We start from the raw sequence: 115343 nt of genomic DNA, 5'->3' as shown, positions 1-115343 counted from the left end.
CACGCGGCGAGCAGGTAGACACCTGGCAATGGGAGCGCGTGCCCGGTGTGGACGATGCGCAGTGCCGGCTGTGAGTCCGGGCTGAGGCAAGACGCATCCGGCACCGGCAATGCAGTGATGGCGGCTCAGGCCTTATCCACCCCGTAATGCGTCAGCCCCAGTCGCGCCAGTTCGCCGGAGCGGCGGTAATAGACCTCTTCCCAGCCATCCACGCGCTGGCGGTCGGTCTCGTTCATGGCGTCGAGGATGTCTTCGATGCTGAGCAGATTCGGGTCTTCTTCCAGGCGTTCGAACACGGCGCCCAAGCCTTCGATCGCCTGGCGTGTCTGCGCCGCACCCATCGCCGCCAGCGCCTGCAGCGCGTAAGTGCGCGTGCTCGCGTCCCAGCGGTCGAAATAGCGCGCGTAGCCGCTTTCGACCATGTCCGCGTCCAGCCGTGCCAGTGCAACCAGCTCGCGCTCGCCGGGGGTCAGCGCATCCAGGTGGCCACGCAGCGTGGACAGTTTGGTCTGCGCGCGCGCACTGCGGCGGCGCCACAACAGCTCGGGCATGTTGAGCAGGCCCTCCGGGGTGGGCGGCGCGACGGCGGGCCAGTTCACCCCAAAACCGTCTTCGGTAATCTGCCACTGCGCGCGCTGCGGCGCCGCCGCCTTAAACAACAGCCGATGCGCCTTGATGGGCTCATCGATACGGATGCCATTGGCCAGGGTGAACAGCAGGCGGGTGTCGTCCAGCTCCAAGCGCCGGATGCGTAGCTGCGTCAGGTCCATTGAGCGAAGGCGGTGTGGGGAGGTTTGACCTTAGTCCGCGTGGGCAGTGCTGTCGAGTCGGTGTAGCGATCTCGCGCCACCCCGGCACCGCTCACACATCGCCCTCGCAACTCCAACCTTCGCCGGTACCGCGCTGGAGCACCCGATCTGTGACCAGCACATCCCCGGCCGGCACCTGCGCCTGCTGCGCAAGATCGGCATAGATCGGGGTGAAATCCGGCGCGGTGGCGTCCATCAATTGCGCGAAGCTGTCGATGACGAAATAGGTCTTTTGAAAGCTGTCGATGCGGTAGCGCGTGCGCATGATGCGTTGCAGGTCGAAGCCGATCCGGTTGGGCGCCGGCGATTCAAGCGAATGCAGCGATTCGCCCTTCGACGACACGACGCCGGCCCCAAAGATACGCAACCCTTGTGGCGTTGCGATCAGGCCGAATTCCACCGTGTACCAATACAACCGTGTAAGGTTCTGCAGCGCGTCCGCGCCGATGCCATGCGCCTTGACTCCGCCACGGCCGTAGGCCTGCATGAAGTCGGCAAACAGCGGGTTCATCAGTAGCGGCACGTGCCCGAACAGGTCATGGAACAAATCCGGCTCGGCGATGTAATCGATCTGCTCGGGGCGGCGGATCCACCACGTCACCGGGAAGCGCTTGTTGGCCAGATGCTCGAAGAAATCCAGTTCCGGCAGCAGCCCTTGCACGCCGACCAGGGTCCAGCCGGTAGCCGACTGCAGCACGGCGTTGAGCGCATCGAACCGCGGGATGTGGGTGTCGCCCATGCCCATCGCATCCTGCGCCTGCAGGAATTCGTCGCAGGCGCGCCCGACCAGCAGCTCGCGCTGGCGCCGATACAAGCTGCCCCAGGTGGCATGGTCGTCGGCGCTGTAGCCGTCCCACGGCTGCTCGACCACGGCGGTGGTGTAGACCGGCACATAGCCCTTGTCGGTGAGCTGATTCTCGACGCGTTGCGGTGCGATGTTCATGCGGCGGCAGTTCCCGATGATCAGCGCTCACCTTAGCCCGATGGTCGCGCAACGGGATTGCGAATCTTGCGCGGTCAACGCCAGATGGCGCAAGATTCGTGCGTCATCTTCTGCTGCTGTGCAATATATGGATCAGCCTATCGCCCTGGACCGCACCGATCTGCGCCTGCTCGCCCTGCTGCAGACGCAGGGGCGCAGCAGCAATGCGGAGTTGGCGGTGCAGGTCAATCTGTCGGCATCGGCCTGCCTGCGCCGCACCCAACGGTTGGAGGCAGCCGGCATCATCGCTGGCTACGGCGCGCGCCTGGATGCCAAGGCACTGGGGCTTGGATTGCAGGCGTTCGTGCGCGTGCAGTTGGAACAGCACGGCCAGGCCGATATCGAGCATTTCGCCGAGGGCGTGCGTGGCTGGGACGAGGTGGTGGCCTGCTGGGCGCTCACCGGCGACATGGATTACCTGCTGCAGGTGCAGGTGCGCGATCTGGAGCATTTTTCGCGGTTTCTGCTCGACCGCCTGCTCAACGCCACCGGCGTCTCCGACGTCAATTCCAGCTTCGTGCTGCGCACCGTCAAGGCACCGGAAGGCCTGCCGTTGGCGCATCTGGCCTGACCCCCGCAGCGCTGCATGAGGGCGGGGTGGCACATTGTGACTTGCCTCTCAAACGCTAACGATTTACATTTGCATAACTTCTGGCCGCGTCCGGTCATGTCGTTCCCCGTCGATCCGCCAGCCCCGCAGGGCCAGCCAGCTCGTCGCCCGAGTGGGACGCGCACGCCTGCCTGCAGCTTCCTGACGCCCAGCGTCCGCACCGATCGATGAGAACCCCTCCAATGCCCGCGATTTCCGCCCCTCTGGCCACGCTGTCCGCCGCCTTGCTGTGCGCGCTGGCGATGACGACGTCCACTGCCCACGCTGCCGATGCCACCAGCGCCAAGACGCTGGACCAGGTCAACGTCAACGGTGCGGTGAGCCGCGCGCAGCCGGCCACCACCACGCGGCTGCCGCTGACCTTGCAGGAAACGCCGCAGTCGGTGAGCGTGATCGGGCTGCAGCGGCTGGAAGACGAGTCGCTTTTCAGCATCGACGATGTGATGCGCAATGTCACCGGCGTCAACGTGTCGTTCTACGACACCCAGCGGCCGTTGTATTTCGCGCGCGGCTTCCAGATCACCGACTTCCAGGTCGACGGCTTGCCCACCTACAGCGGTTCCACCAACCAGGAATACGACACGGTCTTTTACGACCGCATCGAAGTGATCCGCGGCGCCAATGGCCTGCTCACCGGCGCGGGCATTCCCTCGGCCACGGTCAATCTGCTGCGCAAGCGGCCCGGCAAGGAGTTCGATGCCTCGTTCGCGGTGAGCGCGGGCACCTGGGATTTCCGCCGCATGCAGGCCGACGTCAACGCACCGCTGACCGAAGACGGGCGCTGGCGCAGCCGCGTGGTGGCGGCCTGGCAGGACCGCGATTACTACTACGACCGTTACCACGACAACAAGATGTCGGGCATGGCGGTGCTGGAAGGCGATCTGACCGACAGCACCACGCTCACCGTCGGGTATCAGCGCCAGGACAACAGCCCGGTCGGCTCGACCTGGGGCACGGTGCCGTTCTTCGCCGCCGATGGCTCGCTGGCCAACCTGTCGCGCTCCACCAACCTGGCGCCGGAGTGGACCCGCTGGCAGCGCGAAACCAGCACTGCGTTCGCCAACCTGGAACAACGCTTCGGCGAGGACTGGCTGTTGCGCGTCAACACCGCGCACACCAAGGGCAATGTGCAGAGCCTGCGCGTGTATGGCACCGGCTATCCGGCCGCCGATGGCAGCGGCCTGTTTCTGCGAACCGGCGCTGGCGAGACCGAAGACACCCGCGACAGCGTGGATGTGTATCTGTCCGGTGGTTTCTCGCTGTTCGGCCGCCAGCACGATGTGGTGGTCGGCGGCAGCTGGCAGGATCTGCAATCGACCTCGTATGGCTTGGCGCAGACCTATCCCGACGACTGGGCGACCTGCCCCAACGACTTTGGCCCGCCCGAGCGCTGCTATTTCATACCCAATATCCGCAACTGGGATGGCAATGCGTCCGAAGTGACCTATGCGCGCACCGGCCGACGCAGCGAAGCGCGCACCACCCAGCGCGGCGTGTATGCCTCCACACGGTTTCGTCTGGCCGACCCGCTGTCGTTGATCGCTGGCGCACGCCTGAGTTCCTGGGAAACCCGCACCCAGGCCTTCGACACCAGCGGCACCTACACCGGCACCAGCGGCCGCTATGAAGTGAGCGACGAAGTCACCCCGTACGTCGGCCTGGTCTACGACATCGTGCCGGACGTCTCGCTCTACGCCAGCTACACCGAAATCTTCAATCCGCAGAACTACCGCGACAAGGACAACAACCTGCTCGCGCCGGTGGAAGGCTCCAACCTGGAAGCCGGCATCAAGGCGCAATTGCTCGACGGCCATGCGATGGCCACCGCCGCCGTGTTCGAGGCCAAGCAGGACAACTTCGCCGTGCGCGACATGACCCAGCCGGAATCCTCGCTGCCGGACGGCAATTCGGCCTACATCGGCATCAACGGCACCAAGAGCCGTGGCTGGGAAATGGATATCAACGGCGAGATCCTGCCCGGCTGGACCGTCAATGCCGGCTTTACCCACGTCAAGGTGACGCGCCCGCCCACCGATGCGATCTACGCCAACCTGCCCGAGGATTATCTGCAGCTGTCCACGCAGCTGCGCCTACCCGGCGCCTGGGAGCGCCTGAGCATCGGTGGCGGCGTCAGCTGGCAGAGCGCGGTACGCGGTTTCAATATCGAGCGCCCCACCGGCGACGGCAGCGGCGCCACCACACCGGTGACCGTGGTGCAGAACGCGTACGCTTTGGTGCACTTCAACGCCAACTACCGCATCAGCGAGCAATGGACCGCCACGCTGGCGGTGCGCAACGCCTTCGACAAGACCTATTGGGCCAACCTGGATTACCAGAACTACGGCGAGCCGCGGTTTGTCAGCGTGTCTTTGCGTTGGCGGTATTGAGGTGTCGCCGGTGATGCTGATGCGGTACAGGTAACGCATCGCGGCCAAGGCCGCTCCTACAAGAGCGGTCTTGTCCACATCACGGCGCCACGCAGGCCTCGTCCTTGCCGCGCAATTTCTCCCAGCGCGAGCGCTCTTCCAGACAGCGCCGATACGCTTCTACCTTGGCTGCGGCAGCCTGATCGGCAGCCGTCCGGGTAGCGCTGCTGCGCTGCGCTTGCAACTGCGCGATCTTGGCGCGGATCTGCGGCATCGCCGCCATCGCGGCGCGCTCGCCTTCCAGGATGGCCGCGCCACGCTGGTTGAAATCGGCCGAGCCGATGTCGCTGACCTTGGGGCGGATCACCACATCGGCACGTTTGAGTTCGGCCTCGCCCAGGCGCTGGCCCATGATCGAGATCGATTGGTTGACGGTGCCGAGCAGATCGCCAGGATTCTTGCCGCTGGCCTTGCTGGAAATATCCACCGCCACCACGAATTCCGCGCCGAGCTGACGCGCTGCATCCACCGGCACCGGGCTGACCACACCGCCGTCCACATAGTGGTACTGACCGATGGTCACCGGCTCGAACACGCCGGGAATACTGCTGGACGCGCGCACCGCCTGGCCGGCATTACCGCGCACGAACACGGTGCGTTCGCCGTCTTCCAGGCGCGTGGCGACTGCGGCGAAGGGCTTGCGCAATTTGTCGATCGGTTTGCCGCCGAGCTGCTCGTTGACGTAGTCCTGCAGCTTCTGGCCCTGCACCAGCCCGCCGGAGAAGATCCGCACATCGCGGATGCTGGTCTGGTCGAGCGCAACGGCTTTTTCCTGCATCTGGAATGCGTCCATGCCGCTGGCATACAACGCGCCGACCACGCTGCCGGCGCTGGTGCCCGACACCACCACCGGCGCAAAGCCGTTGGCTTCGAGCATCTTGATCACACCGATATGCGCAAATCCCTTGGCCGCACCGCCACCGAGCGCCACGCCGATTTTCACCGGCTTTGCAGTGCTGGCAGAGGGCGCCTGCACGACGGGTGCCGGCATGGCAGGGCGCGGTTCACCGCCGCAGGCCGAAAGCAGGCCGAGCAACGACATCAGGGCGAGAAAGCGTGGGCGGCGGAGCGCGGTCATGGCGACGGGATGTTGGATGGATGGCGAGGGAGAATACACGCGTCGCGCGATCAACCGCTGTTCCTTCTCCCCACGGGAGAAGGTGCCCCACAGGGGCGGATGAGGGTACGAGCGAAGCCTGGTGTCATCTGATTCCACGTGTGGCTTCACCCCGTACCCTTACCCCAGCCCCCCGCTCCGCGCCCCGTCGCCCGCAAGCAACTCAGCCTTCCCCAACCGTCGCCCAATAACGCTCGCCATCGCGCTGCACCCGCACCGGGCCGTCGAACGCTGCCGACAGGCTGGCGTCGGTGAGCAGCGCATCGCGCGTGCCATCGGCCACCACGCTGCCGCCGCGTAGCAGGATCACCCGCGCGATCTCCGGCACGATCTCTTCGATGTGGTGGGTCACCAGTACCAGCGTGATGCCTTGCTGGGCGAGGTGACGCATGCTGTCGAGCAGGTGTTGCCGCGCGACCAGATCCAGACCGGTGGACGGCTCGTCCAGCAGCAGCGCCTGCGGCCGGTTCACCAACGCACGCGCGATCAGCACGCGGCGGGTTTCGCCGGCCGACAACTCGGCAAATTGCCGATCCAGCAGCGGCAGTGCGCGCGCCAATGCAAGCGCCTCACGTGCCCGCGCACGCATGTCGTCGCTGACGTCGCGATGCGGCGGCACCACGTAGCTGGCGAAGAAGCCGGACAGCACCGCGCTTTCCACATCCAGCCCCGGCATGTCGGCCAGGTTGACGCTCAGATCGCCGGTGACGATGCCCAGCTGCGAGCGCAAGCGATCCACCTGCCAGCGCGTCTGGCCCAGCACTTTCACCGCCGGTTGGCCGTCGGCACGCACCAGCGGATACAGCTCGCGCGTGATCAGTTTGATGAAAGAGGATTTGCCGCAGCCATTGGGTCCCAGGATGGCGGTGTGTTGCCCCAGCGCAATGCGCAGGCTCAAGGCGTGCAGCACGCGTACCTGGCCACGCATCACGCTGGCATGGTCGAGTTCGATCAACGGGACGGCATTTTCGACAGCAGAATCGGCAGCAACAGTCATACGGATGACATCAACCAAGTGAGGAAAGGAGACGTGTGAACCGCTTTAGGAATGCAGGGCGCACCCTACGCATCCGAAGGGTGAAGTTTGCCGCCATCGCCCCCATCATGTCTGCATCGACCAAAGAGATGGCGCCGCTGTGGAACTGCCGATGTTGTCCGATCCGATCATCGACTTCCTGACCTCCGGCGTGGCCGGGTTGGGCGTGTGGGGCATGCTGGCGGTGCTGCTGGTGTTCACCCAGCTCACCATCTTTGCGGTGACCTTGTACCTGCATCGCAGCCAGGCGCACCGGGGTGTGGATTTTCATCCGCTCGTTGCGCACGTCTTCCGTTTCTGGACCTGGCTCACCACCTCGATGATCACCCGTGAATGGGTGGCGATCCATCGCAAGCATCACGCCAAGGTGGAGACCGAAGAAGACCCGCACAGCCCGCAGACCAAGGGCATCCGCCAAGTGTTCTGGCGCGGCGTGGAGCTGTACCGCGAAGCGCGCGCGCAGCGTGCCGATATCGAGCAGTACGGCAAGGGCGCACCCACCGACTGGATCGAGCGTCACCTGTACACCCCGCATGCCAATGCCGGCCCGATCGCGTTGCTGGTCATCAACTCGGTGTTGTTCGGTCTGCCGGGCATTGCGTTGTGGGCGATCCAGATGGCGTGGATCCCGTTCTGGGCCGCTGGCGTGGTCAATGGTCTTGGCCACTGGTGGGGCTATCGCAATTTCGAATCGGCCGACACCTCCACCAACCTCACGCCGTGGGCGTTGTGGATCGGTGGCGAAGAACTGCACAACAACCATCATGCGTTCCCGAGCTCGGCGCGGTTTTCGATGCGGCGCTGGGAGCTGGATATCGGCTGGGTCGCGATTCGCGGTTTGCAGGCCTTGGGCCTGGCCAAGGTGCTGCGCGTGGCGCCGTCGCTGGATATCCGCCCCAATATCGCCGTGCCCGATGCCGACACACTCAAGGCATTGCTGTCGCATCGCTTTCAGGCCATGACCGACTACCAGCGCAACGTGCTCAAGCCGGCATTGCGCGAAGAAGCTGCCGCCACCGGCGCCAAGTTGCGGCAGTTGCTGCCGCGGCGCTTGCGCAAGGGCCTGGTCGATGATGGGCGTTGGCTCAAGCCCGACGCGCGCGAACAGTTGCAGCGCTGGGTGGCCGAGCGCCCGCGCATGCGCACGCTGGTCGAGTACCGCGCGCGCTTGACCGCCGTGCTGGAAGCGCGCAGCCATGATGCCTCCGAACGGCTCAAGCACCTGCAGCAGTGGTGTCACGAGGCCGAAGCCAGCGGCAATGCCGCCTTGCAGGCGTATGCGGCGCGGCTCAAGGGTTATGCGCTGAGTGGGTCTTAAGCGTAGTGGCACGCGTGCCGGTGCGCGCGCGCGTGGATCGCATGGCTTGATCGTGCGCAGCATGCTGATGGCGTGTGGTGTGTGCATTCCGGCGGTTGTCGCGCAGGCCCAGGTGCAGGACAGCCAGCAATATCTGCAGCGCATGGATACCGACGGCGATGGACGTGTTAGCCGCGATGAATATCTGGCCTGGATGAGCTACGCCTTCGATCAGCGCGACCTGGATCACGACGGCGTGCTGCAGGGCGATGAACTGCCGGGTCGTCGCGGCAAGCCGATCACCCGCGCGGCCCATCGCGCCACGCTGATCGAGCGCTTCGCGCGGCAGGATGCCAACGGCGATGGCTCTCTGAGCGCGCGCGAGTTGCTGGCGCCGCCGCGGTGATGCGCGCCGGCACGCTTGCCTTCGCGCTCGCCTGACGCCAGGCCCGGCAAGCTCGCGCACATGTTCACTCTCGACCAGGTCAGCCGCCGCTACGGCCAGGCCATTGCCCTCGATGCAGTCACGCTGACATTCGCCAGCGGGATCACCACCGCCTTGATCGGCCCCAGTGGCGCCGGCAAGTCCACCGTGCTGCGCATGCTGGTGGGGCTGGAATGGCCCGACAGCGGCACGGTCGCCTTCGACGGCACGCCGCTGCAACGCGCCAGCCTGCAGGCGCAGCGGCAACGCATCGGTTATGTGATCCAGGAAGGCGGGCTGTTTCCGCATCTGGATGCGCGCAGCAATGTGGTGTTGCTGGCGCAGACGCTGGGCTGGACGCGGCAACGCATCGATGAGCGCCTGGAGATCTTGTGCACGCTGTGCCAGTTGCCGCCGGGCTTATTGAAGCGCTACCCGGCCGAGTTATCGGGCGGACAGCGCCAGCGCGTGGGCTTGATCCGCGCCTTGATGCTGGATCCACCGGCCTTGCTGCTGGACGAGCCGCTCGGCGCACTCGACCCCATCGTGCGCTACGACCTGCAAGCGCAGATGCGCGAACTGTTCGCCCAGCTCGGCAAGACCGTGGTGCTGGTGACGCATGACGTGGCCGAAGCGGCTTATCTGGCCGACACCCTGGTGCTGATGCGCGCCGGCCGCGTGGTGCAGCAGGGCAGTGCACGCAGCTTGCTCGAACATCCGGCCGATCCGTTCGTGCAACGCTTTCTCACTGCGCAACGCAGCATCGGCGAGGCCGCATGATCGCGCGCGCGTTGCTCGCACTATGTGTGCTGATCTGCAGTGCCGGCGCGCATGCCGCGCAGGTGACGATCGGCTCGAAGAACTTCACCGAGGCGGTCCTGCTGGGCGAGATCGCCACTGCCGCCGGCCAGAGAGATGGTGTGGAGGTGCAGCACCGCGCGCAGCTCGGTGGCACGCGCATCCTGTGGCGCGCGCTGGAGACCGGGCAGATCGATGCTTACGCCGAATACACCGGCACGCTGGCGCAGGAACTGCTGCAACTACCCAAAGCCAGTCAGGCCGAACTGCGTGCCGCACTCGATGCACGCGGACTGGCGATGACCGACTCGCTCGGCTTCCAGAACACCTATGCCTTCGGCATGCGTGCCGAACGCGCGCAGGCGCTCGGTATCGCGACGATGTCGGATCTGGCCCGGCATCCAACGCTCACCATCGGCCTGAGCAACGAATTCATGCAACGCGCCGATGGCTGGCCTGGCATACGCGCCGCGTACGCGCTGCCGCAGACCGCGACCGGGCTGGATCACGATCTGGCCTATCGCGCGCTGCAGAGTGGGGCGATCGAAGTCACCGATCTCTACAGCACCGATGCGGAAATTCCGTATTACCAGTTGCAGGTGCTGCGCGACGACCGCCGGTATTTCCCCGAGTACCAGGCCGTGTTTCTGTATCGCAAGGACCTGGCGCAACGCGCACCGGCGATGTTGAAGACATTGCAGGGGCTGCAGGGACGCATCGACGAAGCGACCATGCAACGGCTCAACGCGCAGGTGAAGCTGGAGCGTCAGTCCGAGGCGGCGGTGGCGGCGCAATGGCTGGGCGTCAAGCCTGCATCCGAAGCCGATTCGCGTATCACCCGCCTGCTGCGGCACACGCGCGAACATCTGGCCCTGGTCGGCATCTCGTTGGGCTTTGCGTTGGTGATTGCGTTGCCGCTGGGCGTGCTTGCGGCGCGGCGGCAGCGGCTCGGTCAGGTGGTGTTGTCGTTGACCGGCGTGTTGCAGACGCTGCCATCGCTGGCGGTGTTCGTCTTCATGATTCCGCTGTTCGGCATCGGCGCTAAACCGGCGATTGCCGCGTTGTTTCTCTACAGCCTGCTGCCGATCGTGCGCAACACCCACGCCGGGCTGACCTCGATCCCGCGCGAGCTGCGCCAGACCGCTCAGGCGATCGGGCTGCCGGCGTGGACGCGTTTATGGCGCGTGGAGTTGCCGCTGGCGCGTCGCACGATCGTGGCCGGCATCCAGACCGCAGCGGTGATCAACGTCGGCACCGCCACGCTGGGCGCATTGATCGGTGCTGGCGGTTACGGCCAGCCGATCCTCACCGGCATTCGTCTGGACGACATCGGCTTGATTCTGGAAGGCGCGATTCCCGCGGCGGTGCTTGCACTGCTGGTGCAGGCGGCGTTCGAAGGCCTGGAGCGCTGGGTCACGCCGCGTGGGTTGCGGCTCAGCCAGCGCGGTTGAGCGCGTAGGAGCGGACCTGGCCGCGATGAGGCATTACCCCGGTAACGCCCCTTCGCGGCCAGGTCCGCTCCTACAAGCGCTGGCTTACCGCCTCATCCGTCTGGCAGCGCCGCAATCAAGCGTGAAAGCGCATCCTCGGTGACGCTCATGTGCGGTGCGATACGTAAACGTCCGTGTCGCCGCGTGCAGATCGCACCAAGTTTGCTGAACGTTGCCGCCACTGCATCCAGCTGATCTGCTGGAGGCTGCAAGGCCGTGAGATGCGGTGCATGCCCAGGCGTGCGCCAGCCGCCCAGACCACGTACGTGCAAGGCCGCATCCCACTGCGCAGTGAGCGCACCAAGCGCCTGCCCAATGCGTGCAGGCTGCCATGCGGTGACTTGCTGCAATGCCACCGTCGCCATTGCGATCCGCAAGGGATCGGCAACGCCGCCGGCATCGAACCGTCGTGCACCGCTGCGGTACGGTGGCGCTTTCGCGACCGGAAAGTCCCAACTGCTGCCCGCATCGCGGCCGATCCAGTGTTCTTCGATCGGCACGCCGTGCGCACGCCAGTGCGGTGCCACCCACAGCCAGGCCAATCCCATCGGCCCGAGCAGCCATTTGTGGCCGACACTGACCACAAAATCCGGTTGCCAGCGCGGTAGATCGGTCGGCAGCACGCCCAGACTCTGGCTCAGATCCAGCACCAATGCCGCGCCGCGCGCGTGCACCGCTGTGCTGATCCGGTCCAGGTCCAGTTGCCGCCCATCCAGCCAGTACGCGTGCGGCAGCGTCACGATGCGTAACGCAGGGGTGTCGGCAATCGCCTGCAATACCGCATCGGTGAGTGCGTCGCCGCTGGTCGTCGGCACCGCCACGATATGCGCACCGACTTCCACACAGCGCCGTTGCCAGATCAGCAAGTTGGACGGGAATTGTCCCTCCAGCAGCAACACCGCCTCGCCGCGTTGCAGCGGCAGGTTGCGTGCGGCAGTGGCCAGCCCATGCGCGGCCGAGGGCAGCATCGCCACGCCGTCGGTGTCGTGGTCGAACAAGCCAGCGGCAAGCGCGCGCAAACATTCGATGTCATGCAGCCACGCATCGAACGGCAGCTGCCAGGGTGTGGCCATCGCGTCGAGGGCCTGATGTGCCACCGTTTGCACGGCGCGCAACAGCGGTCCGCGCGAGGCGGCATCCAGATACGTGATGTCGATAGGCAACGCGAATGCCTGCTGCCGATGTGCCCAATCGATGGGGGCGGGGAGCAGGCTGGACAGGGAAGACGTGGACATGACTACAGCTTACCGCTGGCTGCCACGCTGCCGACACGGCGCGTTCACGGCCGCTCCTCAAGCATATGCACATGTCTGCACTCTCCCCCGTGCTGGTCGACCACCAGCAACAGCAGCTGACCCTGCTGGAACGCTTCGCGCAGACCCGCGCGTTGAGCGATCGCCTCGCCGCACCGCTCAGCGCCGAAGACGCGATGGTGCAGAGCATGCCCGACGCCAGCCCCAGCAAATGGCATCTGGCGCATACCACCTGGTTCTTCGAACGCTTCGTGTTGCAGACAGATCCTGCGTACCGCGTGTTCGATCCGGCCTGGGATTTCTTGTTCAACAGCTACTACCAAAGCGTCGGCCCGATGCATGCGCGCGCACGCCGCGGTGTGCTGTCGCGGCCCTCGTTGCAGCAGGTGCGCGATTACCGCGCTGCGGTCGATGCACAGATGCAGCAGCGCTTGCGCGATGGGCAATTAGACGCCCAGGCCTGCACCATCGTGCAACTCGGGATCCAGCATGAGCAGCAGCATCAGGAGTTGCTGCTCACCGACATCAAGCATGCGCTGTGGAGCAATCCGTTGCAGCCGGCCTATCGCGATGCGCCCGCACCGCCCGCCGCCATTGCCAGCACGCTGCGCTGGCATGCGCGCGACGAGCAGATCGTGGAGATCGGTGCAGCCGCGTGGCCGCAATCCGAAGCGTTTGCCTACGACAACGAATCGCCGCGTCACCGTGTTCTGGTCGGCGCGCATGCGCTGGCGCATCGCGTGGTCACCAATGCTGAATTCCAGGAATTCATCGACGCCGGTGGTTACCGCAGTGCCGGCGCCTGGCTCAGCGATGGCTGGGCGATGGTGCAGGCGCAGGGCTGGCAGCGTCCGTTGTACTGGGATGCAGATGGACGCGAGTTCACGCTTGATGGCTGGCGCGCGCGCGATGCACATGCACCGGTGTGTCATCTGAGTCTCTTCGAAGCCGATGCCTTCGCACGTTGGGCCGGCGCGCGTTTGCCCACCGAAACCGAGTGGGAGCAAGCCGCCACCGGTGTGCCGGTGCAAGGCAATTTCGTCGATACCGACGCGCTGCATCCACGCGGCGCCGAAGCGGTGGATACCGGCCTGCAGCAGTTGTTCGGCGATGTCTGGGAGTGGACCGGCAGTGCGTATCTGCCGTATCCGGGTTTCGCGCCGTGGCCCGGATCGCTGGGCGAATACAACGGCAAATTCATGAATGCGCAATGGGTGCTGCGCGGTGGCAGTTGTGCCACACCGGCCAGCCATATCCGCGCCAGTTACCGCAACTTTTTCCCATCCGATGCGCGTTGGCAGTTTGCCGGCGTGCGCCTTGCCAAGGATCTGCCTTGAACGCCGCCGCCCACGCCACCCAACGCGCCCACGCCGCGCTGACCGATCTGCAACCGCAACCGGACGACATCACCGCCGATGCGCTGGCGGGTTTGGCGCAGACGCCCAAGACGCTGCCGTCCAAGTATTTTTACGACGCGCGCGGTTCGCAGTTGTTCGAAGCCATCACCCAGCAGCCGGAGTATTACCTCACCAGCACCGAATTGCGTCTGCTGGAAGCCAGCATGCCGGCGATCGCGCAGGCGATCGGCCCCGAGGTGCATGTGGTCGAATACGGCAGCGGCAGTGGCCGCAAGACCGAGTTGCTGCTGCAGGGCCTGCGCGATGTGGTGGCCTATACCCCGCTGGAAATCTCGCGCAGCGCCTTGCTCGACAGCACCGCGCGGCTGGCCCAGCAATTTCCGCAGATCCAGATGCTGCCGGTGTGCACCGACTTCACCAAGCCATTGCGGTTGCCCGATGCGCAACGTCCGGCGCGTCGGCATCTGGTGTTCTTCCCCGGTTCCACGCTGGGCAATTTCACCGACGCCGCTGCCATCGAGTTGATGGATGCGATGCGCCAGACCATGGGTAGCGATGGTTGCGCGTTGATTGGTATCGACCTAGACAAGGATGCTGCCTTGATCGAGGCTGCCTATAACGATGCAGCCGGTGTCACTGCCGAATTCACCTTGAACCTGCTGGCGCGGTTAAATCGCGAGATCAGTAGCGATTTCGATCTGGATGGCTTCCACCACCACGCGGTCTATGCGCGTGAACGTGGCCGCATTGAAACCTTCCTGATCAGCCAACGCACACAGCGCGTACACGTTGGCGGCAAACACTTCGACTTCGCCGAAGGCGAAGCGATGCAGGTCGAATACAGCTACAAATACACCGACGCCCGCTTCGCTGAACTTGCTGCGGCGGCCGGATTGAAAGTTACGCATGGTTGGAACGATGCGAAGGACTGGTTCGGGCTTCGCTTGTTGCGTCCGCTGTAACCGGCTGCTTTTTAGAATGTTATCGGCGCTTGGCGACGTGGTGGCCGTGTCGGTGCCTCAAACTGATTGCAGCAGTTTGAGCGCCCGCTGACATGCGGCGTGGATTGCATCCACCAGCGCGTCCACGATTGGATGCTCGACGCCTTCGTTTCGAAGTTCGACAGCAAGATCCTGCGCGTGGTCCGGCAGCTGATTGGCAGCCAGGCGCATCCACGCGAGGCAAGCCGATGCCTCCAGGCGCATCTGCAGCGCAAGCTGTTGCCAATCGCTTGAACGGACATCCCACCAGCGATAGTGGCCGCTGATCTTCATCGCCAGCTTGATCTTGCGCTGTTGCAGATGCGGATAAGGCAGGGCGCTGGAGATGTCGTACAGCGGCGCCAGTCGCACTTGTCCCGCCTGGCCAAGTAACAACGAATAGTTCTTCGCATGCGCATCGGTGCCGCCGATCAGGTAATTGAACACCAAGGCCTGAAACAGGCTTTCAACGTCTTGCCGCGCGTGCGAGGAATGCATCCACAGCAGCTGCGCGATCTCGGTTGGTCCCGGGCCATCCTGGTGTTGATACTTGATCTGCGGCATCACTCCCAATGCCTGGCAGAAGTCTTCCTGATGGATGCGTAGCAGCGTGCCCTGGGTTGCGATGCGGTCATAGCGCTCGACACAGATGGCCGTCTCATCGCCAAACCTCAGCGCCTGGCCCGCTGCAGTCGACAGGCCGATCTTGCGCGCAAGGCGCAGGCAAAACAGTTCGTTCTCGACGAAGCCGTCGTATTCGCCGCTGGGTGGTTTGAGAATATGCGTGGTTGGAATGCGTCCGGCCGGGATGGCCCACTGCTGTCCGTCGTGCAGCAAGGCAATCTTGGCCTGCGCGCCGGCTAGACTGAATTGACCGACGTCGTCGATCTGGCGTGCTGCACCGACATCCTGGCGCAGCCTGCGCAGGCGCATTTCCAATGCGCTCTCGGTGAGAGGCTCGATGCTGTCGTTGGCGCCGGACATGACGTCCTCAAGCCGGGCTGGAGTGACGAATTGCACCGCACCGGCACAGTCCTCGCCAACATGCGACAACAGCGCCAACGGGTTGCGCGGCGAGACCTGAAATCTGGATGCCCAGCGTTGCAAGGTGGTTTCATTGTCGGGTAGCAAGCCCCAGACCACCGCGTTGACCGCATCGGTTGGGTGATGCTCCCGGCTGAGCGGAATGTTCAACGAAAGCGGTATCGCATTCGCCGATGCTCGCCAGGCAGGGTCGTAAGCAAATCGCGCACGGCCAGTAGCGTCGGCATCCAACTGGCCGACCACTTGGCTGCCCATCAGTGCAATCAGCTTCACTTGGTCTTCTTCTTGCTGATTGATCGCGCTTTTGGTGTGGCAGGTGTGGTCTTGCTACCGATGTCTGGTACACGAGCGTTTTGTGAACTCGCCGCATCAGTCTCTGCTGCCTCTGCAGACGGCTGCTGCGATTTGCGCGACACGGCATCGCGCGCTGGATGCACTTCCAGCTGCGCGGCGTGCGCGGCAGAACGAGTTACCAGGCCGGCGCTTTGCGAAGGTTCCAGGACATGGAATGCACTCGGCTTGCCCACGTTCTTCAACGCGTAAAGCGAACTGAGCGGACGCTGGGTGCGATTGCGTTCGACGATGTCATCCAGGTTGATCGATGGCATGGCTGCGCGATCGGGTGGAAGACGATGTCGAGCATCGGCGCCACCTGGGGCAAGCATCAGCTCAAGGCCCAGCACCTGCAGCGCGCGCAGGATCAGTTGCAGCTCGGCGCGTGGCTTGCCTTTCTCGATATCGACGATCCACTGCCGACTCGCGCCGATTTCATTGGCCAAACGTGCCTGATCCCAGCCCCGGCTCTTGCGAGTGGCGCGGATAATATTGCCGATGTCGGCAGGGGTACGCACAGTGTCCATGGTCTGAATGTAAGCGATCGGCGACATGGATTCAATGTCGCCGTTCGCTTACATTCGGCTTGGGATTTGCGACACATTAGGCCCTGGACCGCGCTGTGCTGGCGAATGAGTTCGTTCGGTTACATATTTGCGATGTAACCGTTCGGCGACATCAAGCCGCCTGCACCACATGCAGCGCCTTGGGATTGCGCCACTGCGCCAGCAGCGCGGCCTCGCGTGCCTTGGCCTCGTGCAGGTGCGCGTGCTTGATATGCCCGTAGCCGCGGATATGTTCGGGGATGCTGGCGATCTGTGCGGCCAGGCCGACGTTGTCGGCATCCAGGCGCTCCAGCAGCGTTTCCACCGTTGCAACGTAATCAGTGATCAGTTGGCGTTCGCCACGCCGCTCGGCGCTATAGCCGAACACATCGAGCGTGCCGCCACGCAGGAACTTCAACCGCGCCAGCAACTTGAACGCGGTGAACATCCACGGCCCATAGTCGCGCTTGATCAGGTTGCCGTGCGCATCCTTCTTTGCCAGCAACGGCGGCGCCAGGTGGAAGCGCAGCGTGTAGTCGCCTTCGAATTGTTGTTGCAGCCGGCGCTGGAAGTCGCCGCGCGTGTACAGCCGCGCCACTTCGTATTCGTCCTTGTAGGCCATCAGCTTGAAGGCATAACGCGCGACCGCTTCGCTCAATGCGCTGCTGCCGGGCGCACGTTGCGCCTCGTGCGTGCGTACGCGTTCGACCAGGGCGCGATAGCGCTGCGCGTAGGCGGCATCCTGATAATCGGTCAGAAAGCCGACGCGGCGCGCGATGGCTTCATCCAGCGACTGCGCCAGCTGCTCGTCGTCAAGCGGATGCGTCGGCGCATCGCCATCGCCATGCAGCGTATTGCCCGTGCTTTGCGCCAACGCACGTGGCGCGCTCTGACCGCTGAGATCGTGGTCTTCCCAACTGCCGGGCGCACGCGCTTGCGGCGCATCGCCAGGCGTAATGGCCGAGTCGCCCACGCTCGGCAAACCCGCAGCACGCCGCACCGCCGGCAGATCGACCGCGGCCAATCGCCCCCACGCGAACGCCTGCTGATTCATCGCCACCGCCGCACCGTTGAGCTCGATCGCGCGCATCAGCGCCGCATGCGACAACGGCACCAGGCCGTGCTGCCAGGCATAGCCGAGCACGAACAGATTGCTGGCGATCGCATCGCCCAACAGTGCGGTGGCCAGCTGCGTGGCATCCAGCAGTAACGGCTCCTGGCCGCCCAATGCGGTGCGCACGCCGGCAATGATTTCGGCAGCGGGGAACTGCAGGTCCGGCTGGGTGGTGAAGTTGCCCGGCATTGCCTCATAAGTGTTGAGCACCACCTGGGTGCGGCCATCGCGCACCTTGGACAGGGCCCAGTAATCGTTGACCACCACCATGTCGCAGCCCAGCACCAGATCCGCTTCGCCGGCAGCGATGCGCACCGCGTGGATATCGGCCGGTCGGCGTGCGATGCGGATATGTGTTGTCACCGCGCCGCCCTTCTGCGCCAGGCCGGTCTGATCCAGCACTGTGGCGCCCTTGCCTTCCAGATGCCCGGCCATGCCAAGCAACGCACCGATGGTCACCACGCCGGTGCCGCCGACGCCGGTGATCAGAATGTTCCAGGGTTGTTCCAGCGTGGTGCGTTGTGGCGGCGCGGGCAACGTGTCGAACAGCGCGGTGGCATCGCGTTGTTTGCCTTTGCGCGGCTTGCCGCCATGCACGGTGACAAAGCTCGGGCAAAAGCCAGAGACGCAGGAATAATCCTTGTTGCAATTGGATTGATCGATCTGCCGCTTGCGTCCGAATTCGGTTTCCTTGGGCAGCACCGACACGCAGAAGCTCTTTTCGCCGCAATCGCCGCAACCTTCGCAGACCAGCGAATTGATCATGACGCGCTTGGGTGGGTCCACCAGCTTGCCGCGCTTGCGCCGTCGGCGTTTTTCGGTGGCGCAGGTCTGATCGAAGATCAGGATCGATACACCCTTGACCGTGCGCAACTGCTGCTGCACCGCATCCAGCTCGCCACGGTCATGAAAGGCGACATCGGCAGGAAACAGATCGCGGCGCCGCGTCCACTTGCTGATGTCGTCGCTGACCACCGCAATGGCGTGGATGCCTTCGGCGCGCAGTTGATGCGCGATGTCGGGCACGGTAAGCGTGCCGTCCACCGGCTGGCCGCCGGTCATCGCCACCGCATCGTTGTAGAGGATCTTGTAGGTGATGTTGACGCCGGTGGCGACCGACTGGCGGATCGCCAATGAGCCGCTATGAAAATAGGTGCCGTCGCCCAGGTTCTGGAACACGTGCGGCGTCTCGGTGAACGGTGCCTGCCCCGACCAGGTCACGCCTTCGCCGCCCATGTGGGTAAAGGTGTCGGTAGAGCGGTTCATCCAGGTCACCATGTAATGGCAACCGATGCCGCCCAGCGCACGCGAGCCTTCCGGCACCGCCGTGGAGGTGTTGTGCGGGCAGCCGGAGCAGTAATGCGGCACGCGCGGAAACAGCGCGCGCGGCAAGGCCATTTCGGCTTCCTTGCTGTCCATCCAGCGCAGCCGCTGTTCGATCGAGTCGGTCATCGCGCTGGATGGAAGCGCAAATCGCTGGATACGCTTGCCGATCACCGCGGCAATCGTGGCCGGCGTCAGCTCGCCGGTGGAGGGCAGGATCCACGCGCCGTGCTCGTCGTATTTGCCGACGATGCTCGGCCGCGCACCGGCGCTGGCCGGCCAGTTGTAGAACAGCTCCTTCATCTGGCGCTCGATGAAGGCTTTCTTCTCCTCCACCACCAGAATGTCTTCGAGCCCCTGCGCAAACGCGCTGATGCCCACCGGCTCCAGCGGCCAGGTCATGCCGACCTTGTAGACGCGGATGCCGATCTGCGCGCAGGCCTGCGCATCCAGGCCCAGGTATTCCAGCGCCTGCAGCACGTCCAGATAGCTCTTGCCGGTCGTGACGATACCCAAGCGTGCGTGCGGCGAATCCAGCACGACGCGGTCGATGTGATTGGCGCGTGCGAATGCCTGCGCGGCGGCGATCGCGTAGCGGTGCAGACGCATTTCCTGATCCACCGGCGGGTCCGGCCAGCGGATGCTCAAACCCCCTGGCGGCAACGCGAAGTCCTCTGGCAGCACGATCGTGCGTGCGAACGGATCCACATCCACCGACGCGGAAGACTCCACCGTCTCGGCAATGGTCTTGAAGCCGATCCAGCGCCCGGTATAGCGGCTCATCGCCCAGCCGAGCAGGCCCATGTCCAGGATGTCCTGCACCCCGGCCGGGTTGAGGATCGGCATCATCGCGCTGACGAATTCTTCTTCCGAACCGTGCGGCAGAGTCGAGCTGCGGCAGGCATGGTCGTCGGCGGCCAGCGCCAGCACGCCGCCATATGGCGAAGTTCCGGCGGCGTTGCCGTGCTTGAACACGTCGCCGCTGCGGTCTACGCCCGGGCCTTTGCCGTACCACATGCCGTACACGCCCTGCACCTTGGCACCGGGGAACAGATTGGTCTGCTGGGTGCCCCAGACCATGGTGGCGGCCAGGTCTTCATTGAGGCCGGGGGTGAAGGTCACCTTGGCCGCGTCCAGATGCTTGCGCGCGCGCCACAGCTCCAGATCGAAACCGCCTAGCGGGCTGCCGCGATAGCCGCTGATGAAGCCGGCAGTCGCAACGCCGGCGGCGTCATCGCGCAGGCGTTGCATCAACGGCAGCCGCACCAGCGCCTGCACGCCTGACAAGTAGATGCGGCCATCGGCGCGCGTGTACTTGTGCTCCAGCGTGTAATCCGCATCCACCTGGCCGAGCTCCGGCGTGTTGGCAGAGTCGGGGGAAGAGAGTGCAGCAGTACTGGTCATGGCTTGCCCGGAAAGGGTGGCTGGAACCCAGGGCTCCAAAACGGCCTAACAATTGTAACAGCCGCTATTCACATGCCTGGGACACCAGGTGTGCATCGCAGCGACACTGAGGTTAGGATGGGACAGGGTTGGGGTTTGTCGTGTGTCGCAAGGGGAAAAACCAGTGAGAACGAAGTTCGCATGGGCCATTGCGTTGGCCCTGCTCGGGAGCGTGTGGTCGTTGGCGCAAGCGCAGAGCCTGCCCAAGCCCAAGGAGTTCTATTTCGACGAAGACCGCGGCACCACGAAAGCCGTGGTCGCCGTGCAGGGGCAGGGCGATGCGGTGGTCGACCGCCTGGCCGCGATGGTGCAGCGTGACGCACGTGCCGCCGAGCCGCGCGCGCAACTTGCCTCGCTGGCCTATGCCGGTGGGCGCACCCAGTTAGGCGACGAGCTTTACCAGGGGGCGTTGGGCCTGGTTTCCAGTGGTAGCCAGCAATATCGCGCTATCACCTGGAACTACGGCTGGGATCTGTTGCGTGCCGACAAGGCCGACAAGGCCTTGCAGCTGTGGGCCAACCTGGCCAACGGCCGTCCGGCCACGCCGCAATGGCTGCCCACGACCGCGGCGCTGGCGCTGTGGCGTGCCGGGCGCAAGCAGGAAGCGGTCGAGTGGTATGCCGCTGCCGTGCGCACCTGGCCTGAGCGCTGGAGCAGCACCGCCAACTACGCCAGCCTGCTGCCGGACTGGCGCGAAGCAGAGCGTGCCAGCTTGGCCGAGGTCTTCGCCGCCTGGCAGGCGAACCCGCCGGCGTTTCCGTAAGTCTTGGCATCGCGCTGCAGTTAACCGCCGCAGCGCGATGCCCTGCATTAGCCGAATCTGCGCGATAGGCGGGCTTTTTCATCCAGCCACCGACCAACGCCTTGATGAGGCGAGGGCGCCGCATATTCGACGTACCGGTTTTTCGGACGACCGAGCGAAACCGCCAGGATTTGAAACGCAGACCCGGTGACATGAGTCGAAGGTGGAGAGAGCAGTTGCAGAGCGGCGGATCTGTGGCTTGGTTGCAGGGCCCTTGCCCGCTCACCATCGCGGGACACGCTGCAAGTACGTCCTTGTAAGCTCTTACGCGGCATCCATGCCGCGTAAGGTCCCGCGACGGTGAGCGGGCAAGGACCAGTCGAGTGGGCTGGTGTGCATGGTTTTCAATAAAACAGCCGGCAAACTTTCTGGTGCGGTGTCCTCGCTGCTTGCGGGACCGTGTGGCGGCATGGATACCGCCACCGAGCCCCCAGGGACGGGTTCATGGCGTGTCCCGCGAGCGGCGAGGACACCGCGCACTCGACACACTGGTTTCGGATAGGCAAACGATGGAAGTCTCGCTGCTTCGGGTTAGCGCGATGCCAAGCCAGCCCTCCGCCGATGCCTGTGCTGCGCGCTATGCGATCCTGTGCATCGCTTTCCAACGGACACGATCACGCCATGGCGGTGGATGCATTTGCGTTGATTCTGGCGATGTTGGGGCTGGGTCTGCTGTTCGCCCGCTTGCGGGTGCTGCCGGACAACAGCGCCGACGTGCTCAATCGCATCGTGTTGTATATCTGCCTGCCGGCCTCGGTGCTGACCTATGTGCCGCGCCTGCATCTGGATGCTTCGCTGGGTGGGGTGATCGCCACGCCGTGGGTGTTGACCGCGATCATCGTGCCGCTGCTGTGGGGCTGTAGCCGCCTGTTTCGGTTCAAGCGCGAGGAATACGCTGCGCTGCTGATGTGCGTGGTGTTCACCAACTCCAGCTTCATCGGCTTTCCGATGGTGCGCGCGTTGATCGGCGATCACGCGCTGCCGTATGCGGTGGTCTACGACCAGTTCGGTACTTTCGTGCTGCTGTCCACGTTTGGGTTATATGTGCTGGCGCGCTACAGCGGCGATACCCCGCCTACCGCGCGGATGATCCTGCTGCGGGTGCTGCGGTTTCCGCCGCTGTGGGCGCTGCTGTTCGCACTGACGTTGATGCCGGAGCAGCCGCCGACCTGGATCGGTTCGGGATTGAAGAGCCTGGCCGATGCGATGCTGCCGCTGGTGATGCTGGCGGTCGGCTTTTCGCTGCAGTTGCGCTTGCCTGCGGACGAGTTAAAACCGCTGGCAGTGGGGCTGGTCTTCAAACTTGCGTTGATGCCGATCCTGGCGCTGCCGTTGTCCTGGGCGCTTGGCCTGCATGGGGCGATGTTGCAGACCAACGTCCTCGAATCGGCCATGCCCACCATGATCACCGCCGCCGCATTGGCCATCTCGCATCGGCTGGCACCGCGCCTGGCCGCAGCGATGGTCGGCTACAGCATCCTGCTGTCGCTGCTGACATTGCCTGCCTGGGCCTGGTTGCTGGCACGTCTGGTGGCGTGATGCCCGGCGCGAACTCGCGCTGCCACCTCGGTACTGCCGCATCGCAGGTTCAACGCGCACCTGCGGTGTCGTCGCTTGCATCCGCAATGCTGCAGTGCGATGACAATGCGCTGCATGCAGAGCCGCCAATCGACATCACAGCGCGCGAGGTCATGACGCAGGCGCGCAGGTCGCGCAGAAGCTGCTGCGCACGCGCGCTGCACAGGGATTTTCCGAGCATGGATCACGGCTGTTGGAAGATCGCCCGGCTGGCAGTCGAGCGGTTTAACGTCTTTCGACTACTTCCTCACCGTGCCGCGGTGTACGCTGCCGGCTTGCTCCCGGAAGCGAGGCGTGCATGAAGACAGTCCTGGTGGCCGGCTCCAAAGGCGGCGTCGGCAAAACCACGATCGCCACCAATCTGGCCGCACATGCGGCCTTGCAGGGCCAGCGCACCGTGCTGGCAGATGCCGATCCGCAGGGCTCGTCCACGCGCTGGGCGCAGCGTCGCGCCAGTCTGGAAAGTGCGGTGCTGCCGATCGACGCCACCCGCCGTCGCAACTGGCAGGCCGCAGTGCCCGATGGCACCGATCAGCTGATCATCGATGCCCCGGCCGGGGCGATGGCCGAGGATCTGAGCGGATTTCTGGACCACGTCGATGCCATCGTGGTGCCGGTGCTGTCCTCGGCACTGGATATCGAAGCGGTGGTGGGCTTTCTCAACACGCTGGCCAAGGTGCCGCGCGTGCACCAGCGCAAATTGCCGGTGGGCCTGGTGCTCAATCGCGCCCGCCCGTGGACCCAGACCTCGCAGCAGGCCGCCGAGATGATCGGCACCTGGCCGTATCCGCTGGTGACCCAACTACGCGACACCCAGGCCTACGTGGTCATGGCCGGGCTGGGGCGCAGCTTGTTCGATTACCGCTCGGCGCAGGTGCGCGACCATCAACAGGACTGGGAGCCGCTGTTCAAGTGGCTCAAGAAGGCCTAAACCGGATAGTTTCTATGCGCGAATTGATCTTGTTGCGACACGCCCACGCCGAGCCGGCCGATACCGGCCAGGCCGATCTGGACCGCCCGCTGTCCCCGCATGGCATTGCCGAGGCGGAATCGGCTGGCCGCTGGCTGCGCGAGCAGCGCCTGGTGCCCGACCGCGTGCTGTGCTCGCCGGCCCGGCGCGCCCGCGAGACGCTGGAAGCGGTACTGGAGCTCACCGGCTATATCGAACAACGCCTGGACGAGCGCATCTACGAAGCGACGCCCGGCACCCTGGCCAGCCTGGTGGACGAACACCGCGACGCCGAGCGTTTGCTGCTGGTGGGCCACAACCCCGGGCTGGAGCGGTTGGCAGCGCTGATGCACAGCGGCCAGACCGGCGACTACCGTGGCATGCCCACCGCCGCGATCGCCCTGCTGGCGCTGCCGCTGGAGGCCGCCATCGAACCGGGGATCGCCCGCCTGACCGCCTTCTGGTGGCCTTGATCCGTGTCATCGTCGCTGCGCTGGTACGCCTGGCTCGCGCTCTGGGTCGCTCTGCCCTGTATGGCGCAGCAGAAGGTGCATTCCATCGACCCGGTGCAATCGCGCTTCGGGTTCGAGATCAGAACGCGCTTCGGCATGAAGATCGAGGGGTTCTTCCCGCGTTTTCGCGGTGAGCTGGTGGAGTTGCCCGACAAACGCCAACAGGTGCGCTTCCGGCTGGACGCCACCCAGGTGGAAATCCCCGGCAAGGACCGCTACACCGCGTGGATGCGCGGCGAGGATTTCTTCGATGTCGCCCAGTACCCGGTGGTGGAATTCGAGTCGCTTCCCTACACCGAAGCGGTCGTGAAGCAGGGGGGCGACATCACCGGCAACCTGACCATTCGCGGAATCACGCACATCGAGACCCTGCATGTGGCGCCAGCTGAATGCGCGCGGCCGGGCTATGATTGCGACGTGATCAGTCGTGGGACGGTGCTGCGTGGACGTTACGGAATGAATGCGTGGCAGATGGCCCTGGGCGACAGGGTAACGTTCGTTCTGCGTGGGCGGTTGCAGGAGGCGCGGCGCCCGTGAGTTTCCTGTTGAGGGTGCTTGTGCTGGCAACGCTGTTGCTCGGCACCGGATGCGCCGGCCTGTCGCAAATCGAACGCAACCGTGCGGCAGGCGTGGCTTCTGCCGCGCGCAGCACGCTGGTGAGCTGCACCCAGGCCAATCGCTGTGCGCTGTCCTCGCCGCTGCGCGCGCTGGGTGGCGAGGCGATCAGCAGCTCCACTGCGGCTGCGCCGCGGCACTACGCCACCATCGTCGATCGCGGTGAAGAATCGTTGGTCGCGCGGCTGAATCTGATCCGCAGCGCCACCCGCAGCATCGATCTGCAGACCTATATCTTCGACAAGGACGACAGCGCGCGCATGGTGCTGGATGCACTGATCGACGCGGCGCAGCGCGGGGTCAAGGTGCGCATCCTGATCGACCAGCTGTCGGCGATCGCCGATCTGCAGATTCTCGGCGCGCTGTCCAGCACCCATGAAAATCTGCAGCTGCGCATCTACAACCCCACCTTCGGCAAGGTCAAACTCAATTACTTCGACTATGCCGGCAGCGTGGTGTGCTGTTTCCGTCGCTTCAACCAGCGCATGCACAACAAGTTGCTGGTGGTGGACGATGTGCTCGGCGTGGTCGGCGGCCGCAACTACCAGGACGACTATTTCGACTGGGACAGCGAATACAACTTCCGCGACCGCGACGTGATTCTGGCCGGCCCGGAAGTGCGTGCGATGGCGGCCAATTTCGACGCGTTCTGGCGCGCGCAGCGCAGCGTGCCGGCCGAGCGCCTGAACGATGTCGGCCGCCTGCTGCTGGAGCAGGGCGCGCCGAAAATGCCGCCGGCCGACATCCGCCGACCGGAGCGGGTGGCGCGCGTCGACCGTGAGGCGCGCGATGCGCAATTCATCCGCGATGCGTTCGTGACCCCGGCCATGCCGGTGCAGCGCGTGCTGTATGTGGCCGACCTGCCGCAAAAACACCGCAAGGAACATGCCGCCAAGGCGGTGTCCACCGCGCCGGAGCTGGACGGCCTGATCGCCGGTGCGCAGCAGGAAGTGCTGCTGCAGACGCCGTATCTGGTGTTGTCCGATGAGGCACAGGCGATCTTCCGCACACTGCGCACGCGCCCGCAGCCGCCACGCATCGTGGTCTCGAGCAATAGCCTGGCGGCCACCGACAACCCGATCGTGTATGCGCTGTCGTACAAGTTCAAACGCCGCAACCTGCGCGAGCTGGGCTTCAACATCTACGAATTCAAGCCATTTCCGCTGAATGCACCGGTGGACTACGCCAATCTGGTGCCCGACCCGCTCAATCCGCAGGCCGCCGAACCGGTCGAGGACGACAGTAGCGTCAATCGCGTGATCAGCGGCAGCGCGGCCGGCAACGCGGTGCGTGGCAGCGGTGGCAGCAATAGCAACAGTGGCGGCGGAACACCGGGGAGTGCCATTCGCGGCAGCGGTGGTGGCGCGGGACGTGCGCCCGGCGGCAGCGAGGTCGACCGGCGTGTGCTGCGTACCGAAACGCGGCCCTCGTTCCTGGGCACGCGCGCGGTTAATAAGCCGCTGCCGGTCACCCGCGCCGGCGCGCGCATGGGCCTGCATGCCAAGTCGTTGGTGGTGGACCGGCGCATCGGCGTGATCGGCACGCACAACTTCGACCCGCGCAGCGAGAACTACAACACCGAGGCGGCGGTGGTGATCGACGATGCGCGCTTTGCGCAGGCGCTGGCCGCCAGCATCGAGCGCGACATCGCCCCGGAAAATGCCTGGACCGTGGCCTCGCGCGAAAAGCCGCCGGTGCTGAGCGGACTGAACTACAGCGTGGGCAAGGTGTCCGAATCGTTGCCGGTGCTGGATTTCTGGCCCTGGCGCTATGCCACCAATTACGAATTCCAGCCTGGCCCCGGCTGCCCGTTTCCACTCAAGCGCCAGGACCCGCAGTTCCGGCGGTGCTATGTGGCGGTGGGCGACTTCCCCGAGGTCAACGTCGGCCCTAAGTGGTTGCTGGTGCGGATGCTGACTGCCTTCGGTGCCGGGCTTGTGCCGATTCTGTGATCGCATAGGCGCGCCGCTCACTGGCCGCTATCGTGACGATATGTCTCTGGCGCGGAGACGGAACTGCGCCTGGATCAATCAGGGCAGTCAGCGACAGTTGAACCAGATCCTCCGGGCGCAGATGCTGTTGCGATTCCCGATTCCCGATTCCCGATTCCCGATTCCCGATTCCCGATTCCCAATCCCCAATCCCCAATCCCCAATCCCCAATCCCCAATCCCCAATCCCCAGCCTATGACCTTCCGCGACCCCGTCGATCTTGCTGCCCTCAACGCCTCCAGCCGCGACACCTTGATCGAACATCTGGGCATCGTGTTCACCGATGCCGGCGAGGATTGGCTGCGCGCCACCATGCCGGTGGATTCGCGCACCAAGCAGCCGTACGGCTTGCTGCACGGCGGTGCGTCGGTGGTGCTGGCCGAAACCCTGGGCAGTAGCGCTGGCAATCTGTGCGTGGATATGACCACCCAGATGTGCGTGGGGTTGGAGATCAACGCCAACCATCTGCGTGCGGCGTATCAGGACGTGGTCACTGGCACCGCGCGCGCCGTGCATATCGGGCGCAGCACGCAGGTGTGGGACATCACCATCGAAAACCCGGCCGGCAAGCGCGTGTGCGTTTCGCGGCTCACCTTGGCCGTGGTCCCGCGCAGCAATGGCTGAGCCCGCCGTGCAAGCACATGGGTGGAACAGCGCCACCCGCTGCCGGCACTGCGCGCGTGCCAAGCTGCTGTCACAATAGTCGCGCTTCCTTCCCCTGGTACCGGTCCCGTTCCTGCAATGAGCGAGTCATCCCTGGACGCCACGCGCGATGCTGGCGGCGTGCGTTGGTTCCGGTACCTGTATCGGGTACCGCTACTGCTGGTGCACCTGAGCATCTGTCTGCCGATCACCATGCTGTGCGTGGTGGCGCCGCCGCTGGCGCGCATCCGTACCGGCCACGACGACACCCTGGACGAGTGGATGATCCGCTGGTGGCAGGGCAATCTGATGCGCATCTTCGGATTTCGTTTGCGTCATTTCGGCACTCCGCTGCCGGGCGCTGCGTTGTTCGTTGCCAATCACGTCAGCTGGATCGACATCTCGATGCTGCATAGCCAACGCGTGATGGGCTTTGTGGCCAAGCGCGAGATCGCCGGCTGGCCGCTGGTGGGCTGGCTGGCGGCCAAGGGCCAGACCATCTTCCATCAGCGCGGCAATACCGAATCGCTGGGCGGCGTGCTGCAGGAAATGCTGGCGCGGCTGCAAAGCGGCAAGCCGGTGGGCGTGTTTCCGGAAGGGCGCACCCGCGGCGGCACCGAGGTCGGCCCGTTCCATGCGCGCATCTTCCAGGCCGCGGTCGAGGCCGGCGTGCCGGTGCAACCGGTGGCGTTGCGTTACGGCGAGCGCGGCAATGCGCAGGCGGTAGTGGCGTTCGGTGAGCGCGAGAGCTTCTTCGACAACATCGTGCGCCTGCTCGGCGAGCCGGCGCGGCTGGCCGAAGTGCATTTTCTCGAGCCGATCCGCGCGCTGGATATCGACGGACGTCGCCGCCTGGCCGACACCTCGCGTCAACGCATCATTGCGGCCATGGAGTCCTAGCCCGCGATGCGTATGCTCATCACTCCTGCGGCCGACGCGACAGTGCCTGGCCCGATGAGCGCATGAACGTCTCCGACTATTCGCCGCCCCGCTGGTTGCGCAATCCGCATGTGCAATCGCTGCTGGGCAGCAGCGCGTTGCGCCGGATCCGTAGCCGCCAGTTGCTGGCCGCCAGCGGCGCGGTGACCAGCGAACATATTCTCGACGGCGGCGACGGCGTACGCCTGCAGGGCTGGATGAGCATCCCGCCCGGCGATGCACCGGTGCGCGCCACCGTGCTGTTGCTGCACGGCTGGGAAGGCAGCGCCGATTCCAATTACATGCGGCTCACCGCTGCGCGCCTGCTGGGCCTGGGCTATCAGGTGTTCCGGCTGAATTTCCGCGACCACGGCGGCACCCATCACCTCAATGTGGATCTGTTTCACTCCGATCGCATCGATGAAGTGGTCAACGCTGCAGGCGATCTGTGGCGGCGTTTTCCCGCGCCGCAGTTACTGGTGGCCGGTTACTCGCTGGGCGGCAATTTCGCACTGCGGCTCGCCTTGCGCGCGCCGGCGGCCGGTCTGCCGGTGGCGCGGGTCGCAGCGGTGTGCCCGCTGCTGGATCCGGCCGCCACCATGCTGCAGCTGGAAAAAGGCCCGCAGTTCTACGACTGGTATTTCCGCCGGCGTTGGCGCGAATCGCTGCTGCGCAAACGCAAGCTGTTTCCCGATCAGCACGGCTACGACGATGCCACCCTGGCGCTGGACATGCGCGGCCTGATGGCCTGGTTGGCCGAGCAGCACACCGGGCACGGCTCGCTGCAGGCGTATTTCGACAGTTATTCGATTGCCGGCGAACGCCTGGCCGGCTTGCAGGTGCCGGTCCATATCCTGATGGCCGAAGACGACCCGGTGATTCCGTTCGCCGATTTCGCTGGCTGGCATCTGCCCGCGCACGCGCAGCTGGAAATCGCGCGCTGGGGCGGCCACTGCGGCTTTCTGGAAAATGCCCGTGGCGATGGCTTCGCCGAACGTTGGGTGGCCGAGCGGCTGACCGCGCAGGCCTGAGAGCGGCGACAACCGTCGCGAGCAGTCGCCAGGTGGGCGCGGATGGCGCGCTCCGAACTGCAGTGTACGAGTGGTATCTGCCAACGAGCATCGGCCGCGCGCGCCGGGCCGGCTGTGCAGCAGTTCGATGGTCGCTGCGAGTCGGCGTCCCACCGCGCATCGTTACAATAGGCGTTTGTCCTGGACACGCCGCCGCCATGCAAGACGCCATTCTCCAAGCCCTGCGCCGCAATGCGGCCGACGATGCGGTGGCGCTGGCCCGCGAGTGGGTCATCAGCGCGCCGGATAATGCCGCCACCCATCGCTGGCTCGGTCTGGCCCTGCAGCAGCAGGGTCAGCCAGCGCTGGCGCTGGCCAGTATCGAAACCGCGCTGACGCTGACGCCGGAAGATGCCGACCTGCATCTGCTGCGCGCCGGCTTGCTACTGGCCACGCGCGATCTGTCTGCGGCCGATGCCGCGTTGTCGCGCACCACCGCACTCGACCCGAACCAGTTCAACGCCTACGTGATGCAGGCACATCTGGCGGTGGCGCGCGGCGATCTGGATGATGCGCAACGGCTGAGCCGCACCGCGGCGCGGCTGGCGCCGGAGCATCCGCAGCTGCTGGCCGTCGATGGCGTGGTGGAGCTGCGCCGCGGCCAGAGCGACCACGCGCTGTCGCTGCTCACCCGCGCCGCCGAGCAGTTGCCGGACGACCCGCGCGTGCTGTTCGCGCTGGGCTTTGCGTACCTGCAGAAAGAACACTTCGCGTTCGCCGAGCGCGCCTTCGAGCGCGTGGTCGAGCTCAATCCGCCGGGCACCGCGCTGCGCGCCTTCATCGCCCAGCTCGCCCAGCGCCAGGGTCGCCTGGACGACGCGCTGGCCGCGATGCAGGGCGTGTTCGCCCAGCCCGGCGGCGACATCCCGGCCATGCGCCGGCTCGCGGGCGAAATGGAATTGCAGGCCGGTCGTCCCGACCGGGCCGTGGCGCACTTGCGCCTGGCGCTTGCCCACTGGCCGGCCGACCGGCGCACGCTGCACGCGCTACTGACCGCCTGGGAGCGATTGGGTGCGGTCGACGACGCACGCGACACTCTGGACGCGGCGTTGGCCACCTCGGTCAGTGCGCATGATCTATGGCTGGCGCGGCTGGCGGTGGAGCCGGTCGGCGGGCCACAGGCGCAGGCGGTGATCGAGCGTTGGCTGCTGGGCATGCCCGAGCATCTGCCGGCACTGGAAGCGCTGATGCGCGTGCACGACATGCAAGGCCATGCCGAAGAAGCCGAAATGGTGGCGCGGCAGATCGTGGCGGTGGAACCGGGCCGCATCAGCGGCGAGCAGCGCATCGTCGAAGCCTTGCTGGAGCGCGACCCGCCGGCAGCGATCGCCTGCGTCCAATCCTTGATCGACTCGCTGCCGGAGAATCAGCAGACCGTGCTGCGGCCGTGGCTGGGCAATGTGCAGGACCGCGCCGGCCAGCCCGATGCGGCGCTGGCCACCTGGATGCAGTTCCAGCGCGAGCAGGCCCAGCACCGTCTGCCGTTGCCGCCGCAGGCCGCGAAGCAGCCGATGCAGTGGCCGGCGTTGGGCACCATCCCCGACGCGGTGACCGCGCGCCCGCTGTTCGTCTGGGGCGTGCCCGGCTCGCATGTCGAACGCCTGATCGCAGTGATGGGCGCGGCCACCCCGCTGGTGCGCGACGACCGTTACGGCACCACCCCGCCGTCCGACGCGCTGCAGAGCTATCGCAGCGTCGAACAGCTGGCCTCCGGCGAACTGGCGCCGCTGGCGCTGGTGGAAGGCTGGAAGGCGCAGTTGCCGCGGCGCGGTATCGACGACGGCAACGTCATCGACTGGCTGCTGTGGTGGGACAACACCTTGCTCACTGCACTGCGCCCGCACCTGCCCGAAGGCCGGCTGGCAATCGCATTGCGTGACCCGCGCGACATGCTGCTGGACTGGTTGTCGGCCGGTGCGCCTGCGCCGTTGGCCGTGCAATCGCCGCAGCAGGCCACCGACTGGTTGCTGGCGGCCCTGGAGCAGCTCGCCGTGCTGCACGAACGCGATCTGTATCCGCACCGGATCATCCGCCTGGACGGCATCGAGAGCGACCCGCAGGGCATTTCCACCGCACTGGAACAGGCCTTCGGGCTGAGCTTCCCGCTGATCGAGCCGCGCGGCCCCGCACGCCTGGCATCGGGCCGCTGGCGCAACTACCGCAACGTGCTGGGCGCGCAATTCGATCTGCTCACGTTGATCGCAGTGCGCTTCGGTTATCCGCAAGACTGAGCGGCGACCGAAATGGCTGCGCTCACTGTCGGGTGGGCGCGGCATTGTTCGCTGGCGTGATGAACCGGCAGCGATACACCCAACCGAGCGCATCAGAGGGTTCCATTGCGATGGCTTCCACTGCTGCGCAGACCCAGGCACCCTGATCAGCATCATCCCTCACGGAGACCCTGCATGCGCCTGACCAGCAACAGCATCGAAAACGGCAAGCCCATCGCGGTAGAATTTGCGGCCGGCACGCCGGAGGGCTTTGCGCCCAACCGCAACCCGCATCTGGCCTGGAGCGAGGTACCCGAAGGCACGCGCTCGTTCGCGCTGCTGTGCCTGGACCCGGATGTACCGACCGTGCCGGAAACCGTGGGCCGCGACGATGTGCAGATTCCGGTCGACCAGCCACGCACCGATTTTGTGCATTGGGCCATGGCCGATATCCTCGCTGAAGTGCACGAGATCGCCGCAGCCAGTTGCAGCGACGGCTTCGTGCCCAAGGGCAAGTCGCAGCCGGCCGGCCCGGCCGGTGCGCGTCAGGGTCTGAATTCGTACACCGAATGGTTTGCCGGCAATGCCGACATGGCCGGCAACTACCTGGGCTACGACGGCCCGTACCCGCCGTTCAACGACCTGCGCATGCACCGCTATTTCTTCCGCGTGTTCGCGCTGGATGTGGCGCAACTCAGCTTGCCCGAGACCTTCACCGCGGCCGATCTGCTGTCGGCGATCCAGGGCCATGTGCTGGCCGAAGCGGCGTTGCATGGCACCTACACGTTGAACCCGTCGCTGCGTTAAGAGCGCCTAACAACGCCTGTGCCGCCGTCATGCGGGCGCCGTCGCTGCCGAGGAGAGCTGCCGGTTCACACGTTGCCCGGCGGCTCGGTCGTGGCATGTATCAATCGATCACTTCACTCCTGCATGCCGTCTGCGTCCGACCTGACGACCGCTCGCTATCTGTTGGTAGTTGCTGTCAGTAGCCTGCATCTGCACGTCGCATCTGCGCGCGTTGATTGCATCGGCGATCACGCTGATTACGCCACGCAGTCAAAACTCGACTGCTAACCGCTGGCTTCGATCATCTGATCGAGCACATACACCGGTACGCCGTCCGCGCCCGCAGCGGCGGGGTAGCGCGTCACCCGCAGCAAGGTGCGGATACCGGTTTCGTGCTCGAAGCCTTCGATCTTGCCCTCGAAGGTTTGCCAGCGCTGGGTGACGGGCTGTCCGGTTGCATCCTGTTCGCGCAGCTGCAGGCATTGGCGCAACGGGTCGGAGGCGCACGCCACCGTCTCGGCGGCTACTTCGATCAACACCGTCTGGCCGTGGCCGCCATAGCGCGTGTCTGCGGTGGCGATGCCACCGAAAACCAGGCGGGTCCCATCGCTGCGGGTCAGGGTCAGCCGTGGCGCGGTCTGCACGCTGTTCAACGCCACCGCGAAGCGGCCGGACAGCAGCTCGCTGGCGGCGCGTTCCTGCGCCATCCGCCGTGATTCGGCACACAGGCGCTTGCTCGACACCACCCGGCCGATCTGCAACTGCGCCTCGGCCACGCTGTAGTTGGCGCCCAGCGCATTGCAGGTCTGGCTGACCTGGATGCGTTCATCGCTGAAATCCAGTTGCAGTGGCGCAGTGCCCTCGACGAACAGGCTGCGCAATGCGGTGCCGTGCGCATCGCTGGCCTGCTGCAACTGCCAGTGCTGTGCGCGCAGGGCGGCCCGCAGCGAGGCATTGTCGGCGGCCGGTGCGGCTACCGCATCGGCTTGCGCGGCAGCGCTGGGGGAGGAGCCGGGTGCGTCCGGCGAAGCGCCCGACCCGCAGGCCGTCACGCCCGCCGCCAGCAGTGCAGGGGCGAAGAACACGGCACGCATGGGCGGCTCCCGGTGATCGATGCCTCAGTGATACCGCCACCGCGCGGCCAGGGCAATGACGGGCGTCACTGCCTGGGAGCGTGCCACGCATGTCGCGCTCGCTCGAACAGGCATGCCGCGCGGCGACAGTTGAGGCGTCAGGCCGCAGCCGGCAGCCACAACAGCAAGGCTGCGCCAAGCACGATGCGGTAGACCGCAAACACCGTGAAGCGATGCTTCTTGATGTAGCCCAGCAGCCACTTCACCACCACAAAACCGGTGATGGTCGCCGCCACGAAGGCCACCGCCACATCGGCCCAGTTCTCGCTGCCGAAGCCGCCTTCCTTGTACATCTCCAGCAGCGCATACCCACTGGCCGCGAACATGGTCGGGATGCCCACCATGAACACGAAATCCGCCGCCGCCGAGCGCTTGCTCAGGCCCAGCAGCATGGCCAGGAAGATCGCCGAGGCCGAGCGCGAGGTACCGGGAAATACGCCCGCTACCACCTGCGCCAGGCCGACTGCGATGGCCACCTTCCAGGTCACCACGTCGCGCTCGGGCAATTTGCCGGCAAAGTGCTCGGCCACCAGCATCCACAGCCCGCCGATCAGCAGCGCCCAGGCCACCGGATGCACGGTTTCCGGCAGCTGCCAGCCGGCCTTGCGCACGATCAGCCCGACCACTGCAGTGACCAGGAAGGCCACGCCGATCTTGAGCACGTAGTCGCGATTGTCGCGTTGCCCCAGGCCGGTGGCCAGGGTCCACAGCTTCTGCCGCAGCGCCAGGCAGATCGCCAGGATCGCGCCGGCCTGGATGACGATATTGAAGAAGTCAGAACGGCGTCCGAGCCATTGTTCGGCGATCAGCAGGTGGCCGGTGCTGGAGATCGGCAGGAATTCGGTCAAGCCTTCGAGAATGCCCAACAGCAGGGCGGAGATCAGATCGGACATCGGACTGGGGGAGGGATGGGGGAAGCGTCAGGATAGTGCATTGCGGCATGCACCATATCGGTGCTCATTGCGATCAATTAGCACCACCAAGGTGCTAGTGAGGCCTGAGCGGCCTCTAGCGATACAAGCAAAATCAACGACTTGTGAAAGTATGACGCTTGGCACGGTCCCTGCTGTAGTACCGCCCACGAGCCACTTAACTTCCCCTGAGGTTTCTTCCGATGTCCGTGGAAAATGTTGAAAAGCTGATCAAGGACAACAAGGTCGAGTTCGTCGACCTGCGCTTCGTCGATATGCGTGGTGTACAGCAGCACATCACCTTTCCGGCCAATATCATCGAGCCGGCGTTGTTCGAAGAAGGCAAGATGTTCGATGGCAGCTCCATCGCGGGTTGGAAGGGCATCAACGAGTCGGACATGGTCCTGCTCCCGGACGCAGGCACCGCTTATCTGGATCCGTTCTTCGCCGATCCGACCATCGTGCTGACCTGCGACATCCTCGATCCGGCCACCATGCAGAGCTATGAGCGCGACCCGCGCGGCATCGCCAAGCGCGCCGAGGCCTATCTGAAGTCCTCCGGCACCGCCGACCAGGCGTTCTTCGGCCCGGAGCCGGAATTCTTCATCTTCGATTCGGTGCGCTTCGCCAACGACATGGGCCACACCTTCTTCCAGGTCGGTTCGGAAGAGGCTGCCTGGAACACCGGCGCCAAGTACGACGGCGGCAACAGCGGCTATCGCCCGGGCGTGAAGGGCGGCTACTTCCCGGTTCCGCCGACCGACACCCTGCACGACCTGCGTGCGGAAATGATCAAGACGCTGGAACAGGTCGGCATCGAGACCGAAGTGCACCACCACGAAGTGGCCACCGCCGGCCAGTGCGAGATCGGCACCAAGTTCAGCTCGCTGGTGCAAAAGGCCGACGAACTGCTGACGATGAAGTACATCATCAAGAACGTCGCCTATCGCAACGGCAAGACCGCGACCTTCATGCCCAAGCCCATCGTGGGCGACAACGGCTCGGGCATGCACGTGCACCAGTCGTTGACCAAGGGCGGCGTCAACCTGTTCTCCGGCGACGGCTACGGCGGCCTGTCGCAGATGGCGCTGTGGTACATCGGCGGCATCTTCAAGCACGCCCGTGCGATCAACGCCTTCTCCAACTCCGGCACCAACAGTTACAAGCGTCTGGTCCCGGGTTACGAAGCGCCGGTGATGCTGGCCTACTCGGCCCGCAACCGTTCGGCCTCGTGCCGCATTCCGTGGGTCACCAACCCGAAGGCGCGCCGCATCGAAATGCGCTTCCCCGATCCGTTGCAGTCCGGCTACCTGACCTTCACCGCGCTGATGATGGCCGGCCTGGACGGCATCAAGAACCAGATCGACCCGGGCGCGCCCAGCGACAAGGATCTGTACGACCTGCCGCCGGAAGAAGAGAAGCTGATCCCGCAGGTCTGCTCCAGCCTGGATCAGGCGCTGGAAGCGCTGGACAAGGACCGCGAGTTCCTCAAGGCCGGCGGCGTCATGAGCGACGACTTCATCGACGGCTACATCGCGCTGAAGATGCAGGAAGTCACCAAGTTCCGTGCTGCGACCCACCCGTTGGAGTACCAGCTGTACTACGGCAACTGAGTTCCACCGCGGTGATGGCGGAGGCCCCCCCTCCCACCTCCGCCATCGCCGCCCATGTTCGATAGGTCCATGGTCGATGCCGTGGACTTGCAGGGGTCTTGATAAGGGTATCGAGAGAGCACTGGATCGCGACGCGCGGGCCTGACCTCTCCCACGAGGCGGATGCACTGGCATCCGCTGGGGTCTGCGTGCTCGCGAACGAGCGGATGCCGGGGTTGGCATCCAGGGGAATGACACCGCCGGGCGGCGCAATGCCGGCCGGTTTTTTCCACCATTCGGGGTATGCGCATGAAATTGATCACCGCCATCATCCGGCCGTTCAAGCTCGACGAGGTCCGTGAGGCCTTGTCCGCAGCGGGCGTGTCGGGCATCACCGTGACCGAGGTCAAGGGTTTCGGACGCCAGAAAGGCCACACCGAGCTGTACCGCGGCGCCGAGTACGTCGTCGACTTCCTGCCCAAGATCAAGATCGAGACGGTGGTGACCGACGACCGGCTGGACGCAGTGGTCGAGGCGATCCAGAACGCCGCCGGCACCGGCAAGATCGGCGACGGCAAGATCTTCGTGACCGCGATTGAGCAAGTCGTGCGCATCCGTACCGGCGAGATCGGCGCCGATGCGCTCTGAATCCCCCACCCCAGGAGTCCTTATGAAGACAGGTCTTTTCGCCGGGTGGAAAGCCCGGTTCTACAGCGTCTGCATGCTGATGCTGTTCAGTGCGCTGGTGGTGGGCGGCATGGGTAGCGCGCATGCGCAATCCACACCGCAGGTCACCCCGTTGCCGACCGAGCCGGTCACCACCGAACCGCTGCCGTCCGCGCAGCCGGAAGCCGCCCCGGTGGCGGCCGCCGAGGCTGCACCCGTGGTCGAGAAGGGCGATGTCGCCTGGATGCTGACCTCCACGTTGTTGGTATTGCTGATGGTGGTGCCGGGTCTGGCGCTGTTCTATGGCGGCATGGTACGCGCCAAGAACGTGCTGTCGGTGCTGATCCAGGTCGCTGTGGTGTTTTCGCTGCTGACCATCCTGTGGGTGCTCTACGGCTATAGCCTGGCGTTCTCCGGCGAAGGTCCGTGGATCGGCAATCTGGACAAGGCACTGCTCAAGGGCGTGACCATCGAAACCCTGTCGGCCACCTTCACCAAGGGTGTCAGCCTGCCGGAATACGTGTTCGTGGCGTTCCAGGCGACCTTTGCCGGCATCACCGGCGCGCTGATCGTCGGTGCCTTTGCCGAACGTGCCAAGTTCGCCGCGGTGCTGTTGTTCTCGGTGATCTGGTTCACCTTCGGCTATCTGCCGCTGGCGCACATGGTCTGGGCCACCGGTGGTTATCTGTTCGGGCTGGGCGCGCTGGATTTTGCCGGTGGCACGGTGGTGCACATCAACGCCGGTATCGCCGGGCTGGTGGGCGCCTACTTCGTCGGCAAGCGTGCCGGGTTGGGGCGTGAGGCGATCAAGCCGCACAACGTGACCCTGACCTTCGTCGGTGCGTCGCTGCTGTGGGTGGGCTGGTTCGGCTTCAACGCCGGCTCCAACCTGGAAGCCAATGCCGGTGCGGCGCTGGCCTTCCTCAACACCTTGCTGGCCACTGCCGCGGCGGTGCTGGGCTGGTCGTTGACCGAGAAGATCATCAAGGGCAAGTCCTCCGCCCTGGGTGTGGCCTCGGGCATGGTCGCCGGCCTGGTCGGCATCACCCCGGCCTGCGGCACGGTGGGGCCGTTCGGCGCGATCGTCATCGGCCTGGCCGCTGGCGTGCTGTGCGTGTGGGGTGTCACCGGTCTCAAGCGCCTGCTCGGTGCCGACGACAGCCTGGACGTGTTCGGCGTGCATGGCCTGGGCGGCATCATCGGCGCGATCCTGACTGGCGTGTTTTCGGCGGCCTCGCTGGGCGGCCAGAAGGGTGGCGATTACGACATCGTGCATCAGGTCGGCATCCAGGCATTGGGCGTGGGCATCACCCTGGTGTGGATCGGTGTGGTCTCGGTGGTGGGTTTCCTGGTCGCCAAGCTGGTGTTCGGCCTGCGCGTCACCGAAGAAGCCGAGCGTGAGGGGTTGGACATCACCTCGCACGGCGAAGCCGCATACGAGTCTTGAGCATGAACACCCGCAGCCATGCCGCTGCGGGTGGCACGACGACCCGGCCGGGACTGCCCGCCGGGTCCGTTTTTCCCCGCGGCGCTGGTTGGCGCGGGTCAACTGCCGAGGTGCCTGCATGACCAGCCCCACGCCTGTCCCTGTCGGCGCGGATGTGCGCTGGATCGGTGTACGCCACCGCTCGTCGGCCCCGAATTCTTCTCTGCACGCTTCGTCTGGCGCGACATCCGCGCACGTCGATGCTGCTTGCACTAAATTGGTGCAATGGTGATTTCTTCTTCGATGCCTTCGCTGGACAGCCTGGGCACCCCGGTGGCCTGGGCCGACCGCGAGGGCCGTGTGCTGGGCGTCAATCCAGCCTTCGCGCGCTGGCTTGGCGTCAGCGCACGGCGCCTGGTCGATCAACCGCTGGCCGCGCTGGAAGTACAGGGCGATGCGCTCGCCCGCTTCCTGCTCAACGACGAGCGCGATGTGCTGCGTCTGCATCGGCTGGCCCTGGGCCTGCCCAACGACGCACCGCGCTTTGCCGAGGGCTGGCTGTCGCGGCTGGACGACGGCGGCTGGCTGCTGGAAACCCACCCGGTCGACGAATTCCCTGCGCTGGATCCCACCCATGCACTGCCCAATGCCCTCAGCGCTGCGCTCAAGGGCCTGGCGCACGAGCTGCGCAATCCGCTGGCCGGGCTCAAGGGCGCCGCGCAGCTGCTGGCACGCCGTTCGGCCGGGCGCGACGAGGACGAGCGCGAGCTGATCGAATTGATCGGTACCGAGATCGAGCGCCTCAATACCTTGCTCGAACGCCTGCTCTCGCCCACACCGGCGCGCCCGCACGACCGCCTCAATATCCACGTCGTGCTGGAGCGCGTGCTGCGCCTGGCCGAAGCCGAGGGTGGCTGGTCGGTGCAGGTGCAACGCGATTACGACCCCAGCATTCCCGACATCCTTGGCGATGGCGATCGCCTCACCCAGGCGGTCTGGAATCTGGTGCGCAACGCGTTCCAGGCCGGTGCCACCCGGGTGACGTTGCGCACCCGCGTCGAACATGGCCAGCGCATCCGCGACCGCGTGCATGCGATGTCGCTGCGGCTGGAAATCATCGACGACGGCGGCGGTGTGCCCGAAGAACTGGCCGAGCACCTGTTCCTGCCGCTGGTCAGCGGGCGCGCCGAAGGCAGTGGCCTGGGCCTGGCGCTGGCCCAGCAGGTCTCGCGTGAACACCACGGCACCCTGACCTACCGCTCGCGCGCCGGCCATACCGTTTTCACCCTGCTGTTGCCCGAGCTGGCCGGCGATCACGACAAGGAGCATCTGCATGGCTGAGGCCGCCGCCGCATCCCACCATATCTGGGTGGTCGACGACGACCGTTCGGTCCGCTTCGTGCTGTCCACCGCTTTGCGCGATGCTGGCTACGCCGTGGATGGCTTCGAGAGTGCCGCCGCTGCGCTGCAGGCACTGGCCATGCGGCCCACGCCCGATTTGCTGTTCACCGATGTGCGCATGCCCGGCGAAGACGGCCTAACCCTGCTCGACAAACTCAAGTCCAAGCACCCGCAATTGCCGGTGATCGTCATGTCGGCCTACACCGATGTGGCCAGCACTGCCGGCGCGTTTCGCGGCGGCGCGCACGAGTTCCTCTCCAAGCCGTTCGACCTGGACGACGCGGTGGCCCTGGCCGCACGCGCGCTGCCGGATGCCGATGCCGGCGTCGACGCGCTGGTCGGTGTGCCGGTGGCGCAAGGCTCGGCCGCACTGATCGGCGACACCCCGGCGATGCAGGCCTTGTTCCGCGCCATCGGCCGGCTCGCGCAGGCACCGCTGTCGGTGCTGATCAACGGCGAAACCGGCACCGGCAAGGAACTGGTCGCACGCGCGCTGCACAACGAATCGCCGCGCGCGCGTAAATCCTTCGTTGCCCTCAACACCGCCGCCATTCCTGCAGAGCTGCTGGAAAGCGAATTGTTCGGCCACGAAACCGGCGCTTTCACCGGTGCCACCAAACGGCACATCGGCCGTTTCGAACAGGCCGATGGCGGCACGCTGTTTCTGGACGAAATCGGCGATATGCCGCTGCCGCTGCAGACCCGTTTGCTGCGCGTGCTGGCAGAGAACGAATTCTTCCGTGTCGGTGGGCGCGAACTCATCCGTGTCGACGTGCGCGTGATCGCTGCCACCCACCAGGACCTGGAAGCGCTGGTTGAACAAGGCCGCTTCCGTGCCGACTTGCTGCATCGCCTGGACGTGGTGCGGCTGCAATTACCGCCGCTGCGCGAACGCCGCGGCGACATCGCGCAACTGGCCGAAAACTTCCTGGCCATGGCCGGGCGCAAGCTCGACATGCTGCCCAAACGGCTGTCGTCGGCCGCCTTGGAAGGCCTGCGCCACTACGACTGGCCCGGCAACGTGCGCGAACTGGAAAACGTGTGCTGGCGCCTGGCCGCCTTGGCCACCGCCGACATCATCGACGTGGTCGATGTGGAAGCCGCATTGGCGCGTGGCGGCCGTCGCCAACGCGCCGGCCGCAGCGACGGGCAATGGGACGAGATGCTCTCCAGCTGGGCCGCGCAACGCCTGAGCGAAGGCGCCCAGGGCCTGCACGCCGAGGCCCGCGAACGCCTCGACAAGACCCTGCTCGAAGCCGCCCTACAACTCACCCAGGGCCGCCGCGCCGAGGCCGCCGCACGCTTGGGCTTAGGCCGCAACACCGTCACCCGCAAACTCGGCCCGGGGCGCAAACGCCGCTGATGTATCCCCTGACCCCGGCTAAAGCCCGCTCCGCTGGAAGAAGGAACGGCGCGTAGGCGATACAGGCTTACCGCAATCGTGCATCAGACCGCACGCGGAGTTGAGCCCCTCTCCCGCCGGGAGAGGGGTTGGGGTGAGGGTGCGGGGCGAAGCCTACACGCACCCAAACGTCACTAGCGCTTCGCCCGTACCCTCATCCGGCGCTACGCGCCACCTTCTCCCGGCGGGAGAAGGAAACAACGCGCGATCCAGGCTTATCGCAATCGCACATCGTTGCTACCGCGCATCCGTCGACCCGCACCTCAAAACAACCCGACCACCCACACCAACCCCGTAAACTCCCGATCAGCCGGCAAGCGCATTTCATGACACGTGAACATGTGCCCGCATAGGTTTCCAGCCTGATCAGGAGAACAGCTCGATGCGTTACCGGTCGTCCACGATCGTCGCCCTCACCGCTCTGGCGCTGGCCGCCTGCAGCAGCACGCCACCACCGCCGAAGACACCGCCACCGCCCGTGGCGCGTGTCGTGCCCACCCGTCCGGTGCAACAGGCCGAAGCGGCGCTGGCCTCGGCGTCGGGCAGTCTGGTCAGCGGTCGGGTGGTGTTGGTGCCTGCGTTGCAGGGCATTCGTATCACCGGCACCGTCGGTGGCCTGCGCCCGGGCGGTGTTGCCGGCTTCCATGTGCACGAGCGCGGCGATTGCAGCGCCGCCGATGCCAGCAGCGCCGGTGCGCATTTCAATCCGACCGGTGCACCGCACGGGCGCGGCGGTAGCGGCGCGCATCACTTGGGCGACATGGACAATCTTCGCGCAGATGCCGAAGGCGTCGCGCATCTGGACATGATCATTGCCGGCATCACCCTGGGCGATGCCGCGCCCACCGATGTGATCGGCAAGGCGCTGATCGTGCATGCCGATCCAGACGACTATCGCAGCCAGCCCAGTGGCAATGCCGGCGCACGTCTGGCCTGCGGCGTCATTCGCGTCACCCAATGGCGCACACCCCCTTCGCAGCCCTGAGTTGGGGCATCCATGGCCGCAACTACGGCCTCTCTACAGGAGTTTTTTCATGCGCATTCTTCCCACGACGTTGTTCCTGGCCACCGCGTTGGTGCTGACCGCGTGCAAGCGCGACGAACCGGCACCGGCCGATCCCGCACCCGCACCGCAGGCCGGCACGCCAGCCGAAGCGGCGCATGGTGGCGAGCATGCCGCCTCCATGGTCACCGAAGCGGCAGCCACTACCACCGCAACCGCCGAGCTCAAGCCGACCAAGGGCAATGAGGTGAAGGGCACGGTGAGCTTCAAGACCGTCGACGGCGCGCTGCGCGTCACCGGCCAGCTGAGCGGCCTCAAGCCCAACAGCGAGCACGGCTTCCACATCCACGAAAAGGGCGATTGCAGCGCACCGGACGGCAGCAGTGCCGGCGGCCATTTCAACCCGGCCCAATCCGATCACGGCACCGTCAGCGCCGACCCGCATCACGGTGGCGACATGCCCAACATCAAGGCCGACGCGCAGGGCAATGCCAGCATCGATGGCCCGGTCTCGAGCAACGTCAATCTCGGCAAGGCCGACCAGTTCGATATCGCCGGCCACGCCGTGATCGTGCATGCCGATGCCGATGACTACAAAACGCAGCCCACCGGCAACGCCGGCGGCCGTCTGGCCTGCGGTGTGATCACCACCGACAACGCGCCGGCTGCGACCAAGTAAGCAAAAGAAACGGGCAGACAAACAAACGCCGCAGTGATCGATCACTGCGGCGTTATTTGTTTGGTACACACCTGCCAAGCATTGATGCTGGTTTCAGTGCACGGACCAGTTCAGCACATGGATGTAAGGCGCGTAGGGGCGTGCCACGTCCGTCACTGAAAACGCCGGTTTTCCAGTACGCGCCAACAGTTCAACGTCCAAAGTAACCGATGCGTTGCTTACGCAGCCAACGCCTGACGCGGATCCTGCCCCGGTTCCACATGCACATACAGCACTGGCAGCCCATGCGCTTCCAGCACGGCGGCCATCTGCCGCTGGCGTGAGAGGTATTGCTCGTAGACGCCGCGCAGACGCTCGCAGTTTTCGCGGTCGTGGGTGTAGTAATCGCACCAGCCGGCCGGGTCGAACAGCGCGATACGCACTTCGCCGTCGACATAACGCAGCACCGGTTCGGGCGGCTGTTGTAGCCACTCTTCGGTGTGCGGCGCGAGCAGGGCGGCTTCGATCAGCGGCCATAGCGGCGCCAACCCTTGATTGTCGTACTGCATCGAAATCATCGCCGCCAGATCGTTCGCGGTGAGATAGCGCGCGTGTTCGATGCGTGCGCCGAAGCTTTCCTGCGCCAGCAAGGCGGTGTCGGCTTGCGCCATGCCCTGGGCCAGCAGCACTTCCTCCATCGCATCGGCCACGGTGGCGACGATTTCCGGATCGCCGGACAACAGGAACGGCAGCACGCGCAGGCCGCCGCCGGTGAGTTGTGCATCGGCCTGGAACGGCAACGGAATCTCGCCCTGCGCATCGGCACCGAAGGCCAGCACGCGCGGGCCCTGATCGCGTCCTGGTGCGCGCGCCTGCAGCTCTTCCAGCCGGCGATGCAGCGGCCAGCCTGGCCGCAGCACTTCGGCGGGGTCGAAATGCGCCATCGCCACGCTCAGCTCCAGCGCGCGGATCTCCGGGATCCACTGTGCCAGGTCGCGGCCGATACGTTCGGCCAGCATGCCGGCCTGCTCGGGCGCCAAGGCGCCGCGCTCGGGGGCGCTGCCGCCCGTCAATTCCAGCGCCATCACACCCATGGCGGTCACGCCGTGTTCGGTCTTGCTCATGATTCGCGGTTGGCCCATCACGGGGTCGAAGCTACACTGCGGCCATTATGCCTGCCGGCCCTGTGCAGGCCATGTCCCCGAGTCCTCCATGCCAGGTCAACCGATGCCAGCAGCCCGTCCCGTCGCCATCTTGGGCGGCGTTCGTATCCCGTTCTGTCGTCAGAACACCGCGTACGCGGACGTGGGCAACCTGGGCATGTCGGTGCGCACGCTGGGCGCGCTGGTCGAGCGCTTCGGGCTGCATGGGCAGCAACTGGGCGAAGTGGCGATGGGGGCGGTGATCAAGCACTCCTCGGACTGGAATCTGGCCCGCGAGGCGGCGCTGTCGTCCGGCCTGTCGCCGCTGACGCCGGGCATCACCCTGCAGCGCGCCTGCGGCACCAGCCTGGATTCGGTGATCACCATCGCCAACAAGATTGCGCTGGGGCAAATCGATTCGGGCATCGGCGGCGGTTCGGACACGACGTCCGAAGTGCCGATCGTCTACGGCAAGAAGCTGCGCGCGCGGTTGCTGGCCGCCAACCGGGCCAAAGCCACCGGCGACAAGCTCAAGGCGCTGCTGCGTGGCTTCAAGTTCGGCGAGCTCAAGCCCGAGTTCCCCGGCGTGGCCGAGCCGCGCACCGGCAAGAGCATGGGCGACCACTGCGAGGACATGGCCAAGGAATGGAACATCGCGCGCGATTCGCAGGACGCGTGGGCGGTGGCCTCGCATCACAAGCTGGCAGCAGCGTATGAGCGCGGCTTCTTCGATTCGTTGATCGCCCCGTTCCGCGGTGTCTCGCGCGACAATATTTTGCGTGCGGACACCTCGCTGGAAAAACTCGCCACGCTGCGCCCGGCCTTCGACAAGACTTCCGGCCGCGGCACGCTGACCGCGGCCAATTCCACCCCGCTCACCGATGGCGCTGCTGCGGTGCTGTTGTCCAGCGAAGCCTGGGCGCTGGCGCACGGGCACACCCCGATGGCCTATCTGCGCGATGCCCAGGTGGCGGCGGTGGATTTCGTGCATGGCGAAGGTCTGCTGATGGCGCCGACCATTGCAGTGCCGCAGATGCTGGCGCGCCAGGGCCTGACCTTGCAGGACTTCGACATCTACGAGATCCACGAGGCGTTTGCCGCCCAAGTGTTGTGCACGCTGCGTGCGTGGGAAAGCGAAGACTACTGTCGCAATCGCCTTGGTCTGGATGCGCCGCTGGGCCGCATCGACCCGGACAAGATCAACCCGCTGGGCTCGTCGCTGGCCACCGGCCACCCGTTCGCCGCCACCGGCGCGCGCGTGGTGGCCACCGCCGCCAAGCAGCTGGAAGAACGCGGCGGCGGCCGTGCGTTGATTTCGATCTGTACGGCCGGCGGCATGGGCGTGGTCGCCATCGTGGAGCGCTAAGCTGCTGCGCAGCGGGATTAGGCATTTGGGATTGGGGATTCGTAAGAGCAAAGCTCTTAATCTTGCGAATCAGGACATTACCTATCCCGAGGCCTTGGGTCGCGATCTTCGCAGACCTTCGCAGGCCGGGGAGCGTTTGGAGTGGCACTCCCGCTCAGACCCACAAAACAAAAAAAGCCCCGGACATGCCGGGGCCTTTCAGTTAATCCACACATCGCCGCAGAATCGATCAGCCGTGATCGATGACAGCGTGATCGATTACAGCACGCGATCATCCGGTGCGAGCGGGTCGGCCGGCGGTGTTGCATACGCCGAGACGATCGGTCCACGCAGCGATTGCTGCGGCAAACCCTCATGCACCGGTTCGCCGCGTGCGGCGCGCAGGGCATTGGCATAGCAGTGCTGCGCCGACAGCAGATCGCCTGCCGCCGCGAAGCCATGCCCGAGTTCTTCCCAGGCCTCGCTGCCGGCGCCATTGGCCACGGCGCGATGCAGAAATTCTTCGGCCTGCGACCACTGCTGTTGGTGACGCGCCAGGCGCGCCATCGTCAACAACAGGCCCGGGCTGTCCGGATACTGGGTGAGCCAGCGCTGCGCACTGGCGCGGCGCGAGTCGTATTTTTCCAGCGGCAGCACGCCGTACAGACGCACCAGCGATTCGTCCCATTGCGTATCCAGCGCCTGTTCCAGGCTGTGTACGGCCGCATCGTCCCAATGCAGAATCGCCGCGCGCTGTGCGTAGGCGCCGACCACGGCCGGATAGGTGCGCAGCGGCTTGGGCAGCGCTTCCCAGCGTTCTGCCAGGGCATTGGCATCGCCGGCCTGCAACAGCGTCTGTTCGGCCAGCGTGGCCTCCAGCGCGTTGTAGGCATCGGGTGCCAGCACCGCTTGCTGACGCAATGCGCCGAGTTGACCGTAGGCTTCGTCGGCACGGCCGATCTGCGCCAGGGCCTGCGTGCGCAGCAACAGCCCGCGTGCCGGCAGCGGTTGCGCGTTGGCACTATCGAGCGCATTGATCGCCTCGACCGGGCGTTGCCGCGCCAGATGTCGTTCGCCTTGCAGCAGCGCGTGTGCGGTGGGGTCGCGCTCGGCCAGTTGCTGGGCCAGCGCAGTGGCCGAGGCGTCATCGCCGCGCGCATCGGCCACACGGACTGCAGTTGCCAGTGCGATACCGCTGACGTCGTCGTCCTCGCTGGCAGTGACGAGCAGGCGCTCGGCACGCTGCCACTGGCCATGATCGGCCGCGCGCAGGCCTTCGATCAGGCGGGCGCGGCCCTTCTTGCGGCGGTACTTGCCCCAGACCCGGAACGGCAGGCTGATCAGCGTCCACACCAGCCACAGCACCAGCAGCGCGATGACCAGGATCAGCAGCGCCTGCGGCATGGCCGCGCGGTAGTCGTTGCCGCCGACGCTGACCACCACATTGCCCAGGTCGTAACTGTTTTGATGCGACAACCATTGCGCACCGAGCACGCCCAGCGCCACGGCAACCAACAGGATCAAGACGGTACGCAACACTTTCATTGGGTGGATCTCCCTTCACGCATGGCCTGCAGTTGCAGCAGGGTGGTGCCCAGTTCCGGCAGGCGCGGACGCAGTGGCGCTTGTTGCAAGGTGTGCAGGCGCGTACGGGCCTGGCGACGTTGTGGCGAATCCGGCCACAGCCGGGTGGTCCAGGTGTCCACGCGCCGCAGCGATTGGACGAAGCCGTCGACATCGCCGCGTTCGGCGGCAGCGCGGGCCAGGCTGACTTCGATCTGCAAGGCATCGCGCGCGGCGTTGCGGTCGCCGCCGACGAGCAGTGCATCGCCACGGCTGGGGCGAATGTCCACCAGCGGTGCGAGCACTTTCTGCCACCACGGCTGCGCGGCTTCGTTCTCTTGCGCGGTGTGTTCCGGCAGGCGCTGCAGATCGGCGGCGAGTGTGTCCAGCAGTTGACCGGCTTGCGCTTGCGGGCCAGCGCCGAGGCGGTCCAGTGCGTCGCGTTCCTGCACCAGCGCCTGGCGCAGATTGAGATAGCCCGGGTCGTCCACGCCGTTGAGTGCGGCATTGGCCAGCGCATAGGCACGGCGTGCGCCGTCGGCGTCGCCGGCGATACTCAGGCGTTGCTGGCCGAGCCGCAGCAGCAGTTCCACTTCATCCAGACGCAGCGCCTGCGCGCCATGTCGATTGGGATCGGCCAGTTTTTGTACGGTTTCTTCGAGCAACGCGCTGCGCTGGCTCAGCCCGAGCATTTCATCGCGTAAGACACGATTGGTCGCTGCGGCATCCTGCAGGCGCTCGTTGGCCAGGCGCTGATCGCGGCGCAAGGTTTCCAGCATCTGCTGCGTGCCATCCCAGCGTTGCTGCTGCGCTTGGGCCGCCTGCAGCTGCCCGCTTTGATAGGTCTGCCATGCGCGCCAGCCCAGAAACAGCGCCACGCCCACTGCCGCCACGGCAACCGCAAGCAGCAGCCAGGCCACGGGGAAGCGTCGCGTGGAAGCGGGCATTTCAGTCATTGGGACATCCTCGGGCGGTCACGACTGGCGCATGCGCCGCAGTCATCTGGTACAGCATGGCGTGCCGCAGCAGACGCCCGCAAGCGCTGGATGGATTCGGAGTTCAGCAAGGTCGTGATGGTGTCACGATCGCTGCAGCGGCGGCGGCCAATTGCTCGGGCAGTGGACCTGCGGCGCGCACCACATGCGTGAAGCCGGCGGCATGTGCGGATGCGCGCATGCGCTCGCTGGAGGCCGCCACCGGATGGAGTCGCCAGGCATCGACCAACGCTGCGGGCAATTGCTCTAACACCAGCGATAGCGCTTCGGCGCTGCTCAATGCCAGCACGCTGCGTGGCAGTGCCCTGGCCAGGGCGCGCACGGCCGATGCGCGCAATCGCAGCGCGACGCGTTGATAGACATCGGCGCGCAGGACATGGGCGCCACGCTGCTCCAATGCCGGTGCCAGCATGCCGCGCCCGCCTGGCGCAGTGATCAGTGCGACTGTCTGCAATGGGGGCTCGAACAGTGGCATTGCCAGCAGCCCTTCGCTATCCATGCGCGCAGGGCGCACCACTGCATCGATCCCATAGGCCTGCAATGCGCGCGCGGTACCCTCTCCCACGCTCACCCATTGCGCCTGCGCTGGCCGCTGCAGCGGTGAAAGACGCTGCGCGGCGTGCACCGCTGCCGGGCTGGTGAATACCGCGATCGGTGCCTGCAGCGCTTGCTCCAGTGCGGACCGTGCCTGTGCGGTGTCGTTGGTCTGCAGCCGCCACGGCGACAGCGCGAGCAGCCGTCCGCCATGCCGGGCGGCGGCCCGCCGCAGTGGCGCGTGCTCACCGCTGGGCCGCAGCGAGATCAGGGTCCAGGTGTCGGTCGAGGAAGTGGGCCGGGTCATCTCACGATTATGCGAGAACGTTGCGGCGTCAGGGCAAGATGGCACCGCGCCGATGTCGCCGGTGGCGATCTCATCGGACCGGAATGCCGTCACTCGCAGCAGCGTGTGCAGGCGATATTGCCGGCGTTCATGAATGAGATGGGCGTCTCATTTCGTAACCTCTTGTAAATCTCGTGGATCCGGCCACGATCCGCCTCGACAGCCACGCCGGAGTAGTGCCGTGATCAAGTCCTACCTCATCAACATGCAACGCAGTAGCGACCGTTTGCAGGCCATGTCGGCGCGGTTCCAGGCCCTGGGCATGCCGTTCGAGCGCATTCCCGCCTTCGACGGCGCCACGCTGACGCCCGAGCAGATTGCCGATTTCGTGCGCGAACGCCCGCTGGAAGGTTCCGGGGATGGCTTCAGCACCGGCCCGCGCAAGTGGACCGCTTCCAACATCGGCTGCTTTCTGAGCCATCAGGCCGCGTGGCGCATCGCGGCGGACTCCGATGACGCCTACACCGCCATCTTCGAAGACGACATGCATCTGTCCGACGCGCTGCCGGCGCTGTTGCGCAGCACCGAGTGGCTACCGGCGGGCAACAGCATCGTGCGGCTGGAGCCGTCCTACAACCGCATCAAGCTCGATAGCAAGGTCGCCGACATCGGCGGGCGTCAGCTGCGCCTGGTGCGTCCATCCACCTATCAGCACTGCTGGCCGGTGTGCGCCGGCGCGCTGATCATCAGCCGCGATGCGGCACGCTTGTTGCTGGCCGCCGAAGCGCGCTGGCACACCATGGCCGATATTTTTCTGTTCGGCTGGAACGAATCGCCGGTCGCACAGCAGTTGTCCACCTATCAGCTCTCGCCGGCGGCCTGCATCCAGGACAAGTTCTTCCACAACGCCCCGGAGCAGATCGTATTCACCAGCACCATTGATGCGCCGCTGACGCAGGCGCAGAAGCAGCGCAGTGCGCATTGGAAGGCAAAAGCGACCGCGTTGTTGCGTGTGGCGCAGGGCTATCGCAAGGTGGTGTTCGCGCCCTGAGCGGCGCGATAGCGAAGGCCTGCAACGAGACGGCGCTGAACGTGTTTTACCATGCGGTACCGCATGTATTTCAGTGCACAAGACGCTCGCAGAACATTGCGGCATGATGCCGCCCTTCGCCGTCTTTCAGCCTTCGCCGATGACTCCTTCGTGCACGCTCGCATCCGCCCTGCAGTCGCTGCAGCAGCAATTCATTGCCATGCCGCCGGTGCTGTCGATGGGCATCGCCGTCGATGGCTTGCATGACGGCGCGCTGCGCTTGCGTGCGCCGCTGCAGGCCAACGTCAACGACAAGGCCAACGCGTTCGGCGGCAGCCTAGCCTCGCTGATGACGCTGGCCAGTTGGGGCTGGCTGACCCTGCAACTGCAATTGGCCGGACACAGCGCCGATGTGTACGTGGCCGACAGCCAGCTGCGCTACGTCGCACCGGTGTACGAAGACCTGGTCGCCAATGCCGAGCCATCCGAGATGGGCAGTTGGGATGCGTTTCTGGCCACCTTCCGCCAACGCGGCAAGGCGCGTATCGGCATGCGTGCGCAGATTGCGCTGGGGTCGGGCGCGGCAGCGGCGACGCTGAGCGGGCGCTTCGTGGCGTTTCCAAAACGGTAGGATGCGGGCTGGATTTCAGGGGAATGCGCATGCGTGCAGTGATGGGGGCAATGCTGTTGCTCGGGCTGGCGATGGTGAGCGGTGTGGTGTGTGCCGGCAGCCGTGCCCAGGCACGCGCGCTGGAGACCACCCAGGCCGCCTACACGGCCGCCGTGCGCTGGAGCGACTTCGACGCCGCGCAGGGCTTTGTCGAACCCACGTATGCCTTGGCGCATCCGCTCAGCGATCTGGAGCGCTCCCGCTACGAACAAGTGCAGATCTCCGGCTACCGCGAGGTGCGGGTGGGCGAAGATGCCGCCGGCGACCTGCGCCGCGAGGTCGAGTTGCGCGTGATCAACCGCAATACCCAGGCCGAGCGGCTGGTGCGCAGCATCGAGCTGTGGCGCTGGGACGCCGAGCGCAAACGCTGGTGGCTGGCCAGCGGCCTGCCCGATCTGTGGCAGGGCCAATAGCCCGCACCGCTGCGCCCTGGCCGTCGCGTGCGCCAGCTGTGCGACAATTCCCGCCCGCTTGAACGACCCTGACCCCGTGAATTTCGAAGAGCTGCAGGCCTTTGTCGGCCGCAACCCCATGTTGTCGCTGGCCCTGGTGGGCCTGACCATCGCCCTGATCGTCACCGAGGTCGCGCGCCTGTTCCGTGGGTATCGCGCACTCACGCCGGCCGAGCTGACCCGTTTGATCAACAGCGAGAATGCGCTGGTGATCGACCTGTCGCCCACCGCCGATTTCGAAAAAGGCCATATCGCCGGCAGCCGCAATGTGGCGCTGGCCAAGTTCGACCCGGCCGGCAAATTGCTTGCCAACGCCAAGGCCTCCCCCGTGGTGGTGGTCTGCCGTAACGGCAACGCCTCGGCAGGGGCGGCCAAGACGCTCAAGAAGGCCGGCTTCGAGAAGGTGTACTGGCTCGATGGCGGTGTGGCTGCCTGGCAGATCGCCGAGCTGCCGCTGGTCAAGGGTCGCGCCTGATCTCACCTTGTACGGCGGCAGGCAAGTCCCCATTGCTTGCGTGAGAGACTCGCGCTTTCACGCCTGCATCATTCAACGCTGCATCCACCGAACCGTTTTTTGGAGTTAGGAATGTCCGACGAAATCATCAACGGCGCCGTTGCGCCGGCCGACGCCGCTGCTGGCCCCGCTTTCACCATCGAGAAGATTTACGTCAAGGACGTTTCTTTCGAATCGCCGAACGCGCCGGCCGTCTTCAATGACGCCAACCAGCCCGAGCTGCAGCTGAACCTCAATCAGAAGGTGCAGCGCCTCAACGACAATGCCTTCGAAGTCGTGCTGGCCGTGACCCTGACCTGCACCGCCGGTGGCAAGACCGCCTACGTGGCCGAAGTGCAGCAGGCCGGCGTGTTCGGCCTGGTCGGTCTGGAGCCGCAGGCGATCGACGTGCTGCTCGGCACCCAGTGCCCGAACATCCTGTTCCCGTATGTGCGCACCCTGGTCAGTGACCTGATCCAGGCCGGTGGCTTCCCGCCGTTCTACCTGCAGCCGATCAACTTCGAAGCCCTGTACGCAGAAACCCTGCGCCAGCGCTCGCAGGGCGAAGGCACCTCGCTGGCCGATTCCGAGCCGGCTGGCAACGCCTAAGCGTTGCGTGCGCCGATGAGCGATTCGAAGCACAAGATCGCCGTCCTCGGCGCCGGTTCCTGGGGCACGGCCCTGGCCGCGCTGCTCGCCAGACACGGTCACCCGACCGTGCTCTGGGGGCGCGATGCGGCGATGGTGGACGCCATCGACCGCAATCACGAAAACGTGCGGTATCTGCCGGGTATTCCATTGCCCGACAGCCTGCGCGCGACCACCGACCTGCAGCTGGCCGTTGCCGATGCAAGCTGGATCCTGGTCGTGGTGCCCTCGCATGCGTTCACCGAAACGATCCAGTTGATTGCACCGTTGCGTCCGTCCGGTGCCGGCGTTGCGTGGGCGACCAAGGGATTCGAACCCGGTTCCGGGCGGTTCCTGCACGAAGTGGCGCGCGCCATCCTCGGCCCCAGCGTGCCACTGGCCGTGGTGACCGGGCCGTCCTTCGCCAAGGAAGTCACGCTTGGTTTGCCGACCGCCATCACCGTGCACGGCGACGATGCGGCGTTCGCGCAGGTCGTGGCCGATGCCATGCATGGCCCCACCTTCCGCGCCTATACCGGCGATGACATGGTGGGCGCCGAACTCGGTGGCGCGATGAAGAACGTGCTGGCCGTGGCCACCGGTGTGGCCGATGGCATGCAGCTGGGCCTCAATGCACGCGCCGGGCTGATCACGCGTGGCTTGAACGAGATGCTGCGCCTGGCGGCGGTGATCGGTGCGCGTCCGGAGACCTTGATGGGCCTGGCCGGATTGGGCGATCTGGTGCTGACCTGCACCGGCGATCTGTCGCGCAACCGGCGGCTTGGATTGGCGTTGGGGCGCGGGCAGAGCTTGAACGATGCGATCCGCGAGATCGGCCAGGTGGTCGAGTCGGTGCAAACCGCCGACGAGGTCATGCGCCAGGCCGAGCATCACGGCATCGAACTGCCGATCTCCAACGCGGTGCGTGCCGTATTGCATGGCGAGATCACACCGGAAGCCGCATTGAAGGAACTGTTGGCGCGTGAGCGCAAGCCCGAGTATCCGCAGGCGTTGTTTACCTGATTGGTTGGTAACGCGCCTCGCGCGTCGCGTGGTGGAGTGAAGACACTAAAAAGCCCGGCAATGCCGGGCTTTTTAGTGTTTGCGCACTTGTCGTTGCGTGCATCAAGGCAAAAGCTTGTCGCGTCGCAGCCACGTAAACGTGCTGCGCACTACGTTCCAGCGCAACAGCCCGTACACACGGGATCTAGCGATCGAGTGCGCTGCATCGCAATCATCCAATCGCACAAAAGAAAGAAGCCCGGTCGTGGGACCGGGCTTCCAATGCAACGCGGGAGAGAGAGTCGCGTTGCGTTAAACGTGCGGCTTACCAGCTGAAACGCGGGCCGACCGACCATTCCTTGTTGCCGTCGCCATCCATACGGATGTCGCCGTTGATGCCCCAGTTCTGGTTCAACTTCACCTGGGCGCCAAGGCGGCCGTAGAAGGTGTCGTCCAGATCGATGCCACGCTTCTTGGAGAAATCTTCGTAGCCAGCCAGAGCGTAGACTTCGAAATGCTCGCCGAACGAGTTACGCAGGCCAGCTTCGACGCTGAAACCATCGAAGTTGATGTTCGGGGTGTCCAGGTCCAGCTTGCGATAGGCAACGCGCGCCAGCAGGTCGGTGCTGGTGGCCACTTCGTAGTTGTAGCCCACGCCCACGCCCCATTGCTGGAAGTCGGTGTTGGAGCTTTCGAACACGTTGTTGTTGTCGTCAGCGTTCTGCTTGCTGTAGTCACCGAACACGTGGATGTTCGGGGTGATGGCGTAGGAGCCCTTCACGCCCCAACCATCAGCGTCGCGACCTTCGGTCGGAGTGCGCACATAGTCGCCTTCGACGAAGTTGTAGGAGATGTTTTCAGCAGCGGAGGCCGCAAACGGCAGAGCTGCGAGAAGGCCGAGGGCCAGCAAAGAAGTCTTCATGATCGAGATACCTGTACTTATTGATTTGGGCCGGCGCTGAGGCGGATGCCGTTCGCTGCCGAGATGTAAATTCTCCGTTATTCGATGGAACGCGACATGAATTTTGAACTGACTGGTGCATGAATCATCGCGCCCGGTTCAGTTCCGGTTTTTGTCATCAAGCTGCAACGCGTGTAGCGCACACGCAAAGCGTGATGGGGTGTGAGTTACCTCGCGCCAATGTGAGATGCGCGTGTAGAAGCACCTGTTTTGCAGCGATTTTTTGCTATCTGCATTGAGGCGAGGACATTGTACTGACGCTGCGGCTGGGACCATGCAGGCTTGTTGAACATCTCTGGAGCTGCATCGTGGCGAAGAAAAAGACGTTGGCGCGGTTTCTGGCCGAGACGCTGCAGAGCGCAGGTGTGGAGCGGATCTGGGGTGTGACCGGCGACAGCCTCAACGGCTTGACCGATGCCTTGCGTGAGATGCAGACGATCGAGTGGATGCATGTGCGCCACGAAGAAGTCGCCGCATTCGCCGCTGGCGCCGAGGCGGCGGTGACCGGCCAGCTGGCCGTGTGTGCGGGCAGCTGCGGGCCGGGCAATCTGCACTTGATCAACGGGCTGTTCGATTGCCATCGCAGCCGTCAGCCGGTGCTGGCGATCGCCGCGCATATTCCCTCGTCCGAGATCGGGCTGAGTTATTTTCAGGAGACCCATCCGCAGGAGTTGTTCCGCGAGTGCAGTCACTTCGTGGAGTTGGTGACCAACCCGGCGCAGCTGCCGGAAGTGCTGCATCGGGCGATGCGCACCGCCATCCTGCAGCAAGGTGTGGCGGTGGTGGTGATTCCCGGCGATATCGCGCTGCTGGAAATGGACAAGCACGTGTCGAGCGCCTGGCCGCAACTGCGCCAGCCGCGCGTGCTGCCGGCTGCCGAAGACGTGGCGCAGTTGGCCGAGCTGTTGCAGCAAAGCGAGGCGATCACGCTGTTGTGCGGCAGCGGCTGCGCGGGTGCGCACGATGCGGTGGTGGCATTGGCCGACACCCTGGGCGCGCCGATCGTGCACGCGTTGCGCGGGAAAGAATATGTGGAGTGGGAGAACCCGTTCGATGTCGGCATGACCGGTTTGATCGGTTTTAGCTCCGGCTACCACGCGATGCTCAACTGCGACACCTTGATCATGCTGGGCACGGATTTTCCGTATCGGCAGTTCTACCCGAAGGACGCGACCATCGTGCAGGTGGATCGCGACCCGAGCGCGCTGGGGCGGCGCACGCCCTTGCAACTGGGTATCGCAGCGGATGTGGGCGAAACCATTGCCGCCTTGCTGCCGCACTTGCAGCGGCGCGAGAAGCGCGACTTCCTGGAGAAATCGCTTGCGCATTACCGCAAGGCGCGCGAGGGGCTGGACGATCTGGCAGTGCCGGCAGACCCGGGCGAGCCGCTGCATCCGCAATTCGTGGCGCGGATGATCAGCCAGATTGCCGACCAGGATGCAGTGTTTACCTGCGATGTCGGCACGCCGACGGTGTGGGCCGCGCGCTATCTGCGCATGAACGGACAACGCCGTTTGCTCGGCTCGTTCAATCACGGTTCGATGGCCAATGCGATGCCGCAGGCGCTGGGTGCGCAAGCGGCGTTTCCGGGCCGCCAGGTGATTTCGCTGTCTGGCGATGGCGGCTTTGCGATGTTGATGGGCGATTTCATCTCGCTGGCGCAGCTGCGTCTGCCGGTGAAGATCGTGGTGTTCAACAATGCCTCGCTGGGATTTGTGGCGATGGAGATGAAGGCTGCCGGCTATCTGGATACCGGTACCGAGTTGCGCAATCCGGACTTCGCTGCGATGAGCAATGCGATGGGCATCTTGGGCATCCGTGTCGATGAGTCGTCGCAGCTGGAACGTGCATTGCGGCAGGCCTTCGCGCATTCCGGCCCGGCGTTGGTGGATGTGCGCATCGCCACGCAGGAACTGGCAGTGCCGCCGGCGATCAAGTTGGAACAGGCCAAGGGCATGGGCCTGTATCTGCTCAAGGCGGTGATGAGCGGGCGCGGCGATGAGGTGATCGATCTGGTCAAGACCAATATGCGTTAACGCCATCGCCGCGTTCGCCACTGCACGTCTTCATCGGATCCTTTCGCATGCCTCGTTCGTTGTTGCGCCAATTGCTGTTGATCTGGGTGGTGATCCTTGCCGCCTGCGTGGGCGTGGCCACGATGTTGTATGGCCTGTACCGACAGACAGAAGGCGTACGACTGGATGAAGCGCGCCAGCAATTGACCACGCAGTGCACGCGCATCGTGCAGCGCTACGCCGGTGCAAGCGAGGCCGCGCGCAGTGGCGACAACGGCGCCGGGCTGGCGGCGGTGGTGGTGCAGTTGGTGCTGGCCGATGCGCCCGGCGTGGAAGGTGGGGTGTGGAATCTCGACAAGGGATTCATTGCGTATGCCTATCCCACTTACGACGGCAGCGATCACAAGACCGATATCCCCGCCGCCGAGTGGACCACGATTGTCAGTACCGCGCGGCAAAGTGCGGTGGGCAACAAGGCGGTGGAATTTCGTCGCGATAGCAGCCGCGAAGTGGTGTTGATTAGCGCCTGCCCGCTGGCCTCGGGCACCGCCGCATGGACCATGTCGCGAGTGCCGGCGAGTACCTCCGATGCCTGGCGGCCGTTGGTGATCGGCATGCTGCTGATCTTCGCCATGGTGGCGGTGTCGGCGATTGCGTTAGGCGTGGTGGTACGGCGTTGGAGTCAGCGCCTGCAGCGGATCCAGCAGGCGCTCGCCGCCGATACCGAGCTCCCGCAGATTCCGGTCACCGGCGCACCCGAGCTGGATCGGTTGGGCGCTGCGGTGAGCGACTACGCACAGCGTAATGCGCAAGCGCTGGCGCAGACACGACGGTTGGCCGACGAGCTATCCCGGCACGAACGTCTGGCCGCGCTGGGCCGCCTGACAGCGACGGTGGCGCATGAGATTCGCAACCCCATCGCTACCATGCGTTTGGCGGTGGAAAACGACATCGCCAGCCGGCAGAGCACCCCGGACGATGCCACGCATGGCGAGTTGATGCTGGGCCAGATCCGCCGCCTGGATGGGGTGGTCGAAAGCCTGCTCGGCATGGTGCAGCCGATCCGTCTGCAGTTGGAAACGGTGGTGGTGCAGGACTGGTTGGCGACCTTGCTGGATCCGGCCTTGCTACCGCCAGGCACGCCTGCGCCACAGCTGCGCGTGCCTGCTACTCCGTTGCAATGGGCGCTCGATCCGCAGCAGCTCGGACGCGCCGTACACAACCTGCTGCGTAACGCGCTGCAGCACGCCGATGCAGGCAGCACGGTGACATTGGAAGCCAGCGCCAGCGACAGCCTGTTGCACCTGCAGGTTTCCAATCATGGTGCGGCCATTGCCGACACCATTGCAGCGCAGTTGTTCGAGCCGTTCGTCAGCGGTCGCAGCGATGGCAATGGCCTCGGCCTTGCGCTGGTGCGCGAGATCGCGCGCGCACATGGCGGGCAGGTGCGTTACGTACATGCCGACGGCATGACCCATTTCATTGTGGAGCTGCCATGGCGCGCATCCTGATCATCGATGACGACGCGGCGTTTCTTGCCACCTTGCAGGCAACGCTGCGCTCGCTCGGCCATACGGTGATCGCGGTCGATAACGGCGCCGATGGATTGGCGCGCTTGAGCGAGGGCGATATCGAGCTGGCGTTCGTGGACTTCCGCATGCCCGGGATGGACGGGATCCAGGTGCTGCGCGCACGTGCGGACGATGCACGTGCGCGTCAGGTGCCGTTGGTGATGCTCACCGCGTACGCGTCCAGCGGCAACACCATCGAAGCGATGACGCTGGGTGCGTTCGATCACCTGGTCAAACCGGTGGGGCGTGCCGATATCGTCGAGGTGGTGGAGCGTGCATTGGCAAGTCGTGCTGACACCGACGCCGATACCGCGGCGACCGAGCTGCCTGAAGACGACGATGCCCTGGTCGGCCACAGCCCGGCGATGCGTAACGTGCACAAACGCATCGGGCTGGCGGCAGCCTCCGATTTGCCGGTGTTGATCACAGGCGAGACCGGCACCGGCAAGGAGCTGGCTGCGCGCGCCTTGCATCGTGCCAGCGCACGCGCGAATGCGGCGTTCGTGGCGGTCAATTGCGCGGCGATCCCGTTGGAGTTGATGGAAAGCGAATTGTTCGGCCATCGCAAGGGCGCCTTTTCCGGGGCGACCGGCGACCGCATTGGCCTGATTCGCGAGGCCGATGGCGGTACCTTGTTCCTGGACGAGATCGGCGACATGCCGCTGCCGATGCAGGCCAAGTTGCTGCGCTTTCTGCAGGAAGGTGAAGTGACGCCCCTGGGTGGCCGCGGCGCGCAGAAGGTGGATGTGCGCGTGCTGGCGGCCACGCATCGCGATCTGGCCGCGTGGGTGGCGGCCGGGCAGTTTCGCAGCGACCTGCGTTATCGCCTGAATGTGGTGCCGATCGAGCTGCCGCCGCTGCGCGAACGCGGGCAGGACATCGTGCTGCTTGCGCAGTATTTTCTGCGCACCGGCGAAGGCGCAGCGCGTGCGTTGTCACCGGGCGCGCAAGCGCGGCTGCTAGCCTATCCGTGGCCCGGCAACGTGCGTGAGCTACGGAATGTCATGCAACGCAGTCAACTGCTGGTGCGCGGGCACAGCATCACCGCCGAGGATCTGGACGAGGCGCTTGGTCACAGTGCCGAGCAACCCATGACGACGGCGCCGCTGGAAGGCACCTTGCCCGAGGCAGTAGCGCGACTGGAAAAGCAGATGATCCAGGACGCATTGGCGCACAGTGGCGGTAACCGCGCCGAAGCCGCGCGCCGGCTCGGCATTCATCGCCAGCTGCTGTATCGCAAGCTCGATGAGTATGGGTTGCAGTAGTCGCAGCGATAAAGCCCGAATGCGATGTTTACAGACTGGCGTAGTCGGTGCTTTGGCTGCGATGCAGTACGCGCACAGCAACACGCGCACATGTGGGTGATTGCATGCCGCCGTTGCCACACGCAGTGCTTGGCCACTGATGTTCACAGCAGACCTTGCGCCGGGAAAGTGCTTGCTTTCGCACAGTCATGCATGACGAGGCTGCAAAGTGTCTGCAAAGCGGACAGTGGTGTATGAAACGCAGACGCTCATTCGTCCAACTGCATGTGCAAAACCCTTGAAAAACAACGCATTCGACGTTGGCACGATTGCTGCTTTGTCTTCAGGGCAAGCGGCGCTCCTGCCGCCCTGGAGACATCACATGATTCGTCAGACCGCACTCGCTTTCGCACTGGCCTGCAGCGTGGCGACTGCCGCCGCGCAGGTTCCTGCAGCGCCGGCCGCACCGGTTTCCCCGCGTCCGCCGGTTGGCACGCCACCACCGGCGCCGCCGATGCCGCCCGCGCCACCTGCACCGGTCGCCGCTACCCCGGTGAGTGTGACCGGCACCGTCGAGCGCTTCATGCTCAATCCCAATGGCGAGGTCGATGGCCTGTGGTTGCGCGATGGCACCCAGGTGGCGTTTGCGCCGCATCTGTCCGGCGAACTGCAGGCAGCCGTGCGCCGTGGCGATGCGGTCACCGTGCAGGGTTATCGTCTGGGCAGCCTGCCGGTGCTACGTGCCAGCAGCATCCGTTCCACGCGTGGTGGGCGCGAGGTGGTCGACCGCCCGCCGACGACCGCCGCCATGCCGCCCGCGCCTCCGGCGCCCGCCGCATTGACGCCGTTGCAGGCCGAGGGACGCATCGAGCGGTTGGTCTATGGCCCCGGTGGCGAGACCAATGGCGCATTGCTGAGCGATGGCACGCTGGTGCGGATGCCGCCGCATCTGGCGCTGCAGTTCGGCGATTTGTTGCGCACCGGTGCGCCGCTGAGCGTAAGCGGCTTCGGTGTTGCCACGAAGGCCGGCCGCGCCATCGAAGCCACGCAGTTGGGTCGCGATCGTGCCTCGCAGCGCGCCTTGTTCAGTCCTCCGCGCCCGGATGGTCCGGTGCCGCCTGCACCACCGACGCCGCCTGTCCCGCCGGCCGCACCGCCACCGCCGGCTCCGGCGCCGCGTTGATCCACAGCGCCGTCGCACACGCGGCGGCGTTCACACCGTTCCTCTCTATGCGCCTTTCCTGCCACGTGTCATGCGTGGCGACGGGCGCGGCTTGCCGGCATTGGCCGGTTCTACTTTCGTTGGAGTTCTTTCATGCATTGGGTCGATCCTGATTTCCTTCCCGAAACCCGCGGCACGCTGGCGCGCTTTCTGCTCAATCCCAAGGCCGATATCGATGGCCTGCTGCTGACCGACGGCACCGAAGTGCAAACGCCGCCGCATCTGTCTGCCGCCTTGCTTACGGCGCTCAAGCCCGGCAGCGCGTTGACCGTGCGTGGCCTCAAGCCGCGCGATGTGGACATGCTGGTTGCACTGGCGATCGATCCGGAAGGCGGCAAGCGCATTCTCGATGAAGGCCCGCATGGGCCGCACGTCAAACCCAAGCCCAAACCGCCTGCCGGCAAGCCACCCAAGCCGCAACATACCCAGCACAGCGGCACCATTGCGCGGTTGCTGCACGGCCCGCACGGGCAAGTGCACGGCGTGTTGCTGGATGACGGGGTCACGGTGCGGTTTCCACCGCATGCTGGCGCCGACTTTTCCAAGCAGCTGATCGTCGGCAAGGCGCTGGTGGCAGAAGGCGATACCCGGGCGACGCCGCACGGCGTGCTGATCCACGCGCATGCGTTGGGCGCCAAGGCCGCGTCGCTGAAGCAGATCGAGCATCCGCATGGCCCGGGTGCACATAAGCCCAAGCCCAAGCACTAGGTGCCCGCGATGCGGCTGCCGCGTTGGCGCGATGCGATCGCAATCGGGTCGGCCATGCACGCCAGCGTGCGCAGTCGCTTTCCATCGTGTAACGGAGAACGCCGATGCGCATGAGCACACCGCGCCCACGAGGCAGCCGCGCACTGGAGGCGCTGCATTTCAGCGTGGCCGATGTGCAGGACGGGCTGGGGCCGTTTCTCAGCGTTTTTTTGCAATCCAAGGGCTGGTCGGTGGCGGCGATTGGTACGGTGATGAGTGTGGGCGGCATCGCCGGGATGCTTGCCACCACGCCGGCTGGTGCCCTGGTCGATACCACCCGGCGCAAGCGCGCCGTGGTGGTGGTCGGCTGTCTGGCGATTCTGCTGGCCACTGCACTGATCTGGCTGCGGCCGAGCTCCTCCGGTGTGGTCGCTGCACAGATCGTCTCGGCGTTGGCGGCAGCCGGTATCGGCCCGGCGCTCACCGGCATCACCTTGGGGCTGGTGCATGCGCGTGGGTTCGATCATCAGCTGGCGCGCAATCAGGTCGCCAACCATGCCGGCAACATGCTGGCCGCACTGTTGGCCGGCTGGCTGGGATGGCGGTACGGGTTTGCGGCGATCTTTGTGCTCACCGCAGCCTTCGGCGTGCTGGCGATCGTGGCGGTGTGGCTGATTCCGTCGGCGGCCATCGATCATCGCGCCGCGCGCGGTCTGGGCAACACCGACGGCACGGACACTCTCAGTGGTTGGCGCGTCTTGTTGACCTGCCGACCGCTGGCGTTGCTGGCCGTCACCCTGGGGCTGTTCCATCTGGGCAATGCGGCGATGTTGCCGCTCTACGGCATGGCGATCGTGGCCGCGCATGCGGGCGACCCGAGTGCGCTGACGGCCACCACGATTGTGGTGGCGCAGGCCACGATGGTGGTGGTGGCGTTGTTGGCGATGCGCTGGATCCGCGTGCACGGACATTGGTGGGTGTTGCTGGTGGCGTTCATGGCGTTGCCATTGCGCGCGCTGGTCGCCGCATCGCTGATCCAGGGCTGGGGCGTGTTTCCGGTGCAGATGCTCGATGGACTCGGTGCCGGCCTGCAGGCCGTGGTGGTGCCGGCGCTGGTGGCGCGTTTGCTGCAGGGCACCGGGCGCGTCAATGTCGGTCAGGGCGCAGTGATGACGGTGCAAGGTGTAGGCGCGGCGCTGAGCCCGGCATTCGGTGGCTGGCTGGCGCACGCCTTCGGTTATCGCATTGCGTTTCTGGCGCTGGGCGCGATCGCGTTGTTGGCAGTGGCGCTGTGGGCAGGCTGCCGCGACATGTTGCGGGCAGCGATCGATGTGCAAGCGGTGCAGTGAAGCGGTGGCATGAGCGCGGCGCCCAGGCACAACATCGCAAGCAACGATCGAGTGGTGCGGATTGCGCGCAGAACCATCACCGGCGCGCGCGATACGCCGCTTTCCGGCAGCGATCAGCCGCCCGTCAGTTGTGCAGTCGTATCGACCATTGCGACTTACTGACCGCCGCTGAAGTCCCACTGCCGCCAGGCTTCGAACACCATGACCGCGACGGTGTTGGACAGATTGAGGCTGCGGTTGTCCGGTCGCATCGGCACACGCAGCCGGTGCTGTGGCGGGATGGATTCCAGTACATCGGCCGGCAGGCCGCGGGTTTCCGGGCCAAACAAAAAGGCATCGCCATCTGCGAACTGCGGTGTGTCGTAACGCATGCTGCTACGCGTACTCAGTGCAAACACGCGCTTGGGCGCAATTGCGGCCAGTGCGGTGGTCAGGTCGGCATGCACCTGCAGGGTTGCGTACTCGTGATAGTCCAGGCCGGCGCGTTTGAGCTGCTTGTCGCTGAGGTCGAAGCCGAGCGGCTCGATCAGGTGCAGGCGCGCGCCGGTGTTGGCGCACAAGCGAATCACATTGCCCGTGTTGGGCGGAATTTCGGGTTGAAACAGGATGACATCGAGGACGGGTGCTGACATGCGCGCAAGTGTAGCTGCGCGCGTGCTTAAAGGCCGAGGGTGGCGTTGACCAGCGCTTCCAGCTCGACCGGCGCCGGCTGCAGCTGCGGCACCGGCAGGTTGACGATGACCTGGCCCATCAGCGCGCCGATGGCAGCAGCGGCCTGGCCGGAAGCGGTCTGTGCACTGGCGGCGGTGCTGCGAACCACCAGGTCGGCGCGCTGTTCGGCCGAGGGGCGGACCTGGACGGTCGCCAGGGTGACGATGCGTGAGCCGGCCTGTTCGGCAGCGAGTGCGGCCAGTTGCTCGGCCGACGGACGCACCTGCACGGCGCTCAGAGTGCGGATGTCGCTGCTGCGCTCCAGTGTCTGCTGGGCGATCTGGTCGGCGGCCGGGCGAACCTGCACGGTGTCCAGCGTGGTCAGGCTGGCGGCCTGGGCGAAACCGGCCAGGCCGGTGCCGGCGAGCAGGGCGGCGGAGAGGGCGATGCGCAGGGTCTGGGTCTTCATGGCGAGGTCTCTTGGTGTGGGTGGGCAGTGGTGTGGTAGTAATGTAGTACACCGTTTCTGTGTGCGCAAGGATTTTCTTGGTGCTTTTTTATTTATTCAGCTGGGAGTCAGATTCAGGTGGATACACGACACGGCTGGGCTGCTTGCCGGTGAACTAGAGCAAATGGCGTACCAGCATCAGTACATTGATTTAAAAGGGATTTTTTGTTCGCGGCAGTGTCCGCGTCCGGACACCCGGACGCGCGCGGCGCCTGCGGACAGCGCAGCGGGGAGGTCGTCAAGGCGATGGAGGTGATATTCGGCGCGCTGAATGACTCGATGGCGGGCACACGGCACGCGCTGATTGCCGGCAGACAACTGCGGCACAATCCGGCTTTACCCACAGGTGTCTAAGACTTATGCGCGTGCTCATGCTGTCTGTTCTGGTTGCCGCTACCACCGCGGCCTGCACCTGGGTGCCGATCGAACAAAGCGGCAAGGGCGTGCAGGTCCTGCCCGCAGGCCCTGTGCCAGCTGGCTGTCAGCAGCAGGGCGAGGTCGTGGTGTCGGTCAAGAGCAAGGTCGGCTTCTATAACCGCAACCCGTTGCGGGTGCAGGAAGAGCTGGAGACGCTGGCACGCAACGAGGCCCCCGGCGCCAATGCCAACACGGTCCAGGCGCAGGGCCAGCCGGCCGATGGCAGCCAGCGTTTCAACGCGTTCCGCTGCCCGCCGCGCTGAACCGTTGGGCTAGAGCGAGGCCGGTTCAATTGTAAAGATGCGGTAAAAGCGGCCAGCAGCTAGACTGACGCCCCCTCGCCTGACGCCATGGCGCTATTTCGATGCTCTTCCAGAATGTCTCCATCGCGGGACTGGCGCATATTGATGCGCCGCACACGCTGACTTCCAAGGAAATCAACGAGCGCCTGCAACCGACCTACGACCGTCTCGGGATCAAGACCGACGTGTTGGGCGACGTTGCCGGTATCCATGCACGGCGCCTGTGGGACCAGGATGTCCAGGCATCGGACGCCGCCACGCTGGCCGCACGCAAGGCCCTGATCGACGCCGGCATCGGCATCGAAAAGATCGGCCTGCTGGTCAACACCTCGGTGAGCCGCGACTACCTGGAGCCGTCCACGGCCTCCATCGTGTCCGGCAACCTCGGGGTCGGCGACCATTGCGTGACCTTCGACGTGGCCAATGCCTGCCTTGCCTTCATCAACGGCATGGACATCGCCGCCCGCATGCTGGAGCGTGGCGAGATCGACTACGCGCTGGTCGTGGATGGCGAGACCGCCAACCTGGTCTACGAAAAAACGCTGGAGCGCATGACCTCGCCGGACGTCACCGAGGAAGAGTTCCGCAACGAACTCGCCGCGCTGACGTTAGGCTGCGGCGCTGCGGCCATGGTGATGGCGCGCACCGAGCTGGTGCCCGACGCGCCGCGCTACAAGGGCGGCGTGACCCGCTCGGCCACCGAGTGGAACAAGCTGTGCCGGGGCAACCTGGACCGCATGGTCACCGACACCCGGCTGCTGCTGATCGAAGGCATCAAGCTGGCGCAGAAGACCTTCCTGGCCGCCAAGCAGGCGATGGGCTGGGCGGTGGACGAGCTGGACCAGTTCGTCATCCATCAGGTCAGCCGCCCGCATACCGCCTCGTTCGTGAAGTCGTTCGGCATCGACCCGGCCAAGGTCATGACCATCTTCGGCGAGCACGGCAATATCGGCCCGGCGTCGGTGCCGATCGTGCTCAGCAAGCTCAAGGAGCTGGGCCGCCTGAAGAAGGGCGACCGGATCGCGCTGATGGGTATCGGGTCGGGGCTGAATTGCTCGATGGCGGAAGTGGTTTGGTGAGTTGCACCTAGTGACGTGTTAAAAAAAATGGATTTTTAGTACACGTCATTGCATCATGTTCGCTCTTGCAACATGACCGGTGTAGGCATGGACGACACGCTGGTGTTCAACCCCGAGCAGCCGTACAACGCGCTCCCGCCGCTTCCTCCGGCGGGAGACATCGAAACGCGCAGCCTGCTCAAGGCCTGCATCGTTGCACGCACCGCGCTGGCCGAGCTGAAGCAGGCCACCGCGCTGTTGCCCAATCCGGCAGTGCTCATCAACACGATCCCGATCCTGGAAGCACAGGCCAGTTCGGAGATCGAAAATATCGTCACCACAACGGACGACTTGTTCCGTTATGCAGACGATCAGGAACGCGCCCAGAACCCGGCAACCAAAGAAGCCCTGCGTTACCGCAGCGCGCTTTACGAAGGGTTCCAGTCGCTGCGGCGACGACCGCTATGTACCGACACTGCCGTGGTGGTGTGCAGCCGCATCAAGGCCGTGCAGATGCAGATCCGTCGCGTGCCCGGGACTGCGCTGGCCAATGAGCAGATCCATCAGATCATCTATACCCCGCCCGTTGGCGAGGCATTGCTGCGCGACAAGCTGGCGAACTGGGAGCGCTTTATTCACGAGCACACCGACATCGATCCGCTGATTCGGATGGCGGTGGCGCACTACCAGTTCGAAGCGATCCACCCGTTCACCGATGGCAATGGGCGCACCGGACGTGTCTTGAATCTGCTGATGCTGATCGAGCAAGGGTTGCTCGATGTTCCCGTGCTGTACCTGTCGCGCTACATCATCCGCCATCGCAGCGACTACTACCGCTTGCTACTAGATGTCACACGGCATGGTCGCTGGGCCGAATGGATTCAGTACATGCTCGCAGCTGTTGCCGAGACCGCTGCATGGACGACGGCAAAGATCCAGGCAATCCGCGGATTGGAGACGCAGGCGCGTGACCACGTGCGAGAACACGCTCCCAAGGCCTACAGCCGCGAACTCGTTGAAGTGATCTTCAATCAGCCGTACTGCCGCATCCAGAATGTGGTGGACGTGATGGGCGTCACCCGGCAGACCGCTGCACGCCATCTCAAGGAACTGGTAGATATCGGCATGCTGCAAGAGCAGCGCCTGGGTAAAGAAAAATTGTTCCTGCATCCGGCGTTTCTGCACCTGCTATCCAGTGATGGGCACCAACTGCCGACTTATCGGATGCATTTGCGGGAAGCGGAATGACGCTGGCTGTGTACTCCTACATCTGCCACGCGTTGGAGATGTCGCAATACGGCGATCACCGTGGTGCTCCTCGTCTGTACGTGCCACGTCAACATCTGCATCACGCAGCTTCTCTTGAAACGAATTGGATACCTTTGCCATGACCTACCCCGGCTATCCCTTCACTCCCAAGCGCCTTGAGGTGCGTCCCGGCATTGCGATGTCGTATCTGGACGAAGGTCCGCGCGATGGCGAGGTGGTCGTGATGCTGCACGGCAATCCGTCGTGGAGTTATCTGTGGCGGAACCTGGTGAGTGGCCTGTCGGATCGTTACCGCTGCATCGTGCCCGACCATATCGGCATGGGGCTGTCCGACAAGCCGGACGATGCGCCCGACGCACAGCCGCGTTACGACTACACCTTGCAGTCGCGCGTGGACGATCTGGACACGCTGTTGCGGCATCTGGGTATCAGCGAGCCGATCACGCTGGCGGTGCACGATTGGGGCGGCATGATCGGCTTTGGCTGGGCGTTGTCGCATCACGCGCAGGTCAGGCGGCTGGTGATCACCAACACCGCTGCATTCCCGTTGCCGCCGGAGAAACCGATGCCGTGGCAGATTGCGATGGGCCGGCATTGGCGGCCGGGCGAGTGGTTTATCCGCACGTTCAATGCGTTTTCCTCCGGTGCTTCGTGGTTTGGCGTATCGCGGCGGATGCCGGCCGCCGTGCGTCGCGCGTATGTAGCGCCGTACAACAACTGGCGCAACCGCATCTCCACCATTCGCTTCATGCAGGACATTCCGCTGTCGCCCGCCGACCAGGCGTGGTCGCTGCTGGAACGCTCGGCGCAGGCATTGCCCTCGTTTGCCGACCGCCCGGCTTTCATCGCGTGGGGGCTGCGCGATATCTGCTTCGACAAGCACTTCCTGGCCGGCTTCCGTAAGGCATTGCCGAATGCCGAAGTCACCGCGTTCGACGATGCCAATCACTACGTGCTGGAAGACAAGCACGAAGTGCTGGTGCCGGCGATCCGTGCGTTTTTGGAGCACAATCCACTGTAAGCGCCGCTGGTTTACTCATGCAGGCGCACAGCAGGCGCTGTGCCAGCTGCGCACAAAAGCGGATGGACAAGTGGAGAGAATCGGCCACGCAGTCGTTCTGTGGGTCGTTGCGAGTGGATGCCGCACTCGCAGCGCCGTTACAGCGGCGGCAGCGGATTGCGCTGCGCGTCGTCCACGCCGAGCCAATCGGCCTCGGTGAGCGCGTGCAGGCCGTGCGCCAATCGCGACTTGTCGCATTGCGCACTGCGCTCACCAAACTCCAGCGAGGCCGGCACGGCGGCGCAGGAGGAGGGGCGCCGGTCGTGGATGCTGCAGCGGCTGTAGCGACCGATGTCCGCGTCCAGTGCGATGCAGCGCGGCTGCGATTGCGAGGTGCCGCGCATGACGCGCTCGTGCGTGCGCAATGACTCTGTCAGCTCGATCGGCACCCTGCCGCCCAATGCGGGGTCGGCTTCGCTCCAGTGGAAACTGACGCGGAAGTAGGCGCAGCAAGCGCCGCAGGTGAGGCAGGGATGTGCCATGGCATGCCGGGCCTTGCGCGGCGAAACAACGTGGAGAGCGCGGCATTCTGACCGAACCACGCCACGATACAAGTGGCACGGACGCGCGCCTGTTAGCGGTTCATCTGCGCAAGTTGGGCAAGCGCATGTACACGATGGGGGCGAGTCGCACATTGGGCAGGAAATTTAGTGCGAACCCTGCACCGCATCGCTATGGCCGCATGGCGCGTCATCAGGGCAACTCGGGATAGGCGATGCCGGCGCGCTCCATCGGGCGTATGACGTTTGAAATGATGCAAGCGGGGCGGCATCGTCGGCGCATGGGTGATAATGCGGCAATGACAACTCTTCTCTGCAATATCGCCGCCACCCTGCCGGAACTCGCGCGCGAGCGCCCCGAGCAGATCGCCATCCGCTGCCCGGGCCGTCGCGCCGCCAATGGATTTGCTGCCTACGATGTGACCTTGAGCTATGCCGAGCTGGACGCACGCAGCGATGCGATCGCCGCCGGGCTGGCACTGCATGGCATCGGACGTGGCGCGCGCGCGGTGGTGATGGTGCGTCCGTCGCCGGAGTTCTTCCTGTTGATGTTTGCGTTGTTCAAGGCAGGTGCGGTGCCGGTGCTGGTAGATCCGGGTATCGACAAGCGCGCGCTCAAGCAATGCCTGGACGAAGCGCAGCCGCAGGCGTTTATCGGTATTCCGCTGGCGCAGCTGGCGCGTCGTCTGTTGCGTTGGGCGCGCTCTGCCAAGCAGATCGTCACCGTCGGTGGCCGCTACGGCTGGGGCGGAGTGACGCTGGCGCGCGTGGAGCGCGATGGCGCCAACGCCGGCAGTCAATTGGCCGCCACTGCGCCGGACGATGTGGCCGCCATTCTGTTCACCAGCGGCTCCACCGGCGTGCCGAAGGGTGTGGTGTATCGGCATCGGCATTTTGTCGGGCAGATCGAGTTGCTGCGTAATGCCTTCGACATGCAGCCCGGTGGTGTGGATCTGCCGACTTTTCCGCCGTTTGCCTTGTTCGATCCGGCATTGGGGCTGACCTCGGTGATTCCGGATATGGATCCGACCCGCCCGGCCACCGCCGATCCGCGCAAATTGCATGATGCGATCAACCGCTTCGGTGTGACGCAGTTGTTCGGCTCGCCGGCATTGATGCGCGTGTTGGCAGACTATGGCCAGCCACTGCCCAACGTGCGCCTGGCCACCTCGGCCGGTGCGCCGGTGCCGCCGGATGTGGTGGCCAAGATCCGCGCGCTGCTGCCGGCAGAGGCGCAATTCTGGACGCCGTACGGCGCCACCGAGTGTCTGCCGGTGGCAGCGATCGAAGGCCGCACGCTGGATGCCACCCGTGCAGCCACCGAGGCAGGCGCCGGTACCTGCGTGGGTCACGTGGTCGCGCCCAATGAAGTGCGCATCATCGCCATCGACGATGCGGCCATTCCCGAGTGGAGCGGCGCGCGCGTGCTGGCGGTGGGCGAGGTCGGCGAGATCACCGTTGCCGGTCCCACCACCACCGATACCTACTTCAACCGCGACGCGGCCACGCGGATCGCCAAGATCCGTGAGCGCAGCAGTGATGGCAGCGAGCGCATCGTGCATCGCATGGGCGATGTGGGGTATTTCGATGCGGAAGGGCGCTTGTGGTTCTGCGGGCGCAAGACCCATCGCGTGGAAACTGCAACGGGCCCGCTCTACACCGAGCAGGTGGAGCCGGTGTTCAACGTGCATGCGCAGGTGCGGCGCACCGCGTTGGTCGGTGTGGGCGCAGCCGGACAACAACAACCCGTGCTGTGCGTGGAATTGCAGCCGGGTGTTTCGGCATCGGCGTTTGCGCAAGTGGAAACCGCATTGCGTGCGTTGGGCGCTGCGCACCCGCACACTGCAGGAATCGCGCGGTTTCTGCGCCATTCCGGGTTTCCGGTGGACATCCGCCACAACGCCAAGATCGGTCGCGAAAAGCTGGCGGTCTGGGCGTCGCAGCAGTCGCACTGAGCCCCAACGATGCGCGCACGTTATCGTCTGGATGACCTGCGCATCGATGTGGCGCGTCAGCGCGTGGAGCGCGGCGGTGTCGCGCTCGAGGTTGGCGGGCTGAGCTTCCGCCTGCTGCACTATTTGCTGCAGCAGGGGCAGCGGGTAGTCGATTTCGACGAGTTGATCCAGAACGTGTGGGCACCGGCGCTGGTCAACGAAGAAACCGTCACCCAGCGTGTGCGCCTGTTGCGGCAAGCCTTGGACGACGACTCGCGGCAACCGCGTTACCTGCGCTCGGTGCGCGGGCAGGGCTATCAGCTGTGCGTGCCGGTGCAGTTGGACGAAGCACCGCCTGCGGGTGCGGTGCCGCGCCGTGGTGCCTGGATCGTTGCGGTAGGTGCGCTGCTGCTCTGCGTTGGTGTTGGCGCGACCTGGTGGCTGCAAACGCGTGATGCGCCACCAGCGCAAGCCGCATTGTTGCAGCGTGCCGATTACTACGCCGGCATCGGCCAGCGCGACGACAACGAACGCGCTATCGGCTTGTATCGCCAACGCCTGCAGGAAGCACCGGACGATCGACAGGCGCAACTCGGCCTCAGCCGCGCCTACAGTGCGCGCGTGTGCCAATACGACAGTGATGCAGCGTTTGCGCTGCAAGCCTTGCGACTGGCCGATGCTGTTGTGGCCGTGCAACCGGGCCTTGCGGCAGCGTACGCCGCGCGTGGTTATGCGCTGGATTGTCAGGGCCGCAATGGCGATGCCTTGGCAGCCTACGAACAGGCACTGCAGCTGGATCCCAGTGCCGATGCGGTGCGCGGCTCGGCTGCGTATCTGTACGAGCGCCAGGGGAAATTGGTGCAGGCGCTGTCGGCCAATCTGGCGGTGCACGACCCGACGCGCGTGCGATTTTTGCCGATCCAGATCGCCAGCAATCTGAGTCTGCTCGGTTATGCGAGTGCAGCCGAGGCGCGCTACCGAAAAAATTTTCAGCTGTACCCGGACGATCCTTTCTCCAATCTGGCCTGGCCCACGTTCCTGTTCGAACATGGCCGCGCGGCCGAAGCGCAGACGGCGTTGAGCGAGGCGCAGAGCCGCGGCACCGAATATGCCGGGCTATCGTTGCTGCAGGCCGAGCTTGCGTGGCTGCGTGGCGACAAAGCGCTTGCGCGCGCAGCGGCGCTGCGTGCAGTGCAGCTCCGACCGCAGGGCAGCTTCGCGCAGACCGTAGCCTGGACACTGCAGGCGCAGCCGCCACCGGCAGCCGCGACGCTGCATGTGCGCGCGCAGGATTTGTTGGTCAGCGTGGAGCGCGGCGGCGACCCGTTCGATGCAATCGATGCGGCAATGCTGCTGCTGTGTGCGGATGCGCCGGACGCGGCGATGCGCGCCCTGCAGCATGCCGAAGCCGCCGGCTACCGCAACGCCGGCTATCTGCGTCAGTCGCCGTTGCTGCAGCCGCTGCGCGCTTTGCCGGAGTTTGCTGCGTTGCTGACACGTATCGATGCCGATCTTGCTGCCCAGCGTGCGCAACTGCGTCGCCGCAATCTGTTGCCGGCAGATGCCGTGTCCGAGCGGGGCTAAGACACTGCATCGATTCGTTTGGATGCGCTTCACGCTCAAATCGCAGTACATGCGCTGTATGCCGCATAGAGCAACTGCGCTCGCTGCTCATTGCGTAGTCGTGCGGTAAGCCACTTCGGAAAATTACTACACACACTGCTAGCCGGGCGCGGCCGGGTTTGTAGTTTTCATCAGCACACGACCACGTAGACAGGTGCGATGTCCTCACCGCTTGCGGGACCGTGTGGCGGCATGGATGCCGCCACCGAGCCCCCAGGGATGGGTTCACGGCGTGTCCCGCAAACGGTGAGGGCATCGCGCCCTCGACCCGCTCGGCTTGGGAGCATCCAACTGCGCCGAAGCTCAAGCTCTCGGTTGCCTTGAAAGCTGATCGAGCGGCGCGGATGCCTCGGGTGTAGAGCGCTTGGTCTGCGGTTTTTCTGCAGGGCCCTTGCCCGGCCACCATCGCGGGACACGCTGCAAGTACGTCCTTGTAAGCTCTTACGCGGCATCCATGCCGCGTAAGGTCCCGCGACGGTGGCCGGGCAAGGACCAGTCGAGAGGGTCGGTGTGCGTGGTTACAAGCAGTGTTGCGAGCATTGCATGCAGCGCGGCGTTCAGATGCGGTGGGGTCTGATCGGCTCCTTTCGATCTGCAATGTCACTGCCATTCCTGACATCACTCCACTCGTCAACGAAGGCGAGTGCAGCCAGCGGGTTGGCGCTATCGATGCAGTTTTGGAGAGGTTTCGTTAGCGCGCTTGGTTGCCCTCAGGCAGCGCCTTGAGCACATAGTCGGTCAGCAACCGATGTGATTGCTGGTGCATCTGCCGGGTGTTGTAGGCGCTGCGCGTGAGCACTACCACCAACCGTTCTGCGGGTACGACGAAGACGTAGTTGCCGCCATTGCCGGACATCGCCCAGGTGTCGCGTTGCACGCCGTGCACCGGAAACAGGAAGTGCCAGAGTTGGTAGCCATAATCGGCATCCTCGCGTGCCTGCGCATGCACGCTGGTCATCGTGCGTATCCAGTCGGCGGCAATCACTTGGCGGCCTTGCCAACGTCCCTGTGCAAGCAGCAACTGGCCGAGTTTGGCCAGGTCGCGGCTGCGATAACGGGTGCCGCCACCGCCCATTCCTACCCCTTCGGACGACACATTCCACTGCACCTGATCGATCCCGAGCGGCTTTTCGAGCACCTGTGCGGAGAACGCCTGCAGCCGCTGTCCGCTGGCTTTTTCCAGCACCGCACCGAGCAGGAAGGAGCCTGCGGTGCAATACGAAAACGCGCGGCCGTGCGGGCTTTGCGCGGGCCGCTGCATCCATGGCGCGTAGCCACGGATCGGTAGATCCAGGGCGAACTGCGTCCAGTCCGCACTCACGTACATGCGTTCTTCGTTGCCGGCGGAGAAGGCGTTGTCGTCGTTGCATTCCAGCTGCGAGCTCATCGTGAGCAGGTCTTCGATGGTGATGTCGCGCTTGCGTGGATCGGGATGCTGCCATTGGCGATCGCCGAAGTAGTCGTAGACCTTGGCTTGCGCGTTGGGGATCAACTTGCGCTCGATGGCTGCACCGACCAGCAGCCCGGTGACGCTCTTGGTCAACGAGCGGGTGTCGTGCAAGGTCTGGCGATCGGCATCGCCCAGGTAGTGTTCGTAGACCAGTACGCCATCGCGCACGATCAGCACGCTGGTGGTGGATGGCGCCAGATCGGCAGCCAGTGCCTGTTCCATCTGCGCCAGCACGGGCAGGTTCCAGCCGCCAGCGGCAGTGCTGGCGACCGGCCAGCCGTCATCCAGGGCGGGTGGCATGGTGGCCGCTGGAGGCACAGCCGGTGACGCGGCAGCCGATGGACCGGGTGTGGCAATTCCTGGAGTGGCGGCCTTTGCAGAGGCGGTTCTTGGAGAAGCAATAGGCGGGGCGGCATGCAGCGGGAAGATGACGAGCAGGGCGGACAACAGCAGCGATAGGCGGGTCATGATGACTCCAGCGATCCAGGGTCCGGCCATGACGCCAGCAGCGCGAATGAACTGCCTGATGTCTCGATGAAGATTTATGAAGCTCTTTGCGATCAATGGCTTGCGTAAGCCACAGGCGGCCGGCCGCGCGCGCGGCGTCGCGATCACAGTCCGGTCCGGCTATTGTGTGCGCCCTGCAGGAACAATGGATGTGGCGCAATGAAGGTGCTGGTGACCGGTGGTGGTGGCTTTCTCGGCCAGGCGTTGTGCCGCGGCCTGCGCGCGCGCGGGCATGAGGTGGTGAGTTTCCAGCGCGGCGATTACCCGATTCTGCAGACCTTGGGCGTGGGCCAGATCCGTGGCGACCTGGCCGACCCGCAAGCGGTGCGACACGCCTTCGCCGGTATCGATGCGGTCTTCCACAACGCCGCCAAAGCCGGTGCGTGGGGCAGCTACGACAGCTATCACCAGGCCAATGTGGTCGGTACGCAGAACGTGATCGACGCGTGTCGTGCCAATGGCGTGCCGCGCCTGATCTACACCTCCACACCTAGCGTCACCCATCGCGCCACCAATCCGGTGGAAGGTCTGGGGGCCGACGAAGTGCCCTACGGCGAAGACCTGCGCGCAGCGTATGCGGCCACCAAGGCGATCGCCGAGCGCGCGGTGCTGGCGGCCAACGATGCGCAGCTGGCGACGGTGGCCTTGCGTCCGCGTCTGATCTGGGGGCCGGGCGACAATCACCTGCTGCCGCGCCTGGCAGCGCGTGCGCGTGCCGGTCGCCTGCGCATGGTCGGCGACGGCAGCAACCTGGTGGACAGCACCTACATCGACAACGCCGCACAAGCGCACTTCGATGCGTTCGAGCACCTCGCGCACGGGGCTGCCTGCGCAGGCAAGGCGTACTTCATTTCCAATGGCGAACCTTTGCCGATGCGCGAGTTGCTCAATCGCTTGCTGGCTGCGGTGGATGCACCGGCAGTGACGCGTTCGCTGTCGTTCAAGACCGCCTACAGAATCGGTGCGGTGTGCGAGACCATGTGGCCACTGTTGCGTCTGCCAGGCGAAGTGCCGTTGACGCGTTTTCTGGTGGAACAATTGTGCACGCCGCATTGGTACAGCATGGAACCGGCGCGTCGCGACTTTGGTTATATACCTAGTATCAGCATCGAAGAAGGCCTACAGCGGCTGCGATCCTCATCTTCCAACGACATCGCCATCACCCGGTAAAGACCGCCATATCTTCAGGATACGTCTGCGCCGATTCGGCACGACAACTTCTGGAATCCTTGCCATGCTGCATTACGCCATCATTTTCTTCGTCATCGCCATCATCGCCGCTGTGCTGGGCTTCAGTGGTATCGCCGGTGCGGCGACCAACATCGCCTGGATCCTGTTTGTGGTGTTCCTGATCCTGGCAGTGATCTCGATGTTCCGTCGCGGCAAGGTTTAACCACTTAGCTGCGATACGTCACGGCAGCGGCGCTGCCGATTGATGCTCAGATGGCCCGCTTCCGCAAGGAGGCGGGTCATCTGCGTTATGAGGGATCTACAGCTGTGTTGTGGCTGTTTTAAAGCAGTTTTTCGAGATATTGCACGTGCCTGCTGAACGACAATTCGGTGGCATGCGCGTTGTTGAGTGCAAGCAGTGCCGGATGATCGTGCAACTGCACCTCGCGCACCTGCGATGGACTCATCAGCGCGGTTCCACCGCACTACGCAGCAGTTGATCATCAGCGTGCCGCTGCAATGCCAGCTCGATCAACTGCGTGATCAAACTCCGATAGTCCAGCCCGCTTGCCTGCCATAGCTTGGGATACATGCTGATCCGGGTGAAACCCGGCAGCGTGTTGACCTCGTTGATCACGATGCGGCCATCTGCGCAGAGAAACACGTCCACACGCGCCATGCCGGCGCAGTCCAGCGCCTGATAAGCCTGCACGGCGATCTGCTGGATGTGCTGCTGTGTCTGCACATCGATGTCGGCCGGAATCACGATCTCGGCGCCGTGTTCGCTGATGTACTTGGTCTCGTAAGAATAAAACGCGTCGTGCACCACCACTTCACCGCATACGCTGGCCTGCGGCGTGGCATTGCCCAGCACGGCGCATTCGATCTCGCGCCCGGTCACCGCTGCTTCCACCAGCACCTTGTGGTCATACGCCAGCGCCAACGCGAGTGCGGCGGCAAACTCCTCCGCAGTGCGCACCTGGCTGACGCCGACCGATGAGCCTTGATTGGCCGGTTTGACGAACAACGGCAAACCGAACTGCGCAACCAACGCATGCACGTCGGCGTGTGCGGCGGTGTGGCGGTTGAAACACACGAACGGCGCCACCTCCAGCCCGGCATCGCGCAGCACGCGCTTGGCCATGTCTTTGTCCATCGCCACTGCTGAGCCGAGCACGCCGGAGCCGACGAAGGGCAGATTGGCCATGCGCAACAACCCTTGCAGCGAGCCGTCCTCGCCCAGCGTGCCGTGCACGATCGGAAACACCACATCGATTTGCGCCAGCGCCTGCTCCGGCTGGGTCGGGCGCAATTGCTGCTGGTGCGCGCCCGGCAGCAGCGCCACGCCGCGACCGCTGCGATGCAAGGCGATGCGCGCCGGGTCGTCGGCATTGAGCAGGAAACTGTCGGGGTCGTTGACGTGCCACTGGCCTTGCTTGTCGATGCCGATCAGCACCGGCTCGAAGCGCTGCGGATCGAGCGCATCCAGAATATTTCTCGCCGATTGCAGCGAGACCTCGTGCTCGGCCGATTTGCCGCCGAAGATGAGACCGACCCGGATCTTGCGCATCGCCTGCTCCTGCCACCTGTTCAATGAGGTCGCCAGCATGCCTGCGGCCGGCGCGCTGAAGGAAGTCCTCCACGACCGACGCAAGCGGCCTTGCCACCAAGGCGAGCTGCCGTGGCCGCCGCGTCCGCCTCCGGCGTGCACTCGCCAGCTCACCATCAAGCAGTTGCGACATGCGGGGACGGTAGAATGGGCCCATGCCCGGATCACTGCTCAACTCACTCAAGCCGCTCGCCGGCCAGGCCCTGCAAGCCGCGCTCAATCGCGCGCTGGCGCTGGACCCGGATACCCGCGACGCCCTGTTGCCGCTGGAAGGCCAGCGCATCGCGCTGACCCTGGAGGCCCCCGCACTGGCCTTGCAGATCCGTGTGCACGAGCGCCGGCTGCTGGTCGGCTCGGTGGACCAAACGCAGGAGCCAGACCTCGCCGTGCGCAGCACCCTGGCCGGCCTGCTCGGCCAGCTGCCGTTTCTGGCCAATGCGCGCCGCAGTGGTGCGCCGGCGGGCCGGCTCAAGGTCTCCGGCGATGCCGAACTGGCGCGCCAGCTGCAACAACTGGCAGGGCGGTTCGATCCGGATTGGCAACTGCCGTTCGTGGCAGTGTTTGGCGACATCCTGGGCGTGCAGATCGCCGGCGCGGTGCGTGCAGCGCTGCAGCAGGCGCGCCGCAGTGCAGTGGATCTGGCGCACAGCGCGGCTGAATTCGTCACCGAAGAATCGCGCGATGTGGTGCCACGCGCCGAACTGGAAGCATTCCACGACGATGTCGACGAACTGCGCGACGACGTCGAACGGCTGGCCGCACGCGTCACCCGCCTGCGTGCTGCCGGAGGTGCGGCATGAAGGCGCTGCTGCGTGCCAGCCGCATCGGCCGGGTGATCCTGCGCTATCGGCTGGACGTCTTGCTGCAAGGCACGCCGGCCGAGCGCTGGCTGCGCCTGGCCAAGCCATTCGTGCCGCGTGCCAGCGCCGAGATCGCCGCGCAATCGCGCGGTGCGCGCCTGCGCCTGGCGCTGCAGGAACTGGGGCCGATCTTCGTCAAGTTCGGGCAGATCCTGTCGACCCGGCGCGACCTGATTCCGGCCGACGTCGCTGACGAATTGACCCTGCTGCAGGACCGGGTCAAACCGTTCGACGGCGACGTTGCGCGGCTGATCGTGGAGCGCGCGCTGGGCCTGCCGGTGAGCGTGGCATTCGCCGCATTCGACACCGTACCGTTGGCCTCGGCCTCGATCGCGCAGGTGCATGCGGCCACGCTACCGCCGGATGCCAACGGCGTGCGCCGCGAAGTGGTGGTCAAGGTGCTGCGCCCGGACATCGAGCGCCAGATCGATGCCGATATCGCCTTGCTGCATTCGTTGGCCACCCTTGTCGAGCGCACCCACCCGCGTGCGGACAAGATCCGCCCGCGCGAAGTGGTGGCCGAGATCGAAGCCACCTTGTCGGCCGAACTCGATCTGCAACGCGAAGGCGCCAACGCCAGCGTGCTGCGCCGCTTCTGGGAAGGCTCGGACGATCTGTACGTGCCCGAGGTGATCTGGTCGCACACCGCCGAGCGTGCACTCACCCTGGAGCGCGTGTACGGCATTCCGTCCGACGACATCGCCAAGCTCGATGCGGCCGGTATCGACCGCAAGGCGCTGGCGGCCAAGGGCGTGCGCGTGTTCTACACGCAGGTGTTCCGCGACAATTTCTTCCATGCCGATGCGCACGCCGGCAATATCTGGGTCGACAGCGATCCCGAGCGCCGGCTCAATCCGCGCTTCATCGCGCTGGATTTCGGCATCATGGGCCAGCTCTCGCAGGAAGATCAGTACTACCTGGCCGAGAACTTCATGGCGATCTTCCACAAGGATTATCGCCGCATGGCCGAGTTGCACGTGGAAGCAGGTTGGATGCCGGACAACGTGCGCATCGACGAACTGGAAGCGGCCGCGCGCTCGGTGTGCGAGCCGTACTTCACCCGGCCGTTGTCGGAGATTTCGCTGGCCGAAGTGCTGATCAAATTGTTCCGCGTCGCGCAGCGTTACGAATTGACGCTGCAGCCGCAGCTGATCCTTTTGCAGAAGACCTTGCTCAACATCGAAGGCGTCGGCCGCCAGCTCGATCCCAAGCTGGATATCTGGGCGGTGGCGCGGCCGGTGCTCGAACGCATCCTGCGCGAGCGTTACAGCCCGCGTCGGGTGCTGGGCGAATTGCGCAAGCGGTTGCCTGAAATCATGACACATGCGCCGGACATGCCGCGCCTGGTGCACAGCTGGTTGAAGCAGCAGGTGGAGGGCCGCCATCAGCTCGATATCCGCTCGGCCGAGTTGCGCGCGCTGGATGTGAGCCTGCGCAAGTTGCAGACGCGCGTGGTCACTGCCATCACCGGCAGCGGCCTGCTGGTGGTCGCCGCCGTGCTGTATGGCCTGCATCCGAATGGCTGGTACCTGGGCACGGTGCCGGTGTGGAGCTGGGTCAGTGGCACAGCCGGCTCGGTGGCCTTGCTGATCGCCTGGCTGCGCCGCTGATGCGAAACGCTGTGGCGCAGCGGTGTGCCACAGCGCTTGCCGTTGAGGCGTCAAGACGCATTGGTCGGCTGGCGCCAGAGAGCGTGATTACATGCGCCATGGGCGGAAACCTCGTTGTGGCCCTGGAAGCTGGTGATCACTGCGCGGATGGTCGTATGCAATCCATGAGCATCGGTTGGCGGAATGAAATAGGGCGCCGGATCTGCCGACGCGCGCTACATGTCTGCGCGCTGAGCGCGCGCGCCGGATCGGCCGTCCAAACGAAGACGTTAGCACTGGGCCGAAGCCCCGCGCGTGGGATGACGGCGGAAAGTCTGTAACTATCCATCCGATCATCTGCCGGTATTGAACCAGTCTGCTTCCTGCTCAGAAAACCTGCGCGGTTTCGATGGGGAAGTTAGGCTTGCTCACGATCCGCAGCGCGAAAGACATGCTTTTGATGTTGATTGCTGTGCGCCGGGCATGCGTGTTGTCGCCGTCCGGCTGGTCGATGCAACTCTGCAACTCTTTTTTTCGGAGAACTTTATGATGTATAAGAACCGCGGCCATTTGCTTTTATCACTCTTGTTGATCGGTGCGGCAGGACCTGCAGCTGCCAATGAGTGCGGCCTCGACAAACCCGTGCGCGTGGATATCCCGGCGCAAATGATCGGCTCGGCATTGAAGGAGTGGTCGCGGCAGACCGGCTGCGTCGTGCGTTTGGACCCGAAGATCACCAATCCCGGACGGTCGCAGCCGGTGCAGGGCACGCTCAACACGCAGGAATCCATCTACAGCCTGCTTGCAGGGGCACATCTGGAAGCCACGCCGACCAACGATTATTCTGCGGGAAACGTTGCAACGTTGGTCTTCGTGGTCGATGACGAACAAGGGCGGTACTTCGGAGAGCGTACCGAACGCATCGAGAGCCAGATCACCGCGCTGGAGCATAAAAAGAAAATCGACAAGCGAAAGCTTGCCGCGTACAGAAAGAAGAATCTGGACGTCGCCAACACGGTCAGCGCTGAGATCAATCGCCAGAGCCACTTGGATCCTGGGACGCGGATCACGGCCGTCGATCAGCTGAATCACATCGAGACCGGCCTGAAGAAAATGAAGGCACAGGCGGTGGCATCACGCCGCTAAAGTTCCAGCCTGTCGCCCAGGTCAGACTAGCGCGTTGTGCGTATGCGAGACGCGCTCAAAGAAGTGGTCGGCATGGTCGTCATACGGTTGGTCCAGCACCTGGGCCAGCGGAGCAACCGCCATCAGGCAAGCAGCAGGAACATGCGCATGGGAAGCACGCCGCAATGGTGCGCTTCCGCATGCTCGTCCACCACTCTGGCCAGGTCAACGGGTTGAGTGGCGCGTTGACGCAGTGGCACGCGGTCTCAGCGATGCGGATAATCCGCCGGTGAGCACATCCCCTGATCCATTGCAGACTCTCTACCAGGACGCCGTCCTGGCCGTTGTCGACAAACCCGCGGGCCTGATGGTCCACGACAGCAAGCTGGCGCGCGGGGAGGACGATTTTCTTGCGGACCGTCTGCGCGTGCAGCTGGGCCGCCCGATCTTTTTGGTGCACCGGCTCGACCGCGCCACCAGCGGCTGCCTGTTGCTGGCCTTCGATCGCGACACCGCCAGCGCGCTGGGCAAGGCCTTGATGGCCGGCGAATTGGAGAAGGACTATCTGACGGTGTGCCGCGGCTGGCCGGCCGAGCCGCGCTTCATCGTCGATCACGACCTGGACGGCGGCCCGGGCAAACCGATCAAGAAGCCGGCGGTGACCCACTTCCAGCGTCTGGCCACCGGCGAGCTCGACATCCCGTCCACCGGCTTTGCCACCTCGCGCTATGCCTTGCTGCGTTGCCAGCCGCAGACCGGGCGCTTTCGCCAGATCCGCCGGCATCTTAAGCACCTGTCGCACCACATGATCGGCGACACCAGCCATGGCGATGGCCGCCACAACCGCAGCTTCCGCATGCTCAGCATCCACCGCATGTTGTTGCACGCCGAACGCCTGGGTTTCCCGCATCCGGCCGATGGCAGGCGCATCAGCGTGGTGGCGCCGCTGGATGTGGAGTTTGCGAAAGCGTGTGCATTGTTCGGGTGGGACGTGGCGGGATTGCAAGGCACGACACACGTGCAGTGATGCGGCGTGGTCATGGATGTGTCAGTGCATCAACGTCGATCTGTCAGTGCACCAACGTCGAGCGGCAACGTTTGTAGGCAGTCGTACCCTCACCCCAACCCCTCTCCCGACGGGAGAGGGGCTTGACTGTTCCTTCTCCCCTCGGGAGAAGGTGCCCCGTAGGGGCGGATGAGGGTGCGAGCGAAGCCTGGTGGAGTTTGGATGCACGCGCGGCTTCGCCGCTTACCGCCTTCACCCCAACTCCCTCTCCTGTCGGAGAGGGGCTGGAGCAGGCTTCTCCCCCTGGAGGAAAGCTGGGGCACCGCCGGAATCGTCAACGCAATCGACCTAGCATCCGCATCCGTTGCAGGAACCACGCTGTTACGAATCCCCAATCCCGATTCCCCAATCCCAATTCCCCAATCCCAGCCCTTCAGGGCTTCTGCGCCGCCGCCGGCTCATTGACGATCTTCTCCAGATCCTTCTGCAGATCGGCAAACAGCGGCAGCATCTTCTGCTGGATCGCGCCCATCAGGTTCTGGGTCAGTGCCGGGGTCTTGTCGAGCAGGCTCTGGCCGGCCGAACTCTCATAGAACTCGGCCATGGCCAGCACGTCCTCGCGCGAGAACGAGCGCTTGTAGATGTCCACATACATCGGGCGCAGCTCCGACCACGACAGCGCCTTGCGCACGGTCTGGCGGGTGCGATCCTGGATGCGCTGCAACTGCGCCTGTTGGCCGGCATCGAGCTGGCGCTGCGCGGTGAGCTGGGCGAATTGCTGCTGCTGCATCGCTTCGATCTGCGGCAGCATCGTGTCCAGCATGGTCTGCGCGCGTGAGGCCGCGAGCAATCGGTTGACGTCGGCATCGCTGGGCGCCTGCGCAAACGCAGCGGGCGTGGCGAGTGCCAGTGCGGCCAGCACGATCAGACGGCGCGCGAAGGCGCGGACGGTGGCAACGGAACGAGGTGGTGTCATCGGAGCATCCTGCAAACTGGGGACCGGCCGCAGCATACGGGAGCCGGCGTTCGCGCGCGCGTCCATGCCGGTGCCGATACAATCGCCGGACAATGGCCAGCGACCCGATCCAGATCACTCCCAGCCTGACGATCCCGCCCAGCGAACTCGTCGAACGCTTCGTGCGCGCCAGCGGCGCGGGTGGGCAGAACGTCAACAAGGTCTCCACCGCGGTGGAGCTGCGTTTCGACGTGGCCGGATCGCCGTCGCTGCCCGAACCGCTGCGCGCGCGGCTGCTGTCGCGGCGCGACCGCCGCATGACCGCCGAGGGCGTGCTGGTGATCGACGCGCAGCGCTTCCGCACCCAGGACCGCAACCGCGAGGATGCGCGCGAGCGGCTGGTCGAAATCATCAATGCGTGCCTGTCGGTGCCCAAGCGCCGGGTCGCCACCAAACCGAGTCATGGTGCCAAGCTGCGGCGGCTGGATGCCAAGCGTGAGCGCAGCCATATCAAGCGTGGACGCTCTGCGTCCCACTGGGAGTAAGCGTGAGTCACACCGACCCGTCGTTGCCACCGGTAACACAGGCCAACATCCTGCTGCAGCCAACCCCACCCAGAATGCCGCGTGCGCACGGTCGTTTCGGCCGCTGGCTGGGCCGTACCGCCTTGCGCCTGACCGGCTGGCGCCTGCTCGGGCGGTTGCCCGACGAACCCAAGCTGGTGATGATCGTGGCCCCGCATTCGTCCAACTGGGACGGCTTTGTCGGCTTTGCGGCCAAGTTCGCGCTGGGCTTCGATGTGCGCGTGCTGGGCAAGGCGCAGTTGTTCTGGTGGCCGCTGGGCCCGCTGCTGCGCAAACTGGGCGCCATCCCGCTGGACCGCAGCTCGCCGCAGGGCACCATCGGCCAGGCGGTGCGGCTGATCCGCAACTCCGAGCAGATGTGGTACGTGATCACCCCCGAAGGCACCCGCAAGCGTGTGGAAAACTGGAAGGCGGGCTTCTGGAAGATCGCCTCCGACTCCAAGGTGCCGATCCTGCCGGTGTATTTCGACTATCCCAGCAAGACCGTGGGCATCGGCGAGCCGTTCTGGACCGGGACCGACATGGCCGCCGATATCGCCGCCATCCGCACCTGGTACCGGCCGTGGCGCGGCAAGCATCGCGATACGCTGTAGGTGGTGGCCCGAGCGCCTTGAGCAGGCCTGTGAGCCCACCGATGCGCGGCGCTGTTTGAAGCATGCCACGGTTTGCATCGGTTGGATCAGACCAGACGTCATGGAGGGGAGTGCCCGAATGACCGCGACACAGGAGCAGCTGTTCGCCTTTGCGCTCTACGAGATTCGGTACTTGTTGGCCGGGCACCTCGGAAGCCAGCGCGAGTCGGATCTTTCCGTCCGTGCCGCTGCGCACTTGGCGTATGCGATGCACAACGAGGCCGAGACAGTGCTCCACGGCGGCGCTTTCGATCCTGGGAGCGTTGTCGCCAGACTTGGGGTGGTGGACGAGATGCTCGGAACAGACTTCCAGCGTCGTCTGGCCGAAGCAACGCGCGATGATGCCTGACACCATCACGCCGGATGTTGGCCGACGCTTGGCTGATGCGGGCATTGGATCATTGCTCGGCATGGCGACCCAATGGCGTGGACGTAGCCGACGTTGTGCATTGCCTGCGACGAACCTGCCGTCCTCGCCCCTGCAGGATGGCTCGCCCCGTGTCTCACACCGCCGGGTCACTCAACAAACTTGCAGTGAGGAAGCACCATGATCGCTCTGTCCGCTCGCGCCTTATTCCTGTCGTTGCTGCTCTGTGCCGGCCCGGTGCTGGCCGCCACGCCGATGCTGGTGATCCATGGCGGCGCAGGTGTCGAAAAAGCCGGCCTTTCCAAAGACGAACAGGCGCAGGCGCGCGAGGCGATGCAGCGCGCGCTGCGTGCCGGTCACGCGGTGCTGCAACGCGGTGGCAGCGCAGTGGATGCGGTGGCTGCCACCATCACCGTGCTGGAGGACGCGCCGCAGTTCAATGCCGGGCGCGGTGCGGTGTTCACCCATGACGGCAAGAACGAACTGGATGCGGCGATCATGGACGGCGCCACCGGCAAGGCCGGCGCGATTGCCGGCGTGCACACGGTCAAGAACCCGATCCAGCTGGCGCGCAGCGTCATGGATCATTCCAAGCACGTGATGCTGGCCGGCGCTGGCGCCGAACAGTTCGCGCGCGAGCAAGGCGTCACCCTGGTCGACCCGAGCTATTTCCGCACCGACAAGCGTTGGCAGCAACTGCAGAAAGCGCTCAAGGCCGAGGCCGGCGACCGCCAGGCCCAGGCCGAACTCGATCTGGAAACCGCCAAGCACTTCGGCACTGTCGGTGCGCTGGCGCTGGATCGCGAAGGACATCTGGCCGCCGGCACCTCCACCGGCGGCATGACCAACAAACGCTACGGCCGCGTCGGCGATGCGCCGATCATCGGCGCCGGCACCTACGCCAACAGCCAGTGCGCGGTGTCCGGTACCGGCTGGGGCGAGTTCTACATCCGCGCGGTGGCCGCCTACGACATCTGCGCCCGCATGAAATACGCCGGCCAGTCGTTGCAACAGGCGGCCGACGCAGTGATCGACCAGGAGATTCCCAAGGCCGGTGGTGACGGTGGCGCCATCGCGCTGGACGCGCAGGGCAATGCCGCGTTCCCGTTCAACACCGAGGGCATGTATCGCGGCTGGATCGGCGCCGATGGCACGCCGCACGTGGCGATCTTCAAGGACGAGACGTTGTAGCGCACATCCTCAACCGAACCCGTCCATCCAATCCAACGGCACATGCCAGCGGCCCGCAAACCCGCTAGCGTGACCGGCTGCTCTACCCAATCAGGAATTACACGCCATGTCGCGTACCGTCGTTCTGGCCGCTGCCATCACCCTGGCACTGGCTGCTTGTTCTGGAAAAGATTCGTCCGGTAAGGAGTCCACCACCGTGCCCGAGAAGACCGCCGCCACCCCGGCCGCCGATGCCGCGCCGAACCCGCTGCTCACCCCCAGCACGCTGCCGTTCCAGGCGCCGCCGTTCGACAAGATCAAGGACAGCGATTACCTGCCGGCCTTCGAAGAAGGCATGCGCCTGCAGTTGGCCGAGATCCGCAAAATTGCCGACAACCCCGAACCGCCCACCTTCGACAACACCATCGAAGCGATGGAGCGTGGTGGCGAAACGCTCTCGCGCGTGTCGCGCATTTTCTTCGGGCTGGTGCAGGCCGATACCAGCGACGCACGCCAGAAGATCCAGGAAGAGATCGCGCCCAAGCTGGCTGCGCACCAGGACGAAATCAATCTCGATCCCAAGCTCTTCGCACGCGTCAAAACACTCTACGACCAGCGCGACACGCTGAGCTTGGACCCGGAGCAGAAGCGTCTGCTCAAGCGCGATTACGAAGAACTCATGCGCGCCGGTGCGCAGCTGTCCGATGCCGACAAGGACAGCCTGCGCAAGCTCAATATCGAAGAGACCACGCTCTCCACCCAGTTCCATACCCGTCTGGTCGCCGCCTCGGCTGCCGGTGCGGTGGTGGTGGACGATAAGGCCAGGCTCGATGGCCTGAGCGAGGGCGACATCGCCGCCGCCGCCGATGCGGCCAAGGCGCGCAAGCTCGACGGAAAGTACCTGCTCACCTTGCAGAACACCACCCAGCAACCGGTGCTGGCCTCGCTGAAGGACCGCCAGCTGCGCGCCGAGGTGCTCAAGGCCTCGGAAACGCGCGCAGAAAAAGGCGATGCCAACGACACCCGCCAGACCATCCAGCGCCTGGCGCAACTGCGCGCGCAAAAGGCCAAGCTGCTCGGCTTCGACAGCTACGCCGCCTACAGCCTGGGCGACCAGATGGCCAAGACCCCGGCCGCCGCGCTCAAGCTGCTGACCGACACCGTGCCGGCCGCCACTGCCAAGGCGCGCCGCGAAGTGGCCGAGATGCAGAAGGTGATCGACGCCCAGCGTGCTGATTCAAAGACCGGCGGTTTCAAACTCGCCGCGTCCGATTGGGACTTCTACGCCGAGCAGGTGCGCAAAGCCAAGTACGACATGGACGAGTCGCAGATCAAGCCGTATTTCGAACTGGACAACGTGCTGCAGAACGGCGTTTTCTACGCGGCCACGCAGCTGTACGGCATCACCTTCAAGCAGCGCACCGATATCCCGACCTATCACGCGGACATGAAGGTGTATGAAGTGTTCGACGCGGATGGCACCTCGATGGCGCTGTTCTATACCGACTACTTCAAGCGCGACAGCAAGTCCGGTGGCGCCTGGATGGACGTGTTCGTCGAGCAGGACGGCCTCACCGGCGCCAAGCCGGTGGTCTACAACGTCTGCAACTTCACCAAGCCGGCTGCCGGCCAGCCGGCGTTGCTGAGTTTCGACGACGTCACCACCTTGTTCCATGAGTTCGGCCACGCGCTGCACGGCATGTTCTCCAAGGTGAAGTACCCCTCGATCGCCGGCACCAGCACCTCGCGCGATTTTGTCGAGTTCCCCTCGCAGTTCAACGAGCACTGGGCCTCCGACCCCAAGGTCTTCGCCAACTACGCCAAGCACTACCAGACCGGCGCGGCGATGCCGGCCGAGCTGGTGGAGAAGATCAAGAAGGCCAAGACCTTCAACAGCGGCTACGCGACTACCGAATACCTCTCGGCCGCGTTGCTCGATCTGGCTTGGCACACCCAACCGGCCGACGCATCGTTGCAGGACGTGAGCAAGTTCGAAGCCGACGCGTTGAAGCGCTTCAAGGTCGATCTGGCCGAAGTGCCGCCGCGTTATCGCAGCAGCTATTTCGACCACATCTGGGGCGGCGGTTATTCGGCCGGTTACTACGCCTACTTCTGGTCGGAAGTGCTCGACGACGACGCATTCGAATGGTTCAAGGAAAACGGCGGTCTGGATCGCAAGAACGGCGACATCTTCCGCGCCAAGATCCTCTCGCGCGGCAACACCGTGGACCTTGCCACGCTGTACCGCGACTTCCGCGGCAAGGATCCCAGCGTCAAGGCGCTGCTGGAAAACCGTGGTTTGACGGAGTAAGTGATGCGCGTGGGTCGTTGACGTATGCGCGTATAGTGCATGCGGTTAGCAATCGAAACGGGATGGCCGCAAGGCCATCCCGTTTTTGTTGCGTCGCTTTTGATGCGCCGGGGACGGCGCCGCATCATGCCGGTTGCGGCGCCTGATCGTCCTCGATCTGCACGATCACTTCGTGCGACTGCGATGTGGGCGCTGTTCCCTGCCGCAGCCACTCCACTGCCTGCGGCAGGGTCAGCGACGGCGCGGCCTGCGCTGCGGAGGACGTGGCACCGTGCGGTTGGGTGAGCGCCTTGGCCTCACCCAACAGCTGTTCCACATCGTTGCCTTGCAGTAGCGCGTTGATCGCTTGGCTCGCCTTGGTCGCCCGACGCTGGGACAGCGCTTCGTTGGCCCCCCCCATCACGCCACGTAAGACTTGCTGCTTCAATCCGATGTCGGTGTCGCCCTCGCGGCGATTGTTCTTGACGGTGATGGCGATGTGCTGATTCAGCGCGCCGACCGCAGCCATGCCTCCCGACAGGGCAGAGATCGCCAGGGTCTGTGCGGTCGGCACGTTGCGCGTTCCACCCTGCGCTGCAGAGCTGGCCTTGCCGATCACCGAGGATGCCGCGCTGCCCAGCACGCCGAGATGGAACATCTGGCCAATGCGTTGGGCGGTCTGTGCGGAGAACTCGCGCGAGGTGTACTTCTTGGCGATATCGCTGATCAGTTGCTCCGACACCACCGACTTCTCGGCGCCGAGCAGCACCGCTGCAGCGACACCGTCTGGATCGAGTTCGTCCAACTTGCCTTCGCGCAAGGCTTGCAGATCCCGGCTCAGCAATTCCAGCGCCTTCGCCGGGCCGGCGCCGTGGCCCGATTCCAGATCCAGGTCGTCGGCGTCTGCCGTCACGTGCGGCGAGGGCGATGCCTGCACCTCCGCCTTGAGCGCGTCTTCCATCGACGCCAGTCCGTTGATGACGCGTTTCACCAGAGCCTGCGTGGGCGACTGAATCAGTTTGCGCAGCTTGCCCTGATCGATCTCCTCTGCCGCAACCGGCTCGCCACATGCAAGTTTCGACTTGCCCGCTTCGGTCAGTACATCGGCGTACAGCAGATTGAGCTTGTTGTTGTAATCCTGTTTTGCCTGTTCGTCGAATCCAGCGGCCACATGTTGCGCAGCTGTCATCAGCAGGGCACAGACAGTCTGCGCGGTCGGCGACAGTGCCCGTATTGCGCCGGTCTTGCTGAGCAGGCCCAGCGTACCCGCCAAGGGCGAACGCAGGATGCGCGGGACGGCCTGCCAGCGATTGCCCATCCATTGCCGGTCGTGCGCGCCCTGGGTCATGACAAAGTCTTGCTGCGCCTGATGCAGGCGCTTGTAGGCTTCCCGCAATTGGTGGGCAGCGGCGATGAGGGCGTCAGTTGGCTGTGCGACTGCGGCACGGTTGAGTTGTCTGAAATTTTCTAAGCACCCGCTGAATTCGACAATATGCCTTTCCAGCGCCTTCGCAAGGTCCGGTAGCAAATGCTTGTCGTTGATCTGATTCTTGTCCGGCACGATGACGTGACCGCCATGCTCGCGGATGGATTCGCACAGGCTGACCACTGCCGACTGCTGGGCCGCATTCATCGGTGCGGCGACGGCCGCTGTGGCAAAGCCGAATCCTGCGCCTGCCCAGGGCTGACGGGTTGCGTAGTTGATCCAGGGCGAGACGATGTACTGCATCGCATTGTTTAGGAAACTACCGGTGGGATTGGGCATGCCGGACAGCAACGCGGTGCGTCGCAAGTCGGAAACCTCGACCTCGCTCAATCCCTGCGCCTTGTACCAATCCATCGCATCCGTTTCGTGGATGCGGCTCAACAGATCCGCGTGTGTCGCTGCGCGTTCTTGCACGCCGGTGGTGTCCGGCAATTTCATCGGCCTGATCTTGTTGATGAGTTCGGCGGCCAGCTGCGGCTCGACCGGGCGCAGGTTGTCGGCAGCCAGTTTCTCTTTGAGTCGCACCAGCGACGCTCCGCCATGATGCGACGGCATTACAGGCTGCGGAATCTGCAGACCAACCGAGCCCAGGTGGCTAGCCGTATGAGATGCCTGCGCAGTGGCGTCTGTGGTCCCCTTGCCGCGCTTGCCCGGGCGGCCGGATAGCTCGGTCAATGGGCCACCGGGCGGGGAATCCAAATGGCTGGGTGAGGCATCCGGGGACCCTTCTTCTCGAATCTTATTGCTGTGCGCACTCGACGCTGACCCAGTGCGACTGAGCGGATTGGCGGATGCAGCCGTTTTCATCAGATTTCTCCTGGCGCTTGATGCAGTGGCGGCATCGATCAGTTGCCGGTGCCGAGGAATGCGATCGCCGCGCAGCCCGGAGCTGGGCGCATTGTCGACGGGGGTCGTGGTCGCCATGGCTTGAAAAGAGCATCGAGTTCAAGCACGCGACGAAACCGTTGCCGAGATGAAAGATCCAAACTGCGGATCGCATTGCTCAGGGATTGAACCACTCTACAGGAGACATCTTTGCCGGATAGCAGAACCGACGTCGCTGCACCCGAATCCCCCGGAGGTGTGGGCGCCGAGGTCGGGTGCGCTGCTTCCCATGGCAGGGTTGGTGAAGGCGTCACGCGGCGACGGGTGACGCCCGCATCCGCGTGCGAGGTGCGCCATCAAAGCGTGATGGCACGCATCGGCATGCCTCAGGCCAGTTACCGTGTCGCCACCAACCCATCCGACGCCTGTGATGCCGCATCCTGCCGCCACCAACGCACGCGATTGGCTGGCGCCTGCAGATCCACCCGCTCGCCCATGCACGGCGTGACCAGCGCAACGCCAGCGCTATCGGCCAACGCCACGATCCGGTCCAGCGGCTCCTGCCACGCGTGCATGGCCAGATCGAAGGTGCCGTTGTGGATCGGCAGCAGCGTCTGCCCGCCCACGTCCAGATACGCCTGCAGGCTCTGCTCCGGTTGCATGTGCACATGCGGCCACTGCTGGTCGTAGGCGCCGTTTTCGATCAGCGCCACGTCGAACGGGCCGAGCTGCTCGCCGATGGTCTTGAAGTGCGGGCCATAGCCGCCGTCGCCGCTGAAGAACACGCGCAGGTCGCGGTCCTGGATCGCCCAGGAACACCACAGCGACCGCCCGCTATCGAACAACCCGCGCCCGGAAAAATGCTGCGATGGAGTAGCGGTGAGTTGCACGCCACCGACGGTGATGGAGTCCCACCAATCCAGCTGACGCACCTTGGCCGGGTCCACGCCCCAGCGCACCAGCAGATCGCCCACACCGAGCGGTGCGACAAACACGCCCACGCGGTCGGCCAGCGCGCTGATGCTGGCGCGGTCGAGATGGTCGTAATGGTTGTGCGACAGGATCACCCCGGCCAGCGGCGGCACATCGGCCAGCGCGATCGGTGGCGCGTGGAAACGCTTGGGCCCGGCGAACGGCACCGGCGAGGCGCGCTTGGAGAACACCGGGTCGGTCAGCCACCACCCGCCGGCCAGCTTCATCAGCACGGTGGAATGGCCCAGGCGATACAAACTGCGATCGGGTGCGGCAAGCAACTGCGCGCGCGTCAACGGCTGCACCGGCAGCGGTGCAGACGGCACCGTGGTGCTGGGCTTGGCGAAGAAGACCCTCCACAGCAGGCCGATCTGCTCGCGCAGGCTCAGCGTGACAGTCGGCAGCGGCAGCACATTGCGAAACCGGCCACCGCGGAACTGCGGCGAGTCGGCATAGGGGGAAGGGCGAGGAGAAGCCATAGGAGAGTCCGACCGAGACGTGGGAATAGCGATAAGGAATGCGAGCGACCCAAACACGACTGCGCGACCGCCAGATGGGCTGTGCTCGGCGCTGAGGATCTGCAGAGACCGTTCGTACGCTGCGGTTCCTACGCGCCGGCTGCGCCCGCGTGACACTCGCGTGTCACGCTGCTGGCTGCCAAGGTTACACTACACAGTGTAGTTTTATTTCGGTGAAAGTAAACTGCCGGGTGTAAAATCGGCAAATGTCGACTGCCTTTTCCCCTCCAGCTGCGCCGCAGCGGCTGACCGACCGCAAGCGCCACGCCATCGTGGAGGCGGCCATTGCCGAGTTTCGTCAGCACGGTTTCGAGGCCACCAGCATGGATCGCGTGGCGGCCACCGCCGGCGTTTCCAAACGCACCGTCTACAACCACTTCCCCAGCAAGGACGCGTTGTTTGGCGAGATCCTGCGCGGGCTGTGGCAGCGCAGCGCCGATGCGGTGAACCTGGCTTACCGGCCCGACCAGCCACTGCGCGCGCAGTTGATAACGTTGCTGCAGCAAAAGCTGCGCCTGCTCGACGACCCGGCGTTTATCGATCTGTCCCGCGTGGCCCTCGCCGAGGGCATCCACTCGCCGGCGCGTGCCCGCGAACTGATATCGCAGCTGGGCAGCAAGGAAGAAGGCACCACCACCTGGCTGCGCGCCGCACTGGCCGACGGCCGCCTGGCCGGCGTGGAGGCGGACTTCGCCTCACAGCAGTTGCAGGCACTGGTCAAAGGCTTCGCGTTCTGGCCGCAGCTCACCATGGGTCAGCCACCGCTGTCGCCGGAACAACAGACCCAGGTTGCCGAATCGGCAGTGGCGATGTTTTTGGGGTTGTACGGGCGCGAGTGAGTGCGCTCGTGATGCGCCTTTAGTCCTTCGACCACACCGCCAATGCATAGCCGTGCGGATCGGCAAAATGAAAGCGTCGCCCGCCCGGAAACGCGAATAGCGGTTTGGTGATCTTTCCGCCAGCCGCTTCGATGCGGGCCTGGCTATGGGCAAGGTCATCGGAGGCAAGCACCACCAACGCGCCGCCGGGCTGCGCAGGGCCGTGGAAGAAGCCGCCGGTCAGGCGCCCGTCGCGGAATTCGCAATAGTCCGGGCCGTAATCCTGAAACGTCCAGTCAAATGCTTGCGCGTAAAAGGTCTTGGCGATGGCGATCGAGTCGACGGCAAATTCGAGGTAATCAATGCGGTGCTGTGGTGCGTTGTCGGTCATGGCGTGCTCCTGGAATGGAGGCACAGCATGCAATCGGTGCATGCACGTGGCTTGGCGAAAACGGCCAGCTCAGCGCGCGTGCTGCCGTACCAACACGCGCGGGCTCAGGCCGCTGAGCTGGCGTGCATCGCGCACTAGATGTGGCGCATCGCCATAGCCTGCGTCCAGCGCAGCGTCGGTCAACGTGCGGTGCTGGCGGGCGATACGCAGAAAACGCTGCAACCGAAGAATCCGTTCCAAGGTCTTGCTGCCGTAGCCGAATGCGTCCTGGCAGCGGCGGCGCAATGAGCGCTCGCTGATGCCCAGCGATTGGGTCAGCTCGGCAAGCCGCATCGGCCTGCCGACAGCCAACTGATCGAACAGCCATGCCATCTGTTGATCTTGCGATGTGGTGTGCTGTTGGCAGAGCGTGTGCAAGGTATGCAGTGGATCGGCGCCATCTTCCAGGCGATGTTGCCAGGTGCGGCCCTGCACGCCCCATAGCGATTCCAAGGCAACGCGTTGGTCAGCGATGGCGTGCAACGGGAGCTTCAACAGGCCGGCCGCTGTACCCGCAGCCAGACGCACTCCGCTCAGCACACTTCCCGACGCGGGCGATGCCATAGCGGCTGTGCGATCCGGCCCGGCAACGAAAACCGTGGTGCCATCCCAGATCAGATCGACGCTGCCATCGGGCAATATCAGTACGGGTTCCATCGAAATCGTGCTCTGGCGAAATCGCCAGCTGCACTGCAGTTGCGCACGCAACGCAGGAGGCGCTGCGCTTTCGGCATAACAGGACTCAGAGGGGTCGGACATCACTGCGCCATGTAAAGAAGTGGATGCGGTGCTGCTCAGCTACTGCAGCGTTGAGAATGCACATTGCCAATCGCATGCATTCGACACGCAATGCCAATACGGAAGTACGCAACGCGGCGACCGGCGCCACACGCAGTCTGCCAGCGCTGCAGCGTCAATGCGTTGAGTTACCCGCACCCAACCCATTGGCATCGGCCGCGCGCCGGCCACGTTGCAACCAGGCCACCATCGGCGAGGTCATCACCGTGGTCACCAGGGTCATGCCGAATAGCAGCGTAAAGAGGTCCGGCCCGATCATGCCGCTGTCCAGGCCGATCTTGATTACCACCAGCTCCATCAGGCCGCGCGCGTTCATCAGCGAGCCCACGGTCAGGCTGTCGCGCCAATCCTGGCCGCTCAGGCGCGCGCCCAAGGTGCAGCCGACCAGCTTGCCGGTCACCGCCACGCCGACCACCAGCGCAAAGCCGGCGATGCCGGCGCCCACGAAGACGCCCGGGCTGGTGGCCTGGCCGGCGACCGCAAACAGCACCGGCATCAGCAAGGTGATCGCCAATGGCTCTATGCGCCCAGCCAGGTGTTCCAGCAAGCGGTCTTCGCGCGGCACGCAAATGCCGAACAGGAACGCGCCGAAGATCGCATGCAGGCCGATCCATTCAGCCACTGCGGCGCAGGCCAGCAAACCGATCAACACCCACACCAACGCCGTTGGCGCATAGCGCCCATCGCTCACACGCGGCCGCAGCAGGCGCGCGTAAGCGGGCTTCAACAGGCCGAAAACCACTGCAATCAACCCCAGCGCACCGGCGGCGGTGAAGCCGACACCGCCATGCGTGTTGCCGCCGGTCAGCGTGAGCACGATCGCCAGGAAGATCCACACCGTAGCATCGTCGATCACCGCCGCGCCCAGCGCCAACCGGCCCGCAGGCGTGCGGGTCAGATTGCGGTCCTTGAGGATGCGCGCCAACACCGGAAACGCGGTGACCGACATCGCTGCGGCGATGAACAACGCGAACGGCCAGAAGCCGATGCCCTGCGGTGCAAAGTGCGCAAACAACCACGGTGCCGCGGCCAGGCCGAGCAACAACGGCAGCACGATGCCCGACAAGCCCACCAGGATCGATGCACGCACCTGCGCTTTGGTGCCTTCCGGCGCGCGCAGCTCCACGCCCACGATGAACATGAAAAGCACCACGCCGATGTTGGCCAAGCCGGACAACGGCGGCAAACTGTTGGAGGCGAACAACACGCTGTGCAGTTCCGGCAACCACGCGCCGAATGCGATCGGCCCCAGCAACAGCCCAGCCGCCATTTCGCCGATCACCGGCGGCTGCCCGACGCGTTGCAACAGCGCGCCGCACGCACGCGCCGCGCCCAGGATCACCGCCAACTGCACCAGCAACAACGTGGTCGGATTCATTGCGTCAGCCTTTGCATCGGTTGAGTCGGCTCGCCCCGCAGTGCGGGTGTGCTGTGCGTAAGCTCAGTCGTTCCCCCGGACCGAGCAGCTGTTGATGACATGTGGTGGTACCCACAGCATCGGCCCAGTCTATGACGATAACCGCAGTGCAATGGCGTCGAGCCGACAGGAATTCTGCGTGATGCGGAGTGGTTCTTGCTGCCTACGTTAGCCGCTCGCCTACGCCGCCTTGTGGCGCTTGCAGGCCTTGATCACGCTGCGCTTTGAAGCGGCGACGTGCCTGCCGTGCAAGACATCGCCCACGTAGGGCGCATGCCGAACTCATGCGCAGTGCTTGTCGCAACGTCCGACGAGTCGAACTTATACGCATGCAGCAGGCAGAAGACGCTCACCGCTCCGAATCGCCACTTTCGTCATACCCGCGCGGCGTGAAAAGATCCGGCTGGATCAGCTCGATAAACGCGCGCGCCTGCGGCGAGAGATATTTGCCTTTGCGCACCACCACGCCATAGCTGCGGGTAGGGAAATAGTCCTTAAGCGAGCGTGTGGCGAGTTTGTCGCGGTCGGCGTCGGTGACGCAGATCGCGGTGACGATGGAAATGCCCATGCCCATCGCCACGTATTGCTTGATCACCTCCCAACCACCCACTTCCAAGGCCACGGTGTAGGGCACGCGTGCCTGTTGGAAGATCAGATCGACCAATCGATAGGTCACCTGCCGGCGCGGCGGCAGGATCAGCGGATACGGCGACAGATCCTGCAACGTGACGGTGGGCTTGCCGGCCAGCGGGTGATCGGGCGGGGTGATCAACAACTGTTCGAAACGATACACCGGCGCGTAGTTGAGGTCGGCCGGCACGTCCAGCATCGAGCCGACGGCCAGGTCCACCGCATCCTCGCGCAGCAGGTCGGTGCCGTCGGCGCTGATGGCGTTGTGCAGGGTCAGCCGCACGTCCGGATGGCGCGCGCGAAAGTTCGCCACGATGCGCGGCAGCAGGTACAGGATGGTGGAGCTGTTGGCGGCGATATTGAGCTCGCCGGCATCCAGCCCGCGCACCTTTTCGCGAAAGCTCGCCTCCAGGCCGTCCAGGCTTTCCACCAGCGGCAGTGCCATGTTGTAGAGCAGCTGGCCCTCGCGGCTGGGTGTCATCCGGCGCCCGGAGCGCTCGAACAAGGCCACGCCCAGGTCGCGTTCCAGCGCCTGCAATTGCAGCGTCACCGCCGGCTGGCTGACGTAGAGCGCCTCAGCCGCCCGTGAGACCGAGCCTAATCTAATCGTCTGGCAGAACGCACGCAGCGGCTTGAGCCGGTCGGATTTGTAGGAAAATCGAGGGGTTGGCGCCATTTGAGTGCGTACGACAATCAAGTATAAGATCAGCTTATTTAAAGCATTGATAAAACTGCTTTGTCAAATAGTTGCTGGCGGCGCACGGTGCAAGTCCGGATGCAAAGGACTTACGCCATGTCTGCCACCGCTTTCGCTTCACGCTCCACCGAACGCGCCACTCCCGGTCTGTCGCTGACCACGCAGGTGGCTGGCCAGGCAGAACTCCTGCCAGCCGCCGCGTTGGCGTTGCTGGTGTCGCTGCACCGCGCGATCGAACCCGGCCGCCAGCAGCGCCTCGCCCAGCGGCGGGTGCGCCAGGCCGAGTTCGATGCCGGCCAGTTGCCGGACTTCCGCCCCGACACCCGCGCGATCCGCGCCGGCGACTGGCGCGTGGCCGCACTGCCAGCGGCGCTGCAGGACCGCCGCGTCGAGATCACCGGCCCCACCGATCCGAAGATGGTCATCAACGCGCTGAACTCCGGCGCCAAGGTGTTCATGGCCGACTTCGAGGATTCCACCGCGCCGACCTGGCGCAACCTGCTGTCCGGGCAACGCACGCTGGCCGCTGCGGTGCGCGGCGACCTCAGCTTCGATGCGCCCAACGGCAAGCATTACGCATTGCGGCCGGAAGCCGAACGTGCGGTGTTGATCGTGCGCCCGCGCGGCTGGCATCTGGACGAGAAGCACGTGCTCATCGATGGCCAGCCGCTGGCTGGCGGCCTGTTCGATGCCGCCCTGTTCGCCTACCACAACGGCCGCGCGCTGCTGGCCAAAGACCGCGGCCCGTATCTGTATCTGCCCAAGCTGCAAAGCATGGAAGAAGCTGCACTGTGGGAAACCGCGCTGGCGCATATCGAAGCGATGCTCGGCCTGCCGCATGGGCAGATCAAGGTGACCGTGCTGATCGAAACGCTGCCGGCGGTGTTCGAGATGGACGAGATTCTGCACGCGCTGCGCGATCGCATCGTCGGGCTCAATTGCGGGCGCTGGGATTACATCTTTTCGTATCTGAAAACCTTCCGTGCGCATCGCGACCGCGTACTGCCCGAGCGTGGTCAGGTCACCATGACCCAGCCGTTTTTGAAGGCGTATTCGGAACTGTTGATCAAGACCTGCCATCGCCGCGGCGCGCATGCGATGGGCGGCATGGCCGCGCAGATTCCGATCAATCACGACGAAGCCGCCAACGAGCAGGCGATGGCCCGCGTGCGCGCCGACAAGCTGCGCGAAGTCACCGCAGGCCACGATGGCACCTGGGTGGCGCACCCGGCCTTGATTCCGGTGGCGATGAAATTGTTCGACGAGCACATGCCCACCGCGCATCAGCATCACGTCTTGCGCAACGATGTGCAGGTGACGCGCGACATGTTGATCGCCCCCTCGCCGGGCAACGTCACTCGCGCAGGGTTCGAAGGCAATGTGGAAGTGTGCGTGCGTTACCTGGCCGCCTGGCTGGACGGCAATGGCTGCGTGCCGATCCACAACCTGATGGAAGACGCCGCCACTGCAGAAATCAGCCGCGCGCAGCTATGGCAGTGGCTGCATCACGGCCAGCATCTGGACGACGGCACTGCCATCGATCAGCAGTTATTGCAGACCGCGTTGCGGGCGCTGCCGGCACGCCTGGGCGCGACCAACGCACTGCCTGGCGCTGCGCGCATCGACGACGCCATTGCCTTACTGGAAACACTCAGCCGCGCCGATGAACTGGCCGACTTCCTCACCGTGCCGGCCTACCGATTGATCGATTGATCTATCCACTGCAGCGACAGGCCACAGCACGCGTGCTGTCGCTGCAACCCATCAACGCAACGCACTACGTCAACACCGCACACCGCCCGATTGCGCCCATGCGCAACGACGGCCATGCCATGCCCCGCGCACAGCACACCTCGCCATTCCTTCCTCGTTGCATCCGCCGTATCCCTGTCAGGAGAACGCACCATGAGCAACACACTGCAGACCGCCGAACAGATCCAGCAGGACTGGGCCATCAACCCGCGCTGGACCGGCATCACCCGCAACTACACCGCAGCCGATGTGGTGCGCCTGCGCGGCACCGTGCATGTCGAGCATTCGCTGGCACGATTGGGCGCGGATAAGTTGTGGAATTCATTGCACGTCACGCCGTTCGTCAATGCGCTGGGCGCGTTGACCGGCAATCAGGCGATGCAGCAGGTCAAGGCCGGTTTGAAGGCGATTTACCTGTCAGGTTGGCAGGTCGCCGCCGATGCCAACCTGGCCGGGCAGATGTACCCGGACCAATCGCTGTATCCGGCCGATTCGGTACCGGCGGTGGTCAAGCGCATCAACAACACGCTGCTGCGTGCGGATCAATTGCACCACGCCGAAGGCAACGATGACATCGACTTCCTGCAGCCCATCGTGGCCGATGCCGAAGCCGGCTTCGGCGGCGTGCTCAACGCCTTCGAGCTGATGAAGGCGATGATCGAAGCCGGCGCCGCCGGCGTACATTTCGAGGATCAACTGGCGTCGGTGAAAAAGTGCGGCCACATGGGCGGCAAGGTGCTGGTGCCTACGCGTGAGGCGATCGAAAAGTTGAATGCCGCGCGTCTGGCGGCCGATGTGCTGGGCGTGCCCACCCTATTGATCGCACGCACCGATGCCGAAGCGGCCGATCTGATCACCAGCGATGTGGATGCCAACGATCAGCCGTTCACCACCGGGCAGCGCACGGTCGAAGGCTTCTTCAAGACCCGCAACGGGCTGGATCAGGCGATCAGCCGTGGGCTGGCCTATGCACCGTATGCGGATCTGATCTGGTGCGAGACCGGCAAGCCGGATCTGGAATTCGCGCGCGCCTTCGCCCAAGCCATCCATGCCAAGTTCCCCGGCAAATTACTGGCCTACAACTGCTCGCCGAGCTTCAACTGGAAGAAGCAACTGGACGACGCCACCATCGCCAGATTCCAGACCGAGCTGGCGAGCTACGGCTATAAATTCCAGTTCATCACCCTGGCCGGCTTCCACGCCTTGAACTACGGCATGTTCAACCTGGCCCATGGTTACGCACGCCGCCAGATGAGCGCCTTCGTCGAGCTGCAGCAGGCCGAGTTCGCAGCGGCGGACATGGGCTTTACCGCAGTCAAGCATCAGCGCGAGGTGGGCACCGGGTACTTCGACGCGGTGACGCAGGCGATTCAGCAGGGGCAGTCGTCCACCACCGCGCTGCGTGGGTCGACCGAGGAAGAGCAGTTTCATAGTGAGAGAGCGGCTTAGAGCGGCTAACAAAACGTGGCGAGCGCTTGCCTGGCGGCCGCGCAGTAGTTTTTGTTAGCCGCTCTTAGCATGCAGCAAGCTGCCAGGTGCAGCTCGGGAGGAAGAGGGCTCGGGAAACCGGGCCCCTTTTTTTCACCTCACACCCGTCATTCCGTCTCTTCATCTGTGAGAAATAGTGTGACCTGGTGCTGAACAAAGGGGTCCTGTAGGATTTGTCCATGGGCTAACGTTGTAGGCCAGCCTAAGGGAATCTGGATGACTTGCCACAACACCGCAGGCGCGGTCGAACCGACTGGAGGCGTTGCCAAAACGTTGTCCGACGGGCTGCATGCGCTGATGACTGCCGAAGAGCTGGCGTTTTTCGCCCGCTTCGGCCGTGCGCGCGAGTTGGCGGCGGGCCAGGCGCTGTTCGAGCGTGGTGCCGTGGGCACGCAGATGTTCATCGTTGTCAGCGGCCAGATCGATCTGGATTTTGGCGAGGACCTGATGCTCAAGCATCTGGGCCCGGGCGAATTCTTCGGCGAACTTGGCTTGCTGATCGGCGACCACGCACGCAGTGCCGGCGCCAGTGCCTCCACCGACAGCCGTTTGATCGAACTGGCCCACGACGATTTTCAGCGCCTGGTCGATCACGACCCGTCGATGGTGGCGCATTTTCTGCGCCGCTCCATCGTGCGTGTGGTCAACAACGAGCAGTTGCTGATCCGTCAGCTGCGCCGTCGCAACCACGATCTGGAAGCGGCGCTGGACAATCTCTATGTCACCTCGCACAAACTCAACCACACCGAAGAGTTGAGTCGCACCGACGAGCTCACCGGCCTGCACAACCGCCGCGGTCTGGCGCTGCATCTGCAGGAATGTCGGCGTTCCGGCGCGGTGCCCGGTGTAGGCCTGATCCTGATCGATTGCGACCGTTTCAAGCGCATCAATGACGAATTCGGTCATCTGGCCGGTGACCGTGTGCTGCAGAACGTTGCCCATGCACTGCGCTCGGTGATCGCCGATGGCGATCTGGCCTGCCGGCTGGGCGGCGACGAATTCTGCGTGCTGGTCGCGCAAGGCACGCGGGAACTGATGCACCACATCGGCGAATGCATCGTGCGCGCAGTAGAAGCACGCCTGGGAAACAACCAGAGCGAGCAAGGCTGCTCGGTCAGTCTTGGCCTGTGCATGATCGATGCGGATGCGGCATGGAACGACTGGTACACGCTGGCCGATAGCGCGTTGTACCAGGCCAAGCGCCAGGGCGGTAACGTGTTGTGCATGCACGAAGCACCTGCGCCGGGCAGTACGCTGGTATCGGGTAACACGCTCGCCTCTGGCAATCACTGAGCAATGAGCACGCGCACCCACGCACGCAAGGATGCGTCGTCGGAAGCGATCCAGGCGCCGCGTCTGCGCACCTTGCTGTTGACCGATCTATGCGATTCCACCGCACTGGTCGAACGTATCGGTGACAACGCCGCCGCCGCATTGTTCCGCGAGCATGACCGTCTGGTGGTCAAACTGCAGCAGCAATGGCGCGGCCGTCTGATCGACCGCTCGGACGGGCTGTTGCTGCTGTTCGATCGCCCCATCGATGGCCTGGGCTTCGCACTGGATTACGCACGTGGACTCAAGGCGATGGGCGATGCCCGCGCGCTGACGCTATGCGCGCGCCAGGGTCTGCACGTGGGCGAAGTGCTGACTTGGCGCAACAGCGACGAAGCGGTGAGCATCGGCGCCAAACCGCTGGAAGTGGAAGGCCTGGCCAAGCCCACCGCCGCCCGCCTGATGTCGATGGCACGGCCCGGGCAGATCCTGATCTCGGCGGTGGCCGAGTCGCTGACGCATCGTGCTGCGCGCGAACTGGGCACGCATGCTGAGCGACTGTTGTGGAAATCCCACGGTCGCTGGCGCTTCAAGGGCGTGCCTACGCCAATGGAGATTTACGAGGTCGGCGAGATCGATGTCACGCCGCTGCGCGCGCCCAGGCATTCGCCCAAGGCATGGCGGGATATTCCGTTATGGCGCCGGCCGGCAGCGCTGTTGGCAGAAACGTTGTTGGTCGTCACTGTCTGTGTGTCGGTGTGGTTTTTCACTCGCGCCGAGCCCGCGATCGCTTTCGCCGAACGCGGCTGGGTGGTGGTGGGCGACTTGCGCAATCTGACGGGCAATACGCTGCTCGACAGTTCGCTGGAGCAGGCGCTACGTATCAGCCTGGAGCAGTCGCGCTACGTCAATGTCCTGAGCGATATGAAAGTGCGCGACACAATGACCCGGATGAAACGCGATCCGGACAGCGTTGTCGTCGATCGTGCCATCGCCTCGGAAGTGGCCATGCGCGATGGCGCCAGTGCAGTCATTCTGCCGACTGTGGCCGAGATTGGGGGCAAGCTCCGCTTCAGTGTGGAGTTGGTGGATCCACGCACGCAGACCACGGTGTACTCGGAGTTTGTGCAAGGCGATGGCTTACCGTCCGCGCTGTCGTCCGTAGATCAGGTCACCCGTAAGTTGAGGCAGGGACTTGGCGAAGTTGTCGCTTCGATCGACAAGCATTCGGTGCCATTGCCCGCCGTCACAACCTCAAGCCTGGATGCATTGCGTGCCTATGCCCTCGGTGTCGACGCCACGGTGAAAGGCCAGTGGAGCCAAGGCATGGAACTCTTCGAGCGCGCGGTTGGCATCGACCCGGAATTTGCCTTGGCCTATCTGGGCGCAGCACGCATCAAGGTCGCCATCTCCAACCGCGATGGCGCGCTGCCGTATCTGGATCAAGCGATCCGTTTCCGCCAGCGTTTGCCGGAGCGTGACCAGCTCTATCTGGATGCCTGGGCGGCCGAGTTGCGTGCGCCCGAGAAAGCGTTGCCGCTGTGGCGAACCCTCGCATCGCTGTATCCGGACAACTTCGCTGGAACCGCCAATGCCTCCTGGCATCTATTCGTTGCCAATCGTTTTGCCGAGGCGCTTCCCTATGCGCAGGCAGCCGATGTTCCGCAGGATCCGCTACGTGCGATCGCCACGGATCGGGTTGGACGCATTTTGCTGGCTCAGGGAAAAGCCGAGGCCGCATTAAAGTATTTTGTCCCTGATGACGTTGATCGCGCCGGTCCGCTACGGCGGCGGGCCAGCGCGTTGGCGTCACTGAATCGCTACGCCGAAGCACAGCAAGCGCTCGATACGATCGTGAGGAGCGGCTATGTCAACGACGATGTGGTGCCGTTGATCGACCGCACCAGTATTGCGATCGATCAGGCCGACTGGATGGCTGCGCGCGCTTCCATTGCGCAAGCTCTGACGCGTAGCAAGCAGGCCGACGATTTCCTTTATCGGCAGTTCCTGGTCATTGCGTTGACGACGGACGCCCTAACCGATCCGGCCACCCCAACCAAGCTGAAGCCGACGTTCGATCGGTTGACATCAGCAGTAACCGACGACAGGTTGGCGATGGCGAACCAGCAGGACAATGCAGCGATGGTCTTGATCGTGGCCAGCCACGCACAACGTAGCGGCGACGATAGTCTGACTGCGCGCGCGCTTGAGGCGATCAAGCCGGCACTGGTACATGAAACGCCGGTACTTGCCGACCTTCGCGCGATTGTCGAAGCCCAACATCTTGCGCTGACGGGCGACCGCGCGGCGGCTATTGCGCACCTGCCAGTCGGTGACGACACGCTCTTCCAGACCCGCGTTGCGCTGTATGCGCTGCTGAGTGACAGCGGACGACATGCCGAAGCGCTGCAACAAGCACGTTGGCTATCCCTGCGCCGAGGTCGCGCTTACATCGAGGCGAACGCGTCACAAACGCTGCAGCCGCTCAATGTGGCCGATGCGCGGCTGGCACAGCTCTGGATGGCCGAGTCGTTGCATGCACTCGGCCGCACCCACGAGGCACGCGAACAGGCGCAGGCATTTGTACGTGCGTGGCCTGTGTCGCGTCTGCCCGCTTATCTGCGCACCAGGGTAGAACGGATGCTCTCCGATTCGAAGGCAAAGATCACGGTGTGATTGGCGTTCTGGGTCAGGTAGCTATGCAACTCGGTGCGGGCCAGCGCGATCTCTTCCTTCGAGGCGAGCTGATTGGTGGTCATGCAGAAGTATGGCTCTCCCATGCTGGGCACGCGGTCGTCGGCGTTCGCACCGGCCGCGCCAATCCGGGCAAGCGCTTGAGCCGGATTAGATTGAAAGCATTCGCGGAAGTCGTCGTCGCTGGACAGCAGCTCCAGCAGCTTGTCGGCAATGGATGCATCCAGCGGAGGATGTGCGTTATCGGCTGAGTCGGTCATGGTCTTGCCTGCGGAATGAGGGTGTGTGGTGCGTGGTGTGACAGGAGAGCTGACACAATATCGACCATGCTCATGCGTCCTTGAGATGTTCCTATGCAGATCCGTCGCTGTGCCACGCTGTTCTTCGAACTTCGCAACGATGCGGTGTTCGATCTTGCTCACTTGCTTGCCGGCGGCGATGGGCTGCGTCGTCGCGCACGATGGCTGGCACTGGCGCCGCATCTCGATGCAGAAGTGGAGGTCGGCACAGCCGAGCGCGAGTGGTTGGGTGAGTTGAGCCCAACGCGCTGGCGGTCAATCGATCAGATGCAGCCACCACCGGCCTGGCTCGATGGATTGATCGAGCAGGGGCTTGTGATCAGCGATCAACCGGAGCATGCAGCGCATCGCCACAATGACGAGCGGGTGCAGCAGCAGCGCTGGTGGCCATTGGCTGCGTTGTGGCACCGCTTCGCGCGTTGGAAAGGCGAGGACAGCGTGGCGACGATGGAGGCGCAAGGTCTGACGACTGCAGAAGGCATGGTGGAGCGCCTGGGTGCGCCGCCGGCAGAGGTTGTTAGCCGTGGCGAGGAAGGCGCCGAAGCCCGAATAGCGTTGCCGCGCGCAACGCCGGGTACGTTCGATCAACTGCTGGCGCGGCGCGTGACCTGCCGCAATTTCGATACGCAGCGCCCGCTATCAAGCGAATTATTGGCCCAGATGCTCGAACGCAGCGTCATGGCGAGCGCGCGGATCGAGGTGGGGCACGATACCGCATTCTTGAAGAAGCCAGTGCCATCGGGAGGCAGCCTGCATCCCACCGAAACCTATCTGCTGGTACAGCGGGTCGAGGGCATGGCAAGTGGCCTGTATCACTACCGCCCGCTCGACCATGCATTGCACCCCTTGCCATCGCCTGCACAGCCGCTCGCGGAATTCGCACGCAAGGCAGTGTCGGGGCAGCACTGGTTTGCCGATGCGCCGGTGCTGTTGATTCTGGCGCCGCGGTTTTTACGCAGCTTCTGGAAATATCGGAACCATGCCAAGGCTTACCGCGCAATGATTCTGGACGTGGGCCATATTGCACAGACCCTCTATCTGAGCGCGACCGATTTGGGGCTAGGGGCGTTTGTCACCTCGGCAATCAACGAGGTGGATATCGAACACGCGCTAGGCCTGGATGGCCTGCAGGATGGCCCGTTGGCCATCTGCGGCTTCGGTTGGCGTGCCGAGGAAATGAAAAATACCGAGCTGGATCGTGGCGGCGCAGTGTGGTCGATCGGTCTTGATCGAGAGGCTTCCAGAGAGATCGGGCAACAGTAGCGAGCAAGCATCGGGCCTCGACACATCTATCGTGCGTTGAGGCGATTTTATGCGTGCTGCGTGCTGCGTGCTGCGTGCTTCGAACGCCGGAGGTGCACGCGTCAGCGCTCGCCTTTGCAGGCGAGCGCAATAGCAGGTGCCATCACTGGGAAGCGATCGACCCCTTTGGCCGATTACCGCCGAATCGCCTGCGTATGCGTCTTCAACGCATCGCTCAAGCCTTGCACCTTGTCGGCGCCTTCCGGGACGGTGATGCTGGAGCCGGTCAGATCTTCGCCGATGGGTTGCACGCGGCCGCCCAGGCATTGGCCCAGGAAACCCTCGGTCACCGCGTTGAAGGCCTTGCTGTTTTCCGGGCGCCGGAAGCCGTGGCCTTCGTCCGGGAACAGCACGTAGGTGACCGGAATGTTCTTGGCCTTCATCGCGTTGACGATCTGGTCGCTCTCGGCCTGCTTGACGCGCGGGTCGTTGGCGCCCTGGCCGATCAGCAGCGGCTTGCTGATCTTGTCGACATGCGTGAGCGGTGAGCGATCGGTCAGCCATTGCCTGCCGGCGGCGGTGGCCGGGTCGCCCATGCGCTTGGTCGCCTGCTTGTAGAAGCTGGCCCAGTACGGCGGGATGGTGGCGAGCAAGGTGTTGAGGTTGGCCGGGCCGACGATGTCCACGCCGCACTTGAACGCGTCCGGGGTGAAAGTCATGCCGGCCAGCGTGGCATAGCCGCCGTAGCTGCCGCCCATGATGGCGACCTCGTTGGGGGTGGTCACGCCCTGTTTGACTGCCCACTGCACCGCGTCGAGCAGGTCGTCGTGCATCTTGCCGCCCCACTCGCCGTTGCCGGCGTTGGTGAACGCCTTGCCGAAGCCGGTGGAGCCGCGGAAATTGACCGCCAGCACCGCATAGCCGCGATTGGCCAACCATTGCTCGTAAGGCCCGTAGCCGTAGCTATCGCGCGCCCACGGGCCGCCATGCACGAACAGCACCAGCGGCACCGGTTTATCCGCCTTGCCGTCGTGGTTGGCGTCGGCCTCGGCGGGCAGGGTGAGATAGCTGACCAGCTTGAGGCCGTCGCGCGAGGTCAGTTCCTGTGGCCACATCGGCACCAGCGGCTTGCCATCCAGCGCAGGCCGGGCGGAGAACAGCTTGGTCAGCTTGCCGCCATCGGCGCGATCGTAGCGGTAGTAGGTAAGCGGTGTTTCTGCTGCCGAATACGCCACGATCCAGGTGCGGTCATCGAGCGTGCGTGATGCGATGCTGGCATCGCCTGCGCCAAGTGATTTGAGTTTCTGCAGATCGGCGGCGATGCCGGTATCCAAGGCCTTCCACTCTTCGCGCAGGTAGTCGGTGGACACCGCCTGCACCACGCCGGTTCTGGGGTCGTTCAAGGTGGCGCCGACATCGGCGCGCGGGTTTTCGAACAGCAGCGTGCGTGCATTGCTGGCGGTGTCGATCGCATACAGCGCCGAGGTGTCGCGGTTGCGCGAATCCTGCATGTACAGCGTCTTGCCGTCGTCGGTAAGCCCCTCGGGCGCGGTGTTGGTGACATCTTCGAACGGGATACGGTCCACGCTCTTCCATGCCTTGCCGTCGGGCACCAGCAGTTCTCTGCCGGCATCGTCGGTGGCGCGGGTGGCGTAGCGCAGTCGGTAGTCGCCGTCGAGCAGATAGCTTTCCAGACTGTCGGTGTTCTTCTGCACCAGCGTGCGCTTGCCCGAGGCCAGGTCGACCCGGTACAGATCGTGCCACTTGGCGTCGCGGTCGTTCATGCCCACCATGATCGATTCGGGATGCTGCGCGCTGACGCGGTACATCTCGGCCGTGGTCTTCTTGAACGGTGTGAGGTCCTTGCTGCTGCCATCGGTCAGATTGACCGAGAACAGATGGAAGTCTTCATCGCCGCCGTCATCGCGCAGATACAGCAGCGTATTGGGTTGATACGTCCAGAAATAATTGCGGATGCCGCGGGCGGTGTCCTTGGTGATCGCACGCGCCTGATCCGGCGCATCCACCGGCGCGACCCAGACATTGAGCACGCCCTCCAGCGGTGCCACCCAGCTGAGGTACTTGCCGTCCGGGCTGATGGTCACGTTGGCGCGCTCGGGATTGCCGAACAGCGCATCGCGGGTGATCAGTTCCGGGGGTGCTGCCGGCGCTGTCGCGGTTGCTGCGGGCGGTGCGGCCTGATCGCTCGTGGACGCAGTTTTGTCGCTGCAGGCAGCCAGCGCCAGCACGATGCTGGAAACAAGAAGCAGGCGTTGCATGAAAGCCTCCGGTGAGAGTGACGGCCACGCCGGCCGCTTTCCACAACGCTAGGCGCAATGCCCGCGCGCACGAGCGTGCCGTTGGTCACCCTTTGGTGCGGCGCTACGCAGACGCGGACACGAATTCCACTAGCGCAACACCATCGGCGACCAGATCGCCTTCTGCGACCAGATACGCCTGCACGGTGCCATCGCCGGGCGCGTGCAGGGTGTGCTCCATCTTCATCGCTTCGAGCACCATCAGGGCTTGCCCACGTGTGACTGGCTGGCCGACCGCGGCGACCAGCGACACGATGCGGCCCGGCATCGGTGCGGTCAGGCCGCCGGTTTCATGCGCGGGTTGATCTGCCTCGACCAATGCGTCGTGGTGGCGGAAGACCGCACGGTCTTCAGCGCCGATCAGGGTCAGCGTGCTGCCGTCGCGCAGCACCTGTGCGCGCCATTGCCGTCCATCCATCTCCACGCGTAGCGCGGTGTCCTGCGTTTGGTAGCGCAGGGCGTGCGTGTTGCCCAGGGAAGTAACCTGCCAACCATCGGCCAGCCGACGCACGCCTAGCTGGCGCCGCTCGCCTGCGGCCTCCAGCGTGATGGCCTGGGCCGCATGCGCGCCGATACGCCATCCATCGGTGTTTCCCCACGGCGAGAACGGGTCGGCGGGATCGGGCGTGGCGTTCGGCACCGCCTCGGCCATCAACACGGCAGCCAGGCACCACCACGCACTGTCTGGCGCATGCGCTTGCGGAAACAGGGCCGCATGCTCGCGTTCGATCAATGCGGTGTCCAGATCGGCCGAGGTAAACGCCTTGGTACCGATCAGGCGCGACAGAAATGCACTATTGGTGGTGACACCGACCGCGTGGCACTGCGCAAGCGCTTGACGCATGCGTGCAAGCGCGGCAGGGCGATCGACATCCCACACGATCAGCTTGGCGATCATCGGGTCGTAATACGGGCTGATGGTGTCGCCTTGCTCCACGCCCGCGTCGATGCGCACATGCGCACTGGGCGCAGGCAGCTGCAGCTGCCGCAGCGTGCCGGTCGAGGGCAGAAAGCCGCGCTCGGCATCCTCTGCATACAGGCGCGCTTCCAGCGCATGTCCGTGGATGCGCAATTCGTGCTGACGCTGCGGCAACGGCTCGCCGGCAGCCACACGCAGCTGCCACTCGACCAGATCGGTACCGGTGATCAACTCGGTCACCGGGTGCTCGACCTGCAGCCGGGTGTTCATTTCCATGAAATAGAAATCGCCATCCGGGCCTGCAATGAACTCCACCGTACCTGCACCGACGTAGCCCACTGCGCGTGCGGCGTCCACGGCGGCCTTGCCCATCGCTGCGCGGCGGTGTTCGCTCATGCCGGGGGCGGGCGCTTCTTCCAGCACCTTTTGATGGCGGCGCTGCACCGAGCAGTCGCGTTCGAACAGATACACCACCTCGCCCTGCGTATCGCCGAACACCTGGATCTCGATATGCCGTGGTCGTTCAACATACTTTTCCACCAGCACCTGCGCATTGCCGAACGCCGATTGCGCCTCGCGCTGGCAGCTGGCCAAGGCCTCTTCGAAGGCAGCGCTGGCATCCACGCGGCGCATGCCCTTGCCACCGCCGCCGGCACTAGCCTTGATCAAGACGGGATAGCCGATCGCATCGGCCTGCGCGCGCAGGAAGGCCGGCGCCTGTTCGTCGCCGTGGTAGCCCGGCGTCAACGGCACGCCGGCGCGTTGCATCAGCGCCTTGGCCGCACTCTTGTCGCCCATCGCGCGAATCGCTGCTGCGGGTGGGCCGATAAACACGATGCCGGCCTGCGCGCAGGCATCGGCAAACGCCGCATTTTCCGAAAGAAAGCCATAACCCGGATGGATCGCCTGCGCGCCGCTTGCGCGTGCGGCATCAAGAATGACCTCGCCGCGCAAATAACTCTGCTGCGCCGGTGCCGGACCGATATGGATCGCTTCATCGGCCAGGCGTACATGCCGCGCATCGCGATCGGCATCCGAATACACCGCCACCGTCGCGATGCCGAGCTTGCGACAGGTGTCGATGACCCGGCACGCGATCTCGCCGCGATTGGCGATCAGGATCTTGTCGAAGTAGGGCTGTGTTGCTGCGGCGTTGGATTCGCGCTGGTTCATGACGAAGTTCTCTGCACGTCGCCATGGCGGCGGGGACTGCGATGAAAAAACGATTTGTTTACCGCCTCACATCCGGAACACGCCGAAGCGTGTCGTTTCGATCGGTGCATTCAACGCAGCCGACAAGCCCAGCCCAAGCACACGACGGGTATCGGCCGGGTCGATGATGCCGTCGTCCCACAACCGCGCACTGGCGTAATACGGATGTCCCTGCTGCTCGAACTGTGCCCGGATCGGCGCCTTGAACGTCTCTTCTTCTTCACCCGACCAGGCCCCACCCTTGGCCTCGATCCCGTCGCGGCGGACCGTGGCCAGCACGCTGGCGGCCTGCTCGCCGCCCATCACGCCAATACGTGCATTCGGCCACATCCACAGGAAGTTTGGCGAGTACGCCCGGCCGCACATGCCGTAATTGCCGGCACCGAACGAGCCGCCGATCACCACGGTGAACTTGGGCACCTTGGCGCAGGCCACCGCCATCACCAGCTTTGCGCCGTCTTTGGCAATGCCGCCGTGCTCGTATTTGCGCCCGACCATAAAGCCGGTGATGTTCTGCAAAAACACCAGCGGAATGCCGCGCTGCGTGCACAACTCGATGAAGTGCGCGCCCTTGAGCGCCGACTCGGAAAACAGGATGCCGTTGTTGGCGATGATGCCGACCGGGTAACCATGCAGATGCGCAAAGCCGGTGACCAGGGTGCTGCCGTAACGTGGCTTGAATTCGTCCAGCTGCGAGTCGTCGACGATACGGGCGATCACCTCGCGCACATCGAAGGGCTTGCGCGTATCGGCGGGAATCACGCCGTACAGTTCGTCGGCGGCGTAGCGCGGCGGCGGCGGCGCACGCAGTGCCAATGTTGCTGCCGGCTTGCGCCAATTGAGTTGCGCGATGATGGCGCGCACGCGCGCCAGGGCCTGCAGATCGTTGTCGGCAAAGTGATCGGCCACACCGGAGATGCGCGTATGCACGTCCGCACCGCCAAGTTCTTCGGCACTGACCTCTTCGCCGGTGGCCGCCTTGACCAGCGGTGGGCCGCCGAGAAAGATCGTGCCTTGCTCGCGCACGATCACCGTCTCATCGCTCATCGCCGGCACGTAGGCACCGCCGGCAGTGCAGGAGCCCATCACGCAGGCGATCTGCGGGATGCCGTTGGCCGACAGATTGGCCTGGTTGTAGAAGATGCGCCCGAAGTGATCGCGGTCGGGAAACACTTCGTCCTGCAGCGGCAAAAATGCACCGCCGGAGTCGACCAGATAGATGCACGGCAAGCGGTTCTGCTGCGCGATTTCCTGCGCACGCAGATGCTTCTTCACCGTCATCGGGTAGTAGGTGCCGCCCTTGACGGTGGCATCGTTGGCCACGATCACGCATTCCACCCCGGACACACGCCCGATGCCGGCCACCACGCCAGCGCAGGGCACTTGATCGTCGTACATGCCGTGCGCGGCCAGCGGCGCGATTTCCAGCAAGGCGCTGCCCGGATCCAGCAAAGCATCGATGCGCTCGCGCACCAGCAATTTGCCGCGGGCGGTGTGCTTGGCGCGCGCGGCTTCGCTGCCGCCTAGCGCAGTCTGCGCCAGCGTGCTGCGCAGATCCTCGATCACTGCGCGCAGTGCGGCAGCGTTGTGTTGGAAGCTCTCGCTACTGATCTGCAGCTGGCTGGTGATCACGCTCATGATGGCTCCGTCAGGCGGTGCGTTCGAACAACTCGCGGCCGATCAACATGCGTCGGATCTCCGAAGTGCCTGCACCGATTTCATACAGCTTGGCATCGCGCCACAGGCGCCCGGTGGGATAGTCGTTGATGTAGCCGTTGCCGCCCAATACCTGGATCGCCTGGCCGGTGAGCCAGGTCGCTTTTTCAGCCGCGTAGAGAATCGCGCCGGCCGCGTCCTGGCGCGTGGTCTGCCCGGCATCGCAGGCGCGCGCCACTGCATACACGTACGCGCGGCAGGCGTTGAGCCCGACGTACATATCGGCCAGCTTGGCCTGCATCAACTGGAAGGTACCGATCGGCTCGCCGAACTGCTTGCGCTCGTGCACGTAGGGCAGCACCACGTCCATCGCAGCGGCCATCAATCCCAACGGGCCACCGGCCAACACCACACGTTCGAAATCCAATCCGGACATCAGCACGCGCACGCCGCCGTTGAGGGTGCCCAGCACGTTCTCGGCCGGCACTTCGCAATCTGTGAACACCAATTCGCAGGTGTTGGAGCCGCGCATGCCGAGCTTGTCGAGTTTTTGCGCGGTCGAAAAGCCAGGCATGCCCTTTTCGACGATGAAGGCGGTGATGCCGCGTGCACCGGCGGCCGGATCGGTCTTGGCGTACACCACCAGCACATCGGCGTCCGGGCCGTTGGTGATCCACATCTTGTTGCCGTTGAGCACGAAGCGGTCGCCGCGCGCGTCGGCACGCAGCTTCATCGACACCACGTCCGAGCCGGAGCCGGCCTCGCTCATCGCCAGCGCGCCGACGTGCTCGCCGGTGCACAGCTTGGGCAGGTAGCGCTGCTTCTGCTCGGGCGTGGCGTTCTTGCGCAGCTGGTTGAGGCACAGGTTGGAGTGCGCGCCGTAGGACAGCCCGATCGCGCCGCCGGCCCGCGAAATTTCTTCCATCGCCACTACATGCGCCAGATAGCCCATGCCGCTGCCGCCGTAGTCTTCTTCCACGGTCAACCCGAGCAGGCCCTGCTCGCCGAACAGACGCCACAGCTGCGCGGGGAAAACATTGTCCTGATCGGCAGCGGCCGCGAGCGGGGCAATATGGTGGCTGGCAAAGGCCGCCACGCTTTCGCGCAGCAGATCGATTTCTTCGCCAAGCGCGAAGTTCAAGGACGGCACGTGCATGGAGCGACTCCGCAAGGATCGGGGTGTGCCGGGTGGGAGCGGGCAGGCCGCACGGCGTTTGTGCGCAGCCTAGCGGTCCGCAGTGAAAAAGTGAACTAAAATTCAACTATTGAACCCAGAATCACACCATGGCTTATCGACGCTCCGCCCTGATGGAAGAACGCCTGGCCGGCAACCGCGAACGCATCCTGCACGCAGCCCGCGCCCTGATCGCCGAAGGCGGCTACCGCAATGCGCCGGTGACCGCCGTCGCCGCCGCAGCCAGCGTCTCGACCGGGCAGATTTACCGACATTTCCCTTCGAAAGCCGAGCTTTTCGTGGAAGTTCTCAACGAAGCCGTGCAGCGCGAGATGACCATCCTGCGTACCATCGCCACCACCCAGGCCAGTGCCGCCGAGCGCCTGCGTAACGCCATTGCCACCTTTGTGCGGCGTGCGCTGGCCGGCCCTGCGTTGGCCTACGCGTTCATCGCCGAGCCGGTGGAAAGCGAAGTGGATGCCGAGCGCATCCGCGGCCGGCGCCTGTTTGGCGAGGTGTTCCGCCAGTTGCTCGCCGAAGGCGTGGCCGCAGGCGAGTTCCCGCAGCAATCGCTGGACGCAGCGGCGGCCTGCATCGTCGGCGCCTTTACCGAGGCCTTGGTGGGCCCGGTTGCCCCCAGCCGCGGCGACCCGCAACAGGGCGAGCAACTGGTCGAAGCGATCTGCGGCTTCTGCTTGCGCGCGGTGGGTGCGCGGCAGCCGGCCAGCTGACAGTGCACTGACCACACACCAGCTGTGCTTCATTGATGCACCTGACTGTGCGTATACTGTGCAAATCCCTTGCTGGAGTCGCGCGATGGTCGCCGTCCTCAATCCCCTGGCCCTGACCGAACGCCTGCGCGTGCCGGATCGCACCATCCTGTCGCCCTCTGCGATGGCCGGTTTGCTGGATCTGTCGCAACAGGAGCTGGCCGAACTGGCCGGCGTGCATCGCAACAGCCTGCGCGTGCACCCGGAAAGCCCGCGCGTGCAGGACCTGCTGCGCAACCTGTCGCGCTTGCTGGTGGCGATGGCGCAAGTCCAGCCGGACGAACGTCAGGTGGTGTTCCACCTCAAGAACACCCCGATCCCCGCATTCGAATTCGCCACCTTGCTGGAGGTGGTCAAACAGGGCCGCACCGACGATGCATTGACCTATCTGCGCACCGTTGAAGCCGGGGCTGCCGGTTGAAGCTGAGCGCCCCGGCGCACTGCACGCTGTATCGCGCCTTCACCCCGCGCTGGGCCGCCGAACCGCTGAGCGGCGCCGGTGCCGCGCGCTCGGGTGGGCGCTTCAATCGTTTCGGTCAACCCGCCTTGTATCTCTCGCAGCAACTGGAAACCGCTGCCGCCGAATACGCGCAGGCCGCGCCGTTTCTACCGCCGTTTACGTTGGTCAGTTACGCCGCCGATCTGCCCGCGCTGGCCGATCTGCGCTTGCTCGATGCAAGCTGGGATCCGCTCTGGGCCGATTGGATCGAGGACTGGCGCAAGGCCTTGGTCAACAAGATCGAACCGGTGAGCTGGGTGCTCGGCGACATGCTGCGCGAGGCAGGGATTCCGGGCGTGATCTTTCCCAGCATGGCGCTGCCGGAGGGCATCAATGTGGTGCTGTTCCTGGACATATTGCAGCCTGAGCAAGTGCTACATGTGCTCGACGACGGCCGCCTGCCGCGCGACGGGCGGAGTTGGGGCGATCCGTCGGTTGTGGTGTAACGGCTTGCGCGCGCGATGCATGACGCCACGCTCGAATTTTCAACCAACCAACAGCTGCACCACACCGGCCAGCACCGGCGCGGCCACTGCCGTCGGCAGAATCAATCCACGCCGATACGGCAGCAACCACAGCGACAGCAACGCCGCAGCACCGGTCAAGGTACCAATCCACAACACCGAACCGATGCCCCAGCCCTGCGCGTGCACCGCCAGGCCAAAGGTGAGCAGCAACAGCAGCCAACCCAGCGCCCGCAATTGCCGCGAGCGCGCAGCGCCCAGCATGCGGCCACGCACGTCCTGCTGATGCTTGTCCATCGCCAGGCATAACGCAGCGAATCCCGAAAAATTCAGTGCCAGCAAGAGCAATACATTCATGCGCTTTCCTGCATCGGCACGCTGTTCTGAGCAGGCGCAGGCGCAGTGGCGCGCGCGCGTCGCGCAGATGCCGATTGCGGGGCCTTCCAATGCTGCAAACGCCAACCTGCGATCCCCAGACACATGCCAAGGAACAGGCACACCAGATCGACACCGGCCAGCCCCCATTGCCCGGCCGGTAACGTCACGCCCAGATGCACATCGGTGGTGATCGCGTTGACCACCGGCACCAGCGCAAACAACGCCGCGCCCAGATACAACTGCCAACTCCACATCGCGCGCCGTGGCCAGACGAACGCGGCCAGCAATGCGGTGGCCCAGGCGGCGAAAAACAGATTGGCCTCCATCGCTGCGCGCGCTTCCAGCGTCACCGGTAGCAATCGGTTGGCCCAGAAGAAACTGGCAAAGGCGATCGGCAAGCCGGCGACCGTGCCGATGTTGAGCGCATCCACCAGACGCAGCCCGAAGCCGATGCGCCCGGCTTTGAGATGTTTGGGGCGTTCTTTCACCGCCCACATCACCACACCGCTGGCCACCATCAAACAACCGAGCAACCCAGAGCCAAAGAACAGTGCGCGCATCCATGGCCCGGCAAAGTGGGCGATATGCAGGCCCACCATCGTGCCGCGCGTCTGGCTGGCACCGCCTGGCGCGCCGCTACGCTGCAGGCTCTGGCCGTTGATCGCATCGAACAGAATGGACGGCGCATCGGTCGAGAGACTGCCGGCCACCTGAGTCACGCCGACCGCGGCATGCGCATCGTTGGGAAGCGACACCGCCACGTTGCCGATCTCGCCACCGCGCCAGTCGCTGCGCGCACGCGCCACGAACTGTTCCAGCGGCAGCATGCGCGCCGGTGTGCCCGATGCTTTGCGCGTATCGGCAACCCGGTTGGCGGATTCTTCGTAGAAACGCATTTCGTTGTCGGGGTACTGCGCCTTGATGCCCCACGGCAGGTACATGAACATCAAGGTCACGATGCCGGTGTAGGTGATCATCGCGTGGTACGGCAACGCGGTCACCGCGCTGACATTGTGGAAATCCAGCCACGAGCGCAGGCCCTTACCCGGGCGAAAGGTGAAGAAATCCTTGAAGATCTTCTTGTGCGTGATCACCCCGCTGATGATCGCCACCAGCATGAACATCGCGCAGAAACCCACGATATAGCGCGACCACAGCACCGGCAGATAATGCAGATCGAAATGCAGCCGATAGAAGAAGTCGCCGCCCAGCGTGTCGCGTGCGGCGATCTCCTTGCTGGTGGCCGGGTCGATGATGGCGTTGCCATACATCTCGCGGCGGCTGGCGGGTTTGCCATCGGCTGGCGCAGGATTTTGCCAGTACATGCTCACCACCGGATTGCGCGTGTCAGGCAAGGTGATGTTCCAGCTCTGCGCATCGGCCGCATGCGCTTGCAGATACTGTTCGGCGCTGCGCAGCGCGGTCGCGTTGCTCACCGTGGTGGTGGGCAGTTCCGGGCGCATCCAGCGGCTGATTTCGTCGCGGTAATAACTCGCCGTGCCGCCCATGAAGATCAGCAGCAACACCCAGCCGACCAGCAGGCCGGTCCAGGTGTGCAGCCACGCCATCGACTGGCGGAATCCCTGCTTCATGCCACGCTCCGTTGCAGCCATGCGGCCAGCGCGAACATCAGCGCCGCCGGCACCGCGATGCCGGCCCACGCCCGCCACACGCTGGCAGTGGCAAAGGCCCATAGCGGCGCGCACGCGCACACCACGATGCCGACCAGCATGCTGGTCAGCACCGCTTCGCTGGGCGGCATCGGCAACACCAGCGCCAGCAACAGATTGGTGGCGCTGGCCAATGCATAGCCGCCAAAGATCGCGGCCAGCGTGCGCGCAAGCACGCCCAGCCAGGGGCGCCTGAACCAGGGAAGCGACAGGGGCGGTGCGGTAGACATCAGCTGTGCTGCATGTGCGGCCGACTTACTCGGCCAGGAAGGTCAACGTGCTGATGTGGTGGATCATCGCCACCTGCTTGCCGGCGATCTCGCGCTTCACCGGCTCCTTGTTGGTGGCGACCAGGATGTGGCGGCCGGCGCGCAGCTTGGGCAAGGTCACCTGGCCCTTGGCATCGGAGGTCAGCGTCTTCTGCCACTTCTGCGGGTCGATCACCGTCACCTCGACCTTGGGCAGCGGCTTGTT

General features: G+C 64.7%; 104 protein-coding genes and 1 other RNA gene (2 of these 105 running past the window's edge). 67 read left to right on the top strand and 38 right to left on the bottom strand.

Translation table 11 applies throughout. The features are described from left to right. Positions 1-74 carry the 3' end of a M61 metallopeptidase family protein gene (locus NMB96_RS04840; RefSeq protein WP_255086397.1) on the top strand. Its footprint begins 1663 nt before the window's first position, so 74 of the gene's 1737 nt are visible here — the last part of the coding sequence; the start codon falls outside the window, past its left edge; the stop codon is at positions 72-74. Between the two features lie 51 nt (positions 75-125). On the opposite strand, the gene NMB96_RS04835 is transcribed toward NMB96_RS04840, so the two are convergent. Next, a complete protein-coding gene (locus tag NMB96_RS04835) occupies positions 126-770 on the bottom strand; it encodes a DMP19 family protein (protein ID WP_255086396.1) in 645 nt (214 codons plus the stop codon). A gap of 91 nt (positions 771-861) precedes the next feature. Then, positions 862-1752 (bottom strand): phenylalanine 4-monooxygenase, encoded by an 891-nt coding sequence (gene phhA, locus NMB96_RS04830; protein ID WP_255086395.1) that lies wholly within the window; start codon positions 1750-1752, stop codon positions 862-864. Positions 1753-1879: 127 nt separating this feature from the next. On the opposite strand from phhA, the gene NMB96_RS04825 reads away from it, so the two are divergent. Beyond that, entirely contained in the window at positions 1880-2362 is a 483-nt protein-coding gene (locus NMB96_RS04825) for an Lrp/AsnC family transcriptional regulator (protein ID WP_104549510.1), read from the top strand. A 221-nt stretch (positions 2363-2583) separates the two neighbouring features. Beyond that, positions 2584-4788 (top strand): TonB-dependent siderophore receptor, encoded by a 2205-nt coding sequence (locus NMB96_RS04820; RefSeq protein ID WP_255086394.1) that lies wholly within the window; start codon positions 2584-2586, stop codon positions 4786-4788. Between the two features lie 79 nt (positions 4789-4867). Here the strand turns inward: NMB96_RS04820 and NMB96_RS04815 are convergent, their stop codons facing one another. Together NMB96_RS04815 and NMB96_RS04810 are read right to left on the bottom strand one after the other, a co-directional pair. Then, positions 4868-5905 carry a patatin-like phospholipase family protein gene (locus NMB96_RS04815; RefSeq protein ID WP_255086393.1) on the bottom strand — a complete coding sequence of 346 codons (1038 nt, stop codon included), beginning with the start codon at positions 5903-5905 and terminating at the stop codon, positions 4868-4870. 202 nt (positions 5906-6107) lie between these two features. Next, positions 6108-6941, bottom strand: coding sequence for an ABC transporter ATP-binding protein (locus NMB96_RS04810; protein WP_255086392.1), 834 nt, complete (start codon positions 6939-6941; stop codon positions 6108-6110). Positions 6942-7092: 151 nt separating this feature from the next. Here NMB96_RS04810 and NMB96_RS04805 point away from each other — a divergent pair, with 151 nt between their 5' ends. The 4 genes from NMB96_RS04805 (at position 7093) to NMB96_RS04790 (ending at position 10950) form a co-directional block, all read left to right on the top strand. Further along, a complete protein-coding gene (locus NMB96_RS04805; RefSeq protein WP_115037771.1) occupies positions 7093-8298 on the top strand; it encodes a DesA family fatty acid desaturase in 1206 nt (401 codons plus the stop codon). A gap of 61 nt (positions 8299-8359) precedes the next feature. Then, positions 8360-8683 carry an EF-hand domain-containing protein gene (locus NMB96_RS04800; RefSeq protein WP_006453189.1) on the top strand — a complete coding sequence of 108 codons (324 nt, stop codon included), beginning with the start codon at positions 8360-8362 and terminating at the stop codon, positions 8681-8683. A gap of 60 nt (positions 8684-8743) precedes the next feature. Next, complete coding sequence (locus NMB96_RS04795) at positions 8744-9481, top strand: ATP-binding cassette domain-containing protein (RefSeq protein WP_023902545.1); 738 nt, start codon at positions 8744-8746, stop codon at positions 9479-9481. Beyond that, positions 9478-10950: an ABC transporter permease/substrate-binding protein gene (locus NMB96_RS04790; RefSeq protein WP_023902544.1), complete on the top strand. Its 1473-nt coding sequence runs from the start codon at positions 9478-9480 to the stop codon at positions 10948-10950. Before NMB96_RS04795 ends, NMB96_RS04790 begins: the two co-directional genes overlap by 4 nt. A gap of 92 nt (positions 10951-11042) precedes the next feature. Here NMB96_RS04790 and NMB96_RS04785 read toward each other — a convergent pair whose 3' ends face one another. Then, entirely contained in the window at positions 11043-12224 is a 1182-nt protein-coding gene (locus NMB96_RS04785; protein WP_255086391.1) for an aminotransferase class V-fold PLP-dependent enzyme, read from the bottom strand. Positions 12225-12289: 65 nt separating this feature from the next. Between NMB96_RS04785 and egtB the strand changes: the two genes are divergently transcribed. Together egtB and egtD are read left to right on the top strand one after the other, a co-directional pair. After that, a complete protein-coding gene (egtB, locus tag NMB96_RS04780) occupies positions 12290-13579 on the top strand; it encodes an ergothioneine biosynthesis protein EgtB (RefSeq protein WP_255086390.1) in 1290 nt (429 codons plus the stop codon). Next, on the top strand, positions 13576-14562 hold the full coding sequence (egtD, locus tag NMB96_RS04775; RefSeq protein WP_255086389.1) for an L-histidine N(alpha)-methyltransferase: 987 nt from the start codon (positions 13576-13578) through the stop codon (positions 14560-14562). Before egtB ends, egtD begins: the two co-directional genes overlap by 4 nt. A 57-nt stretch (positions 14563-14619) precedes the next feature. Here the strand turns inward: egtD and NMB96_RS04770 are convergent, their stop codons facing one another. The 3 genes from NMB96_RS04770 to NMB96_RS04760 form a co-directional block, all read right to left on the bottom strand. Then, a complete protein-coding gene (locus NMB96_RS04770; RefSeq protein WP_255086388.1) occupies positions 14620-15897 on the bottom strand; it encodes a type II toxin-antitoxin system HipA family toxin in 1278 nt (425 codons plus the stop codon). Beyond that, entirely contained in the window at positions 15894-16511 is a 618-nt protein-coding gene (locus NMB96_RS04765) for a helix-turn-helix transcriptional regulator (RefSeq protein WP_255086387.1), read from the bottom strand. The genes NMB96_RS04770 and NMB96_RS04765 overlap by 4 nt, the downstream gene beginning before the upstream one ends. A gap of 124 nt (positions 16512-16635) precedes the next feature. Continuing rightward, positions 16636-20343, bottom strand: a complete 3708-nt coding sequence (locus NMB96_RS04760) for an indolepyruvate ferredoxin oxidoreductase family protein (protein ID WP_183086601.1) — start codon at positions 20341-20343, stop codon at positions 16636-16638. 163 nt (positions 20344-20506) lie between these two features. On the opposite strand from NMB96_RS04760, the gene NMB96_RS04755 reads away from it, so the two are divergent. The 9 genes from NMB96_RS04755 to NMB96_RS04715 all read left to right on the top strand — a co-directional run bounded on the left by NMB96_RS04755 (position 20507) and on the right by NMB96_RS04715 (position 29420). Next, complete coding sequence (locus NMB96_RS04755; RefSeq protein ID WP_006453198.1) at positions 20507-21145, top strand: tetratricopeptide repeat protein; 639 nt, start codon at positions 20507-20509, stop codon at positions 21143-21145. Positions 21146-21805: 660 nt separating this feature from the next. Continuing rightward, entirely contained in the window at positions 21806-22723 is a 918-nt protein-coding gene (locus tag NMB96_RS04750) for an AEC family transporter (protein WP_255086386.1), read from the top strand. A 337-nt stretch (positions 22724-23060) separates the two neighbouring features. Beyond that, on the top strand, positions 23061-23693 hold the full coding sequence (locus tag NMB96_RS04745; RefSeq protein ID WP_023902097.1) for a ParA family protein: 633 nt from the start codon (positions 23061-23063) through the stop codon (positions 23691-23693). Positions 23694-23707: 14 nt separating this feature from the next. Next, entirely contained in the window at positions 23708-24184 is a 477-nt protein-coding gene (locus NMB96_RS04740) for a SixA phosphatase family protein (RefSeq protein WP_023902098.1), read from the top strand. 3 nt (positions 24185-24187) lie between these two features. After that, the gene (locus tag NMB96_RS04735; RefSeq protein ID WP_023902099.1) at positions 24188-24760 is read left to right on the top strand and encodes a YceI family protein; all 573 of its coding nucleotides are present in this window, start codon (positions 24188-24190) and stop codon (positions 24758-24760) included. After that, positions 24757-26790: a phospholipase D family protein gene (locus NMB96_RS04730; protein ID WP_255086385.1), complete on the top strand. Its 2034-nt coding sequence runs from the start codon at positions 24757-24759 to the stop codon at positions 26788-26790. Before NMB96_RS04735 ends, NMB96_RS04730 begins: the two co-directional genes overlap by 4 nt. Before the next feature lie 234 nt (positions 26791-27024). Beyond that, positions 27025-27453 (top strand): hotdog fold thioesterase, encoded by a 429-nt coding sequence (locus NMB96_RS04725; protein WP_023902102.1) that lies wholly within the window; start codon positions 27025-27027, stop codon positions 27451-27453. Between the two features lie 21 nt (positions 27454-27474). After that, on the top strand, positions 27475-28371 hold the full coding sequence (locus NMB96_RS04720; RefSeq protein WP_183086602.1) for a lysophospholipid acyltransferase family protein: 897 nt from the start codon (positions 27475-27477) through the stop codon (positions 28369-28371). A gap of 62 nt (positions 28372-28433) precedes the next feature. Continuing rightward, positions 28434-29420 carry a YheT family hydrolase gene (locus NMB96_RS04715; protein ID WP_023902104.1) on the top strand — a complete coding sequence of 329 codons (987 nt, stop codon included), beginning with the start codon at positions 28434-28436 and terminating at the stop codon, positions 29418-29420. A gap of 4 nt (positions 29421-29424) precedes the next feature. Here the strand turns inward: NMB96_RS04715 and NMB96_RS04710 are convergent. After that, positions 29425-29499: non-coding RNA, sX9 sRNA (locus NMB96_RS04710), on the bottom strand. Positions 29500-29617: 118 nt separating this feature from the next. Between NMB96_RS04710 and NMB96_RS04705 the strand changes: the two genes are divergently transcribed. Together NMB96_RS04705 and NMB96_RS04700 are read left to right on the top strand one after the other, a co-directional pair. Continuing rightward, complete coding sequence (locus tag NMB96_RS04705; protein ID WP_023902105.1) at positions 29618-31690, top strand: tetratricopeptide repeat protein; 2073 nt, start codon at positions 29618-29620, stop codon at positions 31688-31690. 174 nt (positions 31691-31864) lie between these two features. Beyond that, positions 31865-32476, top strand: a complete 612-nt coding sequence (locus NMB96_RS04700) for a YbhB/YbcL family Raf kinase inhibitor-like protein (protein ID WP_023902107.1) — start codon at positions 31865-31867, stop codon at positions 32474-32476. A 263-nt stretch (positions 32477-32739) separates the two neighbouring features. Here the strand turns inward: NMB96_RS04700 and NMB96_RS04695 are convergent, their stop codons facing one another. Then, a complete protein-coding gene (locus tag NMB96_RS04695; RefSeq protein ID WP_023902109.1) occupies positions 32740-33549 on the bottom strand; it encodes an META domain-containing protein in 810 nt (269 codons plus the stop codon). Between the two features lie 137 nt (positions 33550-33686). After that, a complete protein-coding gene (locus NMB96_RS04690; protein WP_043888822.1) occupies positions 33687-34481 on the bottom strand; it encodes an undecaprenyl-diphosphate phosphatase in 795 nt (264 codons plus the stop codon). A 221-nt stretch (positions 34482-34702) separates the two neighbouring features. Between NMB96_RS04690 and glnA the strand changes: the two genes are divergently transcribed. The 7 genes from glnA to NMB96_RS04655 all read left to right on the top strand — a co-directional run bounded on the left by glnA (position 34703) and on the right by NMB96_RS04655 (position 42668). Further along, entirely contained in the window at positions 34703-36112 is a 1410-nt protein-coding gene (glnA, locus tag NMB96_RS04685) for a type I glutamate--ammonia ligase (protein ID WP_006449210.1), read from the top strand. Between the two features lie 288 nt (positions 36113-36400). Beyond that, positions 36401-36739, top strand: coding sequence for a P-II family nitrogen regulator (locus NMB96_RS04680; RefSeq protein WP_002808480.1), 339 nt, complete (start codon positions 36401-36403; stop codon positions 36737-36739). 22 nt (positions 36740-36761) lie between these two features. Beyond that, complete coding sequence (locus NMB96_RS04675; RefSeq protein WP_006449209.1) at positions 36762-38204, top strand: ammonium transporter; 1443 nt, start codon at positions 36762-36764, stop codon at positions 38202-38204. A gap of 264 nt (positions 38205-38468) precedes the next feature. Continuing rightward, positions 38469-39524 (top strand): two-component system sensor histidine kinase NtrB, encoded by a 1056-nt coding sequence (locus NMB96_RS04670; RefSeq protein ID WP_006449208.1) that lies wholly within the window; start codon positions 38469-38471, stop codon positions 39522-39524. Beyond that, positions 39517-40947 (top strand): nitrogen regulation protein NR(I), encoded by a 1431-nt coding sequence (gene ntrC, locus NMB96_RS04665; protein ID WP_006449207.1) that lies wholly within the window; start codon positions 39517-39519, stop codon positions 40945-40947. Before NMB96_RS04670 ends, ntrC begins: the two co-directional genes overlap by 8 nt. 421 nt (positions 40948-41368) lie before the next feature. Beyond that, positions 41369-41971 (top strand): superoxide dismutase family protein, encoded by a 603-nt coding sequence (locus NMB96_RS04660; protein WP_023902114.1) that lies wholly within the window; start codon positions 41369-41371, stop codon positions 41969-41971. A gap of 49 nt (positions 41972-42020) precedes the next feature. Beyond that, positions 42021-42668, top strand: coding sequence for a superoxide dismutase family protein (locus tag NMB96_RS04655; RefSeq protein ID WP_115037068.1), 648 nt, complete (start codon positions 42021-42023; stop codon positions 42666-42668). A gap of 218 nt (positions 42669-42886) precedes the next feature. Here NMB96_RS04655 and NMB96_RS04650 read toward each other — a convergent pair whose 3' ends face one another. Then, positions 42887-43771, bottom strand: coding sequence for a hypothetical protein (locus tag NMB96_RS04650; RefSeq protein WP_168958636.1), 885 nt, complete (start codon positions 43769-43771; stop codon positions 42887-42889). Between the two features lie 88 nt (positions 43772-43859). On the opposite strand from NMB96_RS04650, the gene NMB96_RS04645 reads away from it, so the two are divergent. After that, complete coding sequence (locus tag NMB96_RS04645) at positions 43860-45155, top strand: acetyl-CoA C-acetyltransferase (RefSeq protein ID WP_043888825.1); 1296 nt, start codon at positions 43860-43862, stop codon at positions 45153-45155. A gap of 258 nt (positions 45156-45413) precedes the next feature. Here NMB96_RS04645 and NMB96_RS04640 read toward each other — a convergent pair whose 3' ends face one another. The 3 genes from NMB96_RS04640 to NMB96_RS04630 all read right to left on the bottom strand — a co-directional run bounded on the left by NMB96_RS04640 (position 45414) and on the right by NMB96_RS04630 (position 48533). Continuing rightward, complete coding sequence (locus NMB96_RS04640; RefSeq protein WP_006449201.1) at positions 45414-46679, bottom strand: heme biosynthesis protein HemY; 1266 nt, start codon at positions 46677-46679, stop codon at positions 45414-45416. Further along, positions 46676-47653, bottom strand: a complete 978-nt coding sequence (locus tag NMB96_RS04635) for a uroporphyrinogen-III C-methyltransferase (RefSeq protein ID WP_023902118.1) — start codon at positions 47651-47653, stop codon at positions 46676-46678. The genes NMB96_RS04640 and NMB96_RS04635 overlap by 4 nt, the downstream gene beginning before the upstream one ends. A gap of 103 nt (positions 47654-47756) precedes the next feature. After that, positions 47757-48533, bottom strand: a complete 777-nt coding sequence (locus NMB96_RS04630; protein ID WP_255086384.1) for a uroporphyrinogen-III synthase — start codon at positions 48531-48533, stop codon at positions 47757-47759. A 220-nt stretch (positions 48534-48753) separates the two neighbouring features. Here NMB96_RS04630 and NMB96_RS04625 point away from each other — a divergent pair, with 220 nt between their 5' ends. The 6 genes from NMB96_RS04625 to NMB96_RS04600 all read left to right on the top strand — a co-directional run bounded on the left by NMB96_RS04625 (position 48754) and on the right by NMB96_RS04600 (position 52807). Next, positions 48754-49563, top strand: coding sequence for a glycosyltransferase family 25 protein (locus NMB96_RS04625; RefSeq protein ID WP_023902120.1), 810 nt, complete (start codon positions 48754-48756; stop codon positions 49561-49563). 139 nt (positions 49564-49702) lie between these two features. After that, positions 49703-50173, top strand: coding sequence for a YiiD C-terminal domain-containing protein (locus tag NMB96_RS04620; RefSeq protein WP_043889635.1), 471 nt, complete (start codon positions 49703-49705; stop codon positions 50171-50173). A 29-nt stretch (positions 50174-50202) separates the two neighbouring features. Beyond that, complete coding sequence (locus NMB96_RS04615; protein ID WP_023902122.1) at positions 50203-50625, top strand: hypothetical protein; 423 nt, start codon at positions 50203-50205, stop codon at positions 50623-50625. A 76-nt stretch (positions 50626-50701) separates the two neighbouring features. Further along, positions 50702-51139: a rhodanese-like domain-containing protein gene (locus NMB96_RS04610; RefSeq protein WP_023902123.1), complete on the top strand. Its 438-nt coding sequence runs from the start codon at positions 50702-50704 to the stop codon at positions 51137-51139. A gap of 111 nt (positions 51140-51250) precedes the next feature. After that, a complete protein-coding gene (secB, locus tag NMB96_RS04605) occupies positions 51251-51766 on the top strand; it encodes a protein-export chaperone SecB (protein ID WP_006451124.1) in 516 nt (171 codons plus the stop codon). 15 nt (positions 51767-51781) lie between these two features. Then, entirely contained in the window at positions 51782-52807 is a 1026-nt protein-coding gene (locus tag NMB96_RS04600) for an NAD(P)H-dependent glycerol-3-phosphate dehydrogenase (RefSeq protein WP_255086383.1), read from the top strand. A gap of 304 nt (positions 52808-53111) precedes the next feature. Here the strand turns inward: NMB96_RS04600 and NMB96_RS04595 are convergent, their stop codons facing one another. Beyond that, the gene (locus NMB96_RS04595) at positions 53112-53708 is read right to left on the bottom strand and encodes an OmpO family porin (RefSeq protein ID WP_023902125.1); all 597 of its coding nucleotides are present in this window, start codon (positions 53706-53708) and stop codon (positions 53112-53114) included. A gap of 365 nt (positions 53709-54073) precedes the next feature. Here NMB96_RS04595 and poxB point away from each other — a divergent pair, with 365 nt between their 5' ends. The 7 genes from poxB to NMB96_RS04560 all read left to right on the top strand — a co-directional run bounded on the left by poxB (position 54074) and on the right by NMB96_RS04560 (position 61997). Further along, positions 54074-55783, top strand: a complete 1710-nt coding sequence (poxB, locus tag NMB96_RS04590) for a ubiquinone-dependent pyruvate dehydrogenase (protein ID WP_183086773.1) — start codon at positions 54074-54076, stop codon at positions 55781-55783. Positions 55784-55830: 47 nt separating this feature from the next. Beyond that, positions 55831-57273, top strand: a complete 1443-nt coding sequence (locus tag NMB96_RS04585; RefSeq protein ID WP_255086382.1) for a sensor histidine kinase — start codon at positions 55831-55833, stop codon at positions 57271-57273. Beyond that, a complete protein-coding gene (locus tag NMB96_RS04580) occupies positions 57258-58598 on the top strand; it encodes a sigma-54-dependent transcriptional regulator (protein WP_255086381.1) in 1341 nt (446 codons plus the stop codon). Before NMB96_RS04585 ends, NMB96_RS04580 begins: the two co-directional genes overlap by 16 nt. A gap of 361 nt (positions 58599-58959) precedes the next feature. Then, positions 58960-59760 (top strand): hypothetical protein, encoded by an 801-nt coding sequence (locus NMB96_RS04575; RefSeq protein ID WP_023902131.1) that lies wholly within the window; start codon positions 58960-58962, stop codon positions 59758-59760. A gap of 132 nt (positions 59761-59892) precedes the next feature. Beyond that, positions 59893-60507, top strand: a complete 615-nt coding sequence (locus tag NMB96_RS04570; RefSeq protein WP_255086379.1) for a hypothetical protein — start codon at positions 59893-59895, stop codon at positions 60505-60507. A gap of 104 nt (positions 60508-60611) precedes the next feature. Then, entirely contained in the window at positions 60612-61835 is a 1224-nt protein-coding gene (locus NMB96_RS04565; protein ID WP_023902133.1) for an MFS transporter, read from the top strand. Positions 61836-61844: 9 nt separating this feature from the next. After that, positions 61845-61997 (top strand): hypothetical protein, encoded by a 153-nt coding sequence (locus NMB96_RS04560; protein ID WP_023902134.1) that lies wholly within the window; start codon positions 61845-61847, stop codon positions 61995-61997. Here NMB96_RS04560 and NMB96_RS04555 read toward each other — a convergent pair. After that, positions 61991-62467, bottom strand: coding sequence for a tRNA (cytidine(34)-2'-O)-methyltransferase (locus NMB96_RS04555; protein WP_255086376.1), 477 nt, complete (start codon positions 62465-62467; stop codon positions 61991-61993). The genes NMB96_RS04560 and NMB96_RS04555 overlap by 7 nt on opposite strands. Before the next feature lie 26 nt (positions 62468-62493). Next, entirely contained in the window at positions 62494-62955 is a 462-nt protein-coding gene (locus NMB96_RS04550) for an XAC0231 family protein (protein ID WP_023902136.1), read from the bottom strand. Positions 62956-63353: 398 nt separating this feature from the next. Here NMB96_RS04550 and NMB96_RS04545 point away from each other — a divergent pair, with 398 nt between their 5' ends. From NMB96_RS04545 to NMB96_RS04530, 4 genes are all read left to right on the top strand, one after another. Beyond that, a complete protein-coding gene (locus tag NMB96_RS04545; protein WP_023902137.1) occupies positions 63354-63674 on the top strand; it encodes a DUF4156 domain-containing protein in 321 nt (106 codons plus the stop codon). A gap of 101 nt (positions 63675-63775) precedes the next feature. Further along, a complete protein-coding gene (locus NMB96_RS04540; protein WP_023902138.1) occupies positions 63776-64792 on the top strand; it encodes a 3-oxoacyl-ACP synthase III in 1017 nt (338 codons plus the stop codon). A gap of 87 nt (positions 64793-64879) precedes the next feature. Further along, on the top strand, positions 64880-66019 hold the full coding sequence (gene fic, locus NMB96_RS04535) for a protein adenylyltransferase Fic (protein WP_183086604.1): 1140 nt from the start codon (positions 64880-64882) through the stop codon (positions 66017-66019). A 139-nt stretch (positions 66020-66158) separates the two neighbouring features. After that, positions 66159-67061, top strand: a complete 903-nt coding sequence (locus NMB96_RS04530) for an alpha/beta fold hydrolase (RefSeq protein ID WP_023902140.1) — start codon at positions 66159-66161, stop codon at positions 67059-67061. Between the two features lie 137 nt (positions 67062-67198). On the opposite strand, the gene NMB96_RS04525 is transcribed toward NMB96_RS04530, so the two are convergent. Continuing rightward, a complete protein-coding gene (locus NMB96_RS04525; protein WP_043888829.1) occupies positions 67199-67582 on the bottom strand; it encodes a YkgJ family cysteine cluster protein in 384 nt (127 codons plus the stop codon). 317 nt (positions 67583-67899) lie between these two features. On the opposite strand from NMB96_RS04525, the gene oleC reads away from it, so the two are divergent. Next, positions 67900-69555, top strand: coding sequence for an olefin beta-lactone synthetase (gene oleC / locus NMB96_RS04520; RefSeq protein WP_043888830.1), 1656 nt, complete (start codon positions 67900-67902; stop codon positions 69553-69555). A gap of 9 nt (positions 69556-69564) precedes the next feature. After that, a complete protein-coding gene (locus NMB96_RS04515) occupies positions 69565-71118 on the top strand; it encodes a winged helix-turn-helix transcriptional regulator (RefSeq protein ID WP_255086375.1) in 1554 nt (517 codons plus the stop codon). Positions 71119-71848: 730 nt separating this feature from the next. Here the strand turns inward: NMB96_RS04515 and NMB96_RS04510 are convergent. Further along, complete coding sequence (locus tag NMB96_RS04510; protein WP_343237630.1) at positions 71849-72829, bottom strand: serine hydrolase domain-containing protein; 981 nt, start codon at positions 72827-72829, stop codon at positions 71849-71851. A 444-nt stretch (positions 72830-73273) separates the two neighbouring features. Here NMB96_RS04510 and oleD point away from each other — a divergent pair, with 444 nt between their 5' ends. After that, a complete protein-coding gene (oleD, locus tag NMB96_RS04505) occupies positions 73274-74284 on the top strand; it encodes a 2-alkyl-3-oxoalkanoate reductase (protein ID WP_043888831.1) in 1011 nt (336 codons plus the stop codon). Positions 74285-74348: 64 nt separating this feature from the next. Further along, the gene (locus NMB96_RS04500; protein WP_003468167.1) at positions 74349-74507 is read left to right on the top strand and encodes a DUF1328 domain-containing protein; all 159 of its coding nucleotides are present in this window, start codon (positions 74349-74351) and stop codon (positions 74505-74507) included. Between the two features lie 118 nt (positions 74508-74625). Here the strand turns inward: NMB96_RS04500 and NMB96_RS04495 are convergent, their stop codons facing one another. After that, positions 74626-74751, bottom strand: coding sequence for a hypothetical protein (locus NMB96_RS04495; protein WP_255086373.1), 126 nt, complete (start codon positions 74749-74751; stop codon positions 74626-74628). Further along, positions 74751-75854 carry a D-alanine--D-alanine ligase gene (gene ddlA, locus NMB96_RS04490; protein ID WP_183086605.1) on the bottom strand — a complete coding sequence of 368 codons (1104 nt, stop codon included), beginning with the start codon at positions 75852-75854 and terminating at the stop codon, positions 74751-74753. Before ddlA ends, NMB96_RS04495 begins: the two co-directional genes overlap by 1 nt. Before the next feature lie 194 nt (positions 75855-76048). On the opposite strand from ddlA, the gene NMB96_RS04485 reads away from it, so the two are divergent. The 4 genes from NMB96_RS04485 (at position 76049) to NMB96_RS04470 (ending at position 80494) form a co-directional block, all read left to right on the top strand. Beyond that, on the top strand, positions 76049-76693 hold the full coding sequence (locus NMB96_RS04485) for a ubiquinone biosynthesis accessory factor UbiJ (RefSeq protein WP_023902150.1): 645 nt from the start codon (positions 76049-76051) through the stop codon (positions 76691-76693). Continuing rightward, the gene (gene ubiB, locus NMB96_RS04480; RefSeq protein ID WP_183086606.1) at positions 76690-78363 is read left to right on the top strand and encodes a ubiquinone biosynthesis regulatory protein kinase UbiB; all 1674 of its coding nucleotides are present in this window, start codon (positions 76690-76692) and stop codon (positions 78361-78363) included. The genes NMB96_RS04485 and ubiB overlap by 4 nt, the downstream gene beginning before the upstream one ends. Positions 78364-78708: 345 nt before the next feature. Next, positions 78709-79488, top strand: a complete 780-nt coding sequence (locus NMB96_RS04475) for a hypothetical protein (RefSeq protein ID WP_183086607.1) — start codon at positions 78709-78711, stop codon at positions 79486-79488. 232 nt (positions 79489-79720) lie between these two features. Next, on the top strand, positions 79721-80494 hold the full coding sequence (locus NMB96_RS04470) for a pseudouridine synthase (RefSeq protein WP_023902155.1): 774 nt from the start codon (positions 79721-79723) through the stop codon (positions 80492-80494). A gap of 412 nt (positions 80495-80906) precedes the next feature. Here the strand turns inward: NMB96_RS04470 and NMB96_RS04465 are convergent, their stop codons facing one another. Beyond that, positions 80907-81485, bottom strand: a complete 579-nt coding sequence (locus tag NMB96_RS04465; protein WP_084217995.1) for a DUF2059 domain-containing protein — start codon at positions 81483-81485, stop codon at positions 80907-80909. A 56-nt stretch (positions 81486-81541) separates the two neighbouring features. Here NMB96_RS04465 and arfB point away from each other — a divergent pair, with 56 nt between their 5' ends. The 5 genes from arfB (at position 81542) to dcp (ending at position 86492) form a co-directional block, all read left to right on the top strand. After that, positions 81542-81973: an alternative ribosome rescue aminoacyl-tRNA hydrolase ArfB gene (gene arfB, locus NMB96_RS04460; RefSeq protein ID WP_023902157.1), complete on the top strand. Its 432-nt coding sequence runs from the start codon at positions 81542-81544 to the stop codon at positions 81971-81973. Between the two features lie 2 nt (positions 81974-81975). Then, a complete protein-coding gene (locus tag NMB96_RS04455; RefSeq protein WP_023902158.1) occupies positions 81976-82605 on the top strand; it encodes a lysophosphatidylcholine acyltransferase in 630 nt (209 codons plus the stop codon). A gap of 118 nt (positions 82606-82723) precedes the next feature. Further along, positions 82724-82993, top strand: a complete 270-nt coding sequence (locus NMB96_RS04450) for a hypothetical protein (RefSeq protein WP_023902159.1) — start codon at positions 82724-82726, stop codon at positions 82991-82993. Between the two features lie 198 nt (positions 82994-83191). Continuing rightward, the gene (locus tag NMB96_RS04445; protein WP_023902160.1) at positions 83192-84202 is read left to right on the top strand and encodes an isoaspartyl peptidase/L-asparaginase family protein; all 1011 of its coding nucleotides are present in this window, start codon (positions 83192-83194) and stop codon (positions 84200-84202) included. Positions 84203-84308: 106 nt separating this feature from the next. After that, positions 84309-86492 (top strand): peptidyl-dipeptidase Dcp, encoded by a 2184-nt coding sequence (dcp, locus tag NMB96_RS04440; RefSeq protein WP_255086371.1) that lies wholly within the window; start codon positions 84309-84311, stop codon positions 86490-86492. A gap of 124 nt (positions 86493-86616) precedes the next feature. Here the strand turns inward: dcp and xopN are convergent, their stop codons facing one another. Continuing rightward, the gene (xopN, locus tag NMB96_RS04435) at positions 86617-88764 is read right to left on the bottom strand and encodes a type III secretion system effector XopN (RefSeq protein WP_255086370.1); all 2148 of its coding nucleotides are present in this window, start codon (positions 88762-88764) and stop codon (positions 86617-86619) included. 413 nt (positions 88765-89177) lie between these two features. Then, entirely contained in the window at positions 89178-90233 is a 1056-nt protein-coding gene (locus tag NMB96_RS04430; protein WP_255086369.1) for an MBL fold metallo-hydrolase, read from the bottom strand. A gap of 245 nt (positions 90234-90478) precedes the next feature. Between NMB96_RS04430 and NMB96_RS04425 the strand changes: the two genes are divergently transcribed. Then, positions 90479-91111, top strand: a complete 633-nt coding sequence (locus NMB96_RS04425) for a TetR/AcrR family transcriptional regulator (protein WP_255086368.1) — start codon at positions 90479-90481, stop codon at positions 91109-91111. 19 nt (positions 91112-91130) lie between these two features. Here NMB96_RS04425 and NMB96_RS04420 read toward each other — a convergent pair whose 3' ends face one another. From NMB96_RS04420 to NMB96_RS04405, 4 genes are all read right to left on the bottom strand, one after another. After that, positions 91131-91481: a VOC family protein gene (locus NMB96_RS04420; protein ID WP_023902164.1), complete on the bottom strand. Its 351-nt coding sequence runs from the start codon at positions 91479-91481 to the stop codon at positions 91131-91133. 69 nt (positions 91482-91550) lie between these two features. Next, positions 91551-92279 carry a helix-turn-helix domain-containing protein gene (locus tag NMB96_RS04415; RefSeq protein WP_023902165.1) on the bottom strand — a complete coding sequence of 243 codons (729 nt, stop codon included), beginning with the start codon at positions 92277-92279 and terminating at the stop codon, positions 91551-91553. Between the two features lie 154 nt (positions 92280-92433). Next, the gene (locus tag NMB96_RS04410) at positions 92434-93696 is read right to left on the bottom strand and encodes a cation:proton antiporter (RefSeq protein ID WP_255086365.1); all 1263 of its coding nucleotides are present in this window, start codon (positions 93694-93696) and stop codon (positions 92434-92436) included. Positions 93697-94084: 388 nt separating this feature from the next. Continuing rightward, on the bottom strand, positions 94085-95041 hold the full coding sequence (locus NMB96_RS04405) for a LysR family transcriptional regulator (protein ID WP_255086364.1): 957 nt from the start codon (positions 95039-95041) through the stop codon (positions 94085-94087). Positions 95042-95158: 117 nt separating this feature from the next. Here NMB96_RS04405 and aceB point away from each other — a divergent pair, with 117 nt between their 5' ends. The 4 genes from aceB (at position 95159) to NMB96_RS04385 (ending at position 102250) form a co-directional block, all read left to right on the top strand. Then, on the top strand, positions 95159-96775 hold the full coding sequence (gene aceB, locus NMB96_RS04400; protein ID WP_255086363.1) for a malate synthase A: 1617 nt from the start codon (positions 95159-95161) through the stop codon (positions 96773-96775). A gap of 192 nt (positions 96776-96967) precedes the next feature. Then, positions 96968-98263: an isocitrate lyase gene (aceA, locus tag NMB96_RS04395; protein ID WP_183086609.1), complete on the top strand. Its 1296-nt coding sequence runs from the start codon at positions 96968-96970 to the stop codon at positions 98261-98263. 255 nt (positions 98264-98518) lie between these two features. Further along, entirely contained in the window at positions 98519-99595 is a 1077-nt protein-coding gene (locus tag NMB96_RS04390; protein ID WP_229010168.1) for a GGDEF domain-containing protein, read from the top strand. A gap of 3 nt (positions 99596-99598) precedes the next feature. After that, entirely contained in the window at positions 99599-102250 is a 2652-nt protein-coding gene (locus NMB96_RS04385) for a putative peptide modification system cyclase (protein ID WP_255086360.1), read from the top strand. Here NMB96_RS04385 and NMB96_RS04380 read toward each other — a convergent pair. Further along, a complete protein-coding gene (locus NMB96_RS04380) occupies positions 102190-102528 on the bottom strand; it encodes an NHLP-related RiPP peptide (protein WP_043888835.1) in 339 nt (112 codons plus the stop codon). The two genes, NMB96_RS04385 and NMB96_RS04380, sit on opposite strands and share 61 nt — an antisense overlap. A 93-nt stretch (positions 102529-102621) precedes the next feature. Between NMB96_RS04380 and NMB96_RS04375 the strand changes: the two genes are divergently transcribed. Continuing rightward, positions 102622-103830 carry a putative peptide maturation dehydrogenase gene (locus NMB96_RS04375; RefSeq protein WP_255086358.1) on the top strand — a complete coding sequence of 403 codons (1209 nt, stop codon included), beginning with the start codon at positions 102622-102624 and terminating at the stop codon, positions 103828-103830. A gap of 173 nt (positions 103831-104003) precedes the next feature. Here the strand turns inward: NMB96_RS04375 and NMB96_RS04370 are convergent, their stop codons facing one another. The 4 genes from NMB96_RS04370 to NMB96_RS04355 form a co-directional block, all read right to left on the bottom strand. Continuing rightward, positions 104004-106088 (bottom strand): S9 family peptidase, encoded by a 2085-nt coding sequence (locus NMB96_RS04370; RefSeq protein ID WP_023902176.1) that lies wholly within the window; start codon positions 106086-106088, stop codon positions 104004-104006. A gap of 103 nt (positions 106089-106191) precedes the next feature. Then, on the bottom strand, positions 106192-108219 hold the full coding sequence (locus tag NMB96_RS04365; RefSeq protein ID WP_255086357.1) for an acetyl/propionyl/methylcrotonyl-CoA carboxylase subunit alpha: 2028 nt from the start codon (positions 108217-108219) through the stop codon (positions 106192-106194). A gap of 66 nt (positions 108220-108285) precedes the next feature. Next, positions 108286-109896 (bottom strand): carboxyl transferase domain-containing protein, encoded by a 1611-nt coding sequence (locus NMB96_RS04360; protein WP_255086356.1) that lies wholly within the window; start codon positions 109894-109896, stop codon positions 108286-108288. A gap of 10 nt (positions 109897-109906) precedes the next feature. Beyond that, positions 109907-111070 (bottom strand): isovaleryl-CoA dehydrogenase, encoded by a 1164-nt coding sequence (locus NMB96_RS04355; protein ID WP_006450091.1) that lies wholly within the window; start codon positions 111068-111070, stop codon positions 109907-109909. A gap of 128 nt (positions 111071-111198) precedes the next feature. Here NMB96_RS04355 and NMB96_RS04350 point away from each other — a divergent pair, with 128 nt between their 5' ends. The 3 genes from NMB96_RS04350 (at position 111199) to NMB96_RS04340 (ending at position 112803) form a co-directional block, all read left to right on the top strand. Continuing rightward, positions 111199-111819, top strand: coding sequence for a TetR/AcrR family transcriptional regulator (locus NMB96_RS04350; RefSeq protein WP_255086354.1), 621 nt, complete (start codon positions 111199-111201; stop codon positions 111817-111819). 85 nt (positions 111820-111904) lie between these two features. Next, positions 111905-112279: a hypothetical protein gene (locus NMB96_RS04345; protein WP_006450089.1), complete on the top strand. Its 375-nt coding sequence runs from the start codon at positions 111905-111907 to the stop codon at positions 112277-112279. Further along, positions 112276-112803, top strand: a complete 528-nt coding sequence (locus NMB96_RS04340; RefSeq protein ID WP_255086353.1) for an RES family NAD+ phosphorylase — start codon at positions 112276-112278, stop codon at positions 112801-112803. The genes NMB96_RS04345 and NMB96_RS04340 overlap by 4 nt, the downstream gene beginning before the upstream one ends. A gap of 39 nt (positions 112804-112842) precedes the next feature. On the opposite strand, the gene NMB96_RS04335 is transcribed toward NMB96_RS04340, so the two are convergent. The 4 genes in view from NMB96_RS04335 to NMB96_RS04320 are tightly spaced (at most 25 nt apart) and all read right to left on the bottom strand, a layout consistent with a single transcriptional unit that may run on beyond the window. Next, positions 112843-113178: a DUF3325 domain-containing protein gene (locus tag NMB96_RS04335; RefSeq protein ID WP_255086352.1), complete on the bottom strand. Its 336-nt coding sequence runs from the start codon at positions 113176-113178 to the stop codon at positions 112843-112845. Then, positions 113175-114791, bottom strand: a complete 1617-nt coding sequence (locus NMB96_RS04330; RefSeq protein WP_255086351.1) for a PepSY-associated TM helix domain-containing protein — start codon at positions 114789-114791, stop codon at positions 113175-113177. The genes NMB96_RS04335 and NMB96_RS04330 overlap by 4 nt, the downstream gene beginning before the upstream one ends. Beyond that, positions 114788-115099 carry a DUF3649 domain-containing protein gene (locus tag NMB96_RS04325; protein WP_128417191.1) on the bottom strand — a complete coding sequence of 104 codons (312 nt, stop codon included), beginning with the start codon at positions 115097-115099 and terminating at the stop codon, positions 114788-114790. The genes NMB96_RS04330 and NMB96_RS04325 overlap by 4 nt, the downstream gene beginning before the upstream one ends. 25 nt (positions 115100-115124) lie before the next feature. Next, positions 115125-115343, bottom strand: partial view of a DUF4198 domain-containing protein gene (locus NMB96_RS04320; RefSeq protein WP_255086350.1) — the end only. Its footprint extends 426 nt past the window's final position; the window shows 219 of its 645 coding nt (coding positions 427-645); the start codon falls outside the window, past its right edge; the stop codon is at positions 115125-115127.

Origin of the sequence: Xanthomonas hortorum (genome assembly GCF_024339125.1) — a bacterium.
Classification (GTDB): Bacteria; Pseudomonadota; Gammaproteobacteria; order Xanthomonadales; family Xanthomonadaceae; genus Xanthomonas; species Xanthomonas hortorum.
This window is presented reverse-complemented; position numbering and strand designations above follow the sequence as displayed.

Excerpts from the sequence above, each read along its gene's own strand:
- NMB96_RS04835 (WP_255086396.1), bottom strand. The coding sequence starts at position 770 with ATGGACCTGACGCAGCTACGCATCCGGCGCTTGGAGCTGGACGACACC.
- phhA (WP_255086395.1), bottom strand. The coding sequence starts at position 1,752 with ATGAACATCGCACCGCAACGCGTCGAGAATCAGCTCACCGACAAGGGC.
- NMB96_RS04825 (WP_104549510.1), top strand. The coding sequence starts at position 1,880 with ATGGATCAGCCTATCGCCCTGGACCGCACCGATCTGCGCCTGCTCGCC.
- NMB96_RS04820 (WP_255086394.1), top strand. The coding sequence starts at position 2,584 with ATGCCCGCGATTTCCGCCCCTCTGGCCACGCTGTCCGCCGCCTTGCTG.
- NMB96_RS04815 (WP_255086393.1), bottom strand. The coding sequence starts at position 5,905 with ATGACCGCGCTCCGCCGCCCACGCTTTCTCGCCCTGATGTCGTTGCTC.
- NMB96_RS04810 (WP_255086392.1), bottom strand. The coding sequence starts at position 6,941 with ATGACTGTTGCTGCCGATTCTGCTGTCGAAAATGCCGTCCCGTTGATC.
- NMB96_RS04805 (WP_115037771.1), top strand. The coding sequence starts at position 7,093 with ATGTTGTCCGATCCGATCATCGACTTCCTGACCTCCGGCGTGGCCGGG.
- NMB96_RS04800 (WP_006453189.1), top strand. The coding sequence starts at position 8,360 with ATGCTGATGGCGTGTGGTGTGTGCATTCCGGCGGTTGTCGCGCAGGCC.
- NMB96_RS04795 (WP_023902545.1), top strand. The coding sequence starts at position 8,744 with ATGTTCACTCTCGACCAGGTCAGCCGCCGCTACGGCCAGGCCATTGCC.
- NMB96_RS04790 (WP_023902544.1), top strand. The coding sequence starts at position 9,478 with ATGATCGCGCGCGCGTTGCTCGCACTATGTGTGCTGATCTGCAGTGCC.
- NMB96_RS04785 (WP_255086391.1), bottom strand. The coding sequence starts at position 12,224 with ATGTCCACGTCTTCCCTGTCCAGCCTGCTCCCCGCCCCCATCGATTGG.
- egtB (WP_255086390.1), top strand. The coding sequence starts at position 12,290 with ATGCACATGTCTGCACTCTCCCCCGTGCTGGTCGACCACCAGCAACAG.
- NMB96_RS04765 (WP_255086387.1), bottom strand. The coding sequence starts at position 16,511 with ATGTCGCCGATCGCTTACATTCAGACCATGGACACTGTGCGTACCCCT.
- NMB96_RS04760 (WP_183086601.1), bottom strand. The coding sequence starts at position 20,343 with ATGACCAGTACTGCTGCACTCTCTTCCCCCGACTCTGCCAACACGCCG.
- NMB96_RS04750 (WP_255086386.1), top strand. The coding sequence starts at position 21,806 with ATGGCGGTGGATGCATTTGCGTTGATTCTGGCGATGTTGGGGCTGGGT.
- NMB96_RS04745 (WP_023902097.1), top strand. The coding sequence starts at position 23,061 with ATGAAGACAGTCCTGGTGGCCGGCTCCAAAGGCGGCGTCGGCAAAACC.
- NMB96_RS04740 (WP_023902098.1), top strand. The coding sequence starts at position 23,708 with ATGCGCGAATTGATCTTGTTGCGACACGCCCACGCCGAGCCGGCCGAT.
- NMB96_RS04725 (WP_023902102.1), top strand. The coding sequence starts at position 27,025 with ATGACCTTCCGCGACCCCGTCGATCTTGCTGCCCTCAACGCCTCCAGC.
- NMB96_RS04715 (WP_023902104.1), top strand. The coding sequence starts at position 28,434 with ATGAACGTCTCCGACTATTCGCCGCCCCGCTGGTTGCGCAATCCGCAT.
- NMB96_RS04705 (WP_023902105.1), top strand. The coding sequence starts at position 29,618 with ATGCAAGACGCCATTCTCCAAGCCCTGCGCCGCAATGCGGCCGACGAT.
- NMB96_RS04700 (WP_023902107.1), top strand. The coding sequence starts at position 31,865 with ATGCGCCTGACCAGCAACAGCATCGAAAACGGCAAGCCCATCGCGGTA.
- NMB96_RS04695 (WP_023902109.1), bottom strand. The coding sequence starts at position 33,549 with ATGCGTGCCGTGTTCTTCGCCCCTGCACTGCTGGCGGCGGGCGTGACG.
- NMB96_RS04690 (WP_043888822.1), bottom strand. The coding sequence starts at position 34,481 with ATGTCCGATCTGATCTCCGCCCTGCTGTTGGGCATTCTCGAAGGCTTG.
- glnA (WP_006449210.1), top strand. The coding sequence starts at position 34,703 with ATGTCCGTGGAAAATGTTGAAAAGCTGATCAAGGACAACAAGGTCGAG.
- NMB96_RS04680 (WP_002808480.1), top strand. The coding sequence starts at position 36,401 with ATGAAATTGATCACCGCCATCATCCGGCCGTTCAAGCTCGACGAGGTC.
- NMB96_RS04675 (WP_006449209.1), top strand. The coding sequence starts at position 36,762 with ATGAAGACAGGTCTTTTCGCCGGGTGGAAAGCCCGGTTCTACAGCGTC.
- NMB96_RS04670 (WP_006449208.1), top strand. The coding sequence starts at position 38,469 with ATGGTGATTTCTTCTTCGATGCCTTCGCTGGACAGCCTGGGCACCCCG.
- ntrC (WP_006449207.1), top strand. The coding sequence starts at position 39,517 with ATGGCTGAGGCCGCCGCCGCATCCCACCATATCTGGGTGGTCGACGAC.
- NMB96_RS04660 (WP_023902114.1), top strand. The coding sequence starts at position 41,369 with ATGCGTTACCGGTCGTCCACGATCGTCGCCCTCACCGCTCTGGCGCTG.
- NMB96_RS04655 (WP_115037068.1), top strand. The coding sequence starts at position 42,021 with ATGCGCATTCTTCCCACGACGTTGTTCCTGGCCACCGCGTTGGTGCTG.
- NMB96_RS04650 (WP_168958636.1), bottom strand. The coding sequence starts at position 43,771 with ATGAGCAAGACCGAACACGGCGTGACCGCCATGGGTGTGATGGCGCTG.
- NMB96_RS04645 (WP_043888825.1), top strand. The coding sequence starts at position 43,860 with ATGCCAGGTCAACCGATGCCAGCAGCCCGTCCCGTCGCCATCTTGGGC.
- NMB96_RS04640 (WP_006449201.1), bottom strand. The coding sequence starts at position 46,679 with ATGAAAGTGTTGCGTACCGTCTTGATCCTGTTGGTTGCCGTGGCGCTG.
- NMB96_RS04635 (WP_023902118.1), bottom strand. The coding sequence starts at position 47,653 with ATGACTGAAATGCCCGCTTCCACGCGACGCTTCCCCGTGGCCTGGCTG.
- NMB96_RS04630 (WP_255086384.1), bottom strand. The coding sequence starts at position 48,533 with ATGACCCGGCCCACTTCCTCGACCGACACCTGGACCCTGATCTCGCTG.
- NMB96_RS04620 (WP_043889635.1), top strand. The coding sequence starts at position 49,703 with ATGACTCCTTCGTGCACGCTCGCATCCGCCCTGCAGTCGCTGCAGCAG.
- NMB96_RS04615 (WP_023902122.1), top strand. The coding sequence starts at position 50,203 with ATGCGTGCAGTGATGGGGGCAATGCTGTTGCTCGGGCTGGCGATGGTG.
- secB (WP_006451124.1), top strand. The coding sequence starts at position 51,251 with ATGTCCGACGAAATCATCAACGGCGCCGTTGCGCCGGCCGACGCCGCT.
- NMB96_RS04600 (WP_255086383.1), top strand. The coding sequence starts at position 51,782 with ATGAGCGATTCGAAGCACAAGATCGCCGTCCTCGGCGCCGGTTCCTGG.
- NMB96_RS04595 (WP_023902125.1), bottom strand. The coding sequence starts at position 53,708 with ATGAAGACTTCTTTGCTGGCCCTCGGCCTTCTCGCAGCTCTGCCGTTT.
- NMB96_RS04585 (WP_255086382.1), top strand. The coding sequence starts at position 55,831 with ATGCCTCGTTCGTTGTTGCGCCAATTGCTGTTGATCTGGGTGGTGATC.
- NMB96_RS04580 (WP_255086381.1), top strand. The coding sequence starts at position 57,258 with ATGGCGCGCATCCTGATCATCGATGACGACGCGGCGTTTCTTGCCACC.
- NMB96_RS04575 (WP_023902131.1), top strand. The coding sequence starts at position 58,960 with ATGATTCGTCAGACCGCACTCGCTTTCGCACTGGCCTGCAGCGTGGCG.
- NMB96_RS04570 (WP_255086379.1), top strand. The coding sequence starts at position 59,893 with ATGCATTGGGTCGATCCTGATTTCCTTCCCGAAACCCGCGGCACGCTG.
- NMB96_RS04565 (WP_023902133.1), top strand. The coding sequence starts at position 60,612 with ATGCGCATGAGCACACCGCGCCCACGAGGCAGCCGCGCACTGGAGGCG.
- NMB96_RS04560 (WP_023902134.1), top strand. The coding sequence starts at position 61,845 with ATGAGCGCGGCGCCCAGGCACAACATCGCAAGCAACGATCGAGTGGTG.
- NMB96_RS04555 (WP_255086376.1), bottom strand. The coding sequence starts at position 62,467 with ATGTCAGCACCCGTCCTCGATGTCATCCTGTTTCAACCCGAAATTCCG.
- NMB96_RS04550 (WP_023902136.1), bottom strand. The coding sequence starts at position 62,955 with ATGAAGACCCAGACCCTGCGCATCGCCCTCTCCGCCGCCCTGCTCGCC.
- NMB96_RS04545 (WP_023902137.1), top strand. The coding sequence starts at position 63,354 with ATGCGCGTGCTCATGCTGTCTGTTCTGGTTGCCGCTACCACCGCGGCC.
- NMB96_RS04540 (WP_023902138.1), top strand. The coding sequence starts at position 63,776 with ATGCTCTTCCAGAATGTCTCCATCGCGGGACTGGCGCATATTGATGCG.
- fic (WP_183086604.1), top strand. The coding sequence starts at position 64,880 with ATGGACGACACGCTGGTGTTCAACCCCGAGCAGCCGTACAACGCGCTC.
- NMB96_RS04530 (WP_023902140.1), top strand. The coding sequence starts at position 66,159 with ATGACCTACCCCGGCTATCCCTTCACTCCCAAGCGCCTTGAGGTGCGT.
- NMB96_RS04525 (WP_043888829.1), bottom strand. The coding sequence starts at position 67,582 with ATGGCACATCCCTGCCTCACCTGCGGCGCTTGCTGCGCCTACTTCCGC.
- oleC (WP_043888830.1), top strand. The coding sequence starts at position 67,900 with ATGACAACTCTTCTCTGCAATATCGCCGCCACCCTGCCGGAACTCGCG.
- NMB96_RS04515 (WP_255086375.1), top strand. The coding sequence starts at position 69,565 with ATGCGCGCACGTTATCGTCTGGATGACCTGCGCATCGATGTGGCGCGT.
- NMB96_RS04510 (WP_343237630.1), bottom strand. The coding sequence starts at position 72,829 with ATGGAACAGGCACTGGCTGCCGATCTGGCGCCATCCACCACCAGCGTG.
- oleD (WP_043888831.1), top strand. The coding sequence starts at position 73,274 with ATGAAGGTGCTGGTGACCGGTGGTGGTGGCTTTCTCGGCCAGGCGTTG.
- NMB96_RS04500 (WP_003468167.1), top strand. The coding sequence starts at position 74,349 with ATGCTGCATTACGCCATCATTTTCTTCGTCATCGCCATCATCGCCGCT.
- NMB96_RS04495 (WP_255086373.1), bottom strand. The coding sequence starts at position 74,751 with ATGAGTCCATCGCAGGTGCGCGAGGTGCAGTTGCACGATCATCCGGCA.
- ddlA (WP_183086605.1), bottom strand. The coding sequence starts at position 75,854 with ATGCGCAAGATCCGGGTCGGTCTCATCTTCGGCGGCAAATCGGCCGAG.
- NMB96_RS04485 (WP_023902150.1), top strand. The coding sequence starts at position 76,049 with ATGCCCGGATCACTGCTCAACTCACTCAAGCCGCTCGCCGGCCAGGCC.
- ubiB (WP_183086606.1), top strand. The coding sequence starts at position 76,690 with ATGAAGGCGCTGCTGCGTGCCAGCCGCATCGGCCGGGTGATCCTGCGC.
- NMB96_RS04465 (WP_084217995.1), bottom strand. The coding sequence starts at position 81,485 with ATGCTGCGGCCGGTCCCCAGTTTGCAGGATGCTCCGATGACACCACCT.
- arfB (WP_023902157.1), top strand. The coding sequence starts at position 81,542 with ATGGCCAGCGACCCGATCCAGATCACTCCCAGCCTGACGATCCCGCCC.
- NMB96_RS04450 (WP_023902159.1), top strand. The coding sequence starts at position 82,724 with ATGACCGCGACACAGGAGCAGCTGTTCGCCTTTGCGCTCTACGAGATT.
- NMB96_RS04445 (WP_023902160.1), top strand. The coding sequence starts at position 83,192 with ATGATCGCTCTGTCCGCTCGCGCCTTATTCCTGTCGTTGCTGCTCTGT.
- dcp (WP_255086371.1), top strand. The coding sequence starts at position 84,309 with ATGTCGCGTACCGTCGTTCTGGCCGCTGCCATCACCCTGGCACTGGCT.
- xopN (WP_255086370.1), bottom strand. The coding sequence starts at position 88,764 with ATGAAAACGGCTGCATCCGCCAATCCGCTCAGTCGCACTGGGTCAGCG.
- NMB96_RS04430 (WP_255086369.1), bottom strand. The coding sequence starts at position 90,233 with ATGGCTTCTCCTCGCCCTTCCCCCTATGCCGACTCGCCGCAGTTCCGC.
- NMB96_RS04425 (WP_255086368.1), top strand. The coding sequence starts at position 90,479 with ATGTCGACTGCCTTTTCCCCTCCAGCTGCGCCGCAGCGGCTGACCGAC.
- NMB96_RS04420 (WP_023902164.1), bottom strand. The coding sequence starts at position 91,481 with ATGACCGACAACGCACCACAGCACCGCATTGATTACCTCGAATTTGCC.
- NMB96_RS04415 (WP_023902165.1), bottom strand. The coding sequence starts at position 92,279 with ATGTCCGACCCCTCTGAGTCCTGTTATGCCGAAAGCGCAGCGCCTCCT.
- NMB96_RS04410 (WP_255086365.1), bottom strand. The coding sequence starts at position 93,696 with ATGAATCCGACCACGTTGTTGCTGGTGCAGTTGGCGGTGATCCTGGGC.
- NMB96_RS04405 (WP_255086364.1), bottom strand. The coding sequence starts at position 95,041 with ATGGCGCCAACCCCTCGATTTTCCTACAAATCCGACCGGCTCAAGCCG.
- aceB (WP_255086363.1), top strand. The coding sequence starts at position 95,159 with ATGTCTGCCACCGCTTTCGCTTCACGCTCCACCGAACGCGCCACTCCC.
- aceA (WP_183086609.1), top strand. The coding sequence starts at position 96,968 with ATGAGCAACACACTGCAGACCGCCGAACAGATCCAGCAGGACTGGGCC.
- NMB96_RS04390 (WP_229010168.1), top strand. The coding sequence starts at position 98,519 with ATGACTTGCCACAACACCGCAGGCGCGGTCGAACCGACTGGAGGCGTT.
- NMB96_RS04385 (WP_255086360.1), top strand. The coding sequence starts at position 99,599 with ATGAGCACGCGCACCCACGCACGCAAGGATGCGTCGTCGGAAGCGATC.
- NMB96_RS04380 (WP_043888835.1), bottom strand. The coding sequence starts at position 102,528 with ATGACCGACTCAGCCGATAACGCACATCCTCCGCTGGATGCATCCATT.
- NMB96_RS04375 (WP_255086358.1), top strand. The coding sequence starts at position 102,622 with ATGCAGATCCGTCGCTGTGCCACGCTGTTCTTCGAACTTCGCAACGAT.
- NMB96_RS04370 (WP_023902176.1), bottom strand. The coding sequence starts at position 106,088 with ATGCAACGCCTGCTTCTTGTTTCCAGCATCGTGCTGGCGCTGGCTGCC.
- NMB96_RS04365 (WP_255086357.1), bottom strand. The coding sequence starts at position 108,219 with ATGAACCAGCGCGAATCCAACGCCGCAGCAACACAGCCCTACTTCGAC.
- NMB96_RS04360 (WP_255086356.1), bottom strand. The coding sequence starts at position 109,896 with ATGAGCGTGATCACCAGCCAGCTGCAGATCAGTAGCGAGAGCTTCCAA.
- NMB96_RS04355 (WP_006450091.1), bottom strand. The coding sequence starts at position 111,070 with ATGCACGTGCCGTCCTTGAACTTCGCGCTTGGCGAAGAAATCGATCTG.
- NMB96_RS04350 (WP_255086354.1), top strand. The coding sequence starts at position 111,199 with ATGGCTTATCGACGCTCCGCCCTGATGGAAGAACGCCTGGCCGGCAAC.
- NMB96_RS04345 (WP_006450089.1), top strand. The coding sequence starts at position 111,905 with ATGGTCGCCGTCCTCAATCCCCTGGCCCTGACCGAACGCCTGCGCGTG.
- NMB96_RS04335 (WP_255086352.1), bottom strand. The coding sequence starts at position 113,178 with ATGAATGTATTGCTCTTGCTGGCACTGAATTTTTCGGGATTCGCTGCG.
- NMB96_RS04330 (WP_255086351.1), bottom strand. The coding sequence starts at position 114,791 with ATGAAGCAGGGATTCCGCCAGTCGATGGCGTGGCTGCACACCTGGACC.
- NMB96_RS04325 (WP_128417191.1), bottom strand. The coding sequence starts at position 115,099 with ATGTCTACCGCACCGCCCCTGTCGCTTCCCTGGTTCAGGCGCCCCTGG.